113 protein-coding genes, 4 tRNA genes, 2 other RNA genes and 2 other annotated features (1 of these 121 running past the window's edge) are annotated in these 115343 nt (G+C 43.5%); of the genes, 31 read left to right on the forward strand and 88 right to left on the reverse strand.

Going from position 1 to position 115343, the window contains the following annotated elements:
- Positions 1-565: 565 nt before the first annotated feature.
- From FD04_RS01250 to yfmF, 12 genes are all read right to left on the reverse strand, one after another.
- Entirely contained in the window at positions 566-2623 is a 2058-nt protein-coding gene (locus FD04_RS01250; protein WP_056946405.1) for an LTA synthase family protein, read from the reverse strand.
- A gap of 188 nt (positions 2624-2811) precedes the next feature.
- Positions 2812-3048: a YkuJ family protein gene (locus tag FD04_RS01255; protein ID WP_056946407.1), complete on the reverse strand. Its 237-nt coding sequence runs from the start codon at positions 3046-3048 to the stop codon at positions 2812-2814.
- 128 nt (positions 3049-3176) lie between these two features.
- On the reverse strand, positions 3177-5159 hold the full coding sequence (mutL, locus tag FD04_RS01260; protein ID WP_056946408.1) for a DNA mismatch repair endonuclease MutL: 1983 nt from the start codon (positions 5157-5159) through the stop codon (positions 3177-3179).
- 12 nt (positions 5160-5171) lie between these two features.
- Complete coding sequence (mutS, locus tag FD04_RS01265; RefSeq protein ID WP_056946410.1) at positions 5172-7868, reverse strand: DNA mismatch repair protein MutS; 2697 nt, start codon at positions 7866-7868, stop codon at positions 5172-5174.
- A 27-nt stretch (positions 7869-7895) separates the two neighbouring features.
- Positions 7896-8699: a TIGR00282 family metallophosphoesterase gene (locus FD04_RS01270; protein ID WP_056946411.1), complete on the reverse strand. Its 804-nt coding sequence runs from the start codon at positions 8697-8699 to the stop codon at positions 7896-7898.
- A 152-nt stretch (positions 8700-8851) separates the two neighbouring features.
- A complete protein-coding gene (gene rny, locus FD04_RS01275; RefSeq protein WP_056946412.1) occupies positions 8852-10411 on the reverse strand; it encodes a ribonuclease Y in 1560 nt (519 codons plus the stop codon).
- Between the two features lie 274 nt (positions 10412-10685).
- A complete protein-coding gene (gene recA, locus FD04_RS01280; RefSeq protein WP_056946414.1) occupies positions 10686-11759 on the reverse strand; it encodes a recombinase RecA in 1074 nt (357 codons plus the stop codon).
- Between the two features lie 85 nt (positions 11760-11844).
- A complete protein-coding gene (locus FD04_RS01285) occupies positions 11845-13092 on the reverse strand; it encodes a competence/damage-inducible protein A (RefSeq protein WP_054701751.1) in 1248 nt (415 codons plus the stop codon).
- Positions 13093-13288: 196 nt separating this feature from the next.
- Positions 13289-13876 (reverse strand): CDP-diacylglycerol--glycerol-3-phosphate 3-phosphatidyltransferase, encoded by a 588-nt coding sequence (gene pgsA / locus FD04_RS01290; RefSeq protein ID WP_054701755.1) that lies wholly within the window; start codon positions 13874-13876, stop codon positions 13289-13291.
- Positions 13877-13940: 64 nt separating this feature from the next.
- Positions 13941-14888 (reverse strand): helix-turn-helix domain-containing protein, encoded by a 948-nt coding sequence (locus tag FD04_RS01295; RefSeq protein ID WP_056946416.1) that lies wholly within the window; start codon positions 14886-14888, stop codon positions 13941-13943.
- 105 nt (positions 14889-14993) lie between these two features.
- Complete coding sequence (gene yfmH, locus FD04_RS01300; RefSeq protein ID WP_056946418.1) at positions 14994-16286, reverse strand: EF-P 5-aminopentanol modification-associated protein YfmH; 1293 nt, start codon at positions 16284-16286, stop codon at positions 14994-14996.
- Positions 16283-17542: an EF-P 5-aminopentanol modification-associated protein YfmF gene (yfmF, locus tag FD04_RS01305; RefSeq protein ID WP_162255743.1), complete on the reverse strand. Its 1260-nt coding sequence runs from the start codon at positions 17540-17542 to the stop codon at positions 16283-16285. The genes yfmH and yfmF overlap by 4 nt, the downstream gene beginning before the upstream one ends.
- A gap of 166 nt (positions 17543-17708) precedes the next feature.
- Here yfmF and FD04_RS01310 point away from each other — a divergent pair, with 166 nt between their 5' ends.
- On the forward strand, positions 17709-19064 hold the full coding sequence (locus FD04_RS01310; protein WP_054701758.1) for an aspartate kinase: 1356 nt from the start codon (positions 17709-17711) through the stop codon (positions 19062-19064).
- A gap of 302 nt (positions 19065-19366) precedes the next feature.
- On the opposite strand, the gene FD04_RS01315 is transcribed toward FD04_RS01310, so the two are convergent.
- The 14 genes from FD04_RS01315 to ezrA form a co-directional block, all read right to left on the reverse strand.
- On the reverse strand, positions 19367-20212 hold the full coding sequence (locus FD04_RS01315) for an amino acid ABC transporter substrate-binding protein (protein ID WP_056946422.1): 846 nt from the start codon (positions 20210-20212) through the stop codon (positions 19367-19369).
- Between the two features lie 13 nt (positions 20213-20225).
- Positions 20226-20864, reverse strand: a complete 639-nt coding sequence (locus FD04_RS01320) for an amino acid ABC transporter ATP-binding protein (RefSeq protein WP_054701761.1) — start codon at positions 20862-20864, stop codon at positions 20226-20228.
- Positions 20865-20884: 20 nt separating this feature from the next.
- A complete protein-coding gene (locus tag FD04_RS01325) occupies positions 20885-21529 on the reverse strand; it encodes an amino acid ABC transporter permease (protein WP_054701764.1) in 645 nt (214 codons plus the stop codon).
- Positions 21530-21676: 147 nt separating this feature from the next.
- Positions 21677-21910 (reverse strand) — a binding site (T-box leader).
- 75 nt (positions 21911-21985) lie between these two features.
- The gene (gene minD / locus FD04_RS01330) at positions 21986-22789 is read right to left on the reverse strand and encodes a septum site-determining protein MinD (RefSeq protein WP_056946424.1); all 804 of its coding nucleotides are present in this window, start codon (positions 22787-22789) and stop codon (positions 21986-21988) included.
- A 6-nt stretch (positions 22790-22795) separates the two neighbouring features.
- Positions 22796-23458: a septum site-determining protein MinC gene (locus tag FD04_RS01335; RefSeq protein WP_054701767.1), complete on the reverse strand. Its 663-nt coding sequence runs from the start codon at positions 23456-23458 to the stop codon at positions 22796-22798.
- A 15-nt stretch (positions 23459-23473) separates the two neighbouring features.
- Complete coding sequence (gene mreD, locus FD04_RS01340) at positions 23474-23998, reverse strand: rod shape-determining protein MreD (protein WP_056946426.1); 525 nt, start codon at positions 23996-23998, stop codon at positions 23474-23476.
- A gap of 10 nt (positions 23999-24008) precedes the next feature.
- On the reverse strand, positions 24009-24872 hold the full coding sequence (gene mreC, locus FD04_RS01345) for a rod shape-determining protein MreC (protein ID WP_056946428.1): 864 nt from the start codon (positions 24870-24872) through the stop codon (positions 24009-24011).
- A 178-nt stretch (positions 24873-25050) separates the two neighbouring features.
- Complete coding sequence (locus tag FD04_RS01350; RefSeq protein WP_054701770.1) at positions 25051-26055, reverse strand: rod shape-determining protein; 1005 nt, start codon at positions 26053-26055, stop codon at positions 25051-25053.
- A gap of 209 nt (positions 26056-26264) precedes the next feature.
- Complete coding sequence (locus FD04_RS01355) at positions 26265-27575, reverse strand: bifunctional folylpolyglutamate synthase/dihydrofolate synthase (RefSeq protein ID WP_056946429.1); 1311 nt, start codon at positions 27573-27575, stop codon at positions 26265-26267.
- Between the two features lie 173 nt (positions 27576-27748).
- The gene (locus FD04_RS01360; RefSeq protein WP_056946432.1) at positions 27749-30415 is read right to left on the reverse strand and encodes a valine--tRNA ligase; all 2667 of its coding nucleotides are present in this window, start codon (positions 30413-30415) and stop codon (positions 27749-27751) included.
- Between the two features lie 56 nt (positions 30416-30471).
- Positions 30472-30685, reverse strand: a binding site (T-box leader).
- 23 nt (positions 30686-30708) lie between these two features.
- Positions 30709-31218: a thiol peroxidase gene (gene tpx, locus FD04_RS01365; RefSeq protein WP_054701773.1), complete on the reverse strand. Its 510-nt coding sequence runs from the start codon at positions 31216-31218 to the stop codon at positions 30709-30711.
- Between the two features lie 79 nt (positions 31219-31297).
- Positions 31298-32515, reverse strand: a complete 1218-nt coding sequence (gene thiI, locus FD04_RS01370) for a tRNA uracil 4-sulfurtransferase ThiI (RefSeq protein ID WP_056946434.1) — start codon at positions 32513-32515, stop codon at positions 31298-31300.
- Between the two features lie 24 nt (positions 32516-32539).
- Positions 32540-33688 carry a cysteine desulfurase family protein gene (locus tag FD04_RS01375; RefSeq protein WP_054701776.1) on the reverse strand — a complete coding sequence of 383 codons (1149 nt, stop codon included), beginning with the start codon at positions 33686-33688 and terminating at the stop codon, positions 32540-32542.
- Positions 33689-33968: 280 nt separating this feature from the next.
- Positions 33969-35711, reverse strand: a complete 1743-nt coding sequence (gene ezrA / locus FD04_RS01380) for a septation ring formation regulator EzrA (RefSeq protein ID WP_056946436.1) — start codon at positions 35709-35711, stop codon at positions 33969-33971.
- Positions 35712-36002: 291 nt separating this feature from the next.
- Between ezrA and FD04_RS01385 the strand changes: the two genes are divergently transcribed.
- Together FD04_RS01385 and rpsD are read left to right on the forward strand one after the other, a co-directional pair.
- Entirely contained in the window at positions 36003-36476 is a 474-nt protein-coding gene (locus tag FD04_RS01385) for a GAF domain-containing protein (RefSeq protein ID WP_054701779.1), read from the forward strand.
- Positions 36477-36671: 195 nt separating this feature from the next.
- On the forward strand, positions 36672-37277 hold the full coding sequence (gene rpsD, locus FD04_RS01390; protein ID WP_054701782.1) for a 30S ribosomal protein S4: 606 nt from the start codon (positions 36672-36674) through the stop codon (positions 37275-37277).
- 48 nt (positions 37278-37325) lie between these two features.
- Here the strand turns inward: rpsD and FD04_RS01395 are convergent, their stop codons facing one another.
- Complete coding sequence (locus FD04_RS01395; protein ID WP_054701785.1) at positions 37326-37928, reverse strand: DUF1054 family protein; 603 nt, start codon at positions 37926-37928, stop codon at positions 37326-37328.
- Positions 37929-38002: 74 nt separating this feature from the next.
- Here FD04_RS01395 and FD04_RS01400 point away from each other — a divergent pair, with 74 nt between their 5' ends.
- The 5 genes from FD04_RS01400 to FD04_RS01415 all read left to right on the forward strand — a co-directional run bounded on the left by FD04_RS01400 (position 38003) and on the right by FD04_RS01415 (position 40942).
- Positions 38003-38476 carry a YueI family protein gene (locus FD04_RS01400; protein WP_054701788.1) on the forward strand — a complete coding sequence of 158 codons (474 nt, stop codon included), beginning with the start codon at positions 38003-38005 and terminating at the stop codon, positions 38474-38476.
- A gap of 30 nt (positions 38477-38506) precedes the next feature.
- Positions 38507-39781 (forward strand): replication-associated recombination protein A, encoded by a 1275-nt coding sequence (locus tag FD04_RS01405; RefSeq protein ID WP_056946438.1) that lies wholly within the window; start codon positions 38507-38509, stop codon positions 39779-39781.
- Between the two features lie 46 nt (positions 39782-39827).
- Positions 39828-40016, forward strand: a non-coding RNA gene (gene ssrS, locus FD04_RS12280) — 6S RNA.
- Between the two features lie 77 nt (positions 40017-40093).
- A complete protein-coding gene (locus FD04_RS01410) occupies positions 40094-40384 on the forward strand; it encodes a hypothetical protein (protein WP_056946440.1) in 291 nt (96 codons plus the stop codon).
- A gap of 78 nt (positions 40385-40462) precedes the next feature.
- On the forward strand, positions 40463-40942 hold the full coding sequence (locus tag FD04_RS01415) for a universal stress protein (protein WP_056946442.1): 480 nt from the start codon (positions 40463-40465) through the stop codon (positions 40940-40942).
- 62 nt (positions 40943-41004) lie between these two features.
- Here FD04_RS01415 and FD04_RS01420 read toward each other — a convergent pair whose 3' ends face one another.
- The 18 genes from FD04_RS01420 to FD04_RS01505 all read right to left on the reverse strand — a co-directional run bounded on the left by FD04_RS01420 (position 41005) and on the right by FD04_RS01505 (position 57316).
- On the reverse strand, positions 41005-41577 hold the full coding sequence (locus FD04_RS01420; RefSeq protein WP_056946444.1) for a DNA-3-methyladenine glycosylase I: 573 nt from the start codon (positions 41575-41577) through the stop codon (positions 41005-41007).
- Between the two features lie 35 nt (positions 41578-41612).
- The gene (locus FD04_RS01425) at positions 41613-43268 is read right to left on the reverse strand and encodes a glycerophosphodiester phosphodiesterase family protein (protein ID WP_162255744.1); all 1656 of its coding nucleotides are present in this window, start codon (positions 43266-43268) and stop codon (positions 41613-41615) included.
- Positions 43269-43307: 39 nt separating this feature from the next.
- Positions 43308-44288 (reverse strand): DUF2785 domain-containing protein, encoded by a 981-nt coding sequence (locus FD04_RS01430; protein WP_056946448.1) that lies wholly within the window; start codon positions 44286-44288, stop codon positions 43308-43310.
- Between the two features lie 86 nt (positions 44289-44374).
- Positions 44375-45157, reverse strand: coding sequence for a hypothetical protein (locus FD04_RS01435; protein WP_056946450.1), 783 nt, complete (start codon positions 45155-45157; stop codon positions 44375-44377).
- On the reverse strand, positions 45147-46022 hold the full coding sequence (locus tag FD04_RS01440; protein WP_056946452.1) for an ABC transporter ATP-binding protein: 876 nt from the start codon (positions 46020-46022) through the stop codon (positions 45147-45149). Before FD04_RS01440 ends, FD04_RS01435 begins: the two co-directional genes overlap by 11 nt.
- Positions 46009-46389, reverse strand: a complete 381-nt coding sequence (locus FD04_RS01445) for a GntR family transcriptional regulator (protein ID WP_056946454.1) — start codon at positions 46387-46389, stop codon at positions 46009-46011. The genes FD04_RS01440 and FD04_RS01445 overlap by 14 nt, the downstream gene beginning before the upstream one ends.
- 37 nt (positions 46390-46426) lie before the next feature.
- Positions 46427-48244, reverse strand: a complete 1818-nt coding sequence (locus FD04_RS01450) for an FtsX-like permease family protein (protein ID WP_056946456.1) — start codon at positions 48242-48244, stop codon at positions 46427-46429.
- A 13-nt stretch (positions 48245-48257) separates the two neighbouring features.
- Positions 48258-49013, reverse strand: a complete 756-nt coding sequence (locus tag FD04_RS01455) for an ABC transporter ATP-binding protein (RefSeq protein ID WP_056946457.1) — start codon at positions 49011-49013, stop codon at positions 48258-48260.
- A gap of 368 nt (positions 49014-49381) precedes the next feature.
- Positions 49382-50212: a MetQ/NlpA family ABC transporter substrate-binding protein gene (locus FD04_RS01460; protein ID WP_082603080.1), complete on the reverse strand. Its 831-nt coding sequence runs from the start codon at positions 50210-50212 to the stop codon at positions 49382-49384.
- Between the two features lie 35 nt (positions 50213-50247).
- On the reverse strand, positions 50248-50931 hold the full coding sequence (locus FD04_RS01465; RefSeq protein ID WP_056946459.1) for a methionine ABC transporter permease: 684 nt from the start codon (positions 50929-50931) through the stop codon (positions 50248-50250).
- Positions 50924-51958 (reverse strand): methionine ABC transporter ATP-binding protein, encoded by a 1035-nt coding sequence (locus tag FD04_RS01470; RefSeq protein ID WP_054701817.1) that lies wholly within the window; start codon positions 51956-51958, stop codon positions 50924-50926. Before FD04_RS01470 ends, FD04_RS01465 begins: the two co-directional genes overlap by 8 nt.
- 394 nt (positions 51959-52352) lie before the next feature.
- Positions 52353-52655: a glycine cleavage system H family protein gene (locus tag FD04_RS01475; RefSeq protein WP_054701820.1), complete on the reverse strand. Its 303-nt coding sequence runs from the start codon at positions 52653-52655 to the stop codon at positions 52353-52355.
- A 30-nt stretch (positions 52656-52685) separates the two neighbouring features.
- The gene (locus FD04_RS01480) at positions 52686-53885 is read right to left on the reverse strand and encodes an FtsW/RodA/SpoVE family cell cycle protein (RefSeq protein ID WP_056946461.1); all 1200 of its coding nucleotides are present in this window, start codon (positions 53883-53885) and stop codon (positions 52686-52688) included.
- Between the two features lie 194 nt (positions 53886-54079).
- Complete coding sequence (locus FD04_RS01485; RefSeq protein WP_056946463.1) at positions 54080-54301, reverse strand: DUF2969 family protein; 222 nt, start codon at positions 54299-54301, stop codon at positions 54080-54082.
- A 12-nt stretch (positions 54302-54313) separates the two neighbouring features.
- Positions 54314-54598, reverse strand: coding sequence for a membrane protein insertion efficiency factor YidD (yidD, locus tag FD04_RS01490; RefSeq protein ID WP_056946465.1), 285 nt, complete (start codon positions 54596-54598; stop codon positions 54314-54316).
- A gap of 9 nt (positions 54599-54607) precedes the next feature.
- A complete protein-coding gene (gene mreB, locus FD04_RS01495) occupies positions 54608-55612 on the reverse strand; it encodes a rod shape-determining protein (RefSeq protein ID WP_056946467.1) in 1005 nt (334 codons plus the stop codon).
- 142 nt (positions 55613-55754) lie between these two features.
- Positions 55755-57062 (reverse strand): UDP-N-acetylglucosamine 1-carboxyvinyltransferase, encoded by a 1308-nt coding sequence (murA, locus tag FD04_RS01500; RefSeq protein WP_056946469.1) that lies wholly within the window; start codon positions 57060-57062, stop codon positions 55755-55757.
- Between the two features lie 23 nt (positions 57063-57085).
- On the reverse strand, positions 57086-57316 hold the full coding sequence (locus FD04_RS01505) for a DUF1146 family protein (RefSeq protein WP_054701827.1): 231 nt from the start codon (positions 57314-57316) through the stop codon (positions 57086-57088).
- Between the two features lie 451 nt (positions 57317-57767).
- Here FD04_RS01505 and FD04_RS01510 point away from each other — a divergent pair, with 451 nt between their 5' ends.
- Genes FD04_RS01510 through FD04_RS01520 form a run of 3 tightly spaced genes read left to right on the forward strand, consistent with a single transcriptional unit; the run spans position 57768 to position 59887 of the window.
- Positions 57768-58010: a biotin/lipoyl-containing protein gene (locus FD04_RS01510; RefSeq protein WP_235805624.1), complete on the forward strand. Its 243-nt coding sequence runs from the start codon at positions 57768-57770 to the stop codon at positions 58008-58010.
- A 12-nt stretch (positions 58011-58022) separates the two neighbouring features.
- The gene (lipA, locus tag FD04_RS01515) at positions 58023-58907 is read left to right on the forward strand and encodes a lipoyl synthase (RefSeq protein ID WP_056946471.1); all 885 of its coding nucleotides are present in this window, start codon (positions 58023-58025) and stop codon (positions 58905-58907) included.
- Positions 58904-59887, forward strand: a complete 984-nt coding sequence (locus tag FD04_RS01520) for a lipoate--protein ligase (protein ID WP_056946473.1) — start codon at positions 58904-58906, stop codon at positions 59885-59887. The genes lipA and FD04_RS01520 overlap by 4 nt, the downstream gene beginning before the upstream one ends.
- Positions 59888-60180: 293 nt before the next feature.
- On the opposite strand, the gene FD04_RS01525 is transcribed toward FD04_RS01520, so the two are convergent.
- From FD04_RS01525 to FD04_RS01590, 14 genes are all read right to left on the reverse strand, one after another.
- Complete coding sequence (locus FD04_RS01525) at positions 60181-60609, reverse strand: F0F1 ATP synthase subunit epsilon (RefSeq protein WP_054701830.1); 429 nt, start codon at positions 60607-60609, stop codon at positions 60181-60183.
- Between the two features lie 13 nt (positions 60610-60622).
- Complete coding sequence (gene atpD / locus FD04_RS01530) at positions 60623-62035, reverse strand: F0F1 ATP synthase subunit beta (protein ID WP_054701833.1); 1413 nt, start codon at positions 62033-62035, stop codon at positions 60623-60625.
- A gap of 22 nt (positions 62036-62057) precedes the next feature.
- The gene (locus tag FD04_RS01535) at positions 62058-62951 is read right to left on the reverse strand and encodes a F0F1 ATP synthase subunit gamma (protein WP_056946475.1); all 894 of its coding nucleotides are present in this window, start codon (positions 62949-62951) and stop codon (positions 62058-62060) included.
- Positions 62952-62976: 25 nt separating this feature from the next.
- The gene (gene atpA / locus FD04_RS01540) at positions 62977-64500 is read right to left on the reverse strand and encodes a F0F1 ATP synthase subunit alpha (RefSeq protein WP_056946477.1); all 1524 of its coding nucleotides are present in this window, start codon (positions 64498-64500) and stop codon (positions 62977-62979) included.
- Between the two features lie 29 nt (positions 64501-64529).
- Complete coding sequence (gene atpH / locus FD04_RS01545) at positions 64530-65072, reverse strand: ATP synthase F1 subunit delta (protein ID WP_056946479.1); 543 nt, start codon at positions 65070-65072, stop codon at positions 64530-64532.
- A gap of 1 nt (position 65073) precedes the next feature.
- Positions 65074-65577, reverse strand: coding sequence for a F0F1 ATP synthase subunit B (gene atpF / locus FD04_RS01550; RefSeq protein WP_054701836.1), 504 nt, complete (start codon positions 65575-65577; stop codon positions 65074-65076).
- Between the two features lie 50 nt (positions 65578-65627).
- A complete protein-coding gene (gene atpE, locus FD04_RS01555; protein ID WP_054701839.1) occupies positions 65628-65840 on the reverse strand; it encodes a F0F1 ATP synthase subunit C in 213 nt (70 codons plus the stop codon).
- A gap of 50 nt (positions 65841-65890) precedes the next feature.
- A complete protein-coding gene (atpB, locus tag FD04_RS01560; RefSeq protein WP_054701842.1) occupies positions 65891-66610 on the reverse strand; it encodes a F0F1 ATP synthase subunit A in 720 nt (239 codons plus the stop codon).
- 262 nt (positions 66611-66872) lie between these two features.
- On the reverse strand, positions 66873-67502 hold the full coding sequence (gene upp, locus FD04_RS01565; RefSeq protein ID WP_056946481.1) for a uracil phosphoribosyltransferase: 630 nt from the start codon (positions 67500-67502) through the stop codon (positions 66873-66875).
- 179 nt (positions 67503-67681) lie between these two features.
- Entirely contained in the window at positions 67682-68947 is a 1266-nt protein-coding gene (glyA, locus tag FD04_RS01570) for a serine hydroxymethyltransferase (RefSeq protein ID WP_056946483.1), read from the reverse strand.
- A 103-nt stretch (positions 68948-69050) separates the two neighbouring features.
- Positions 69051-70070, reverse strand: coding sequence for an L-threonylcarbamoyladenylate synthase (locus FD04_RS01575; protein WP_056946485.1), 1020 nt, complete (start codon positions 70068-70070; stop codon positions 69051-69053).
- Between the two features lie 26 nt (positions 70071-70096).
- Positions 70097-70939, reverse strand: coding sequence for a peptide chain release factor N(5)-glutamine methyltransferase (prmC, locus tag FD04_RS01580; RefSeq protein WP_054701845.1), 843 nt, complete (start codon positions 70937-70939; stop codon positions 70097-70099).
- Entirely contained in the window at positions 70932-72014 is a 1083-nt protein-coding gene (prfA, locus tag FD04_RS01585; protein WP_056946488.1) for a peptide chain release factor 1, read from the reverse strand. The genes prmC and prfA overlap by 8 nt, the downstream gene beginning before the upstream one ends.
- Before the next feature lie 15 nt (positions 72015-72029).
- Positions 72030-72617 (reverse strand): thymidine kinase, encoded by a 588-nt coding sequence (locus tag FD04_RS01590; RefSeq protein ID WP_056946491.1) that lies wholly within the window; start codon positions 72615-72617, stop codon positions 72030-72032.
- 360 nt (positions 72618-72977) lie between these two features.
- On the opposite strand from FD04_RS01590, the gene FD04_RS01595 reads away from it, so the two are divergent.
- Together FD04_RS01595 and FD04_RS01600 are read left to right on the forward strand one after the other, a co-directional pair.
- Complete coding sequence (locus FD04_RS01595; protein WP_056946493.1) at positions 72978-74327, forward strand: Mur ligase family protein; 1350 nt, start codon at positions 72978-72980, stop codon at positions 74325-74327.
- Positions 74324-75028, forward strand: coding sequence for a type 1 glutamine amidotransferase (locus tag FD04_RS01600; RefSeq protein ID WP_056946494.1), 705 nt, complete (start codon positions 74324-74326; stop codon positions 75026-75028). Before FD04_RS01595 ends, FD04_RS01600 begins: the two co-directional genes overlap by 4 nt.
- An 82-nt stretch (positions 75029-75110) precedes the next feature.
- Here FD04_RS01600 and FD04_RS01605 read toward each other — a convergent pair whose 3' ends face one another.
- A complete protein-coding gene (locus FD04_RS01605; RefSeq protein WP_056946496.1) occupies positions 75111-76136 on the reverse strand; it encodes a serine hydrolase domain-containing protein in 1026 nt (341 codons plus the stop codon).
- Positions 76137-76308: 172 nt separating this feature from the next.
- Entirely contained in the window at positions 76309-77346 is a 1038-nt protein-coding gene (locus FD04_RS01610) for a branched-chain amino acid aminotransferase (RefSeq protein WP_054701850.1), read from the reverse strand.
- A gap of 231 nt (positions 77347-77577) precedes the next feature.
- On the opposite strand from FD04_RS01610, the gene FD04_RS01615 reads away from it, so the two are divergent.
- Positions 77578-77907: a hypothetical protein gene (locus FD04_RS01615; RefSeq protein WP_054701853.1), complete on the forward strand. Its 330-nt coding sequence runs from the start codon at positions 77578-77580 to the stop codon at positions 77905-77907.
- Between the two features lie 186 nt (positions 77908-78093).
- Here FD04_RS01615 and FD04_RS01620 read toward each other — a convergent pair.
- Positions 78094-78166, reverse strand: a tRNA-Gln gene (locus tag FD04_RS01620).
- A gap of 193 nt (positions 78167-78359) precedes the next feature.
- On the opposite strand from FD04_RS01620, the gene FD04_RS01625 reads away from it, so the two are divergent.
- From FD04_RS01625 to FD04_RS01635, 3 genes are all read left to right on the forward strand, one after another.
- A tRNA-Glu gene (locus tag FD04_RS01625) sits at positions 78360-78432 on the forward strand.
- Positions 78433-78520: 88 nt separating this feature from the next.
- A complete protein-coding gene (locus FD04_RS01630) occupies positions 78521-79033 on the forward strand; it encodes a CvpA family protein (protein ID WP_056946498.1) in 513 nt (170 codons plus the stop codon).
- 83 nt (positions 79034-79116) lie between these two features.
- Complete coding sequence (locus FD04_RS01635) at positions 79117-79323, forward strand: hypothetical protein (RefSeq protein WP_056946500.1); 207 nt, start codon at positions 79117-79119, stop codon at positions 79321-79323.
- Between the two features lie 82 nt (positions 79324-79405).
- Here FD04_RS01635 and FD04_RS01640 read toward each other — a convergent pair whose 3' ends face one another.
- From FD04_RS01640 to FD04_RS01655, 4 genes are all read right to left on the reverse strand, one after another.
- Positions 79406-80752: a glucose-6-phosphate isomerase gene (locus FD04_RS01640; protein ID WP_056946502.1), complete on the reverse strand. Its 1347-nt coding sequence runs from the start codon at positions 80750-80752 to the stop codon at positions 79406-79408.
- Between the two features lie 76 nt (positions 80753-80828).
- Positions 80829-81683, reverse strand: coding sequence for a GRP family sugar transporter (locus FD04_RS01645; protein ID WP_056946504.1), 855 nt, complete (start codon positions 81681-81683; stop codon positions 80829-80831).
- Positions 81684-81836: 153 nt separating this feature from the next.
- Positions 81837-83297 (reverse strand): sensor histidine kinase, encoded by a 1461-nt coding sequence (locus FD04_RS01650; RefSeq protein WP_056946506.1) that lies wholly within the window; start codon positions 83295-83297, stop codon positions 81837-81839.
- A complete protein-coding gene (locus FD04_RS01655; RefSeq protein ID WP_056946508.1) occupies positions 83294-84037 on the reverse strand; it encodes a response regulator transcription factor in 744 nt (247 codons plus the stop codon). The genes FD04_RS01650 and FD04_RS01655 overlap by 4 nt, the downstream gene beginning before the upstream one ends.
- 268 nt (positions 84038-84305) lie before the next feature.
- On the opposite strand from FD04_RS01655, the gene FD04_RS01660 reads away from it, so the two are divergent.
- Positions 84306-85079, forward strand: a complete 774-nt coding sequence (locus FD04_RS01660; protein ID WP_056946510.1) for a Cof-type HAD-IIB family hydrolase — start codon at positions 84306-84308, stop codon at positions 85077-85079.
- Positions 85080-85139: 60 nt separating this feature from the next.
- Here the strand turns inward: FD04_RS01660 and ssrA are convergent.
- Both ssrA and FD04_RS01665 read right to left on the reverse strand, forming a co-directional pair.
- Positions 85140-85512, reverse strand: a transfer-messenger RNA (tmRNA) gene (gene ssrA / locus FD04_RS12285).
- A 67-nt stretch (positions 85513-85579) separates the two neighbouring features.
- A complete protein-coding gene (locus tag FD04_RS01665) occupies positions 85580-85945 on the reverse strand; it encodes a hypothetical protein (protein ID WP_235805625.1) in 366 nt (121 codons plus the stop codon).
- Positions 85946-86250: 305 nt separating this feature from the next.
- Between FD04_RS01665 and FD04_RS01670 the strand changes: the two genes are divergently transcribed.
- The 4 genes from FD04_RS01670 to FD04_RS12400 all read left to right on the forward strand — a co-directional run bounded on the left by FD04_RS01670 (position 86251) and on the right by FD04_RS12400 (position 88815).
- Positions 86251-87441 carry a serine hydrolase gene (locus FD04_RS01670; RefSeq protein ID WP_054701859.1) on the forward strand — a complete coding sequence of 397 codons (1191 nt, stop codon included), beginning with the start codon at positions 86251-86253 and terminating at the stop codon, positions 87439-87441.
- Positions 87442-87621: 180 nt separating this feature from the next.
- Positions 87622-87999 carry a fluoride efflux transporter FluC gene (locus FD04_RS01675; protein ID WP_056946512.1) on the forward strand — a complete coding sequence of 126 codons (378 nt, stop codon included), beginning with the start codon at positions 87622-87624 and terminating at the stop codon, positions 87997-87999.
- Positions 87996-88352: a fluoride efflux transporter FluC gene (locus FD04_RS01680; protein ID WP_054701865.1), complete on the forward strand. Its 357-nt coding sequence runs from the start codon at positions 87996-87998 to the stop codon at positions 88350-88352. The genes FD04_RS01675 and FD04_RS01680 overlap by 4 nt, the downstream gene beginning before the upstream one ends.
- A gap of 304 nt (positions 88353-88656) precedes the next feature.
- Positions 88657-88815, forward strand: a complete 159-nt coding sequence (locus tag FD04_RS12400) for a hypothetical protein (RefSeq protein WP_156660378.1) — start codon at positions 88657-88659, stop codon at positions 88813-88815.
- An 85-nt stretch (positions 88816-88900) separates the two neighbouring features.
- Here the strand turns inward: FD04_RS12400 and FD04_RS01685 are convergent, their stop codons facing one another.
- On the reverse strand, positions 88901-89191 hold the full coding sequence (locus FD04_RS01685; RefSeq protein WP_420806510.1) for a LysR family transcriptional regulator: 291 nt from the start codon (positions 89189-89191) through the stop codon (positions 88901-88903).
- A gap of 198 nt (positions 89192-89389) precedes the next feature.
- Entirely contained in the window at positions 89390-89566 is a 177-nt protein-coding gene (locus tag FD04_RS12405; protein ID WP_156660379.1) for a hypothetical protein, read from the reverse strand.
- Between the two features lie 294 nt (positions 89567-89860).
- Between FD04_RS12405 and FD04_RS01690 the strand changes: the two genes are divergently transcribed.
- On the forward strand, positions 89861-90289 hold the full coding sequence (locus FD04_RS01690) for an OsmC family protein (protein ID WP_056946514.1): 429 nt from the start codon (positions 89861-89863) through the stop codon (positions 90287-90289).
- Between the two features lie 69 nt (positions 90290-90358).
- On the opposite strand, the gene FD04_RS01695 is transcribed toward FD04_RS01690, so the two are convergent.
- The gene (locus tag FD04_RS01695) at positions 90359-90820 is read right to left on the reverse strand and encodes a MarR family winged helix-turn-helix transcriptional regulator (protein ID WP_056946516.1); all 462 of its coding nucleotides are present in this window, start codon (positions 90818-90820) and stop codon (positions 90359-90361) included.
- 153 nt (positions 90821-90973) lie between these two features.
- Here FD04_RS01695 and FD04_RS01700 point away from each other — a divergent pair, with 153 nt between their 5' ends.
- The 4 genes from FD04_RS01700 to FD04_RS01715 are packed head-to-tail and all read left to right on the forward strand — an operon-like array spanning position 90974 to position 96476.
- Positions 90974-91792: a LicD family protein gene (locus tag FD04_RS01700; protein ID WP_054701871.1), complete on the forward strand. Its 819-nt coding sequence runs from the start codon at positions 90974-90976 to the stop codon at positions 91790-91792.
- An 18-nt stretch (positions 91793-91810) separates the two neighbouring features.
- Entirely contained in the window at positions 91811-93343 is a 1533-nt protein-coding gene (locus FD04_RS01705) for a Ppx/GppA phosphatase family protein (RefSeq protein WP_056946518.1), read from the forward strand.
- Positions 93340-95511, forward strand: a complete 2172-nt coding sequence (locus tag FD04_RS01710; RefSeq protein WP_056946520.1) for an RNA degradosome polyphosphate kinase — start codon at positions 93340-93342, stop codon at positions 95509-95511. The genes FD04_RS01705 and FD04_RS01710 overlap by 4 nt, the downstream gene beginning before the upstream one ends.
- A complete protein-coding gene (locus FD04_RS01715) occupies positions 95511-96476 on the forward strand; it encodes a Ppx/GppA family phosphatase (RefSeq protein WP_054701874.1) in 966 nt (321 codons plus the stop codon). The genes FD04_RS01710 and FD04_RS01715 overlap by 1 nt, the downstream gene beginning before the upstream one ends.
- 137 nt (positions 96477-96613) lie before the next feature.
- On the opposite strand, the gene FD04_RS01720 is transcribed toward FD04_RS01715, so the two are convergent.
- The 8 genes from FD04_RS01720 to FD04_RS12670 all read right to left on the reverse strand — a co-directional run bounded on the left by FD04_RS01720 (position 96614) and on the right by FD04_RS12670 (position 102248).
- A tRNA-Asn gene (locus tag FD04_RS01720) sits at positions 96614-96685 on the reverse strand.
- A 44-nt stretch (positions 96686-96729) separates the two neighbouring features.
- Positions 96730-96801: transfer RNA gene (locus tag FD04_RS01725), tRNA-Asn, on the reverse strand.
- A gap of 88 nt (positions 96802-96889) precedes the next feature.
- Positions 96890-97198, reverse strand: coding sequence for a hypothetical protein (locus tag FD04_RS01730; RefSeq protein ID WP_056946522.1), 309 nt, complete (start codon positions 97196-97198; stop codon positions 96890-96892).
- A gap of 504 nt (positions 97199-97702) precedes the next feature.
- Positions 97703-98782 (reverse strand): ABC transporter ATP-binding protein, encoded by a 1080-nt coding sequence (locus FD04_RS01735; RefSeq protein WP_056946523.1) that lies wholly within the window; start codon positions 98780-98782, stop codon positions 97703-97705.
- A gap of 97 nt (positions 98783-98879) precedes the next feature.
- Positions 98880-99725 carry a glucosaminidase domain-containing protein gene (locus FD04_RS01740; RefSeq protein WP_054701877.1) on the reverse strand — a complete coding sequence of 282 codons (846 nt, stop codon included), beginning with the start codon at positions 99723-99725 and terminating at the stop codon, positions 98880-98882.
- A gap of 194 nt (positions 99726-99919) precedes the next feature.
- Complete coding sequence (locus FD04_RS01745; RefSeq protein WP_054701880.1) at positions 99920-101104, reverse strand: glycoside hydrolase family 73 protein; 1185 nt, start codon at positions 101102-101104, stop codon at positions 99920-99922.
- Positions 101105-101291: 187 nt separating this feature from the next.
- Entirely contained in the window at positions 101292-101999 is a 708-nt protein-coding gene (locus tag FD04_RS01750) for a glucosamine-6-phosphate deaminase (protein WP_054701920.1), read from the reverse strand.
- A 102-nt stretch (positions 102000-102101) separates the two neighbouring features.
- Positions 102102-102248, reverse strand: coding sequence for a hypothetical protein (locus FD04_RS12670; RefSeq protein ID WP_169790166.1), 147 nt, complete (start codon positions 102246-102248; stop codon positions 102102-102104).
- 135 nt (positions 102249-102383) lie between these two features.
- Between FD04_RS12670 and FD04_RS01755 the strand changes: the two genes are divergently transcribed.
- On the forward strand, positions 102384-103010 hold the full coding sequence (locus tag FD04_RS01755) for a flavin reductase family protein (RefSeq protein WP_054701882.1): 627 nt from the start codon (positions 102384-102386) through the stop codon (positions 103008-103010).
- A 127-nt stretch (positions 103011-103137) separates the two neighbouring features.
- Here FD04_RS01755 and glmS read toward each other — a convergent pair whose 3' ends face one another.
- From glmS to cdaA, 4 genes are all read right to left on the reverse strand, one after another.
- Entirely contained in the window at positions 103138-104955 is a 1818-nt protein-coding gene (glmS, locus tag FD04_RS01760) for a glutamine--fructose-6-phosphate transaminase (isomerizing) (RefSeq protein WP_056946526.1), read from the reverse strand.
- 229 nt (positions 104956-105184) lie between these two features.
- Positions 105185-106534 (reverse strand): phosphoglucosamine mutase, encoded by a 1350-nt coding sequence (gene glmM / locus FD04_RS01765; RefSeq protein WP_054701885.1) that lies wholly within the window; start codon positions 106532-106534, stop codon positions 105185-105187.
- A 26-nt stretch (positions 106535-106560) separates the two neighbouring features.
- Positions 106561-107532, reverse strand: coding sequence for a CdaR family protein (locus FD04_RS01770; protein ID WP_054701888.1), 972 nt, complete (start codon positions 107530-107532; stop codon positions 106561-106563).
- On the reverse strand, positions 107529-108380 hold the full coding sequence (cdaA, locus tag FD04_RS01775) for a diadenylate cyclase CdaA (protein WP_054701891.1): 852 nt from the start codon (positions 108378-108380) through the stop codon (positions 107529-107531). The genes FD04_RS01770 and cdaA overlap by 4 nt, the downstream gene beginning before the upstream one ends.
- 201 nt (positions 108381-108581) lie before the next feature.
- On the opposite strand from cdaA, the gene FD04_RS01780 reads away from it, so the two are divergent.
- Positions 108582-109241: a DUF1361 domain-containing protein gene (locus FD04_RS01780; RefSeq protein WP_056946528.1), complete on the forward strand. Its 660-nt coding sequence runs from the start codon at positions 108582-108584 to the stop codon at positions 109239-109241.
- A 125-nt stretch (positions 109242-109366) separates the two neighbouring features.
- On the opposite strand, the gene FD04_RS01785 is transcribed toward FD04_RS01780, so the two are convergent.
- Both FD04_RS01785 and murB read right to left on the reverse strand, forming a co-directional pair.
- Positions 109367-111475 carry a cation:proton antiporter gene (locus FD04_RS01785; RefSeq protein ID WP_054701894.1) on the reverse strand — a complete coding sequence of 703 codons (2109 nt, stop codon included), beginning with the start codon at positions 111473-111475 and terminating at the stop codon, positions 109367-109369.
- A gap of 17 nt (positions 111476-111492) precedes the next feature.
- Positions 111493-112401 carry a UDP-N-acetylmuramate dehydrogenase gene (gene murB, locus FD04_RS01790; RefSeq protein WP_056946530.1) on the reverse strand — a complete coding sequence of 303 codons (909 nt, stop codon included), beginning with the start codon at positions 112399-112401 and terminating at the stop codon, positions 111493-111495.
- Positions 112402-112530: 129 nt separating this feature from the next.
- Here murB and FD04_RS01795 point away from each other — a divergent pair, with 129 nt between their 5' ends.
- Together FD04_RS01795 and FD04_RS01800 are read left to right on the forward strand one after the other, a co-directional pair.
- Complete coding sequence (locus tag FD04_RS01795) at positions 112531-113295, forward strand: exodeoxyribonuclease III (RefSeq protein ID WP_056946532.1); 765 nt, start codon at positions 112531-112533, stop codon at positions 113293-113295.
- Positions 113296-113322: 27 nt separating this feature from the next.
- Positions 113323-113859 (forward strand): 3'-5' exonuclease, encoded by a 537-nt coding sequence (locus FD04_RS01800; RefSeq protein ID WP_054701897.1) that lies wholly within the window; start codon positions 113323-113325, stop codon positions 113857-113859.
- A gap of 125 nt (positions 113860-113984) precedes the next feature.
- On the opposite strand, the gene FD04_RS01805 is transcribed toward FD04_RS01800, so the two are convergent.
- The 3 genes from FD04_RS01805 to pta form a co-directional block, all read right to left on the reverse strand.
- A complete protein-coding gene (locus tag FD04_RS01805; RefSeq protein WP_054701900.1) occupies positions 113985-114488 on the reverse strand; it encodes a GNAT family N-acetyltransferase in 504 nt (167 codons plus the stop codon).
- A complete protein-coding gene (gene tsaE / locus FD04_RS01810; RefSeq protein WP_268873317.1) occupies positions 114478-114954 on the reverse strand; it encodes a tRNA (adenosine(37)-N6)-threonylcarbamoyltransferase complex ATPase subunit type 1 TsaE in 477 nt (158 codons plus the stop codon). Before tsaE ends, FD04_RS01805 begins: the two co-directional genes overlap by 11 nt.
- Positions 114955-115024: 70 nt before the next feature.
- Positions 115025-115343, reverse strand: partial view of a phosphate acetyltransferase gene (gene pta, locus FD04_RS01815; RefSeq protein WP_056946534.1) — the final stretch only. It continues 656 nt past the right edge of the window; the window shows 319 of its 975 coding nt (coding positions 657-975); its start codon lies beyond the right edge, outside the window — the gene reads right to left on this strand; its stop codon occupies positions 115025-115027.

Consider the following 115343-nt stretch of genomic DNA (forward strand, 5'->3'; position numbering starts at 1 on the left):
AGTGATATACCCTGCACATTTGTGAAACGAAACTTTGTTCAGTTTTCAAAGGTCTATTCATTCTGTTGGATTGAATAGATAATGAATATTTAACCAATCGACTTATAAATCATATCATCAAGCTTATTTAGTGTCAAGTGTTATTTATAATAACAAACTGATTTAAATGGCTTGGTTACAGCATTCCAAAGGCTGAAACGTTGTCCGACTTAACAGAACTTAATTAGTATATCAGGCGTTGTTATTCAAGTCAATCATTATTTGAATAATTATCAACTTTTTCTCAAGCAAAACATTTAGTATCAAAATAACATTATCCGCTGGGCGATAGATTCAAATCACCATCTGCATATTTATTCGTAACGAAACGTTTGTGCTTTTTAACAACGAATATAATATTACCAAGTTATCCTACTTGGGTCAAGCCAAAATTGAGGTTTTTTCAAAAAAAGAATGCTTTCAATGAATCTCCACAGAAAACAAATCGCTTTCGCACCAAATCAAACAAAAACATCCGCCAACCAATCATGAGGTCAGTGGATGTTTTTGTCAGTTTTTTAGGATCTTACTTCAATTCTGGTGCATCAGTTTTATAAGTGGCCGTATTCTTGCCACCATTCTTAGCTTTAACGCTCGTTGGTTCTGATTTTTGAGCCTTCTCTAGCTGTTCCATACCATTAGAGTACTTATAGTTATACTTCTTCTTATCAACCGACTTGAAGTCCTTTAATTGATAAAAACGTAAAAGATCCCCTTGAATGACTCGATCAGACAGTGAAAGTTCAGTTGTAACACGATTTTGTTCCTTAGCCAATGTGGCCTTTTGCTTAGTAGTTGGCTTAATAACATCACCAGACTTCGTATTATATACAGTACTACCAACTTTAGTGAATTGTGGCGTTATAAAGTCACCATTTCTGAAAGCAACGGTTTGATTGCGATTTTTGGCGAGTAGGTCATTACCAAACTGAATCGTGTTCGTATTCTTTACACCTAGCAGATCAAGTAACGTTGGCAAGACGTCAATTTCGCCACCATAAGTATGGTTAATGCCACCCTTAAGTCCCGTTGCATGAATCATGAACGGCACTTTCTGGAATTGGGCTAAATCGTAACTCGTCACCTTATCTTTACCTAGTAACTGTGCAATAGCAGCCCGGTGATTGTTCGAAATCCCGTAATGATCACCATACAACACAATCATACTGTTCTTATATAAGCCAGCTTCCTTTAAGTAAGTGATAAACTCACCAAATGCTTCATCAAGGTAGTGTGCCGTCTGAACGTACGGATCAACCGTCTTATCACCAGTCTTAGTAGCTGGAAAATCGGTGTTTTGTTTATCCAGCTCATACGGATAATGATTGGTAAGTGTAATCAGTTTTGCATAGAAGGGCTGTGGTAATTCCTGCAAATACTTAGCTGAATCTCTAAAGAAGATCTTATCCTTTAGACCATAACCAACTGTATAATCGGATTTTTCCTTATAGTACTGAGAACTGAAGAAGTAATCATAGCCCCAAGACTTATAAGTATTGTCACGATTCCAGAAACTTGGTACGTCGCCATGGAATGCTGCAGACGTATACCCATCTTGATCAAGAAGTGCCGGCGCAGCCTGGAAAGTGTTTTGCGTGCCATATTCGGTCATTGCAGACCCTTGTGGTAGCCCGAATAAAGAGTTTTCAAGCATCATCTCGGCGTCTGAAGTCTTCCCCTGTGCTACCTGATTGTAAAAATTGTCAAAACTCATGGTGTTTTGGTTTTTGTAGAACTTGTTCAAGTTAGGTGTAACTTCCTTACCATCCACCTTGTAGTTGATCAAATATTGTTGAAAACTTTCCAAGTGAATGATAATGACATTCTTGCCTTTTTGAGTGCCAAAGGTCGTTGCGTTAGCTGCCACACGATTATGTTTCAAATATTTCTCTACACTCTTCAGATCACTCGCATTAGCGTGGGCCCGGGTTGCACTCTGTTTTTGAGTTTGATACACACTAAACGCTGCGTATTCGTTTAAGCCCAAATACTTAACTAAGTAGTTGTTATCAAAGGTTCGCGTTAACAAGCCAGACCGATCAGCGTTGGCCATACCATATTCTGCTCCCATTAATGCAAAGGACAATATCGTCATTGTAAACGCAAAGCGGCGTTTGAACGGCCGACCATCAATGCGAATCACGTGTGTCAATAACAGGACAATCAGTAAAATAATATCAAGATAGACAAAAAAGTCCGATGGATGAATAATCTGCCCAATACTCTTACCCAAGTTATTTTGAACATTACCCGATCCTTTAATGATCCCAAATGAAAGGAAATCGGAAAACTCGCGGTAGTAAATAATGTTAGCAAACAACCAAGTTGTCTGAATGACATCAATAATTAACATTAGCCAGTAGACTAACCGACCTCTGAAGTACAATGCAATCCCAAATAAGAGCAACGCAGCGGGAATCGGATTGACGGCCAATAAAAACTCTTGAACGCCACCTTTCACGCCAAGGGTAAACTCCAGCTGGTATGCAATATAAGTCTTAATACAAAATAAAACGACTACTAAAAGAAAGAAACCGAAAACGGTGTTTAATTTAGCAGCCGTCCGTTTAACAAAATCCGACATAACATCGTGCCTCCAGGATAAACTTAACAAATGCCATTATATCGAATCTTCATCAAATAGCAATCATCACTGAATTTACTTTGAAAAAACTTCACACTTGAATGCCCAAGTAGCGTCATTTATCGACATCACAACGCTGAGCAATATTTTGGATAAAACAAAAACTATGGTCACCCATAGTTTTTGTTTTAGTTATCAGTCAACAATTCGAAAAGCTCAATTGCAACAAGATCGATATTATCAAATTCAAAATGTTCCTTAGCTTGATATTCATCCAAACTATACGTTTGTGTATCAGCATGGTAAACGACCTGTGCAAGCTCTACGCCGTCACGTTCGAAGCGCCGAGGTTGTGGTTCATCACCGGCATCTTCTTGCATGGCTTTGAGACGATTAATAATGCCAATTAACTGTGATTCTTCCATGAGAATCCCCTTTCCGGAAATCGATTTAACATTCTAATTTTACCAAAGACTGGGGATATAAGCACTATTTTTTACAAATAAGGTGCCAACTTCATAAAATTTTTAAAGCATTATCAATAAGCGGTTCGTTAAGCTTCGGATCGTTGTGATTGATGTGGTTCTTGAATGCGTTTGAACATCTTTTCCATATCAGTTTCAGTGAAGTGAATCAAGACTGGCCGACCATGGGGGCAATTAAAGGGATTCTCCGCCGTCTTAAGATGTGCAATCAATGCCTTGGCTTGCTGATCATCCAAGTGATGATTGGCCTTGATTGCCCGTTTACAACTCATCATGATTGCGGTTTTTTCACGAAATTGGGCAACTGTTAAATGCCCATCCCGAATGATCCAATCCACCATCTCTTTAATTGTATCGGCCTCTTGTCCAGCTTTAAACCAAGTCGGGTGCTGTCTGACAATAAAACTATTTGGTCCAAACTGCTCCAAGTGAAGCCCAACTGACGCTAAAGTCTCCAGCTTATCACTAATTTTAAGCATATCACTGGTGCCGTAATCGAGCACAATTGGCACTAATAATCGCTGTTGATCAGCACTCACTTCGCCAATTGCCTCGCGATAGTACTCGTAATTAACACGCTCTTGAGCGGCATGTTGATCCAAGATATAGAGCCCCTCGTCCGACTGAGCCAGCAGATAAGTGCCGTGAAATTGACCGATATAAATGAGATTTGGAAAACGTTCCGTTTGATCAAACAACTCTGTTTCAGTCGTTTTAATTGGCTGCGTCGGCATCGGAACCGGTGTGATTGGTGCGTCAAATGGCGTCACTTGTTGATCACGATACTTTTGTTCAAACTGGCTGACTACTGGACTCGTAAGATCAGCTGCCGTTTTTATTATCAGCGGGTGATTCACACCATCAGATGGCTGTTGATTGAACAGGCCTGCGTCCGTTGACTTAGACTGACTTTCAGCAGATTCCTTCGACGGTACTGGCATACCTTCCAGTGGCCGACTCGCCGGATTTTGCGGGATATATGGTTGCGATACCGCTGTCAAATTCGCAGCGACCTGCTGTGGATCTACCTGGCCGTGGTTCAAATTCGTCAACCCGTCCGGAATCAAATTTTGCCGTGCGAGCTGTTCACGAATTGCTGAAGTGATCAGTTCACCCAGCTGATCTTCCTTACTGATTCGAACTTCTTGTTTAGTTGGGTGAACGTTCACGTCAACTAACAGTGGATCCATGTCCAAGTTGATGACCGCTAGTGGATACCGCCCCACCATCAGTTTTGACCCATAGCCCTCAATAATGGCCTTCGTCAGTTGAAAGTTTTTGATATAGCGCCCGTTTAACAAAATTGAGACGTAACTCCGACTTGCACGTGTTAATTCTGGCAATGAAACAAAACCACTCACAGCAAAATCAGCGTCTTTTCCCTCGATTGGAATCATTTTAGCAGCCTTGTTCATGCCATATATGCTACCAATAACCTGCTGTAAATCGCCACGACCGGCCGTACGGACTAACTCACGACCATTGTGCGATAAAGAAATCTGAATGTCAGGATGACCAAAAGCTAACCGGTTCACGATATCAACAATTTTAGAAAGCTCAGTATTCATCGACTTTAAGTATTTCAATCTGGCTGGGACATTGTAGAACAAATCCTTCACTAAAATATCTGTGCCACGTCTAGCCTCAGCTGGTTTTTGATCAATCAGCTTGCCACCAGTGATGTGAATCGTCTGACCTTCACCACCAGTAGAACTGGTCAATTTGACATCAGCAATGGAAGCAATACTTGGCAAAGCCTCCCCGCGAAAACCCAAGGAATGAACCCGAAACAGGTCCTTACGATCGTCAATTTTGCTGGTTGCATGGCGCCTAAAGGCTAAAGCCAACTCATCGCCTTCAATGCCGCAACCATCATCAATGATTTGAATTGATTTTAAGCCCGCATCTTCAACTAGAATATCGATCTCATGACTACCGGCATCAATCGCATTTTCAACCAATTCTTTAACAACTGAAGCAGGACGCTCAATCACTTCCCCAGCTGCAATTTGATCAGCTAAAACTGCTGAAAGCTCATGAATTACTGCCATATTATCACCTCGTTAACGCTTTTTCTTACCTTGGTTTAACTGTTGCTGCCACTTATAGACTTGATTCATCACATCCATGGGTGTTAACCCCATTAGATTCATTGACCTCAATTGCTCAGCAACTTGATCAGCTTGAGTTGGCTCTTTTTCAGGCTCTGCAAACAACGATAACTGCGTGTCAGCTTCGTGCTTGGTTTCGGTTACCTGAATGGTCGATTCAGCCACTGGCGTAACGGGTACCTCAGTCTTAGAAACCGGCTCAGACTCAACAGCCGGCTGATTTGCGTGTTGCTGCTGTGCTGCGACAACCTGCACCGTGGCGTGCTGATCCGAAGAGGTTTCCAAATGACTCAAAATCGTATCCGCGCGTTGTAGCAATGAGTCTGGTAAACCAGCTAACTTAGCTACGTGGATCCCATAGGACTTATCAGCGGGTCCATCTTGCATCTGGTGCAAAAAGACGAGTTCCCCGTCCTTTTCGACCGCACCCACATGTACGTTCTTTAATCCCTTTAAACTATCTTCTAGAACAGTTAATTCATGATAGTGGGTTGAAAACAGGGTTTTCGCGTGCACATGATCATGGACAAATTCAATGATGGCCTGCGCTAACGCCATACCATCATACGTTGCGGTACCACGGCCAATCTCATCAAATAAAATGAGCGAGTTGGCGGTTGCATGAGAGAGCGCTTCATTAGCTTCTTTCATTTCCACCATAAAGGTACTCTCACCTGAAATTAGGTCATCCGCAGCACCAATTCGCGTAAATATTTGATCAAAAACCGGCATGGTTGCTGACGTCGCAGGTACAAAACACCCCATTTGGGCTAATACAACTGTCAAAGCCAACTGCCGCATATACGTACTCTTCCCAGACATGTTGGGTCCGGTAATGAGCAAAATATCAGTTGATTCAGGCATCGCCACGTCATTTGGCACGTAAGTTTGACGTCCCAAGACCTTTTCCACCACTGGATGTCTGCCAGCTTCAATCGAAAGCTCGTGACCACCAGTAGTCAAAGTCGGCGCGACAAAGCGATACTTTTCGCTGACATCCGCAAAGCTCTGTAAAACATCCAGCTCTGACACAGCGTGCGCCAAGCTTTGGATCCGTTGAATATTTTGCTTGACTAGTTCTCGAACTTTCACGAACAATTGATATTCTAAATCAGTCGACTTTTCTTCCGCCTCTAAAATAAGATGTTCTTTTTCCTTTAATTCGGGCGTTGTAAATCGTTCAGAATTAGTCAACGTTTGTTTTCGTTCATAGCGGTCCTCAGGTAACTTATCCAGATTTGCCTTAGTGACTTCAATATAATACCCAAATACCCGGTTATACCCGATTTTTAGGTTATTGATCCCAGTAATTTGCCGTTCGGATGCCTCTAATTCAGCCAACCACTGTTTACCGTTATGCATGGCTTGCCGATACTGATCTAGCGTTGCATCGTAGTTGTCTTTGATGACACCACCATCCGTTACGGACAACGGTGGCTCCTCAACGATTGCTGAATCAATCACTTCAGTCACATCATCAATGGGGTCCAAGCGTTCGAGAATGTCATCAAACGTTGTTTGTGGCAGCTCATTTAGCACATGCTGCAACTTAGGAATCTGCTTGAGTGAGGTTTTCAGTTGAATTAAATCCCGACCGTTAACACTCCCGAAAGCAACGCGACCGGCTAGTCTTTCCAAATCGTAAACCTGTGTCAGTTCCTCTTGCAAGCTATTGCGCTCGAAGTACTGATCAACTAAAACGGCTACCTTTTGCTGACGGGCCATAATGTCGGTCCGGTTAACTAACGGCCGATCAAGCCATTGCTTTAATAACCGACCGCCCATTGCCGTCTTGGTTTCATCTAACAGCCACAATAGCGTCCCACTCTTTTTGCCCGTGCGGATGTTTTGCGTTAACTCCAAGTTTCGCTGTGAATAATGGTCCATTTTGAGGAAAAAGGCTGGCTTGTAAACCACCGCTCGTTGCAGGTGAGCAAGACTCCGTTTTTGAGTCGTGACGATATAGGTCAATAAATGATTTAAAACCGTTTGTTGTTCGGTTAGTTGAACATCTTGCGTTAAATAACTAAGTTCCGCTTTTACTTCAGTGTCGGTCTGAGTTGAAATTAAAATACCGACCTTTTGTAACTGACTGGTAACGTCTGCTTCAACAGTTTGATCAACCACGATTTCTTTAGTCTGCAAGCTCATGACTTCGTTTAAGACGGCCTCAAAGTTGTTCAAACTGGTCACTTTTAATTCACCAGTCGAAAGGTCCGTGTACGCAAACCCAAATTGTTCATCAGTTTGAGTCAGTGCCGTTAAGTAGTTATTTTGCTTAGCATTGCCCACACCAGTATCCGTTTGTGTACCGGGCGTCACCAACTGGATAACTTCTCGTTTCACCATTCCCTTGGCAAGTTTTGGATCTTCCATCTGCTCACAAATGGCAACTTTATATCCCTTATCAACCAAGATATCGATATAGTTTTGAGCTGCGTGATGCGGAACACCACACATTGGAATCGGATTTTTAGAACTGTGATTACGCGTCGTCAACGTTAACTCTAACAACTGAGCGCCCTTGATGGCATCATCATTGAACATTTCATAGAAATCACCGAGTCGATAAAACAAAAAAGCGTCTGGATACTGATCTTTAATTGCTTGATATTGAACCATCATCGGCGTTTGATTTTCTTTCGCCAATCTCTCCACCTCTTACTTCATAAATCTTTAATTATCATAGGGATGTGCGGGGTCAATTAAAACCCGCTTGATTTTTGTTGCATGACCAGTTTCATCATTGATATCAATCACGCAACCGCCTAAGATTCCGGCATCATTAGTTTCAACTTCATAACGCGCTGGTCGCTGATTTAAAAAGCGGCCGATCACACTAGCAGATTGCATGCCCAAAATACCACTGGTTGGACCGGTCATGCCAGCATCCGTTAAGAAAGCCGTTTGGTGATCAATAATTTGTTCATCACTGGTTTGAACGTGCGTGTGCGTGCCGACCACCGCCGATACTCGGCCCTTTAAATACTCCGCAATTGCACGTTTTTCACTGGTCGCTTCCGCATGCATATCAACAAAGATCACCGGCGTTTCTTTTCGAATCTCATCGACCAGACGATCGGCTGTCGCAAAGGGATCATCCAGCGGGGGTAAGAACACTCGACCTTGCAAATTGATCACGGCCAAAGTGGCTTGGTTAACCCTTAACTTCGTCCAACCAAGACCGGGGACGTCCTTACCAGGAAAATTAGCCGGTCGTACTAATTTAGTCGCATCATCAATAAATTCAAACAGTTCTTTATTATCCCACGTATGGTTGCCCATCGTGACAACGTCCGCACCGCTGGCAAGGAGTTGCTTGTATATTTTTTGACTAATGCCACGGCCGACTGGCGTTGAATTCTCGCCATTCACAATGGTCGCTTGGGGCTTCAAATCCCGCTTGAGTTTCGGTAGATAAGTTTGAATCATCTCAACGCCGACATTCCCGACGACATCACCAATAAATAAAATCCGCATGTTGTTCCTCTAATCTAATTTAGTTTGAAGCAATATGTTTTAGTTTAACACATCAGACGTATAAACGACCGCCTACAGAACTTTAACACCCATTAAAAAAGATCATCAAAGTCATAAGGGCTTTGATGATCCATTGATTCAATTGCTAAGCCTTACTTAGCATATGCAACCGACCGAACTTCACGAATAACAGAAACTTTGATGTGACCTGGATAATCCATATCACTCTCAATTTTTTCTTTAATGTCGTGGGCCAGGGTAACTGCATCTAAATCTGAAATTTTGTTTGGTTTAACGATTACGCGAACTTCGCGCCCTGCTTGAATGGCGAATGACTTCTTGACGCCGTCAAATTCATCAGCGATATTTTCTAACCGTTCCAAACGGTGAATGAAGCTCTCAAGTGAATCGCTTCGTGCACCGGGTCTCGAAGCAGAAATCGTGTTTGCTGCCGCCACTATTTCAGAAATCACATAGTGTGGTGTAGCAGTCGATTCGTGGGCCGCAATTGCATCAATCACAACTGGGCTTTCTTTATACTTCTTGGCTAGGTCAATCCCAATCTGAACGTGAGACTCCTCAACGTCATTTTCAACCGCTTTACCAATATCGTGTAATAATCCTGCGCGTTTTGCTAGCGTAACATCCTCACCTAATTCGGCTGCGAAGATTCCTGATAATTTAGCAACTTCAATGGCATGTGTTAAGACATTTTGACCATATGAAATTCGATAATTCATCTGACCGACAAGTTTAATCAATGCTGGGTGCATTGAGTGAATGCCGAGATCAAAGACTGTTTGCTCACCGAGATCTTGGATTTGTTCGTCCAATTCCTTGCGTGCCTTTTCGACCATTTCTTCAATTCGAGCTGGATGAATTCGACCATCTTGAATCAGCTTCTCAAGGGCCAGCTTAGCAACTTCTCGACGAATCGGGTCAAACCCACTCAAGACGACAGCTTCTGGCGTGTCGTCAATGATCAGGTCAATTCCAGTCAAGGTCTCTAAGGTTCGAATATTACGCCCCTCACGACCGATGATTCGACCTTTCATATCGTCATTTGGTAGTGTCACAACGGAAACGGTTGTGTCAGACACCATGTCGGCACCACTACGTTGAATGGCCTGAACGATCAATGACTTAGCCTTCTCATCCGCCTCTTGGGCAGCTTGTTGATTACTTTCCTTAATCATCTTAGCGCGTTCAGCACTTAACGCCTGTTTTGCTTCGTTAATTATCAAAGACTGCGCTTCCTCTTGAGAAAGTGCAGCCGCTTCTTCTACGGCAGCCTGCCGTTTTTCAACCAATGAGTCCGCTTGCTGTTGTAATTTAGCTAACTTCTGTTGTTCAGAGTTCAACTTGTTTTCTTTGTGCTCTAAAACATCTTCGCGCTTTTGAAAAGCGTTATCTTTGCGATCAAGCGCTTCTTCTCGCTGTAAAACTCGATCCTCTTGCTTTTGAACTTCTCCACGTTGCCGTTTCAAATCACGTTCAATTTCTGATCGATAGCGATGACTTTCATCTTTGGCTTCAAGCAAGGCCTCTTTGGTGTCCGTCTCTGCTTGCTTTTTCGCATCAGCTAAAATATCTTGTGCGTTTTCGTGCGCTGCGTTCAACTTACGCTCAATCAGCGTTTTGTGAACAAAGTATCCGATTCCCACACCTACAACGATAGCGATGATAGCGAGGATTATTTCTGGAATACCCATGATTCCACCTCCGCATCATCAAAATTATTTGATTGCTAAATCAGTAAATTTTTAGATGTTAATTGATTATTGACACAATTAATATTTTAATGTTTCAACCATAGCCTGTCAATAAAACATCACGCCACCACGGTAGTTATTTAGTTTAGTGCTGCTTTTAAGTGTCGTTTTTTCATTGTATTCTCATAATTAGCCGATAAAGCATTTCAACTCGCGACCCATTTAATTGCTTCGAAAAATAATGACCGTGCCATGTACTAAGCATGAACGCAAGTCACGATTCATCGAATGGTCCTAAATCCAACGTCTCAACATCATCAATTTCTGACGAAGACTGATTGGCCGACTGCTCGAGTTCACCATCAATACCATACGCCAACCGAACCTGAGCCCGGATCTCAGCCATCAATTGTGGATGTTCGGCAAGGTAATGCTTGGCCTTTTCGCGTCCCTGACCAATGCGTTCATCGTGATAGGCGTACCAGGACCCCGCTTTTTTCAAGATGGCCTTATCAGTCGCCATATCGACTAACTCACCAGTTTGAGAAATGCCAGTACCATACATCATATCCACTTCTGCCCGTTTGAAAGGTGGTGCCACCTTATTTTTGACAACCTTGATTCGAACACGATTCCCGATAATTTCCGATCCATCCTTGATTTGTTCAGCTCGCCGAACTTCTAGTCGAATCGTCGCGTAAAACTTTAACGCACGGCCGCCAGGTGTCGTTTCTGGATTACCAAACATCACACCCACTTTTTCACGAATTTGGTTGATAAAGATGGCAATGGTTTGCGTTTTATTAACCGACCCTGATAATTTCCGCAACGCCTGAGACATCAGTCTGGCTTGCAGGCCAACGTGGGCGTCACCCATTTCACCCTCAATTTCTGCGCGTGGCACGAGTGCAGCAACTGAGTCCACCACCAGCAAATCAATAGCACCACTCGCAACCAGTTCATCCGCAATTTCAAGTCCCTGCTCACCCGTATCCGGTTGGGATAAAAGCAAGTCGTCAACGTTCACGCCTAGCTGTCTGGCGTAGGCTGCATCAAGCGCATTTTCTGCGTCAATGTAAGCCGCGATACCGCCATTTTTTTGCACTTCGGCGACAGCATGAAGGGCGACAGTTGTTTTGCCGGAACTTTCAGGCCCATAAATTTCGATAATGCGGCCTTTAGGATAGCCACCAACGCCCAATGCGTTATCTAGTGCTAATGAACCGCTTGACACCGTCGCGATGTGCGTATCTGCAGCCTCACCCATCCGCATAATGGCACCTTTGCCGAAGTTTTTTTCGATTTTTTTCAACGCTGCATTAAGAGCTGCTTGCCGTTCTTCTGCCATATTCGTCCTCCTCCGTACTAAGTACGACTGCGTGTTTGGCTTCGTAGCACAATGCCACAACACGATTGAAACGTCATGGAATCACTCATTTTTCATTTAAACGTTGCCGAACCAAATCCAAACCAGACATGACCGATCGAGCTCGAATCTGCTGACGGCCATTATTAAAGTGGTATAAGTAGGCTTGCGGGGCTTGATTTTTGAATGCGATCCCAATCCAAACGGTTCCAGCAGGTTGGTGTTCCAGTTCATCGGGACCAGCCACACCCGTGAATGAGACCGCAATATCCGTGTTGAGTTGCTGTTTAGCTTGTTTAGCCATCCAAATCGCAGTTTGTTCACTCACAACGCCATGAGTTGCAATCACTTCACTTGGAATCGCAAGTAATTGCTGTTTGGCTTCATTTGCATACGTCACAAACCCGCCAGGAAATACCGCAGAGACACCCGGAACGCGGCCAATCGTACTTTGAAATTCACCAGCAGTTAAGCTCTCAGCAGCAGTAATTGTCAGATGGTGTTTAATCAGCTGTGCCACAACGGCCGCTTCCAAAGAAAAATCATCACCATGGCCATAGAAATACTGACCGTCAATCGACAAAATCTTATCTTCGATCTCATCAATTAATTGATTCGCCGATATGTCATCAACTGCCGAGGCGGTTATGCGTAATGTGACCTCCGCTGCTTTTGCGTACGGCGCAATTGTCGGATTAGATTGAGTTGAAATTAGATCAGCTAAATCTGTCACCAATTGTGATTCCCCGATACCAACAAAGCGCATCACTCTTGAAACGTACACTTGCTTTTCAGCACGGTGTTGCTTAAGTGCTGGCATGAGTTCAGATTCAATCATTTTCAAACACTCTGCCGGTGGTCCCGGTAGTAAAACGTAACTGGCGCCGTGGTCATTGAGGTATAAATCACCTACCGCGTAGCCATTATGGTTAGCCAGACTGATGGCGTGCTCGATTTTTAAGGCCTGCTTTTGATTGTTTGCAGATTGCATTCGACCGGTTAATTGCGCCTGATGGTCAATTTTAGCTTGAGCCGCTTGATCAACCACTAACCGCTCGTGTAAGTGTTTAGCGACAATTTGCTTGGTCAAGTCATCCTCCGTGGGACCAAGCCCACCGATGGTCATCACCATATCACTGCGTTGCTCCGCAATAGTTAAAACTTGCTCTAGTCGTTGCGGATTATCTCCCACAACCGTTTGATAATAGACATTAATGCCAATTTCAGCTAACTTCGCCGCCAAGTACGCGCCGTTAGTGTTGGTAATTTGGCCGAGTAATAATTCTGTACCTACTGCTACAATTTCTGCATTCACACTGTCACATCCCTATACTCATTTTCTCAATCTTACCACGCGACTTGAAATTGCGTTACCTGAACCGCTGATTGTTCCTAGCTGTTGTCGATATCCGTTATCTTGATAATCAAAAAACCAGTACCTCCTGTATTAGGACGCACTGGTCAATGATTGTTTCATAATTTCGATTAAATCGTATTATCCTCGCACTTCACTATTCATGAAATGAATCCGCAAAAACACTACCGTTTTTGACAAAGTAATCGATTCCCGAGTAAACCGTAAAGAATAGGCAAACGTACAGCAAAATCGTACCAAGTGGGAGATGCCAGTTAGCAAACAACACGTTGTTAAGCAGTAATAAGATAATACTAAACATTTGTGATGTTGTCTTAATTTTACCCGGCCATGCTGCAGCTAATACCTGACCATCGTTTTCAACAATGATTAATCGTAATCCTGTGACGGCTAATTCACGGCAGACAATAATCGCAACTACCCATGCAGGTGCTAAGCCCATCTCGACGAGCAAAATAAAAGCCGTCATGACGATCATTTTATCCGCCAAGGGATCAGCGAACTTGCCAAAATTAGTGACGAGGTGTTGACGCCGAGCAATCTGGCCATCCAAAAAATCTGTAATTGAAGCGACGGCAAATACAATAGCAGCCACAATTTGGGTAATCGGAATTTTGGTACCCAACCAAATCACACTGCCCCAGCTCATTGGAACTGCCAAAATCAGCAGAAAGATTGGTATTAAAATGATTCGAACAACGGTTAACTTATTTGGTAAATTCAACCCGTTTACCTCCCCAAAAAATTGATTTCAGTATAAAAGGTAAGCCAAGCGGCTTACCTTTAAATTACTTGAACTGAACGGTGATATTTTGTACTTGCGACGAAGTTGTCGTTGTAGAAGAACTGGTCGTAGTCGTGGTGCTATCACTGGTTGTCGATGAAGCTGTCGTAGCGGAAGACGTCGAGGTTGTTGAAATTGGTAGTTTTTTGCCACCAATCGTAATTGACGTCGATGGTGCGTTCCCTAAGTTGAAGGTTGCAGAAGTTGCACTTGAACTAACCTTAACACTCTGGGTCTTGCCGGCGGTTAACGTGCCTTGCCATACGGTACTGCCGTTGGAGGTGACTGACACCCAAGCACTGGCACTACTCTTCAACTTCACTGTCTTCGTCTTTGGCGCATTCGTCATATCATAAGTCGTGGTTGTCCCAGAAGTCGATACTTTTGAGAAACTTGCCTTGCTGGCAGAACTTGACGCTTTCTTAGCCTTTTTGCTTGATGCCTTCGAAGAAGCGCTGCTAGCTTTTTGACTACTACCAGAAACTGATACCGAGCTACTGTCCACGTTTTGTGAACTGCTGCTCTGTTGTGAGTTCTTAGTGCTGGCATACCAGATCCCAATCAAGACTGCCACCACAACCACTACGGCTGCGACGATGGGCACTTGTCGCCGAATTTTGGCCGTTCGATCGTCTACTTTACGTTGAGCTGAACGCGTCTCTGGATTTTCTTCATTAACCCGATCCTTGTATTCCTGGGTCTTGGTACTTGGTAATTGATCACTGAACTGGTCAAGTAGTTCGTTACCATCCAAGCCCACGGTCTCAGCATACTGCTTGATAAACGCACGAACATAGAAATCACCTGGTAAATCTGAGAACTGGCCATCTTCAATCGCGATAAGGTATCGTTTTTGAATCTTGGTGGTCTGTTGCAGATCGTCCAGGGTATAACCCTTTGCAATCCTGGCGTCACGTAATGTTTCGCCAATTGACTTACTATTTTCACTCATAGAAATTCTCCACCTATAAAATCTTGTTTTTTTCAGTCCTAGTATAGCATAGGTCCGTCTATGATTTAATGACGAATTCTACCATCACCTTATTTTAACGGTTTCTTAATCTGATAAAGCTGGCAAAATCAGCTGGGTGCTTCGTGCACTAGCCTGAATAAACTGGGTCGTCGTTTCAATCACATCGGCCATCGTCAAATCCTTAATAACGCCGACTTCGTCAAACAAATTTGCGTCGCCGTATAAACGATCATCAAACTGATTGGCGATTGCCTCGAGTGAATTAAAGGCGCTTAGGGTGCTCCCAATGGCTTCACGTTGTACAGCAACAAACCGGTCACTTGCGGCTTGCAATTTTTCGATTGCATGTTGCAAAATCTCATTTACAGCCGTTTCAAACGCCTCAGGATCTTCGGCTTCACCGGCCAAGATTACGTGGTGAGCACCCCGCTGCAATTCAATGTTGTACCCAAAACTATCATCAATAACGCCGCGATCATAAAGTGCCAAAAATTCAGGAGAGGTCTCACCAAATAAGAGGGTAAACCCTAATGAGAGTGCGTCTTCATACTTAAGCCGTGCGAGCCCCGTTGGCAAGTCATCCATTCCACGCAACCCAATCGTAACCTTGGGTCGTTCGATGGGCGTCATCAATGTTTTTCGAGCCGTCACTTGGCCGGTCTTCGTCGGTGTGATTCGTTGAATGGCAGTCGCAGGTGCAAATTGTTTAGCGGACTGATTCGCCTCGATCCAGTCTAGGGTCTCTTCCACCGCTAGTTTACCAACAACAAACAGGCTCATATTACTTGGGTGATAAAAAGTCCGATGGGCAGTATACAAGTCGTCTGCCGTAATCGCATCAATCGAACTTAAGGTCCCCGCAATATCGTTCGCTAGTGGTTGATTGGGATATAAGTTAGCAATCGTGCCAAAATACGCACGAGAATTAGGGTCATCTTCGTACATTTGAATTTCTTGACCAATAATGCCTTTTTCTTTGTTAACGGTTTTGGCGGTAAAATATGGTGACTGAACAAAGTCTAATAACGTGATCAAATTCTCTTTCAGATGGTGCGTTGCTGAAAACAAGTAGCTGGTATGCGTGTAACTTGTAAAGGCATTTGAGCTGGCTCCATAATGTGCGAAGGTATCAAACGCATCGTGATCTGCTTTCTCAAACATCTTGTGTTCCAAGAAATGAGCAATGCCCGCTGGCTGGGTAATCGATTGGGATTGGCCTAATGGGACAAATTTTTGATCCACGGAACCATAATCGGTGGTCATCACCGCATAGGTTTTATGATAACCGGCTTTAGGCAACAAATAGACCCGTAACCCGTTAGTGAGTGTTTGTGAATAAAGCGTTTCGCCTAATTCGGGGTATGATTGCTTTTTCATTTTGAGGCCTCCCCCTTCAAAAAGAATACTGCTTGTTGTTCAACCCGCTGGGCAACTTGCGCAACGTCTTTTGGTGTGACGCGTTGAATAGCAGCTACCCATTCGGCAGCACTCACGTTTTTTCTTACCAATTGATTCAACATCGCCTGGTTCACCAAGGCGCGTTGGGAATCTTGCCGTGATTCTCGGCCATTGATTAAGCTGGCAACAACTTGGTTAAATAATTCATCACTAAACTCACCCTGACTGATTGCTTGTAGTTGGGCCGCAATAATTTCTTCCACAGCTGCTTGATTACGCTGATCGATTCCAGTTTGAACAAGCAACGTTCCGGTGAAACCATCAAAACGACTTGATGCGTAGTACGCCAAACTATTCTTTTCACGAACGTTTTTAAACAACATCGAAATTGGCGTGCCACCAAATAAACCATTGAACACAATGGCATCATAAAAACCTTGCTCTCGATAATAAATTGGTAACCGGTAGGCCAGATTTAATTTTGACTGTTGCAAAGGTTGTACTTCAGTCAGTCTACGGACCGGTTGCTGTTCACGTTTATAAATCAACGGCATTGCCGACTCGGTCCGGTCATCTAATGGCCATTGAGATAAAGCGTGCACTACCGCGGCTTCATCGACATCACCAGCAATCGTAATTTGAATCTGATCCCGGCTTAAAAGCTGCTGATAATCAGCTAGTAATGACTTAGCATCTAACCCAGCAATCGTGTCAGCATCACCGTACAAACTGGTAGCAAAAAACGGTTGTTCTTCAAAATATAACTCACTCAATTGTTGTTCAGCATAATACTGTTTATCATCGTTGAGTGACCGTAAATAAGCCACCAAGTTTTGTTGCTGACGCTTGAAGGTGACCGGCTCGAAACCTTGATTTTCAGTCAACGGTTCATAAATGACGGTCCTCAAGAAATCCACCATTTCCTTTAACAGTGATTGGCCGCCAATAAAGTGATCATTAATGATGGTACTCGAAAAGCGTAGACCAGATACTAAACCGTACCGAAAAACGTTCACGCCATAGTTAGCACCGTACATCATCGATAATTTAGAAGCTAGTGCCGTTTGTGTCGGAAATTGCGCACTACTAGTTTCAAGCAGCTGCGCTAATAAAATTCGTTTGGACAGTGCTGTTACTTGTCCCGGTTCTAAGAAATCAACCGTCATACTTATTGTTTTAAATTGTGATGTTTTGATAACATTTAACCAAACACCATTTGCTAATTGCTTTGGCAATTTTCGCCCTCCTCGTGACATTACCAAACCATATTAGATGATTTAACCGCAAAACGCTACCCTTTAAGCTTAAATCGGCCAGAATATTGCAAAATGAGTTTAAAAATAAATGGCATTTTGATATGCTTAACACAAAGTAATTTAATAATCGGAGGTTTTTGACTGCATGAAAGTCGTTAAATTCGGCGGGAGTTCCCTCGCCAACGCTGCTCAAGTTAGCAAAGTGGTTCATATTATTCAATCAGATGAACAACGCCGCTTTGTCGTTGTTTCTGCTCCCGGCAAACGGTTTGCTGGTGACATTAAAGTCACTGATTTATTGATCCAATATGCGCAAGCCACCATCAATCATCAGTCGACAGACACCATCACTGGCCAAATCATTGCGCGCTACGAAGAAATTGCCACCGCTTATCACATTGACCCCGTGGCCTTCAATCAAATCAAGGATACAATCTTGGCTTTGCCTAACGATGATTATCAAGACCGTGATTATTTGATGGCGACCTTTAAAGCACACGGTGAAAAACTGAACGCCGTGCTGATTGCCCAAGTGTTGCAATCAGTTGGCGTAAACGCCAAATATCTGGATCCAAAGGATGCCGGTATGGTTGTTACTGATTCGCCAAACGACGCTGAAATTGTCCCCGAAAGTTATGATCGTTTAAGTGAATGGGCTGATAGTTCACTTGTCCGGGTGATTCCAGGGTTCTTTGGTTACAACGCACAAGGTCAGATTTGTACCTTTTCTCGAGGCGGATCAGATATCACGGGCGCCATCGTGGCTCGTGGCGTTCACGCTGATCGCTACGAAAACTTTACGGATGTGGACGCCATCTACGCGGCAAATCCAAGTGTCGTCTCACACCCGATTGCAATTCACAACATGACCTTCCGTGAAATGCGGGAACTGGCCTATGCGGGTTTTTCAGTCTTTCACGATGAAGCGCTCATCCCCGCTATTCAAGGTGATATCCAAGTGGTTGTCAAAAACACCAATCACCCGAGTGAACGCGGCACATCGATCACTTCTCAAAAACGGGTTAACCCGGCCTATCCAGTCTCGGGGATTGCCAGTTCACCCAACTTCTGTGGGATTTACATCCGAAAATATATGCTGGATAAAAAGAGTTATTCCCAAAAAATTCTCAACATATTAGCCGAATACGGTTTAACTTACGAACACATGCCATCTGGGATCGATGATTTGACCGTGATCATGCACCAAGATCAACTGTCAGCCGATTTGGAAGATACACTAATTCGCGAATTAGTGATTGCATTACGACCAGATGAGATTCACATCACCCACGATTACGCCCTTTTAATGGTCGTCGGTGAAGGGATGGCTAACCGAACAGGTATCATGTCAAAAGCCACCGATGCCTTAGCGCGTCAAAACGTCAAGCTGGTCATGGTCAACCAAGGTGCCTCTGAAATTTCAATGATGTTTGGCATCCAGCAAGACCACGCTGATATTGCCGTTCAAGCATTATACGATACGTTTTTCCCGGATCTGTAGTCAGCTCTTCTGATAAATAAAGTCATGAGGTTGGGAAAAAGTCCATATTAGCAAAAATCGAACTAGTCCTTAGCTTCAAATTAATTAAAAATTTCAATGAACTTCAAGACTATTATCTAGTCTAATCGTGTGAAAAACTCAAGCCCTGGCCGTAGAAGCAAAAAAATCGTGGATTCCTACAAATCAGGAATCCACGATTTTTTCGCTTCTATTCTGGGACTTAAACGAGTTTTGTCCCACACTCGACTTTATTTATCAGGAATACTTTGAGCCAAAGCTCAAAAACCACTTTAAAATTAATTTTACTTATTTAACAGTGGTGAATCGGCACTCTCACCAAACCACTTATGATTAATTTTGGCTAACGTACCGTTTTTAGCAAGAATCTTGAGGCCGCGATTAATCTTGTGTCGCATCGTGACATCCGTTTTACGCATACCGACCCCGAACTGTTCCTTTGGGAATGAACCATTCATGATTTTATAAGCCTTTGGATTACTTTCGTGGTTAACATAGTAACCAGCATAGGTCGAATCAATAATCATACCTTGAATTCGGCCGGCATTCAAATCAATGAAGGCGTTGGTGAATGAATCATAGAGCACCGGTGTCTGCCCCTTAATGCGATTTTTAAGTAACTTGGGGTACTCACTGATGTCTTGGGCACCAGACGAACCCGACTGTGCGCCGAGGGTCTTACCAGTCATATCAGCGTACGAATCAATATGATTCTTGCGTAGGGTGACCAAGGTCTGATCGTTTTGCAGGTATGTATCGCTGAAAGCAACCTTTTTTTCACGTTCAGGTGTCTTGGAGTACCCGTTCCAGATGAGGTCAATGGTCCCATTATTCAGTTCAGTCGCATTCATTGACCAGTCGATAGATTGAAAGCTGACCTTAATACCATAGAGTTTGAACACCGCTCGCGCAAGGTCAACATCATAGCCCACAAGCTTACCACTCTTTTCGCGAAAGCCCATTGGGACAAACGTATCATCTAACCCGACTGTCACAAAGCCACGCTTCTGAATTCTTTGCCAGTTATCAACGTGGTTGGCACGTTGGCCAACACTCACACCGCTACAGCCAGAGATTAACGACACCGTGCAAAGTAACATTAACAAACTTAACCAAAATCGTTTTTTCATGCTGTGCCCCCCACTATGCCTTAATTGGTTCAACACGTAATATTTGATCAGCAATATTCTCAGCAAAGGTCATATCATGTGTGACAACGATTTGAGTCATTTGATTTTGTTTCAAGCCTAAAATAATCTGTTCAACCGTTTGCCGCAAATCAGGATCAAGCGCGCTGGTTGGTTCGTCGTAGCAAAGGATCTTGGGGTTCATTGCGAGTGCACGAACGATTGCGACCCGTTGTTTTTGGCCGCCAGACAATTGATAGGGATACAGGTCTTCTTTACCAGACAAGTTTAACTGGTCGATTAAAGCTTGACCACGCGCTTCAGCATCTGCCTTGGACTGCTTAAGCACTAACTGTGGTGCCAAAGTAATGTTGTCTTTTACCGTCAAATTGGGAAATAGTTGAAAATCTTGGAACACTACGCCAATCACTTTATCGTTGTCACGGTTATTGGCAGGATCATACGGTTGACCGTCTAAAATAAATTCACCAGAATCCACCGTCTCAAGACCACTAATACAACGCAACAAGGTCGTTTTACCAGCGCCAGAAGGTCCGACAATTGCTAAAATTTGACCATCTGGCACTTCCAAATTCAAATTATCTAAAATCGTCCGACCGTCAAATTGTTTTTTGATATTTTTTAATGTTAGCATTTAATCGCTCCTTTCTGCGCTTAACGCCATGACCGGTAGTGCTGTTCAACACGACGTAAGATAAAAGTGGCTACGGCCGTCATCAGTAAGTAAATGATCCCGACTAAGACCAATGGTAACAGCGTGACGTCACGGGCCGTCGCAACGTTACCCGCCCGAAGAAGGTCACCCAAGCCAATGACGTAAACCAGTGAAGAATCTTTAATCAAGTTGATCACTTCGTTACCGATTGAAGGAACCACGATTTTAACCACTTGCGGAATAACGATCCGTAACAAGGTTTGGCTCCGAGTCAGGCGTAATACTCGTGCACTTTCATATTGACCGTTTGGAATCGCCTGAAAGCCGCCACGGAAGATTTCAGCAAAGTACGCTGTATAATTCAAAATAAATGCAAAGAGTGCTGCATCATACCGTTGGAAGATGACGCCAATAATTGGTAAACCATAGAAAACAAAAATTAATTGTAACAGCAGTGGCGTGCCACGCATCAACCAAACGTAGAATTTTAGCAGCCAGCGAAGTGGCTTGAAATTCGCCGTTAAGCCTAAACTAACGAGAATACCAAGTGGAATTGCTGCAATCAGCGTCCAGAAAAAGATTCTCACTGTCATCCAAGCACCACTCAGTAGTGATGGTAATATTTCAGTTGCGTAATGTAACATAACGTCTCCCCCTTCTAATAAAAAAAGCCCCCTTGAACCAATCTGGTTCAAGAGGGCGACAATGTCGCGGTTCCACCTCATCTTGATAACTGTTCACACAGCTATCCTCATGAAGTTTATCAATTAAAAAATCCTCCTGGCATAAGCCAAGAGGACGATTGAATTCGTGGTACCACCTCTGATTCACTGATTATTCACATAATCAGTCTCAGTAAGTTTAATTAATAAACTTCAGCGATAACGAGCTTACCGGAACTTCCCTACTTATCGTTCAGGAATTCAACTCCCAGATGTGATTCGCACTAGCTAATGGCTTGGCTTCCAGCACCCCAAGCTCTCTGATTCATTAACTAACACTACTAGTCTGTTCAACGTTGTCATATATCAAATTAGTTCTCATTATAACTGAATCTGACCAACTGTCAATTTATTTAAGCGAAAAAAGCAAAAATCGAGCTATCCTCGTTTAAACCATTGACCAATTCGCGTCCAGAATCCGGCTTTAGGCTGCTCCAATTTCATCAATGGTACAGTCTCGCCTTCCAGACGACGGGCAATGTCACGATAGCCACGTCCGGCAGCGTTTTGCGTTTCAAGTACGATTGGTTCGCCGCGGTTAGACGTGGCAATCACTGCATCGTCATCAAGGACGATGCCCAACAATGGTACACCCAAGTGGTGCGTGATTTCGTCGATATCCATCGTATCGCCCTCAACCATCATGTGACTGCGAATACGGTTGATCAATAAGTGCGATTCTTCTTTCAACGGATTCTTTTCAAGTAAACCCACAACACGGTCCGCATCCCGCACCGCTGAAATTTCGGGTGTAGTGACAATGATTGCGGTGTCCGCACCAGCAATGGCATTCATGAACCCTTGTTCAATCCCTGCTGGACAATCAATTAACACATAGTCGAATTCGTTTTTTAGTTCGACCACGATTGACTTGGCCTGATCTTGAGTGAGAGCAGTTTTATCCGCGTTTTGAGCAGCTGGTAATAAGTAGAGTAAATCATCAAACCGCTTATCTTTAACGAGCGCCTGTGCTAGCTTAGCCCGGCCCTCAACCACGTCAACAATATCGTAAATAATCCGGTTATCCAGACCCAAAACAACGTCCAAATTACGCAGACCAATATCAAGGTCAACTAGACAGACCCGCTTACCCATCAAGGCGAGTGCGGTACCGATATTCGCGCTGGACGTCGTTTTACCGACGCCCCCCTTACCAGAGGTAATTACAATTGATTTTCCCATCTAAACTTAACCTCCCATTTTATGGTACAGTTTCGGACTGATCGTTTTTAATGCTGCAAGCGACCCATACTCCAATACGTGTAAATCATTAACATATGCAATTGTTTGTGAATCGGCTTGCGGTTGATCCGCTTCAACAATACTAATTTGTTCACCGATTCGAACCTGTTGTGCTTCATGTAAATCACCAATAACGACTTGATCTTCCGCACTTGGAAAACCAGCTTGAACGATGCCCAACACGGTACCCATGATGTAGATACTGCCAGTCGTTAGCAATCGACCACCCTCATTGATGGCACCCAAGAATAGTACGTCACCCTTTAATTCAAGGGTTTGACCATTACGAATCGTTTGAGACGCCAAATGAACATTGTCTTGTTCTTTCAACGTGATTGCGTCTTCAATCGTCATCACATCTGGAATCACTTTATGAATACGAAAATGGTCATATTCACCAATAATTTGTTCAAGTTGTTGATGTTGTTGCGCAGTGAGCAACCGCGAAATGGGTAACACATCAAAACTAATTTGATCGGTGACTTGGGCATCCGTCGCCAGATTATCAAGGAGCCCCCTAAGCTCAACCTTGATTTCCTCAAAGCTAGCCGCTTGATCCAACACAATTTGATAACCATCTTGATTACCGCGTAACACTACAGCTTGCATATGCCAAACCCCTCTTTAATTTTTCAACCGGTTAAATAACCATTGAACTGGAAAATACAATATAACGTAAGCCGCTAAATTATAAGCGAGTGTTGGCGCCAATGAATAAACAAGCATGTCGGCAAACGACGCACTCGTCAAGTGAACCACCAGGTTGCCAAAATAACTCAGTGCACACACGACCGTAATGTCGATAAAATACACTAATAAGCCACTCAAAAAATTGATTGGAAAGGCCTTATAACAAGCCCGAGTTAATGCGACTACGATTGGAAATACGAAGACAAAAATACCAAAAATTCCTGTGTAATACAGGTCGAACAAACCGCCAGCAACGGCAGCCCAAATGCCAAGTGGAATTGTAATTTGGTCTTCAAAATAAATCGAGTAAACTAACCACAACACAACTAAATAACTACTCATTGTGTATGGGTAGTTAAATAACTGCTTCGGGAAAGCCGCACCCAAAATACCATCTAAATAAAAGAAAAGTAACAACCCAATTGGAAAGCCGTAACGTAATTTAGTTACCCGTAACATGATTGCCTCCTTAATTGGTTGTTTGCGATTGTCGAACGGCAACCGTTACGTAACTTAAGTTAGAAATATCAGCAGCGGGTTTAATGGTCACCTTTGAGGCCAGACCATAATTATCAGTCCCAGTAGCAGTCACCGTCCCAACGAGTAACCCCGCTGGCATGATACCGCCAAGGCCACTAGTCATTACCTTGTCGCCCTTTTCAATCTTAGTCTTCGAAGTAATGTTACCCATCTCAATGCGGTTTTTATTACTATCAAAGCCGGTTACGATACCGTTGACAGTACTACCACTCTTGTTAGTGATCTGGACGGCAAAACGGTTTGCGGATTCGCTGCTATTTGATAACAGTTCAATTTTAGAATTAGTTCGGTTAACTTCTGAAACTCGACCAACTAAACCTGAACCAGACAACACGGGCATGTTTTTCTTAATACCAGCCGCACTCCCCTTATCAATAATAACTTGGTCTTGCCATGATGAAGGGGTCCGAGCGATAACCGTTGCGTTGACCGCAGTATAATCCGTTAACGTATGAGAAAGCTTCAACTCTTTTTTGAGCTTGGTGTTCTGCTGCGTCAAAGCTTGATCGTGCACCTTAGTCTGAGCTAATTCTTGAATCTGACTCTTCAGACGTTGATTTTCCTGATAAGTATTAAGCAAATCAGAAACAGCCGTCACTGAGCCCTTTACGCCATTAACCGGCCAAGCAACGACTCGGTTAACCAGCCCAACAACGTCGTTTCCAAATTGTTGAATCAGTGGTGGCGTTGAACGTTTGTTTCGAATCGCAACCGAAACGCTCATTAAGCCAAAACTGACAATCAGACAAACGATCACAATGACCAATCGCCGGTTTGAAAAGAATTTATTCATGATCGTCCTCCAGTGAGAGAGTGAGTTAATTCAACGGGCGTAAGTAAATAATTCCGTATGTTCGATAGTTGAACATACGGAATTATTTGCTTACACGGCCGAAGATATTCATTAAACAACGATGGTGTGCCAATATGCCACACTCGCTTGTTTAACTAGAATGTCTCACTCCCGAATGTTATTTCTTTTTCATGACGTCGATGCTCTTAAGGGATTCACCAGTACCAATTGCGACACAATCCAATGGATCGTTAGCAATAAATACGGGTACCTTAGTTGCATCAGCAATCACGTCTGGTAAGTTGCGTAGCAGTGCGCCACCACCAGTTAACACAATTCCGTGATCAATCACATCCGCTGCAATTTCAGGAGAAGTTTCTTCAAGGGTCTCCTTGATTGCAGTAATAATCTCTTCAACGCCTTCGTGAATGGCATCAGCGATGTCAGCTGCTGATACTTCAATGGTCTTAGGTAAACCGGTAATCAAATCACGGCCACGAATTGAAGCATCGTCGTCTTCTTTGACGGCTTCCTTAGATGCAGAACCAATGTCCCACTTCAACTGTTCAGCAGTCCGTTCGCCAATCAACAAGTTAAAGTGTTGACGGACGTACGCAACGATGGCTTCGTCCAGCTTATCACCAGCCATCCGGATAGAACGACTTGACACGATACCACCGAGTGAAATCGTTGCCACGTCAGTAGTCCCACCACCAATATCAACCACCATGCTACCAGTTGGGTCCATAACAGGTAAACCGGCACCAATGGCGGCTGCAAATGGTTCTTCTAGCACGTAAGCGTCACGTGCGCCGGCTACTCGAGTTGCATCGATAACGGCACGTTTTTCAACTTCTGTAACACCACTTGGTACACAAACCATGACGTAGGGTTTACCGTTTGAGCTCCCTAGGGTCTTTTCAATATAGTACTTCATCATCGCAACGGTCGTGTCATAATCAGCAATCACGCCGTCCTTCATTGGTCGAATGGCCACGATACTTGCTGGGGTCCGCCCGATCATTGCTCTTGCATCTTCACCAACGGAAACAATTTCGCCAGTTTTCGAATTCTTAGCCACAACGGATGGTTCACGCAACACGATACCCTTGCCGTCGACGTAAACAATTGTGTTGGCAGTTCCGAGATCGATGCCAATGTTTTTAGTTCCTAATCCGAACAATCTGTTTCATCCCTTCATTTAGCCACAATCACACGCTGAGATTGCTTGTTAATTTGCTAGGTGTTATTATACCATACCTCTGTAATTTAATAACTACTCGCCGGTAAAAGCATACCTAATTTTAGGTATATCTGGCAAGTATTAATTTCGTATTTAAAGGAAATTAAATATTACATAGATTTTATTGATATTATCCATTCAGTCAGCCGCTATGGTGCCATAAAAAATTGTCGAACATCTGAAATGAAGTAAAGTGAGCCAGTAATTAAAAACAAGTCTGAGTCACTCATTTGTTGCGTGATTTGACCAATGGCGACTTGCCAATTTGGCATCACAGTAACACGATCATCATTTTGATATTGGGCTGCCAACTGTTGTGGATCCGTTACTTGACGCTGTCCTGGTCCAGCAAAGGTGGTTAAAATGAGGTGGATGTTTGGCACTTGGCGTAAAGTGGCCAACATTTGGTCATGCTGCTTATCTGCCAAGACGGCAAACAGCAGGTATATCTCAGTGCCTTTAAACCGTTGTTTTAACAATTGTGTCAGTTCTTCAACTGCCGGTTCGTTGTGCGCACCATCAATCACAATCAAGGGATCCTTGCTAACTGGTTCAAATCGACCAGCCCACACGGTTTTAGCCAACGATTGTTTGACGCTCTTCTCATCAACATTTAGATGATGGGCGCGTTGGTAGCAAAGAAAGGCCGCCAACGCACAACTAGCGTTATCGACTTGGTAATCCCCTAACATGGACAACCGAAGTTTCCTTAATCGTTGCGCACCAAATTGAAAATCAAACTGTTCTTGCCAGCCACGGGTCGCCTGAACTTGCGTTTGAATTTCTTCACCGACCCGATAAAGTGGCGCGTGTAACTGAGTCGCCGTTTGTGTCACAACGGCCATCGCTTCAGCAGGTAAGCGACCAGCAACGACTGGAACACCGGCTTTGATAATACCAGCTTTTTGTGCCGCAATTGCTGCCAGAGTGTTACCCAAGAGCTTCATGTGATCAAACCCAATGGTGGTAATGACCGCCACTTCTGGGGTAAAGACGTTGGTGGAGTCTAAGAGCCCACCAATTCCAACCTCAATCACGGCAACATCAACCCGGTCTTTGAAGTATAAAAACATCATCGCGGTGATAATTTCAAACTCGGTTGGTCCACCTTCGGGATACGTTGCATCTAAATCGACCACGACTGGCTGAATTCGATTTACTAGCGCAACCAGGTCGTCATCGGCAATCGGTTGACCATCAATTGAGATGCGTTCGTTGAACCGAATTAAAAATGGTGACGTGAACGTACCGACTGTTAAGCCATCGCCCATCAACAGGTCCCTTAAATAAGCAACCGTTGAGCCCTTCCCGTTGGTGCCGGCAACGTGGATTGCAGATAAATGTTGTTGCGGATCATGTAATTGCGCTAAAAAAGTCTTCATTCGGTTAAGGTGATCACTTTTTTTAAATTGGGTACGACCGTGAATAAATGCCAGGGCCTCTTCATAGTTAGCTACCATTTTGTTACGTGTCACTCCTTTATTTACAATCAACGTTCTTCGCAAAAAACGTCCTGCCAAACAATCTGAGCGTAGATTGTTGACAAGACGTCCTTGATTCACTGACGGTGGCTTACAAATGTGATTATCCCAGAGAAACACTAAGATTCATCAATTTGCTTGCACCACCAAACCTACTTTTCTGCTTGTAATGCAGTTAATCGGTCTTTGGTTGCCTGAAGTTTTGCTTCATTTTCAGCTTGTTTTTGATGTTCGCTTTCAACGACCTCAGCAGGTGCGTTAGCCACGAACCGTTCATTGGCAAGCTTCTTTTTAGCCCGTTCAACTTCAGCTTCAAACTTCTTGATTTCCTTTTGTAAACGCGCGGCTTCTTCGTCTAAATCGACGAGTTCAGCTAATGGCACGTACACTTCTGCATCAGTAATGATACCGGTCATGGCAAGCTTTGGCGCAGCCACGTCAGCACCAATCGTCAATGCTTTAGGGTGGACAAACCGATCAATATAGTCACGGTTAGTTTCGAAAACGTGCGCTAATTCGGTATTTGACGTTTTAATCAGCACATCGATTTCTGAAGACATTGGTGCGTTGGCTTCAGCACGAATGTTACGAACTGCTTTAATTAATTCAATCAAGTTGGCCATCTGTGATTCAGCCTTCTCATTGTCAAATTGGGCGTTAGTCACAGGGTAACTTGCAACCACCAGTGAGTCACCCTCATGTGGCATCGTTAACCAAATCTTCTCAGTCACGAACGGCATGATTGGGTGAAGCAAACGCAAGGTTTGATCCAAGACGTAAGCTAGCACGTTGCGCGTGTTTTGCTTAGCTTGTTCATCGTCACCATTTAAGGTTTCCTTACTCATTTCAATGTACCAATCACAAAAATCATTCCAGATGAAATCGTAAAGGGCACGGCCGGCTTCACCAAAGTTAAACTTATCGAATTGTTCAGTAACTTGGTCAATAAGCTTGTTCAAACGACTGAGAATCCAACGGTCTGCCAAATCCCACTGGTCTTCGGCTGGTAAAGTTGGCTTAGTCATGTCGCCCAGGTTCATGATGACGTAACGACTGGCGTTCCAAATCTTGTTAATGAAATTCCAAGCAGCGTCCATCTTAGTATAGGTGAACCGGATATCTTGACCAGGTGTTGAGCCGTTTGATAAGAACCAACGTAAGGCATCGGCACCGTACTTATCAATGACGTCCATCGGATCGATCCCATTACCAAGTGACTTACTCATCTTGCGACCCTGTTCGTCACGAATCAAGCCGTGTAACAGCACGTTTTTGAATGGACGGCGACCGGTAAATTCAAGGCTTTGGAAAATCATCCGTGAAACCCAGAAGAAGATAATATCGTAACCCGTGACCAGCGTATCAGTTGGGAAGTAACGCTTGAAATCTGGCGCGTCCGTATCGGGCCAACCCATTGTTGAGAATGGCCAAAGTGCACTTGAGAACCAAGTATCCAAAACATCCTTATCCTGTTCCCAGTTTTCGATGTCCTTTGGTGGTTGTTCGTCAACGTAGATTTCACCAGTTTTTTTATTGTACCAAGCTGGAATTTGGTGACCCCACCAAAGTTGACGTGAAATGACCCAATCATGGATATTTTCCATCCATTGTGAGAAGGTTTTTTCAAATCGTTCTGGTACGAAGTCCACCTTGTCATCAGTTGTTTGGTTTTTCAACGCTTGTTCAGCAAGTGGCTTCATTTTAACAAACCACTGAGTTGACAGCCGGGCTTCAACTTGAACCCCGGTCCGTTCTGAGTGGCCAACTGAGTGCACGATTGGATCAATTGCAATCATCAAATCTTGATCCTGCAAATCTTGAACCATGGCTTTACGTGCTTCAAACCGATCCATACCTTCATACTTACCGGCTTTTTCGTTCATTGAAGCATCTTCATTCATCGTGTTGATGCGTTCCAAGTTATGACGATTACCAACCAAGAAGTCATTTGGGTCGTGAGCCGGTGTAATCTTCACGGCCCCAGTCCCAAAGGCTGGGTCGGCGTGTTGGTCAGCAATTATTGGAATTTCTCGGTTAGCTAATGGTAAAATCACTTTTTTGCCAACCACATCCTTATACCGTTCATCACTTGGGTTAACGGCAATCGCAGTATCACCCATCATAGTTTCTGGACGAGTGGTGGCAATTTCAATGTAATCTTTACCATCAAGTGTCGTTTCGCCATCAGCAAACTTGTATTTAACATGGTAAAAAGCACCTTTGTCGTCTTTATGAATGACTTCAATATCAGACAATGCGGTCCGAGCTTGTGGATCCCAATTAATAATGTATTCACCACGGTAGATCAAACCCTTTTTGTAGAGTTGAACAAAGACCTTCTTAACGGCTGCTGAGAGACCTTCATCAAGGGTGAAACGTTCGCGAGAATAATCTAGTGATAAGCCTAGCTTGCCCCACTGGGTCTTGATCGTGTTAGCATATTCATCTTTCCATTCCCATACTTTTTCGATGAACTTCTCACGGCCAAGGTCGTAACGACTGATACCCTGTTCCCGAAGTTTTGCCTCCACCTTAGCTTGCGTCGCAATCCCGGCATGGTCCATCCCTGGTAACCATAACGTATCAAACCCTTGCATCCGCTTTTGACGAATGATCATGTCTTGCAACGTAGTGTCCCAAGCATGACCCAAATGCAATTTACCCGTGACATTTGGCGGCGGAATCACGATTGAATAAGGATGGGCTTTCTTATCCCCACTTGGTTTGAATAGACCGTCTTGAAGCCATTCGTTATAACGACCGGCTTCAACAGCTTGTGGATCATACTTGGGTGGCATTTCTGTGGACTTATCTGTCATATAATCTCTTCCCTTCTTTTTTGATTGCTATGTAAGAAAACAGCACTCCATCCTATCACTAGGACGAAGTGCTGCTTCGCGGTACCACCTAAATTGGGCGTTCAAGCCCCTCTTAATAACAATCTTTAACGGATGTCACTCCGGTCAGACCTACTTGTTCAGTCTGACAGCTCACAAGTTACTTTCGATCAAGAAACTTAAAAACGTCTCAGCCATGCGTCTTCTCTCTGAATAGTCACCTTAATCTACTCTCTTGCTCATTGCTTATACACGTTATCATAGCCAATTTTAAGCTAGGCGTCAACTCTAGATGTCAATTTTTCTAAAGCTGACAAGGCGGCCAAATAATCTGGCTCGTTAGTAATTTCAGGGACGATTTCTTCATAAGTAATCGTGCCATCAGCGGCTACGATGAGAATCGTTCGGGCCAAAAATCCTAGGTTCGGTAAATATAGGTCAGTCGCGTAGCCAAACGATAACTCTTCATCCGACAACACCTGTAAATTAGTGACGCCTTCAGCGGCACACCAATTCTTCTGTTGTTGAATCGTATTGTTGGAAATCGTGACAAAAGTTGCATCTGGATAATGGTCAGCCTGTTGGTTAAACTTTTTAGTCTGTAAACTGCAGACAGGCGTATCAAGGTCGGGCACCACTGAAATTACAAGCGGTTTACCAATTAGCTGGGCCATCTTGACCTTTTCGTTGGCTTGATTAAAAACCTTAAACTTAGGCAATTGGTCGCCAACCTGTGGCGGATTACCTTCTAATTCAACTGTTTCGCCTTTAAACGTTACCTTCACTTCTACCACTCCTTTGGATGCAGCTTTTAAACTTAATTTACCGCGAGGGCCTACAAAAAGCAAGCAAAATAAGGATTGCTTACAGTAATTCTGCAAAGACCTCTTCTTGTTGGTTCATGTAGTTCTCGCCAGGTTTGATTTCAGTCACAGTGATGCCATCTAAAGCTTCTTGCATCAAGCCCTCAACGTCAATTAATTTTTCGAAATTACGGGTTTTCTCCAAATCAGGACGGGTTTTGGGTGCTGGCGGCGTGAAAATCGTACAGCAATCTTCAAATGGTAAAATCGACAAATCGTACGTGTCAATTTGTTCGGCAATCCGAATAATCTCAGTTTTGTCCATCGATACCAGCGGTCTGAGTACTGGCATAGTCGTCACGTCATTGATGGCCATCATACTTTCAAGCGTTTGTGAAGCCACTTGTCCGAGTGATTCGCCGGTAAAGACCCCTTTATCGCCCCGCGCCAGTGCAATTGCGGCAGTGATCCGTAACATCATTCGACGTTGAATGGTCATCAAATAACCTTCAGGTACCTTTTCTTTAATAGTTTCTTGAACTTTCGTAAACGGTACTTGTACAAATTGGATACTACCAGCATACCCAGCAATCTTCGAGGTCAAATCCTTAGTCTTAGCCAAAGCTTGTTCACTGGTATATGGCGGACTAAAAAAGTGGACCATGTCCAGCTTAACGCCACGTTTCATCCCAAGGTACGCTGCAACGGGTGAATCAATCCCACCAGAAATCATCATAGCTGCCTTACCACCAGTTCCAACGGGTAAGCCGCCAGCCCCAGGAATCGTTTCGCTACTCAAAAAGATACCGTTCAGGCGAACTTCCACCCGCAAAGTAATGTCAGGTTGCTTCATCTTCACATCAATACCCGGGATATTGCGCAGGATGTGCCCACCAAGTTTATCGTTAATTTGATTCGTGTCAAACTCAAAGTGATGGTCTTGGCGCTTAGTATTAATTTTAAACGTCATGCCGGGTTTGTACTGAGCTTGGATCATGGTTAAGGCGGTTGCCTTGACTGCTTCGAAATCCTTTTCAAGCTTAATCACCGGTGAGAAATTTTCAATACCGAAAACACCTTTAAGGCGTTCAATGACGGGGGCTGAATCAACCCCATTGAGTGCCACGTGTAATCGGTCATGTTGTGCCCGAATTTCTAGGCCTTCAAATTCATGGAGGCTACGTTTCACATTACGACCGAGTTGACGGATAAAGTCCTTACGGTTTTTACCCTTGGTCGATAGTTCGCCGTAGCGCACCATAATCTCAGAATATTGCATATCAGGTCTCCTATTCTTGTTTAATTACGCAGACAACACTTTAAATTTATCGTAGAGTTGGTCAAATACTTGGTTGAATTGATCAGCTTCAGCTAAGGTGTTGTGATCATCCAATGAGATCCGAATCGCACTCGTCGATACGTCTTCAGGTACCTGCATTGCCGTCAACGTACTTGACGCTAAGTGTTTCTTAGAACTGCAAGCACTGGTGGTAGAAATATAAATGCCCTGTTCTTCAAACGCGTGCACGATGGTTTCACCACGAACCCCCTGAATTGCAAAGCAAAGGATGTGTGGTGCGAAGCCGTCGTTAACCTCTGAGAATGTCGTGACTAACGGAAAATCCTTGACGTGATTGAAAATTCGCTCCTTAATTTGCGCTTGCAGAGCAACTTTTTGTTGTTCATCGGTCAATAACAACCGTAATGCCTTGGCCATGGCCGCAATTGCCGGCAAGTTCTCGGTACCACTGCGCAAATTACGTTCCTGACCGCCACCCGTTAACAGCGGCGCAATCTTGCGACCACGACGAGCATAGATGAAGCCGATTCCTCGTGGTGCGTGAAATTTGTGCCCGGAAAAAGTCACAAAATCCACCCGATCGTTCATGATCAAATCTTGAATGCCTTTGCCAATTCCTTGAACGGCATCAATGTGAAAGTGAATCTTAGGATGGTCTTTTAAGACTTCGGCGACTTCCTTTAAGGGTTGAATCGTACCAATCTCGTTATTAACCGCCATAACTGAGACCAAAATCGTCGTTGGTCGAATCGCTTGTTTAAGATCTTCAATCGAAATTCGACCATGTTCATCAACGGGTAAATAGGTTACTTCAAAACCCAGTTGTTTTAACTGTTCCATTGAATTATGAATCGCCGGATGCTCAACCGCGGTGGTGATCAAATGATTACCAAATTCGCGTTTTTCAATTGCAGTACCCTTTACGACCCAATTATCGCCTTCGGTGCCCCCGCTGGTAAATAAAATCTCACTCTGTGACGCACCAAGTAGATCCGCGATTTGTTTACGTGACTGCTCAAGCAAGTTAAAGGCTTGCTCCCCGAACTGGTGCAAGCTTGACGGATTGCCCCAGATACGCTGGCTGACAGTATCATAAGTCGAGACCACTTCGGGCGCCGCCTGAGTTGTTGCACTATTATCAAAATAAATCATTTATACTAAGCCTCTTTGCTTTTAGATTGGTTCGACTCCAATCAAAACTGTGTTGATTATAAATGATATACCGCAAGTAAGCAAGCCATGACACACGCGGATTTTGCTGTTTAACTGCCATCATCAGTCCAGGTCGTCGCTGCCTTTGTTAAGTTGCACTCACTAAATGTAAGGCCCACCCCTATCGTCTACACTGTCATCTTTCAGGCGAAAAAAAGATTGCCGATTTTAGTTCAAAAATCGGCAATCCTGGTGAGTTATATAGGTTTACCCGGCAAGATCAATTAGACGAAACGTCTTCTTCTCTGGTTGATTCAGTCACGGGCTGTTTACTTTGATAATATCGGTCTTCAAGACGTTTATAGGAACCAGGTTCAACTTGATCAAGCACCGTCGCGATGGTTTCGAGACTCTTAGCGTAGTCGTACTCTTCATCAAAAAGTCGTTGTGCCTCACCGCTGGCCTTGGCCACTTCATCGTGAGTTAGGCGGTAGCGATTGGCGTATTGGATCAACTGTTCAGCTAACTGGGCGCTATCCACTAAATCAGCTGTTTTTTCGGTTAAAATGTCCAAATCAGATTGAATCATGATCAACTGTTTCGTAATATCTTCCATATTAATCTGGACTTGGTTCATATCATCAGTTAACTTATCAATCTCGTCATTAACGACGTGATAATAATCCAAATACGTCTTGGCAACGCCCGGTAAATTCAAGTTTTCAACTTCACGGCGTAAACTGTGCAGTTTAAATTCAAACTGTTGTAGCGTTTGGTTGGCTTGCTTTTCTTCTTGAGCCAATCCGGCAACAGCATCATTAATTTCTTGTTGTTGCTGTTCAATTTGAGTCAACGTTTTGCTCTGTTGATCCTGTCGCGCTTCTACCTGTGTAAAAATGGCAGTTTGCCCGTGAATCGCCTCAACATCCGCTTGATAATCGCTCTCAATTGCCCGTAGTTGCTCTGTAAAACCACGCGTATTTTCCAGTTCTTGATGATCTAACGTATAGTTTTGGTTTAATCGTTCAAGTTCACGTAATAGCAAGCTATTTTGATTTTTAGCGTGCGCAATAAACTTCGCCAAGTAGTCTAAATTGGCAACTGCTTTAGGCTTAGCTGTCATCTCAGCTTGCATCAAGTCATAAAAATGATCAATTTTAGTTGATAAAGCAGTATCTGCTTGGGCAACTGCGTCAATGTCCAAGTCCGTTAGTTTCTGTTTACTTACGTCAACTTCCTTTGGTAAATCAGCCAGTTGTTGCTTTAAATCCTCAACTGAAAAACGGTAACCGTCTTCGCTTAACTGTTGCTCGCCTTGTTGGAGTTCTTGAATTTGAGCTGGAAATTCCGTTTCCAAATTTTTAACCAATGGCGGAATTTGGGCAATCATTTCTTCAAGTTGATCCGTATCCTGCTGTAATTGAGCAAGCAATTGTGCAGCTGACTCATGATCACCTTGGCTAGTCAGTTCACGAAACCGGTCATTATCGTCTTCTAAGTGACCAAGTTGTGTTTCAAGGCCATCGATGGCCCCGCCATACATAAAGTTCTTGGCTAACAGCGTCTTACGGAGAGACTGATACTTCACTTCAAGGGCTTTGACGGCCTCTTTATGCTGCGCATCCACATCCTTTAGCTCTTGAACGTGATCGTTGATCTGTTGCATCGCCTGTTGTGCGATCGACAATGATTCATTGGCCTTTTTGACCGCTTGAGACGCACCCAATACGTGGTACTGCTTGGCACTCTCAATTGCTTCGTCAACTTGCTTCTTAAGACGTGGTAGTCGGTGGTCAGTTAATTCGACAAACTCCGAATTGAGCTGCTCAACTTGTTCTAAAGTTTTACCCGTCAAGCTCATGGCCTTAACTTGGTCAACCGCTGTTTCGAGCTTGTCAATTTCTAGTCCCTGGCGTTTTTGGTTGATTCCCTTCAATTGTCGAATTAAATATTGCTGATAGATTAAAACACCCGCATAAATGACAATTGCTAGGATAATGATCCCGATTAAAATCCTAAACATCTAATCCCCGTCCTTCATTACCAATATACAACTATGTATCATAGATTATGTTTGCTTTTTTTCTAAACTATCATTAAAATCTATGCTAGCTTAAATTATAGCATAGTTAATGAAAAGGCTTTAGAAGAATTTTAAATGACTACTTTGTCTTATACATTGTCCCGATTGTATCACGCCAACTACCGATCAATCTATCAAGTATTGGCACTAATTTGGCGGTGGTCTTTGACGAAGTGAAAGTTTCTTGACCTCATTTAATTAACTAACTAATCAACCAGAGGAGTGTTAGACATGCCAGAAACTAAACCCACTGTCTCCATTATGAACCAACAATTAGATGCACTTTTATACAATGAACATAACCTTATTGCCAATCTGTCCAACGCTTGTGCCCTACTCAATCAATCACTAACCGATTTGAATTGGGCGGGTTTTTATCTTTACCAACCCGAAACGGACGACCTCATTCTCGGACCTTTCCAAGGTAATGTCGCTTGTGTTCATATTCAAAACGGGGCGGGTGTCTGTGGTACGGCACTCAAAACCCAATCAACTCAACTGGTTAAAAACGTTCACGAATTTCCTGGTCACATTGCGTGTGACTCAGCAAGTAATAGTGAAATCGTTGTGCCTTTGACCAAGGACGGCGTCAAAATTGGCGTCATGGATATCGATTCACCAACCCTTGCACGTTTCACGCCGGCTGATCAAGTCGAACTCGAAACCTTTGCCCAGATTCTACTAAAACATATTGACATTCACTAGTCATTCGCGATACACTGGTGTTTGTGTAAAATAATGCAGCGGTGAGCGGTAAGCTCGTCAACAGATCACTGCCAATTGGTGGTTCAGTTAGTAACCTGCGGCTGCACAAGGCGAACACTGCAAAGGGATCTGCACGAATATCAAACTCACGTTAGATTATTTTACTCCAACTAAAATTATTGGAGGAACCAATTTATGTCACGTTATACTGGCCCAAGCTGGCGCGTTTCACGTCGTCTTGGCGTTTCACTTTCAGGTACTGGTAAAGAATTAGCACGTCGCCCATTCGCCCCTGGCGAACATGGTCAAGGTCGTCGTTCAAAGTTGTCCGAATATGGGACTCAACTTCGCGAAAAGCAAAAGTTACGTTTCACTTACGGCATGACTGAACGTCAATTCCACAACTTATTCGTTCGCGCCGGCAAGATCCGCGAAGGTAAGCATGGTGTTAACTTCATGATCTTACTCGAACGTCGTTTAGACAACGTTGTTTACCGTTTAGGTTTGGCTACTACTCGTCGCCAAGCGCGTCAATTGGTAAACCACGGCCACATCACTGTTGATGGCAAGCGTCTTGATATCCCTTCATACGAAGTTAAACCTGGTCAAGTGATCAGCGTTCGTGAGAAGTCAAAGGATATGCAAATCATCAAAGATGCTGTGGAAGCCGTTGTTGGTCGTCCTCAATACGTTGAATTCGATGCTGATAAGCTCGAAGGTAAGCTTGTTCGTTTACCACAACGTGAAGAAATGGATGCTGAAATCGACGAATCACTTATCGTTGAATACTACAACCGTTAATCTTTAACGCGTCAAAAAGAACCGCACAATGTGCGGTTCTTTTTTTGTTTACTTCACTTGGTTCAACGTCCGATAGATAGGCTTCAATTCATTAACAGTCTCGATCAACACTGTCTGTACTTTGACCGGTGTTTTAAAAATCGAATCATTTCGGTACCACTGCCGGCCAACCAAGAAGTCAGCCTGCTTCACTTGTTGATAATGAGTCAACTGCTGAGTTAACGTTAGCTCAGACGCAATCGTACTTTTCTTTGCCATGTGGTTCGGACTCAACTCATAGTTGACCGGTAATTTAATGAGTTCTGGCAGCAACGTCGTCCAGCAAGTAGTTAACTGTGCACGTAATTTGGCCTCAGCCAGACTGCCGACCCAGCAAAATAAACGGTCATCCCAAAAGCCAATCATCAGATGCGGCATCATTTTGTATCCTCGAGGATTGGCACTAAACGCAATCCAAGTGTTCATTGGTGGATTTTTAAACCGGCGCAAATGTTTGGCCACGTGAGCATACACTGGCTGCTCACCTTGCAATTGTGCAATGATCAATGGCGCAAGCGCCTCAAATTTTGGATCGATTTGCGATCTAATGCCCGCCATTCGTCCTGCTAAAGTTGGGTCTTCAAAAACCTTAAAGTCTGTTTCATCAAACACGTTGTCTCCCCCATTCGTTCTTTTACCAACCATGTTACAATAGAGTTATTACAAAAGAAAGCTGGTGTGACGCAATGCCTGACAGTGATCCACTCTCAACACACTTAGATAACGCCATGTATGGGCCACCCAAGCTGCATCCCGATGAACAACGTAAATACCTTGGCACTTTTCGAGAACGCGTCTCTCTTTTAATCACCATCGAACAACTCCAACATGCTCAATATCAAGAGGCCTTTAAAACGGAGCTAACCGAACATCCTGATTTACAGGCCATCTTTAATGGTCATACTGGTATGTCTGCACTCAAACCCTATTTGACCATTGCTGGTCAGTTACAACGGGCGTTTACCATTGTTCAAGACGACTTTTATGGTGATACCCCGACCAGCTCTGGACTGGTGGTCATTGCCAAAACGGCCATCAACGTTTACCCAATTGCGGTTGAGAAAAAGTACCCGCCTAAATCTACCCAAAATACGTCGACTGCAACTGCCAATTCCAATACCGGCTTTTGGCAAAACATTAAGCACCACCTCGGTTTATAGATACAAAACAAGAAGGGACTGATCACTACTATGCCACAACCACTCGCATACCGTATGCGGCCACAACGGATCGAAGACGTGGTAGGTCAACAACACCTGGTTGGCCCGGGTAAGATCATCGCTCGCATGGTTAAGGCAAAGATGCTATCTTCCATGATTTTATATGGACCACCTGGTACCGGTAAAACGAGTATTGCCAGCGCCATTGCCGGCTCAACAAAGTACGCCTTTCGCAAACTTAACGCTGCGACTGATTCCAAAAAGGACCTTCAAATTGTCGCCGAAGAGGCCAAAATGAGTGGGACAGTTATTTTGTTACTAGACGAAATTCACCGGCTGGATAAAACTAAGCAGGATTTTTTGTTACCTCACTTAGAAAGTGGTCGGATCATTCTAATTGGTGCCACCACCGAAAATCCTTACATCAGCATTAATCCTGCCATTCGGAGCCGGACTCAAATTTTTGAAGTCAAACCACTCACGCCGGACGACATTAAAGTGGCCATTAACCGGGCACTAGTAGACGACCAAAATGGTCTGGGTGATCAAAACATCCGCCTTGCACCTGAAGCCGCCTCACTACTCGCCACCGCAACCAATGGCGATCTACGTAGCGCTTTAAATGGTCTGGAACTTGCGGCTAAGTCTACTGATCCAACTGATGGCGTCATTGAATTGACCCTGCCCATCATTGAAGAATGCGTTCAAAAAAAGGCCTTCAGTCACGATAAAGACGGTGACGCTCATTACGATGTCATTTCGGCCTTTCAAAAGTCAATTCGCGGCAGTGATACCGATGCCGCCCTCCACTACTTGGCCCGGCTCGTAACTGCTGGTGATTTGCCATCGATTGCGCGTCGCTTAACCGTCATTGCGTACGAAGACATTGGTTTAGCCAATCCACCGGCCGCCGCACGGGTCGTTGACGCCGTTACAGCGGCTCAGCGACTGGGTTTCCCAGAAGCAAGAATTCCCCTGGCTGATGCGGTAATTGAACTATGTTTGTCGCCAAAATCAAACTCAGGGATGATGGCAATTGACGCAGCTATGGCAGATATTGCCAGCGGTCACTATGGTGATATTCCAGCTCATTTAAAAGATGCCCACTACAAAGGCGCTGAGAAACTTGGTCATGGCGTTGATTACCAGTACCCACACAACTTTACCAATGACTGGGTCAAACAACAGTATTTACCAGACAAACTCAAAAATGCGCAATATTATCAGCCTAAAACCAATGGGAAGTTTGAAACTGCCCTCGCTCAGCAGTATGAGCGCTTAAAAACGGCGCAACGTGACTCGTAATGGGTTATCTAATGGTCACACACCCAAATTTATGCTAGAATATAGTTAAGTTCTAGGGTGTGCGCGTTGCCCACATACGTGTTTGCCGAACAATTATTGTTACATTGGGACTTGGGTTAACTCGGTTGGATTGCAGGCCTTATCACTTGGTAGCATGAACACCGATATACCTGTCCCACCTGCTTATCAGCGGGCCAAAACCTATCGGGCAATTAACGGCACTATTAGATCTTCAAAGTGGCAACACTTTGGGAGCTGGCTTGCACCTTGTAAGTCAGCTTTTTTCTTTTGAATGAGACGGAGGAATTTTTTGTGTTAATTAACATTTTAATGATTGTCTTTATCTTACTGACCTTCTTTATTGGTGGCTTTTTCCTGACGCATACAAATAAAGCGTTTTTAGTCTTTCACCCAGAATCCAATCGCAACTTGGCTGGCATTGTAAAATTTGGTGGTTGGTCATTGATTATAATCGGTGTGGTGGCTTGCGTTGCTACCGTCATGCAAAACAACGTGTTCATTTCCATGACTTTGTTGGTGGCCGTGCTTGATATTGTTGCCGTTCAGTTAATGTTGGTCCACTTTTTCCCAAAAAATCAATGAAAACGGTTTACATTTTACTTTATAATTTCTTAAAAATAACGTAGAATAGAGTTAACAAGTAGAGAGAGGTGAGTCATCATGTTACAACAATATAATCACATTCTAGTTCCCGTTGATGGTTCCTACGAAGCCGAATTAGCCTTCGAAAAGGCCGTTGCGGTCGCTAAACGTAACGATTCAGACCTACATTTGGTTCACGTGGTGGACACACGTGCTTTTCAAAACATCTCTAGCTTCGACACAACGATGGTGGAAGAAGTCACGGATACTGCAAAGAAAACGCTAGATAAGTATATTCAACAAGCCAAGGATGCGGGTGTCACCAGCGTTGATTATTCAATCGAATATGGTGCACCAAAGACCATTATTGCGCGCGATATGCCTAAAAAACTAGACGTTGATTTAATTATGATTGGGGCAACTGGCCTAAACGCCGTTGAACGTCTCTTAATTGGTTCTGTTACTGAATATGTCACTAGAACCGCAGTTTGCGACGTCCTCGTTGTTCGGACTGACTTAGAAAATAAACCGGCCAAGCAACCTGCTAAACGGAACTAAAACATCGTTTCACCAATATAAAAACGCCAAGTCAAATCGACTTGGCGTTTTTGTATGGATACTTACGAAACAACTTGACTCAATTCATCATGACGATAGCAATTCACCAAATGATCATTCACCATGCCCGACGCTTGCAACAAGGCATAACAGGTTTTAGGTCCGATTCGTTTAAACCCCAGCTGTTTTAATTGTTCAGTTAAGGTTGAGACGAACGGTTTCGTCACAATTACTTCACCGGGTGCCAAATGATGGTCAAGCGGCATCGCGTTAACGTGCTGCCAGAGCGTTTCTGATAGTGACCACCCCATCTGATGCAAGCCGGTTAACACTTTTGAATTTTCTATCACCGCATCAATCTTGCTATGATTGCGAATAATTCGGTTGTCGTGATACAGGCCCTGGACTTGCTTCGTATTCATCTGGGCAATCAACTGCGGATCAAACTGATAAAATGCTTGGCGAAGTGCTTGACGATACTTTAATATCAACTGCCACGTTAATCCCGCCTGAAAAATTTCGAGTGACAAATTCTCAAATAATCGTTGTTCATCGTGAACGGGAACACCCCACTCTAAATCATGATAAATCAATAATTGCGGACTTTTTTCAGCCCAATGGCACCGTGTCGTCATCTCCATCACTCCTTTAGAGATAACTACGTTGGCGCTTAACAAAATTGGTTAATCATATTCTCAACGATTGCCCAATTAAACTGTTTCACGGGTTGTCGATTAACTTGCTGTAACTGGGTCAATTGGTTGGTGATTTGACCGTCCACGCCCAGGATCCGCATCATCTGCATATCATGAACCCGGTCTGGCGTCCAAACAAAAACCGGTGAGCCAATCGAATGGGCTTGTCGAACCATTGTGGTGTTCAGTCCAATAGCTTGTAACGAGTAGAAATCGGCAGGTAGCTGTTTAATTGACATTAAATTCAACGGCACAACGTAACCAACAATTAAATTACTATTGTATTGTTTCAGCTTTAAAACGGTCTGATAGCTCATGGTATGAACGAAGTCATGATGATCCACTAATTGTTGGCCATACTGGGCGACGAACCGCTTCGTCATGTCATGACTATCCAGTGGCGTTACCTTTAGCTCAACCATCACACGTTGCCGTGTTTTTTGAGCGGCCGTTAAATAAGTTGATAGTTCAACTAAATGAGTGGTTTGCCCATGATAGTTAATTGGCCGCGCCAACGCTTGTTTTAGCGTCATCCGTTGAATCGCCTTGGTTTGATGCTTAGGACGTCCTTCCAAGTTAACTCGATCACCATGGGAGACCACAAAGTAACCATCTTTGGTCTCTTGAACGTCGATTTCAACAAAATTGGGGTTTTGGCGAACTGTTTTTTCTAAGGCCGCCACTGAATTGGGCACCCCATTCTCACCAATCACACCACGATGTGCCACCGTAACACTTGGTGACGCAACTGCCCCGAAGTGAAAGGCCTGGAAACCAAACAAAGCAATTAGCACAAACACTAATCCCGTTGGAAACCAAGCCATACTATGAAGTTGATCGTCAGTTTCATCAAATTCCGGGACAAATTTCGGTTGGGCAATTGATTCCCAAATCATTGCGATTAAAAAGGCACTTAACATCAATAGCGATAAGGTAACCAACAAAATCAAAATCACCAAACTAACACCGTTACTAACGCCATTAGTTAACTGATTACCCAGCCCGCGCAATCCCCAAACCACAGCGTGATTGACGATAAAGAGTGGTAACCAGAATGCAATTAACGGCCGAAAAAACCAAACTAACCGGTGCCAACCGTTAATCGGAACCAGTTCCGGTTTAACTGTCACTCGTAAATGACCCAAAATCTGTAAAAAACCATACAATAAGCCAAAATAAACGACAACTAAAACCGCTACGGCGATACGACGCTGTAAAACAAATAAATCTACCCATGACGCTGGAATCATGACCAGATTTAAGACTGGTGCTGTAAACCCCGCATCACCAAAAGGTAACCATAAGATAGCTAATAGCAGGACAAATCCCGTAAGTGAGACCCATCGTTTGCCAAGGCGGCGCCAGGCGGTCATCATGAGTAAATCAGTTTGATTTAAAATTGTTTTGTTGGTCGTAATCGCGGTTAAAATGAGATTGATTTCAAAAACGAGACCCACCATAAAGCAAATAATCAACACAACTTTAATTGCAACTAGGCCTGCATTTAACATTAAAATATGCAACGTTACCAAAATCGCCATCAACAGCAGCCAACCTAAATTGACGGCTCGTACCTTTAACAGTTGATAGCAAGTCTGGAATAGCCGTTGATAATACGTTATCTTTTTCATTCCTTTAACCATCACCATCTCACTTTATCCGTGAATATCCTATGCTAAAAAGTCAATTACGGAGTTCAAATACTGCATAATAGACTGACTAAAATCATGGCGAATAATCATCGCTTCAATGAGTCGACCACGATTGTAGATTTGATTCCAGCCCGCTTGACTCTCCTGCGTCTGGACGACCACTAATTGTTGGCGCCAGCGCTTTAACTGTTTTAACAAATATTCTGCGTATAATTTGTTTTTATTGGTAATTCTCGCGAGATAACCCGCTAAACGTTGTGGTTCTCCAAAAATCAAAGCACCATCTAAACGCTTATAACGTTCAATTAACAAAGCCATCAAAAACAGCTTGTCCGCACGGGTCAACTGGGCGCGTTCGGAAAGTTCGTCCAGCAAGTTACCAATGTGCGTATAGGCATGCGCCCACCCGTTCATATCAATGAAACCACGCGTGTCAGTTTCAAGCACTAGGTAAAGCGCTAATTGATCAACTACTTGATTGACCAAGGGTTGGGTCATGAAGTGGTAACCAGCCCGATCGGCATACATCAGGACTGATAAAATCAAGACCGCGAACGCTCGCTGGTATACCGCATCATTTTCCGGCTCAAGAATGTGGGCAAATAAGACCGTATCACTAGTCAGATAACGTACCATCATCACCATTTGTTGTTCAGACAAGAGGTGTTGTTGAATTAAATCATTGAACAAGAAATAAACACCCTTATCACGCACGTGTGGATCAGGCGATCCAATGTGTCTTAAGAGCTGTAAAACTTCTTGATCTGACACACTGGCTAATTGCTCTTGATGAAGCTGTTCATTGAACTGAATCAGCATCGCTTTAATGCCATCATCGTCGTCAGGCAGCGTTAATTCGGTTGGCTCCTCTGGCGTCACCTGCGCAATAATCTGTTCAAGTTGTGTACTCAGTGATTGATAGAGTTCCCCCGCATTAACTTGGGCGCGAATCTCCTTTAATTGCAATCGGTATGCTTCAATTTGGTTATTAGCTTCCACTGTCCTCGCTCCGTTCTTAACCTAATGCGTCTATTCTATCACGTTTCACAACCATTCGACTATCTCTTACGCCCACCCCAGAACTTTTAACGCGGTACGCGTAACTTCAGTGTTAGATAGTAGGCAATGCTTAACATGACAGCAATGTACACACTCCCCGAAATCATGGGTGCGTAAACAACCAAGTGCCCAGAATGGATATTGTCGTTCACAACCCCAATAATAAAGACTAAAAATTGCCAAAGCCAGGTCAACTTTAAACTACTTTGATCATTCAAGACAACCAGCACAATCAATAAAATAAACATTAGAATTGGAATACCAACAATCAAAAGCACCTGAACTCGTCGACTAAATAGTCCTAAAATGGTCCCAATCACCATGCCGGTAACCGCAACGCAAGCGATAAACAGGAGTGTAATCAACAATACGGCAAGTAAATTGGCTGCACTGTTTTTAAAATAATCTCCATACAAAACGCTCAAGCCAAACAACCGGGTCCCACTTTTACCAATCAAACGTTGATAAAGTGCGCCATATACCAGATTAATCGCTTCACCGAGAACAATAATCAGTGCCAGCGCGTAGACTTTACTCCTAAAGTAGGTTTTACGGCCAATCCCATTTTGGATAAATAACTTGAAACCATCATAGGTCATGCCACCCGTCACAAATACAAAAATTGTGAGCACAATCGCAGTTAACCCGTTCGGAATATAAGATGACAGTGAGTAGTCATCAGCTTGTCCCAAAATCAATGAAAAAATGAATGGCAAAACAACGATACCAACCACTGCCCAAAGGTATGACCAGCCAAGCAATTTAAGTAAATTTTGAAATTGATACTTGAACGCCGCTTTAGTTCTCAACGGTTGCCACCTCCTGACTGGTTAAATTAACGAATAGTTTTTGAAGATCAATGTGGCTCACGGACACCGTATCTGGAATCGCACGATCACCAACTAATTCACCATAGACATAGTTCACACGTAAGTTACCAAGCTGATCTTGACCAATCACATTGAGTCCAGCGGTATACGCCACCACATCTTCGGTGGGACCAGTGATTGCATACCCTTTTTGTAGCATCTCTTCAGTCGATTCGTTGATCGTGATGTGGCCATTTTGGAGAACCCAAACTTGCTCAATCAGATTAGCGATTTCTTCAATTAAGTGGGTTGAAATCACGAAGGTCCGAGGCCGCTTGGCGTAACTATCAAGTAACGCATCATAGAATAATTCTCGGTGGTTAGCATCTAACCCGAGCGTTGGTTCATCCAAGAAAACGTAATCAACATCCACAGAGAGGGCAATAATCAACTTCAAAATTGACCGATAACCAGTTGATAGCTTATTAAAGCGCGTTTTAACATCCAATCCAAACTGCTGCGTCAAATTTGAAACCAATTCAAGGTCCATCCCTTGATATAATCCCGCGGTAAGTTTGAAAATTTCGCCTACACGCATCCGTGATGGGTACAAATTGCCTTCACTCATTAAGTAAATTCGGTTGAGCACGCGATCATTATTGGCAATAGGTTCGCCTTCAATGGTCACCTCACCAGCAGACATCGGAATGCGATTGGTAATAATATTAAATAAGGTACTTTTCCCAGCCCCGTTGCGACCAAGAAGTCCGTAAATTGTATCGGGTTGAATATTGAGGCTGATATCGTCAAGCACCCTGTTTTTATTAAACTGCTTCACCAAATGTGCTACTTTAATCGGTTTCATGTGCTTCGAACCCCCTCTTCACCATTTCAATGATGGCTTGTTCTGACAGCGTTAGTTTTTGAGCTTCATTAACGAGGTTAATGACATAGTCTTGATAAAACTCGGTCTGTCGTTTATCACGAATCTTGCGATGCGCCCCGGTAGACACAAACATTCCTAGTCCCCGCTTTTTTTCTAAAAAACCAGCGGTAACTAGGATGTTCATGCCTTTAAGGACGGTGGCAGGATTAATATGAAATTGTTTTGAAATTTCCGTTGTCGACGGTACCTGAGCACCTTCTTCGAAACTGTTAAGAAAAATTGCTTCTTCAATTTGCTCAGCTACTTGTAAATACAACGGTTCAGTACTATCAAAATTAAACTGCATGATGCACCATCCGTTCCCTCATTCCAGCGTTTTGCGATTATTTATCAATCTTAAGTTTAGGTAAGACGATATGTTCATAAAGCAAAACAGTAATTACATAGTAAATCATATACAAGACGAAGAAGATTGTAAATGGCAACCAGAGTTGATTGTATGGATCAATCATCATGACTTTAAACATTTGCAGTCCGAACAGGACGTGAACAACACCCACCAAAGCGGGAAGTGCAAATAAAACCAGTATTTCATTCATAATCGATCGCCGTAAGATTTGTGGTCGTGTGCCGATTTTATTTAACATCTCATAACGCCGTTGGTCACTCGCCGCACCACTCAAAATTTTGAACATCAAGCAACTGGCTAACATCGCCAAAAAGGCAATTCCGAGGAAGAAGCCCATAAACTCAAGACCACCAAATAATGCGGTTCCCATGACGAACAAGCCATAACTCCCTGGTAAATTATCATACGACGTAATACCAGCACTCTTAACGATTTGCTTCATCAACTTACCACTGGCCTTGAGATCTTTTACTCGGAACAGCGTCAGTTGATGGGGTTGGCCTTTTACCGACTCAAATTGGCTGGCTGAAACCACCTTGACTGCTTTGATTCGTTGAGATCCGGATTGCAGAAAACTTAGCTTATCGGTATTTTGTTTTAATTGGTTGACCGTTAACTTGATGTACTTAGGTGTTCCCAATTTTGATTTTTTTGCAGAATCAAAAACGGTTGTCTCTCCTAAACCAGTAGCTTGGAACGGATGTTGACCAAATTCACCGGCATTATAATAAACGGTTGATTTAGTTTCTTTTTGCGAATACGTCGCCTTTGTCGCGAGATTCAACTTGTTAATCAGGTGGTTGGTTTTGGTAGACGGATCAACCAAAGCTGCCGAATATGCTGAATTGGCTGTCGCCATTGTCTTAATCTGACGGTTAAATCCAATCCCAACTGTGATTGCGCCAAGTGCTAGGGCAAATAAGATTGAGACGATGGATAAAATTTTAGTGTAGTTACGAATGCGAAAACTTAATTGGGAAAGTGTAAAGTTACCTAATCCACGAGTTGCCCAGTTCGTGCGTTTAAGCAACACAACTAACCAGACAAAGATAGCGTTGAATAAAAAGTAAGTTCCTAGAACAATTGTCACTAACGCAATTGGAATTGCTGCCAAATTTAATTGCTTAATGTGGCTCATCGCGTAGTAACCAACCACTAAGAAACTAAGGCCGAAGACGACTTGTAGAATCTGGCTAACTGGCTTTAAAGTTGGTCGGTTTGGTTGACTGTCACCCTTTAACAATTGCAAAACCGGTGTCTTTGTTAACGCAAGTCGATTAATGACCCCAGCCACTAAAAACAAACCAATGTATAACCCAATGGTTGCAACGACGGCCGGACCGTACACCGCACTAAAATGATGTAGCTTTTCACCAAGCATGTGTTGCATCAATAAGGCGCCGATTGAACCCGTCAAACCACAACCAACAATCGCACCAACGACTGAGGCAATCGTTCCAATTACCGTCGTTTCGACTAAAATCAACTGGCCGATTTTAGACTGCTTCGCACCTAGCATCATGAATAGGCCATAGTCATGCCGCCGCATACTCATCAAGAACGAGTTGGCGTAAAAAATGTACACCAACGTGATAATCGTAAGTAGAATTGCACCAAACTGGAAAATGAAACTTGCGCCAGTTACCTGTGCGTTGGCCTTAATAAAGGACTGATTAGTGGCGAGGGCCTCAAACATGTAAAAAATGGCACTGGAGATAACGAGCCCGAAAAACAGTACCACGTAATCTTTAAGCCGGCTTTTAACGCCGGTAAACGCTAATTTTGTTAACACTTGTCCGCCTCCATTAATCAAACGTGCCTAAAGCATCCAAGATAGCTTGGTAAAATTGCTGCCGCGTTTGCCCTGCCCGTTTTAGTTCCTGACCAATTTTACCGTCTTTGATGAACAAGATTCGTTGACAGTAACTGGCTGAAAATGGGTCATGGGTAACCAGTAGCACTGGCACCTGTTGTTCACTGTTAACACTGGTCAACATTTCGAGTAGGTCTCTCGCACTATTCGAATCTAACGCGCCCGTTGGTTCATCACCAAACAGAATTGCCGGGTGTGCAACCAAAGCTCTGGCAGCTGCGATTCGTTGCTTTTGACCACCTGAGATCTCGGTCGGATACTTTTCTAAGATTGCTTCAATATCCAGTTGTTTAGCGACTCGCATCACTTCGGGTTGAATTTTTTTGCGGGCAACGTTTTGCAATGACAATGGCAGCGCGATGTTTTCGTAGTTGGTCAAATTTTCAAGCAAGTTAAAGTCTTGGAAGATAAACCCAACTTGTTTAGCTCGAAAGTCAGCAATTTGATTCCCCTTCAATGAAGTTAAGGACTGCTGGTTGATTTCAACATCGCCACTAGTTGGTGAGTCAAGTGTCGCTAAAATATTGAGCAACGTGGTTTTCCCAGAACCAGATGCGCCCATAATTCCGACAAATTCGCCAGGTTGGACATCAAAATTAATCCCTTTCAATGCCTCGTATTGTTTTTGGCCAGCTTTGCCGTAGATTTTATGCAAATCTCGTACTGACACGATTGGTGCTGTTGTCATAATCGTCCTCCATCGCTTTTTGTTATTTGGTTAATTACTTATGTAACTAACTATAAAAGGTCCGTGATTATCTGTCAATTCTTTTTTGAAAACTCGTTTTATTTTAACAATTAGATACTTCGTGACCCTGATACTACCAGGCATACGGCGTAGTTCTTAAGAAATTACAAACTCGCCACCAATGTTGTTTTCCAATCTGTTCAGACAATCAAAAAGAGGCTGAAAAAAAGGCTATATTGACAAAACTCAAGTTCCGGCTATAGAAGCAAAAAAATCGTGGATTCCTACAAATCAGGAATCCACGATTTTCTCACTTCTATTCTGGGACTTAAACGAGTTTTGTCCCACACTCTTCAATCAAGTTCAATTTATTTGTATGATTTAGCTGGTAAAACAGCACCTTTGTAATGGTTATAGATCCACTTTTGGGTACTCTTTGATTGTAACGCCTTCATCAACTTCTTGATGGCTGGCTTGTTTTGGTCGCCTTTACGGACCGCAACGATGTTAACGTATGGTGACGTAGATTTTTCAGTGTCGATGGCATCCTTACGAGGATCAAGGCCTGATTGAACGGCATAGTTGGCGTTAATGAACACCACGTCGCCTTCACCATTCTTGTAGATGCTAGGCATCAACTTTGGTTCGTAAGAATACTTGAACTTCAAATGCTTCGGGTTAGATGCAATATCGGAGAAGTTGGCCGTAGTAATATCAATGCCCTTCTTGACTTTGATCAAACCGGCATCTTGCAACATCGTTAGGACACGGCCGTAATCAGAGGTGTTAGAGCTTACGAGCACCGTCCCGCCCTTTTTAATATCTTTAAGATTCTTAACTTTCTTTGAGTAAGCTGAGATGGGTTCCAAATGAACACCGCCGGCACTCACCAAGGTCCCATGGTTAGCCTTATTCCACTCCTTTAAGAATGGAATGTGTTGGAAGTAGTTGGCATCTAATTCCTTGCTGGCTAAGGCCTTGTTGGGCATCACATAATCTTGGAAGACTTTGACTTTCAAGTTGACGCCTTCCTTTTTTAATTGTGGGGCAACATGCTTCAAAATCTGAGCATGAGGTACCGCACTAGCACCCACGGTAATCGTGGTTTCATTGCTTGATTTACTATTCCCACAGGCTGCTAGTAAAACCGTTGTAGCGGCAACCCCAACAATTCCTAAAATTCGTTTTGAAATTTTCATGATACATTCCTCCCATAGAATCGTTAATAATAATTTTAAAGTGTCCGTTTATCAATTCGACGGACCAGAAAATCCCCAATAAATTGAAATGCAAAGACGATAATGACAATAATCACTGTGGCGACTAACACGATGGTGTTGTTGCTAGCCTGAAACCCGTCAATGTATGCCAGGTTACCAAGGCCACCAGCACCAATGGCACCGGCCATGGCCGTGTAACCAATCAATGAGATCGTCGTTACAGTGGCGCCAGAAACTAGCGCTGGCATGCTTTCAGGTAACAAAACCTTGTAAACAATTTGCCAACGACCAGCCCCCATCGCTTCGGCCGCTTCAATCACACCACGGTCGATTTCGTGAAATGCTAATTCAACCATTCTGGCGTAAAACGGCGCGGCCGACACAATCAATGACGGCAAGGCCGCTGTTGGGCCGATAATCGTACCAACCAGATTCTTAGTGATTGGCAACAATAGCATGATTAAAATAATAAAGGGAATCGAACGAAAGACGTTCACGAGAAACGATACGACCCAGTTCAGCGCTTTCACACCAATGTTAGTACTGCTCGTTGTCTCAAATAATAACAGGCCTAGCAAGATCCCTAACACAGCCACGACAATCATTGAAACAATCGTCATCCAGATGGTTTCCCAAGTGGCGGCACCCATGCTGCCCCAATCAACCGTTTTGAACGCAAAATATGACCCATCAGTCATGGTGAATCACCTCCGTTTCAACCCGCATGGTCTTCAGTAACGTAATGGCACCATCTAAACTCGATTTGTCACCAATCAGTTGAAGAAACAGGGTTCCAATCGCACCTTCTTGAGTTTGATGGATACTGCCTTCAATGATACTAACTTGTAAATCGGGATATTTATGAATAATTTCTGACACAATTGGTAATTTAGCTTGATCACCATGAAAAACTAACTGAATGATCATGCCATTTGGATAACTTGAGATTAAGTCATCCACCACGATATTCGTATCCGTTAAGGAAGGATCAACCTCTTCATTCACAAAGCGCTTCGTGATCTCTTGTTGCGGATTTCGAAAGACGTTAAACACCGTTCCTTGTTCAACCACGCGTCCTGAATCCATCACGGCAACGTGATCACAAATTTTTCGAATAGCGTGCATCTCGTGCGTAATCAAAACAATGCTTAGATTTAGTCGTTTGTTAATTTCAAGCAATAAATCCAGCACCTCATCCGTCGTTTGTGGGTCAAGGGCACTGGTTGCTTCGTCAGAAATTAAAATCTCTGGATCATTAGCCAATGCTCTGGCAACCCCAACCCGTTGCTTTTGACCACCAGAAAGTTCGGAGGGGTAGGCGTGTTCGCGGCCTTTTAAGCCAACTAATTCGACAAGATGCTGTGCCTTTTGTTTCCGCTCCTTACGTGAAACACCGGCTACTTCAAGCGGAAACATAATGTTTTGAATCACCGTTCTCGACCAAAGTAAGTTAAAATGTTGAAAAATCATACCAATCTTTTGACGCTTTTTCCTTAAATCACCACTCGAAAGCGTGGTCATCTGATCGCCGTTAATATCAATTTCACCACTGGTCGGCGTTTCCAAACCATTCAACATCCGAGTTAAGGTACTCTTCCCAGCACCAGAATAGCCAACGATGCCATAAATCTCACCATCTTCGATCGTCAAATTAACATCGGCAACCGCGGTGAGATCACCTTCTTTGGTGTTGAAAGTTTTGGTCACATCTTTAAATTCAATCACTGTGGTGTCCCCCTTTTTAAGAAAATAAAAAAACTTCGTCCAGTTAAATCCCATAGATTTAACAAGGGCGAAGTTTATCGCGTACCACCTTATCTTCATCGTTACCTCACAGCAACGATCTCGTTGAGTCATTCAAGACTCCAACGCGATATTGGGCGTTACCCAGCCAAAGCTCATGCCACATGCACTCACTCAAGCTACAATTCACAAGACCATCTTCATCAATCACAATGATTCCTTCTCACCTAACGGAACTCTCTTCGCATCGTATCATGACTACTCATCTTGACGTTATTTTCATCTTTAATTATTCAATGACAAGAGTATATGCGTCTCACATGAGAATGTCAAGTACACCTATCATCATAATTTTAGGTGTTTCACAGAATGTTGATTAAGCCTCTTTGACGTCAACTAACCACGCATCTGCTTCTTTTTCGCTGTTCAGGCTTTCGAAATCCTGATCCAATTGTGGGTTAACAGCGACAATTTCGCCACTAACTGGACTATCAATATCAGAAACCGCCTTCTCAGCTTCAACGCTCATCAACGTCTTGCCAGCAGTCACTTGATCGCCAACGCTTGGTAAATGAGCAAACTTGATGCTGCCTAATTCATCTTGGCCGGCCTTTGTTAAACCAACCCGTGTCTTATCAGCCATCACTTTTGTCCAGAAATAAGTTGCTTCTTCACTCATACCTTTCACCTCATACCAATTATTTTGATGCTACTCAAATTCCTCGTTACGACTAAACATGTAACTCTTATTATGATAACGCATTGACATAATTAAGCCAATGCCTATCATGTTCCCAATCAGAGCCGAGCCACCTTGACTAACAAATGGCAGTGGAATACCAGTTAGTGGTAACAAACCAATATTCATCCCAATGTTTTCAAAGGTATGGAACAGGATCATCATAATAACACCGGTTGAAATGTAAGCATAAAACACGGTCTTGGTATCAAACGTGACTTTGATCATTTGGTAAATGAGCAAGAAATACAGCAAAATCAGGATAAAGCTCCCGATAAAGCCGAAGTTTTCGCCAATGACTGAGAAAATCATATCTGATTCGCGCACCGGTACGTACACTTTTGAAACGTTAAAACCAGTTCCAAAAATACTGCCAGAACCAATCGCCTTCATACTTTGCCAGAGTTGATACCCCTGATCTGAGGTATTGCTAGACGGATTGAGCCAAGTATCAATTCGAGAGAATTGATACGACGCAAAGCCCAAGTGTTCCAATATGACTCGGCCACCCGAAGTTGCCACTAAGGCTAGCGCCGAGCCGCCAATTGCGACGATTGCAGTCACTGCCGGTACGATAATCTTCCAGGTGATTCCCGATACAAGGGCCACCCCACCAACGATGGCGAAGAACACTAACATCGTCCCAAAGTCGTTTTGTAACTTTAACAACACAGCAACTGGTAGTAACCACAAAATGAGTTTGCCCAATAGCATCCAATCTGATCGTAAACTATGTTCATAATACGTATGGTTGTGGTCACTGGCCACTCGAGCTAACATCAAAATGAAAGCCGGTTTCATGACCTCAGACGGTTGAAATGTAAGTGGTCCAATCGCAAACCATGACTTGGCACCAGTACTTGCAGCATACGACCGACTGTAAAAGACAAGCACTGCCGCCAGCAAGAAGATGCCTAACCAATAGGCTAACGGTGCCACCTTCCAAAGTTGCTCGGCATCAAACTGCATAATCACCACCACAGCAATGGTCCCAATCACGTACCAAACAACTTGTGAAACTAAAACTGAAGATACACTGGTTGCACTCGAATCATGAGTAGCAGCCACGTAAATTGAAGCTAGTCCGATTAAGGCCAGCATTAAGACACAAAATATGACCCCGTAATCAATTCGTGATTCCGAATCGTCATCTTCACGACGTTCCTTCATGCACCAAATCCTCCTCTCTTACGCACTAAATGATGAGTCGCTAAGACTTCGCCTGACACCAGCTAACGATTATCACGTTAACTTAACTGATGTCACTTACATGAAGTTGGCATCAATTGAGCCTTGCATCACGGCTGACAATTTAGCCAGTTTGATAGGCCCGTTTAATTTGATGACAAACTGTGCGTTAGAAATCAATGATGTAAATTGTAGGCCTGGATGAGGTATTCGACCCCTTCATCTTGAGACTTAACCTTGACGGGCCGTTCTGATTCAATTTGGGCTTCAAAAGCACCATTTTCTAATGGCATCACGGTGCCAATCACATCCGAATTAATTGATAGCTGTAACCCATCGACGCCCTTAATCGTGACGTCATCGATTGCAACACCCACGGGTTGTTTCTTTTTTGACATGGGGTAACTCCTTTATGGTTTGATTTTGAGATTCATTTCTTTTAAATAGGCTTCCTCAGCAGGCTTGTTGCGGTGCAAGCTAAAGTGATCCGGTACCGGGTCATAACCACCCCGCACGAAGGGATTACAGCGCAGAATACGGGCAATGCCCATCAACGTGCCCTTCACTGCACCATGCTTTTGAAGCGCGGTTAATGTATACGCCGAACAGGTCGGAGAATAACGACAGGATGGTGGAAATAACGGTGAAATAAACCGTTGATAACCACGGACAAGTATCATTAATAGTTGTTTCATATTATCTCTCTACGAACGACCGTGCTTCTTGGTCGTGGTGTCCATGTGTTCTAGCAAAATACCGGCACCTTTGGCAACGTTATCCAAAGGATTTTCAGAAATAACAACCGGTACCTTTAATTGTTCAATAAATAAACGATCGATACCGTGAAGTAAAGCACCACCACCCGTGAGCATAATACCGCGGTCAATGATATCAGCAGCCAATTCGGGTGGAATAATTTCCAAAACTTCCTTAGCAGCTGCGACGATTTGGTTCATCACAACGCTGATGGCTGGGTAGATTTCTGCCGAGGTGATCTCGATTGATCTTGGCATCCCAGTTACTGAATCCCGACCACGAACTTCCATAGTCTCATTGTAGTCGTCACCTAGGTAGGCCGAGCCAATCTTGATTTTAATTGCTTCGGCGGTTCGTTCACCAACTTGTAAATTATGCTGCGTCTTTAAGAAGTTAATAATGTTGACGTTTAGCTCATCGCCAGCAACTCGAATCGACTTGCTAGCCACAATATCACCTAGTGATAGAACGGCGATATCACTTGTACCACCACCAATATCGATCACCATATTGCCTTGTGGTTTAAAAATATCCATCCCAGCACCAACTGCGGCCACTTTAGGTTCTTCTTCCAAATAAACCTTAGCCCCACCGGATTTTTCAGCTGCTTGAATAATCGCACGCCGTTCTATTTCGGTGATGTTAGTTGGCGCACAAATCATGATGTTTGGCTTTGCTAAAAAGCCCTTTACGTTAAGCTTACTAATAAAGTAAGAAAGCATGCTTTCCGTAACGTCAAAATCGGAAATGACACCATCCTTCAACGGTCGAATTGCCCGAATATTGCTTGGGGTCCGACCCACCATCCGATAAGCTTCGGAGCCCACCGCTAATACCTGATTTGATTTCGTGTCAACCGCCACCACTGATGGTTCGTTGAGCACGATACCCTTACCAACCGCATATATCAGAACATTGGCAGTTCCAAGGTCAATACCAATATCTTTTGCCATCCTGTTAAATTCCTCCTGAACTTAATATCTCAACCGTTAATTATAGCATACCCTACCGTTTATAAGTTTGAAGATATGATAAAGGTCGGCTGTATCACACAAAAAAATCGGGGTAAACCGTTTACCCCGACCATTAGTTTAACTATTCTTTCGTTGCTTTAGACTTGAGCACGATTTCTTCTTGATCAGGCACTTTAACCCGTTCAATTTCGGCACCTAAGGCCCGTAGCTTCAAATGGAATTCGTAGTAACCGCGATCCAGATACTTGAGATTCGTGACTTGCGTATAACCGTTTGCCACCAAACCAGCTAAAACCAGTGCCGCAGCAGCCCGCAAATCAGTCGCAGCCACTTCAGCACCGTTAAAACTAGTTGGTCCATAGAGAGCAACCGTTCTACCTTCAACTTTAAAGTTAGCGTTCATACGGCGTAGCTCCTCAAGGTGCATGAAGCGATTTTCAAAGACGGTTTCGGTTAACGTACTCGTTCCTTGCGCACACAACTGTAAAACCGTCATCTGTGGTTGCATATCAGTTGGAAAACCGGGGTGTGGTAACGTTTTAACGTTCGTAGGTTTAAGTTGCTCAGGTCCAATCACCCGAATACCGTTCTCGAGTTCTTGTACCGTGACACCCATTTCCTCTAACTTAGAAATCAATGGTTTGTTGTGTTCGGCAATCGCATTCTCCACTAAAACGTCACCTTGGGTTAAAGCAGCCGCTACCATAAACGTCCCGGCTTCAATCCGGTCTTGCACAACGTAGTGACTCGTGCCGTGTAATTCAGCAACACCTTCGATCCGAATCGTTTCAGTGCCGGCCCCACGAACCTTGGCACCCATCTTATTCAAGACGTTTGCTAAGTCCACGATTTCAGGTTCTCGCGCGACGTTCTCAATGGTTGTGGTCCCCTCAGCTAAAGTCGCTGCCATCATGATGTTTTGAGTTGCACCAACACTCGGAAAATCAAGGTAAATATTGGTACCAACCAAACGATCCGCACTGGCCTCAATGTAGCCGTCATGTTGTGAAATGGTTGCACCAAGTGCTTCAAAGCCCTTGAGATGCAAGTCCACCGGCCGTGAACCGATGGCACAACCACCTGGCATGGCAACGCGGGCGTGCCCATAACGCGCCAAGAGTGGCCCCATCACCACGATTGATGCGCGCATTTTAGAAACATACTCGAATGGTGCTTGCGTCGACAGTTTTTTAGCCGCGTTAAGCCGAACGGTATTGGTATCCTCATCAAAATCAACGTCCAAATTTAAAAAACGAAGGACGTTATTCATCGTGTAGACGTCAGATAAGATTGGAACGTTGGTTAACACCATGTCATCTTCTTGTGCCAGAATTGACGCTGCCAAAATTGGTAAAACCGCGTTTTTAGCACCCTCAATATGTACAGAACCCGACAATCGACGACCACCATGTACAATAATCTTTTCCACAGAAATTCCCTCCAGAAGTTTCGTTATTTTACTAAGAAAATTAAGTTTCGTACGTTATCAATAAAGTTTAGGAAAAATTCGCTGCAGGTATACCCCACTGCGACTGACAAAAGCACAATCAGCACCCGCGCCTGATTTGGATATAAGCGCATCACGTTTTCAATGTGTACTTTTTGAATACTCCAAAAAGCCACAAAAATGAAAACGAAGTGACTGACGATTGTTAATAACGCCTGTGCGCCAATTGTTTGCATACTCACTTTCCTTTCTGCATTACCTCACAAATATAGCATATTTAAACTAGACTGTCCCTGTTTTGATTGCATTTGTAATATTACAATCTGTCCGTTATTCAAAATGGTGAAAGAATTCACATTTTACTACAATCAAGTTTATATCTGCACTTATGCTCATCATAAGCTAAATATTTAATATCCTACAACTTTTTAAACCTTGTGAATATGACACTGATATTTCTTACAGTTACTAGAAAATCAACTAAATACTGATATGCCAAATTTATATGTTTTAAAAATAGATAACTATATAATATAACTATTCCTTGTGAATCGTTCTGTTTTCAGTCTAAGCGCCTATGCAGTAGCGTTTATAAGCATTTATTCGTTGGAATATTTGCTCAATTTCACAAAATCGCCACTGGATGTTATGCTCTACCCGTAAATAAATCTCAAGGGAGCTGAATCAATGATGATCAAAGAAGTTCACATGCCAAAATTAAGTCCAAAGTCCGATGACTATTTCTTCGGCAAATGGGTTAAACAACCTGGTGACACCGTCAAAACTGGTGACGTCTTGTTCGAAGTTGAAACTGATAAAGTAATTAGTCAGGTTGAAAGCCAAGAAGATGGCGTCCTCACAGCTCAAAAAGTTGCCACTGGCGACACAACTAAAGTCGGTGACCTAGTAGCCACGATTGAAACAGCATAGGGAGGAATTAACATGTCAACTAAATCTGAAACTTCTGCACCCGTAAAACCTAACTGGCTTAAAGTAACCTATGACCAAAAGAAAGTCGATCAAATGAACGATTTACTGTCCGGGTTAAAGTTAAACACCGTTTGTGCCGAAGCAAACTGCCCTAACTTAGGCGAGTGCTTTGGTAGCGGTTCTGCATCATTCATCATTCTTGGTCCAAACTGTACGCGTGCTTGCCGCTTCTGTGATGTTCCCCACGGTCACCCACACGAAGTGGACTTACTAGAACCATTACGTGTTGCAGAAGCAACCAAGAAGCTCGGACTCAGTCACGTGGTGGTCACCAGTGTTGACCGGGATGACTTACCAGACCTTGGTGCTGATCAATTTGTCAAAACCATCAATGCGATTAAAGAACTCAATCCCAATACGACAATTGAAGTCCTCACGCCTGATTTTCAAGGCCACGAAGACTGCCTCGATAAAGTGATTGCAGCCGGTCCTGATGTGTTTAATCACAACATGGAAACCGTCCGTAGCATCACGCCTAAAGTTCGACACCGTGCCACCTATGACACCTCACTACACGTGTTAAAGTACGTCAAGGAACATGCACCAAAATCAATGTACGTTAAAACTGGAATCATGCTCGGTCTAGGTGAAACAGACCCCGAAGTTTATCAATTAATGGATGATTTACGTGCCATTGACGTTGATTTTCTAACGATTGGCCAATATGTTCAACCCGGTCCCAAAAACTTTACCCTAAAAGAATGGGTGCCAATGGAACGTTACCAGCGTTACTACAAGGAAGCCATGAAACGTGGTTTTAAGTTTGTCGCAAGCTCACCTTTAGTTCGAAGCTCTTACAAAGCCAAGGAAGAACTGGAGGCCGTCGAAAATCAATGATCTACTTCCCGCTCACTAGTCTCGATGTCAGCTATAATTTTGCAGCTGAATATTATTTAATGACCCAAAAACATCTGCAGGAGCCCGCCTTCATGGTCTGGGCCACAACACCGACGATTATGTTAGGAAAGTACCAGGAACTTGAAAATGAGGTCAATACTCAATTTACGAGTGAACACCACATTGCCTTGGTTCGCCGTTTATCGGGTGGTGGCACAATCTACACGGATACGGGTGGCTGTCAATTTACTTTGATCACCCCCGACAATTCTGGGCAGATCGACTTTGATGATGGCCTATCACTCCTGTCAGACGCACTAACGACGATTGGCATTCATACGAAAACGGATAGCCGTAATGACTTGATTGTGGATGGCCTAAAGGTTTCTGGAAGTGCTCAGTACATGACACCAGGTTATCGACTTCACCATGGTAGCTTATTGTTTGATGCTAATTTAGACTGGTTGGCAAAATCACTGCATGCTGATCCGATTAAGCTGCAAGCCAAGCGAATTCAATCAGTTCGGCAACGGACCGTGAATTTAAAAAGCCAACAACCGACTTGGTCGACTGAGACCTTTAAAACCAATTTGATCAACCAGTTAGTCAACAGTACTCATGCCAAGGTTCAAAATTTTAGCGTCCAAGAATCAAAAATAATTCAACAGCTTGCGGACAACTTGTTTGTCAATTCGGCTGAATCGCAACCTAAAACACAGCCTTACGATCATCAACAAAAAGTGTACGTTAAAGGTGCCGGCCTGATTCAAGTTGGCTATAACCTTGACAACCATGACCAGATAGCTGCTGTCCAGTTAAACGGTGACTTCTTCAGCAACCTTGAGCCCCAGCAATTTGAAAAAGCCTTAGTGGGAACGCCCCATCAAAAATCGGCCGTCACCACGGTGCTTCAGCAGCAATTACAGCAAGCACCAATTGTTGGCATGACAGCTGAATCATTAGCCGAACTATTATTTTAATATGATTGTGGAATATTTTCCAACCCAAATAGCATGTCAATTATCCACAAATCACCAAGAATAATGCCATGCGTCAATTCGCTAAAACGGTGAATTTAAACGACTTTGCTAGTTTGAACCATAAAATTTAATTTATGTAAATGATAAATATTACAATAAAAATCACGATCCTTATAATACTGGATCGTGATTTTTTTAAACGCTCTGATCACTTAAGAACAATTCACCGGTTTGGACGCTTCAATCAACAAAAAAACGCATCACCCAACTGGATGATGCGTTTTGCTAGTCGTTTATTTACCAGCAACGTTAATTCGATTAATCGCCCGACGAAGTGCAACTTCCGCACGGAGTCGTTCATCTTTATCATGGGCCTCTTCCGCCTTTTTGATTCGAGCTTCTGCCCGTTTCTTGGCGTTTTGTGCCCGATCAACGTCGATGTCACCTTGACATTCTGCTGAATCAGCAACAATTGTCGCTGTGTTTTCAGAGAATTCAACAAAACCACCGTTAACGGCAATTTTGTCCTCTTGGTTACCATCAACAAGTTGAACGCGTGCTTCGTCAACTGCTAATGAGGCAATCACAGGAACGTGGTTCGCCATGATACCAAGTTCACCAAGTTGGGTCTTAACGACCAACATCTTGACTTGCTCGTGATCATAAACGTTACCATCGGGGGTTACGATACTAACGGTTAAAACTGATTGTGCATCAGCCAATTAGAACCCCTCCTTATTTGCTCAGGTCAGCTTGCATCTTTTTGGCGTTTTCGACAACGTCTTCGATTGGGCCACAGTTACGGAACGCGTCTTCTGGAAGATCATCATACTTACCTTCAAGAATTTCCTTGAAACCTTTAACAGTTTCTTGAACTGGCACGTACTTTCCTGGTAACCCGGTAAATTGTTCAGCAACTGAGAAACTTTGTGACAAGAAGAATTGGATCCGACGAGCACGACCAACAATGGTCTTTTCTTCATCAGACAATTCATCCATCCCTAAAATAGAGATAATGTCTTGTAGTTCACGGTAACGTTGCAAAACGTGTTGAACTTCAGTGGCAACTTCGTAGTGTTCTTGACCAACGACTTGTGGATCAAGGGCAGTAGAAGTAGATGCCAATGGGTCAACGGCTGGGTAAATCCCTTGTTGCGTCAAGGCACGTTCCAAGTTAGTGGTAGCGTCCAAGTGCGCGAAGGTTGTGGCTGGAGCAGGGTCGGTGTAATCATCGGCAGGCACGTAAACGGCTTGAATAGAGGTAATTGACCCCTTCTTCGTAGACGTGATACGTTCTTGCAACTGACCCATTTCAGTAGCCAACGTTGGTTGGTAACCAACGGCTGATGGAATCCGGCCTAGCAAGGCAGAAACTTCCATCCCGGCTTGAGTAAACCGGAAGATGTTGTCGATAAACAACAGCACATCTTGGCCCTTAACATCACGGAAGTATTCCGCAATCGTTAAACCTGTCAGGGCAACACGCATACGTGCACCAGGTGGTTCGTTCATTTGACCGTAAACCATGGCGGTCTTTTCAAGAACACCTGACCCCTTCATTTCATAGTACATATCGTTACCTTCACGGGTACGTTCACCGACACCTGTGAAGACAGAGATACCATTGTGACCTTGCGCAATGTTGTGGATCAATTCTTGAATTAAAACGGTTTTACCAACACCGGCACCACCGAACAATCCAATTTTACCACCACGAACATATGGCGCTAACAAGTCAATAACTTTGATCCCAGTTTCCAAAATTTCTGAAGTTGGGTTCAATTCATCATACTTAGGTGCGTCACGATGGATTGGCATTCTTTCAGCATCTGGACCGAAATCTGCACCGCCATCAATTGGATCCCCGAGGACGTTAAATACTCGACCAAGTGTGTCATCACCAACGGGTACGGAAATTGAAGCTTCAGTGTTTTCAACTTCCATCCCACGACGAAGACCATCAGTACCATCCATGGCAATTGTTCTCATAACGCCGTCACCTAATTCAAGGGTAACTTCGGTTACAAGGAAACTACCATCATCTTGTTTGATGTGTAGCGCAGTATTGATATCTGGGAGTTTTTCATCCAACGGGAATTCAACGTCAACGACTGGTCCGATAACTTGTACAACTTTACCAGCACTCATTATGCGTTAATTCCTCCCGTCATTAGTTATTTAATGCCTCTTGCCCACCAGTAATTTCAGTAATTTCAGTCGTAATTGCTGCTTGGCGAGCACGATTATATCGCAATTCAAGATTTGCAATTAAGTCGGTTGCGTTATCCGAAGCTGACTTCATTGCGTTTGAACTTGATGCGTGTTCCGATGTCTTCGCATCCAAGATCGCCCCGTAAACGAGGGATTCAGAATACTGTGGCAAGACAACCTTCAACACTTCACCTTCAGAAGGTTCCATGTCGTAAGCTGCGGTTAACGTTGCAGCTTGTGTTTCTTCTGCAGCGTCGCCATTCAGAGTTTCACTGTCGACTGGTAACATTTTTTCGCCACGGAACCGTGAAACGATCCGGTTAACGAAGTGGTTGTAGCAGACGTAAAGTTCTGAAAAGACGCCCGTATCATACATCGAAGTAACGGTTTTGACAATTTCTCTAACTTCATTAAAAGTTGGTACATCGCTCACACCACGATATTCGTAGGCCACGTTAGCACCGCGCTTTTTGTAAAAGTCAGCACCAGTTCCGCCGACCGCTAAAATCAAGTAATCATCGTCACCACTGTTGGCTTCGATAAATTCGTTGGTTTCGCGGATAACGTTACTGTTGTAACTGCCTACCATACCCCGGTCAGAAGTAATGACCAGGTATGCCGCTTTTTTAGACTGCGTTGATTGCGACTCGCTCGAGGAATCATCCAATAGATGAGATTTTGCCAAATGCATGACAACGGCTTTGACCTTAGCGGCGTAGTCTTGATAACCAACCGCGGCCTTTTGAATCTGATTCAACTTTGAAGATTGAACCATCTGCATGGCCGTTGTAATTTGACGTGTGTTCTTTGTTGAAGCAATCCGATGTTGGACATCACTAATTGATTCAGCCATTAGCTCTCACCATCCTTCCTCAAGTTTATTCTTTCGCTGCAGCTTCAGCGGGTTGGAACGTTTGGGCAAATTCAGAAACGGCGGCATCCATCTTATCGGTATCTGGTAATTGACCGGTTGTGTCAATTTCCTTCAACAAATCAGCGTGGGAGGCATCGAATGAATCGAATAAGCCGCTTTCAAATTTGGCAATATCATCCAGTTCAATCTTATCTAAGAACCCATGTGTCAAAGCATATAGGATCAAGACTTGCTTAGAAACTGAAAGTGGCGAGTGAAGGCCTTGCTTCAAGACTTCAACAGTCCGAGCACCGCGGTTCAACTTAGCTTGGGTAGCCTCATCCAAATCAGAACCAAATTGTGCAAATGATTCCAATTCATGGTATGAAGCTAAGTCCAAACGAAGTGTCCCGGCAACCTTCTTCATCGCCTTAACTTGGGCATCCCCACCAACACGAGAGACAGAAGTCCCGGCATCAATGGCTGGTCGAACACCTGAATAGAATGAATCACTATCCAAGAAGATTTGACCATCGGTGATAGAAATCACGTTGGTTGGAATGTAAGCAGAAACGTCACCGGCTTTGGTTTCAATGATTGGTAACGCAGTCATTGAACCACCACCGAGATCATCACTCAGCTTAGCAGCCCGTTCAAGTAACCGTGAGTGGGTGTAGAAAATGTCACCAGGATAAGCTTCACGACCTGGAGGCCGACGAAGAATCAATGACAGTTCACGGTAAGCATCAGCTTGTTTTGATAAATCATCATAAACAATCAAAACGTGCTTGCCGTTGAACATGAATTCCTCACCCATCGCAGCACCTGCATATGGTGCGATGTATAGTAATGGTGCTGGTTCCGAAGGACCGGCAGTCACAACAATCGTGTAATCCATGGCGCCATACTTACGTAAGGTTTCCACAGAACTACGAACAGTTGATTCCTTTTGGCCAATCGCAACGTACACACAAATCATGTTTTGGTCTTTTTGGTTAATGATCGTATCGATGGCGACAGTTGTCTTACCAGTTTTACGGTCACCAATGATCAATTCACGTTGACCACGACCAATTGGAACAAGTGAGTCAATGGCTTTCATACCAGTTTGAAGTGGTTCAAAAACTGACTTACGTTCCATAACGCCTGGTGCTTTTCGTTCGATTGGACGGGTTTTATCTGTCTTGATTTCACCCTTACCATCAACGGGTTGGCCTAATGAGTTAACAACCCGGCCAATCAAAGCGTCCCCAACAGGAACTTCCATGATCCGACCGGTTCGTTTAACTGTATCGCCTTCGGTAATTTTCGTGAAATCACCTAGAATAACGATACCAACATCGTTGCTTTCGAGGTTTTGGACCATCCCATAAACCCCGTTATCGAACTCGAGCAACTCACCAGACAACGCGTTTTCAAGACCATGAGCTCTGGCAATACCATCACCAACGTAGGTAACGGTACCGGTTTCTTCAACAGAGATCTCGTCTTGGTAGTTTGCTAATTGTTGTTTGATTAGAGCACTGATTTCCTCAGCTTTAATGCTCATACAGATTTCACCCCTTTATAAAGATCTCGTTAGCCGAGTAAGGCTTGACGGACGCGGTTAATTTTAGTCTTGATTGAACCATCATAGATCGTTCCTTCAGATTTAATAATCACGCCACCGATAATATCGGCGTCAACCTTGCTTGACAATACGACTTGCTTAGCACCGACACGTTTGGCATAACCAGCCTTCAATTGATCTAACTGGCTATCGTCAAGTGCCACCGCTGAAGTGACGTCTGCGTAAACTGTTGCATTCTTGGTATCATACAGTGCTTGGAATTGATCGATAATCTCGACCATTGCATCCATCCGACCATAGTCGTATACCATATGAATCAAGTTATGAACAGTTCCAGTAGTTGCGTCTAACAGTGGTTTTACTAAGGCTTCCCGCTTAGCTGGCGCTAAACTATTGTCTGTTAATGCAGTGCCCAATTGTGGGTTGTCTTGGAAGACTTTGCGTAACTGTTTGAGTTCTTCGAAGCTCGCATCAAGTTGATCCTGGCTATCAAGAAGCTCGAACAGTGCTTTAGAGTAGCGCTTAGCTACCGTTACCTTATCAAGACTCATGTTACTTCCCCAACCCTTCGATATAAGAATCAATCAATGCCTTTTGATCATCAGCGCTCAATTCTTTTTGAATGATCTTGGAAGCAATCTCAATAGATAAGTCTGCCACATCGTTACGCACGCTTGACAAGGCATCTTGACGTTCTTGTTCAATGTCTTTCTTGGCGTTGTCCTTCAACGATTGTGCATCGGTTTGGGCTTGAGCTAAGATACCATCACGTTGTTGTTGACCTTGCTTTTTAGCTGAGTCAACGATTGATGAGGCTTCTTGACGAGAGTTAGCAAGTGCGTCTTGACGTTGTTGTGCTAGTTGGGCTGCTTCTTCACGAGATTTTTCAGCTGTATCGATATCGTTAGAAATCTTATCAGCACGATCTTGCATCATTTGGTTAATTGGCTTCCAAGCAACAATCTTGATCAACCACATTAATAGAATGAAACAAACCGCAAAGAAAATCATATCGCCAGTTGCGAGTCCCGTAGCTACGGCTAAATGTGAAAACATCTATTGACACCTCCTTCTAGTTAAAATTGTTTTTAACGAGTTGACGGACATTACTTGTTCATAACAAGCAAAGCGACAACGAAGGCAATGATAGGCATGGCTTCAATAAGACCAACACCAATGAACATGTTCGTACGCAGTTGACCTGATAATTCTGGTTGGCGTGCCATACCTTCTAGCATCTTAGAAATAGCAATACCATCACCAATACCACCACCAATGGCCGCACCGGCCATGGCAATACCTGCTGCAATAGCTCCCATAATCTGTTGTTCCTCCTTAATTAAATTAAATCTTAAATATTGTAAGTCGTTTACTCCTCAACTTCAAGCTTATTCGAGATGTAAACAGCTGAAAGTGTGACAAACACAAACGCTTGAATAGCACCAAGGAACGCTGAGAACCCTTGCCAGAACATTTCCAACGGAACGGCAACAATCATTGTTGCAATGCCGTGTGAAAACGCCAGATTCCCGATAATCTTCAGTAACATTTCACCAGAGTAAATCACACCGAAGATACGAAGACCTAACGTCAAGAAGTTCGTAAATTCTTCAAAGATACTGATTGGTAGCCAGAAAACAAATGGCTTCAAGTAACCTGAGAAGTGTTTCTTCCAACCCAACTTAGCAACACCAGCGTACTGTGCCAACATTAAAGTTGCCACACTAAACGTCATTGTGACGATTGGATCAGAAGTTGGACTTCTGACAAAGTCCTTCCCACCAACAGCGACTTGAATGAACAAGCCGAGTTCGTTAGAAACGAAAAGGAACAAGAACAAGGTAAATCCATAAAGGCCAAAACCGCCCACTTCGTTTCCGGGTATGGAACCTTTCAAAATACCATTTGTAAAGTCCACCAACCATTCCAGAACGTTTTGTCCTCGACCTGGTTTCATCGTAATGTGTCGCGATAAGGCGAATACAAACAAAAAAACGAGCACAAACGCAATTAACCCCGAAATGATGTTAGCGGCGTTAAACGTAAGCCCTCCAAATTGAAAGGTTGCAACTGAAGATGGATCTCCCACAGAGTATCACCTCTTTTCAAACCAAATTACGCAAGAATTTCAGAAAGTGCCAGTCGATTTTTTAATCAAACTAGAATCTACAAATTCACGATGCGGTGTTCGTAATGTTTATACTTCTTCATTACAAATACAACCAAAATAATACCACCGTTCGCATCAAAATACAAAGCAAAATTCGTTAGCAAAAAAACAATTAATTCGAGATGCCAGAAAGTTATCGGACAAATTCAAATTAATTGTTTTTTTATATGACAAAATGGAATTATTTAGTCCCGAATAAACGATCACCGGCATCGCCCAATCCTGGAACGATGTAGCCATCTTCATTCAGATGATCATCTAACGCTGCCGTGTAAATGTCAATATCTGGGTGTTTCTCGCGTAAAGCCTTCACACCTTCTGGCGCTGAGACCAAGCAGACAAACTTAATATTAGTAGCACCCCGCTTCTTCAAGGCATCAATTGCCATGATTGCTGAACCACCAGTTGCAAGCATCGGATCAACCACAAAAACTTGGCGCTGGTCAATATCAGCTGGTAACTTCACGAAATATTCGTGGGGTTCTAGGGTCTCTTCATCACGGTACATACCGATGTGACCAATTTTGGCCGCGGGAATCAACTTCATAATACCGTCGACCATCCCAATACCAGCCCGTAAGATTGGCACAATGGCCACCTTTTTACCGGCTAAAGTTTTAACCGTTGTTTTAGCGATTGGTGTTTCGATTTCAACGTCCTTTAATGGCATATCACGCGCAACGTCGTAGGCCATTAACATGGTTATTTCGTCAACGACCTCACGAAAAACCTTTGTCCCGCAGTTTTTGTTCCGAATAATTGTCAGCTTATGTTGAATCAATGGATGATCCATGACTTGAAACTTGCCCATGATGAGTGACACTCCTTTGATATTTCTTTCAATTGTACCATGCTCAGTGCCTCATATGCGGGTTATCGTTAAAAAAATCTGGTTATTATCGTGTCGTTAACATTGGTCTAGCGCAATTCCATTCAAAAAAGCCCCTAACCCGTGTGAGGGTCAAGGACTTTCGTGAGTTGTTTATGTGATTAAGCTTCCGGAAATGAAATAGGTGCCACGTAAGCATCAATTGGGTGGGCATCCGTTAACGCCCGAACATCTTGACGGACCTGATCAAGGACTGCTTCGTCTTCGTGATGTTTAATTGCGGTCACAATTAACTCGGCGACCTGAGTTGCATCCGCTTCCTTGAAACCACGCGTGGTAATTGCCGGTGTTCCTAAGCGAATGCCTGAAGTCTTAAACGGACTCAGTTTTTCGTTAGGAATAGCTTCTTTATTCGTGGTAATCATGACACTATCGAGTAATTCTTGGGTTTGTTTACCATTCAAATCAGTTTGACTAACATCTAAGGTCATCAAATGATTATCCGTGCCACCTGAAACGACCCGAACTTCATCAGAGGCGTTGAACACCGCTGCCATCGCCTGGGCATTTTTGATAATCTGCGCTGCGTACTGCTTGAATTCAGGTTGCAGGTCTTCTTGGAACGTAATTGCTTTGCCTGCAATAACGTGCTCTAACGGACCGCCTTGGGTACCAGGGAAAACGGCTGAATTAATCTGCTTAGCGTACTTTTCTTGTGACAAAATCAGACCGCCACGAGGGCCGCGTAAGGTTTTATGCGTGGTCGTTGTCACGACATCAGCAATGCCAATTGGACTGGGGTGCAAACCAGTGGCAACCAATCCAGCAATGTGGGCCATATCAACCATGAAGTAAGCGCCAACCTCATCAGCAATTGAACGGAAGGCTTGCCAGTCAATAATCTTACTGTAAGCAGATGCACCAGCTACGATCATCTGTGGCTTTACTTTGAGCGCTAGGTCACGGATCATATCATAGTCTAGTAACTCCGTCTCAGGGTTCAAGCCATAACTGTAAGCATTATACAGCTTGCCACTAAAGTTGACCTTCGCACCGTGCGTTAAATGACCGCCAGCATCGAGCCCCATGCCAAGAATGGTATCGCCAGGTTTCAAAAATGCAGCATAAGTTGCCTGATTAGCCTGAGAGCCTGAATGTGGTTGAACGTTCGCGTACTCAGCATGAAACAATTCCTTGGCACGTTCGATTGCAAGATTTTCAACAATGTCGATGTATTCATTCCCACCATAGTACCGTTTTAACGGGTATCCTTCAGAGTACTTGTTGGTTAACACGGACCCTTGAGCGGCACGAACAGCTGGTGACACAATGTTTTCAGAGGCAATTAATTCGATATTATGTTGTTGGCGATCTTGTTCTTGACTAATAGCTTGCCACAACTTCGGATCTTGTTCTTGATAATTCAACACAATCAGCTCCTTGGCATTTGATACCTAACAGTTTACCAAATTTCGGGTGAAAAGCCTAGCAATCTCCCCGTGAAACCCAAACAATTATATATCATTTCAACTATTTGTTCGTAAAATGCATGCCACCAGCGGACTTATCTAACCGGTTCATGTAAGCAGCGCCTAACCCATCGCTGGCGAATCCTTCCGTAAAGATATGTTTTACTTCTGATTCCACATCGAAATGACGCAGCCCAGCAAAGAGCAGATGGGTCGCACTTTCCAAACCGGTACCCAGTGAAAATGCCTCCACATTGTCTGGCAAGTCTAGTTGAGTCAGTATATCGTCAGTCGCCATCACACCAACAGCTTCAGCCTGTTGTGCAGCCCATTTCATGGCTGATTCAAAATCTGCTGGCTGATCAACAATTTCAACCTGTGCACTTGGTGCATAGTGTTTATATTTCATCCCTGGCGCTTTGGGCGTTTCGTTGGCGCCAACATGATGGTGATCCGCGCGAACGTCACCGATCACCGCTTCAAGCTGCGGTACGGTCACGGCGCCAGGTCGTAAAATGGTTGGCATATCAGTTGACATATCGATGATTGTTGACTCGACCCCAACTTGAGTAGGACCGTCATCCACGATGCCGGCAATTTTGCCGTTTAAGTCGTGAAAAACGTGACTCGCTAACGTTGGGCTGGGCTTACCAGAGGTATTGGCAGATGGTCCAACAATTGGAATCCCAGCTGCGGCAATTAACTTCAACGTCGTCTGGTTAGCGGGCATCCGAAACGCCGCCGTATCCAAGCCACCAGTCACTGTTTTTGACAAGGTACCCGACCGCAAAGGCAATACAATCGTTAATGAACCAGGCCAAAAATGTGCCATCAATTGTTTAACTGGTTGTGAGAGTGGTTGGGCGTATTGCTCGACCATTTCAACTGACGACACCGTAACGATCAGTGGGTTGTCACTGGGACGCCCCTTTGCTGCGTAAACGTCACTGGCAGCGTGCTCATTGGTTGCATCAGCACCTAACCCATAAACCGTTTCGGTCGGAAAAGCCACCAGTTGACCCTGCTTTAATAACTCGGCAGCAGCTTCAACTTGATCAGGCTGAAAAATTTTTGTTTCCATAAATAGTTTCTCCTTCTTAATTAATCTCACTCAAATTGAACGTGGAGCATCCGGTCGTGGCCCGCAATATCTTGACGAGATTCAACCTTAGCAGTTGGAAAGGTGGCCGTAAATAGGGCCGTTAGTGCGGCACGTTGCTTGAAACCAAACTCCAAAAAGAGGTGCTTAGGTGACAAGAAGCCAACTTTGAGCTGTGCGGCCAAACGTTCATAAATTGCCAAGCCGTCGTGATCGGCAAACAGCGCCATTTGCGGTTCACTTTTCAGCACCGCTTGGTCCATATCAACTCTTTCACTTTGCGCAATGTATGGCGGATTGCTGACAATCACGTCAATTGGTTGTCCTTTCAAGGGCGTCAGCAAATCACCTTCAGCGAATTGTACGGCCAATGCCAATTGTGAGGCATTGGTCCTAGCAACTTCAAGGGCTGCCAGCGATAGATCGCTCAGGGTCACTTGCCAATCAGGTCGTTGGGCCTTCAGCGTCAAGCCAATTGCCCCACTGCCAGTGCCAACGTCTAAAACGTTTAGTCCAGAATCGGTACAGGTTGTCAGCACCCAGTCAACCAGCTCTTCAGTTTCTTGTCTTGGAATCAACACGCTTGAGTTGACCACAAACTCGCGACCATAAAACGATGCCTTCCCAAGTAGATACTGGGGTGGAACACCTTCGCCATACTGGTAAATAGCGTTTTCGTATGCGTCTTGAAGCGCGGCCGGCATTGGTTGGCGATAATTTAACAACAAATGAGTCTGATCAAGGTTACTTAACCCTAACATCAGATACTGTGCTGCCGATTCATCTAATCCACGTGCTTGAATAAACAAAGAAGCCCATTTCAGGGCTTCAAAGTAGGTCCGCTTAGCCATTATTCAGTTGCTCCATCTTCTGTGTTTGATCGTACAGAATCAAGGCATCAATAATATCATCTAAGTCGCCATTCATAATTTTATCAAGCTTATTGAGCGTTAAGCCGATTCGGTGATCGGTTACTCGGTTTTGAGGGTAGTTATAGGTCCGAATTCGTTCGGAACGATCCCCAGTCCCGACGGCCGACTTCCGCTGCTCATCATACGCACTTTCTTCTTGTTCATGGTAGTAGTTGTAGACCCGCGCCCGCAAAATTTGCATCGCCTTAGCCCGGTTTTGTTGTTGTGACCGTTCATCTTGCATTGCGACCACGATACCAGTAGGCAAGTGGGTCATCCGAACCGCTGAACTGGTTTTATTGATGTGTTGACCACCAGCACCGGATGAACGGTAAACGTCCGTCCGAATATCCTTTGGATCAATGTCAATATCCACATCTTCGGCTTCCGGCATCACACCGACCGTTGCCGTTGAGGTATGCAATCGACCAGCCGATTCAGTAACCGGAACCCGTTGCACTCGGTGGGCACCACTTTCATACTTCAGTTTTGAATAAACCTTATCGCCACTGATCAGCATAACGATTTCTTTGAAACCACCCACTTCAGTTTCGTTACGGTCAACCACTTCAACTTGCCAGCCCTGCTTTTCAGCATAACGGGAATACATGTCAAATAAGTCGGCGGCAAACAAACTGGCTTCATCGCCACCAGCGGCACCGTGAATCTCCATCACGATGTTTTTATCATCGTTTGGATCTTTAGGTAACAAGAGCACTCGAATTCGGTCTTCCAAAGCTGTTTTTTGGGGTTCAAGTTCCTTGAGCTCATCTTTAACAACGCTTGCCATTTCATCATCAAGTTTTTCACGTAACATTTCGTTGTCTTCATTGATTTGATCCGTGATTTTTTGAAATTCACGGTAGGCTTCAACTGTATCACGCAAGTCAGCCTCTTCTTTAGATAGCGCCATAAAGCGGCGGGTATCCGCAATCACTTCTGGATCACTGATCAGTTCGTTGAGTTCGTCATAGCGATCAACGACTGCTTGTAATCTGTCGAACATTTCGTCCATTTAAATTCTCCTCGTCTAGTCCGTTCCCAGCATATTGATAGGTGGGTTGTAATAGTGTTTTCGACAAACTGGATAGTATGACTCATTGCCACCGATTTGGACCTGTTCGCCCTCATAAACCGGTTGATTATCATGAAAACGAAGATTCATCGTAGCCTTTTTGGCACAGAACCAGCAAATAGTCTTCATCTCTTCTAGCTTGTCGGCATACAGTAACAGGTATTTTGAGCCCTCGAATAGCTCATTACGAAAATCGTTTTTCAATCCAAAAGCCATCACGGGAATCTTCAATTCATCCACGATCTGAGCCAGTTGGAAAACGTGCTGTTTCGTTAAAAACTGAGCCTCATCGATCAACACACAGTTGGCCTTAGGATTAATCGCCTTGACCTGCTCAAAAACGTTATCCTCACTAAAAATCGGGATTGCTTCTCGTTTTAAGCCAATTCGACTTGAAACCAAACCAACACCGTCCCGATTATCCGTACCACTGGTCATAATGATCACTGGCTTGTTTTGTTCTTCATAGTTGTGGGCCACCTTCAAAATCTCAATGGTCTTACCACTATTCATTGCACCGTACTTAAAAAATAATTGTGCCAAAGGTCTCAGTCTCCACTCTTCACAAATTTCTCATCTATTATAGCGGATTTAGCGTCAAAATTCACCCTATGTCCGTCGATATTCATAATTGAAATCGCTTTTTTAGTGAATCTGCGGGGAAAACACCGCTTAAACTCAAGAAACATGGTAAAATATATGCTTAGTTAAATCGACTTAACCCGTTAATGGCGCAAAGTCAGTTGCTCACCAAGCTGAATTGCATGGTTCATGCATCAGCTGACTTGCCTTAACTTCGGCCTAAGTGACGATTGAATTTATCATCAACTTAATAAAGTAACCAATGTGTCAATAACAACTCAGATAAACCCGTTTATCTTGAGTTCACAAGGAGCGAAAAACATGACTTTACGAAGTAACTTTGCAGCCTTTGCCGGCAGATCTTCATACTGGTTTTTACACACCTTTATGAAGGGTGGTAGTTCACTACCTGGCAAGATCACAACTAAGATTGATCCCGACATTTTAAAACACCTCGGTCAAAACTACGACGTGATTGTGATCACCGGGACCAATGGTAAAACCTTGACCACTGCTTTAACCGTCAGAGTTTTAAACCAAAAATACGACCACATCCTAACCAACCCAACCGGTTCAAACATGGAGCAAGGCATTGTCACAACCTTCTTACGGGCGCCAAAGGTAAAGGGTGCCCGCCCGATTGCCGTTCTGGAAGTGGATGAAGCCAACGTGATCAAGGTAACGAAGTACATTAAACCGAAGGCCTTTGTGTTTACCAATATTTTTCGGGACCAAATGGATCGTTATGGTGAAATCTACACCACTTATCAAAAAATTCTGGATGGCGTGGCCTTAGCTCCCGAAGCGACGATTATCGCCAACGGTGATGCCCCGATTTTTCACTCAAAGCACTTACCCAACCCAATGATTTTTTATGGGTTTGCCCACGAGGCAGAACACGATATCAAAGCCAAGCCCAATACAGACGGTGTTTTGTGTCCTAACTGTCAGCATATCTTACACTATCGCTACATCACGTACAGTAACTTAGGCAAGTACTTCTGCCCTAACTGCGGCTTTGAACGACCAGAACTGGCCTACACAGTCACAAAATTAAACGAACTGACCCCTACCAGTTCCACCTTTGAAGTTGATCATAATCCAATGAAAATTGAAATTGGTGGCCTGTACAACATTTATAACGCTTTAGCCGCTTACGCGGTGGGTCGATTCTTAGACGTAACACCGGCTCAAATTGAAACGGCGTTTAGCGAGGATAAAAAGGTGTTTGGCCGTCAAGAAGTCATCAATTTAGATGGTAAACAAGTGACATTGATTCTGGTCAAAAATCCAGTTGGCTTAAATCAAGTGCTCGACATGATTTCAACGGATAAAGCGCCCTTCTCGTTTGTGGGGTTACTTAATGCTAATTACGCTGACGGAATCGATACCAGTTGGATCTGGGACGGCAACTTTGAACAGTTGCCTCACTTAAACGTCCCTGCTTTCATTACTGGCGGTGAACGATACAAGGATATCACCTTCCGTTTGAAAGTTGCTGGCGTCCCAGACGACAAGCACCAAGTTGTGCCTGAACTCAAAGATGTTATTGAAAAGATTAAGACTTTACCAACCGAGCATGTTTATGTTTTGGCAACTTACACAGCTGTGTTACAATTACGGAAATTATTAGCCGATCAGGGCTATATCAAGGAGGGAATGGGCGAATGACCTATGAACTTAACGTGGCTCACCTTTATGGCGACCTGATGAACACGTATGGTGATGTTGGTAATATCTTGGCATTAAACTACTATGCCAAACAAATGGACGTGAAATTAAACGTAGAAGTGGTGAGCTTAGGCCAACCATTTGATGCTAACAAGTATGATATGGGCTTCTTTGGCGGTGGCCAAGATTTTGAACAAGTCATTGTCTCGAAAGATATCCAAGCCAAAAAAGCTGCATTAACTGACTTCATTGAAGATGATGGCCCAGTACTTGCAATTTGTGGGGGCTATCAACTACTTGGCCACTACTATGTGGATGCTAAGGGTGACAAAATTCCTGGTATTGGTGCGTTAGACCACTATACTTTAGCTCAGGACCATAACCGATTTATTGGCGACATCGTTATCAAAAACGAAGAAACTGGTGAAACCTACCACGGGTTTGAAAACCACCAGGGACGTACCTTCCTCGGAAACGGCGAACGTGCCCTTGGTAATGTGCTGGAAGGCAAAGGTAACAACGGCGAAGATGGCACTGAAGGCGCTATTTACAAGAATACTTTTTGTTCCTACTTTCACGGCCCAATCTTGACGCGTAACGGCAACCTGGCCAAACGCTTATTGATCGCCGCACTCAAGCGACGGTACCCTGACGCTGATTTGACGACTCAGGAAGCTTTACCAATTGCAGCAACCTTTTAATTACAATTCAATATTGACACCACAAAAACGGTAATGGCCTTTATGATGGTCATCACCGTTTTTTATTTTAACAATCTTTCAGTCATTCAGTTTTCGAACTTACCGTTTTTTCGGCTAGGTAAGTATTAATAATCGCATTTCTTCTAGCCAAAAAGGCCTCGTTAGGCGCATGGGGGTGTACGCGATTTGACAGAAACACCATCCCCTGCTGCGTGGTTTGATCCAACACCAAAAAAGTACCAGTATAACCACTATGCCAGATACAATTGTGAGCCACTGGTAGTTGTGTGGGTAATAGTGCCCAAGCTAACGAGCGCCACTGTTTCCCTAAGGGGGTCTGATCACGAGTCAATTCAGTCAACCAATGCGTGGCAATTGGCTGACCGGTGTTGAATAACATTGCCTGTTCAAACCGAATTAAATCATCAAGCGTACTAAACAAACCGGCGGAGCCACAGTGATTCTTTAACACGAATGCTTTAGGATCGTGAACCACACCACGAATAAGGCCCCTGGTTGGTGAAACTTCGGTTGGTACACACCTGGTCGGGTCTTCAGGTTGAAAGGTACTATGCGTCATCCGCAACGGATCTAACACCCGTTTTTGAATCAACGTTTGGATTGGCTGACCCAGAATTGCTTCTGCAATCCACCCCAGAAAAATAAAGTTAACGTCAGAATACACCATTTTAACTTCAAAATTTTCACCGACATGCATCGTTAGTAATGCATCGTGCAATTGCGCTGCGGACAATTTATCACGGTGTGGAATATAGCCAGTAATGCCAGATGTATGGGTCAACAAATGCCGAATCGTGACGCGCTGATCTTGCCATTCAGGTAAAAAATCACTGACTTTATCAGTTAAAGCTAACCGCTTTTCAGTAATCAGCTGTAAAATCACGTTGGTCGTTCCGACCACCTTCGTCAGTGAGGCAACATCATAAAGTTGGTTAGGTTTTAATGGCTCGTAACCAGGAATCAATTGTTCCGCACCAAATAAGCCGCGAGTCACGTCTTTTTGATCAATGAAGGCGTAGTTCACGCCTGGTACCACGCCATCTCGGACCAGTTGCTTAATTGCTGCTACTGTTTCTTGATAAACCATTTCTTCTCTCCAATGCTTTTTTTCAAGCCTACCACTTGCTTCAAACAGCCGCAATCTTGAAGATTGAGATCATTTCAAATTAAAAACAGATTGATCCTCGCAACATATTGCGGGTATCAATCTGTTCAGTACGATTGGTGAGTCACAAAACGCTCACGATTAATCGATGAAATTAAAGTTCAACCTTTTGAATCCAGCCTTCAGGTGCCTCTACGTCACCAAATTGGATACCAGTTAAGGTATCATAGAGCTTTTGAGTCACAGGACCAACTTCGGTTTCGCTGTAGAACACGTGTAAGTTATCTTGATATTCAATGCCACCGATTGGTGCAATAACAGCAGCAGTTCCCATTGCGCCAGCCTCAGTGAATCGATCAAGGTTATCGATAAAGACGTCGCCTTGAACTGGCTTCATGCCCAAATTGTGTTCTGCAAGGTACAACAAAGAGTATTTGGTAATACTTGGCAGAATTGAATCGGACTTTGGTGTCACGAATTCATTATCCTTGGTGATACCAAAGAAGTTAGCTGAACCAGCCTCTTCAATCTTAGTATGGGTTGCTGGGTCAAGGTAAATAACGTCTGAGTAACCTGCTTTGTGGGCTTCATCACCTGGTAATAAACTACCACCATAGTTACCGCCGACTTTACTTTGACCAGTACCATGAGGAGCCGCACGGTCGTAATATGAGGTCGTAAAGTTAGTTGGTGTCACACCGCCCTTGTAGTATGCACCAACGGGCATTGCGAAGATGGTAAAGATGTATTCTTGGGCTGGATGAACACCGATATTACCACCAACACCAATCATTAATGGTCGTAGGTAAAGTGTCCCACCAGTGCCATATGGTGGCACGTAATCAGCATTCGCTTTAACAACGGCCTTAACGGCTTCCACAAATTTGTCTTCTGGAAATGCCGGCATTAATAATCGTTCACAACTTTTGTGCATCCGGGCTGCGTTACGATCTGGCCGGAAAAGTTGAATGTCACCATCTTTAGTACGATAAGCCTTTAAGCCTTCAAAGTCAGCCTGACCATAGTGCAATGCAGTTGACCCTTCACTAATATGTAAAGTACCATCTTCAGTTAAACCGCCTTCGTCCCACTTACCATCTTGATAATGGGCTAAGAATCGGTATGGCAAATCCATATAGTTGAATCCTAAGTTTTGCCAGTCAATTTCTGATGCTGCAGGTGCTTTTGCCAAAAAAACCACTCCTTTTAATATGTAATTCTCATTTTAAAATCAGTGAAAACAAATATTCCTCATTGATTTTTAATAAATTGTAAGCTCTATCGGATTGGTTGTCAAGCAACCTCTAAAACGAATATCAAACATTTTTCTAATTGTATCCGGTTTCATAAAGGGTTTAAGCTGACGACGGTGAGAATATTTGCTACAATGAGCTTTGCATTTGAAAGAAAAGAGGGTAATGTTGTGGCCAGTAATTCAGATTCAATATATAACGTACTCACCTATGTCAAACGCCACCCAGATCGTGTCGTCTTCAAACCGCGCGAATATGCGAATGTCGTGACAATTGGCATTCCAGATCAAGTCAAAGTTGCCAACCCCGAAATTTATTTTCCAAGCGACCGCCTGAGCGTCAATTTAATGACTGATTCGTTTGTTGGCGAATATGGTGACTTGCTCAATCACTTTTATGAATTAACCAAACAATCCAAGCCCGACTATCACAATGTTTGGATCACAACCAGTCACCTTAATCAGCAAGCACTGTACCTTTTAGACCTGTCCTTTGAATGATGTTCCAATAAACACTGCTTTATCATATCCTAACTCAATCAAGTGGCCTCCCGATTTTTTCAACAAATCGGGGGCCATTTTTTGAAATTTGTTTCCAGCTACGGGCACAAGATAATGTCCATGTCCATCTGAGCCAATCAGTGGGCATAGAAAAAACGCCTGCATATAAATGCAGACGTTTCATGATTGGGTATACTGGGCTCGAACCAGTAAATTACGGATTCAGAGTCCGCTGCCTTACCAATTTGGCGAATACCCAATAAGCTACCTGACAAGTTAACATTCTAGCGTTTTTTAAAATTGTTGTCAACGATAAATCGAGGAATGCCAGCAAAATTTGAATATTGACCTAACAAGAACGAATATTCTACCAGATAAGTTGACATTTCAGCCATTTTCGTGTAAATTTATATATTGTGTTAAGCAATTGAATAGCTTTCATTTTATAACCTTGCCCGCTGGTCAAATTGGTTAAGACGTCGCCCTCTCAAGGCGGAGTTACGGGTTCGATCCCCGTGCGGGTGATTCATTAGCTTTGTTCGATAAATAAGAAAACTCAAAATGCTGTGTTTTAGGCGTTTTGAGTTTTTTATTTTTTTGGAGGTTATTTCATATGATTTTTACTTGGGGCATTATCATCATTTTAGCGCTGGGACTAATTTCGGGCTACCGCAGCGGGTTTGTGACCGTTGTGATGTCCCTATTAGCCTACATCATTGCCTGGCTGCTTGCGACTGTTTTTAGTCAAAAATTGGCCGAAATCCTGTTTAGCACCTTCACTTCAGTCAACACATCAACTGTGGCCATGCCACGAATGCTAACCGGAACCGTTTTTTTCGTTCTCTTTAGTGTCTGTTACACACTGGTCCGTCACGTTGGCCGCGATTTAAACCTAATCACGCGACTGCCACTGATTCACTCAGTTAACGCCCTCTTAGGTGCAGCCACGAGCTTCATCGTCAGATACCTCTTAATTTTCTTAATTTTAAACATCTTACTGTTATTTCCTAGTCAATGGGTCCAACAACAATACCAGGTCTCTTCCATCGCTCAGAGTATCGTGAAGAAGACCCCGGTAATGTCTAAACAGTTAATGAAACAATGGCAGGCCCAACAGGTTAAATAAACTTTAAACCTGTTAACTGAATGAACTATCACAATCCAAAACGGGTACACTACATGTAATATAACATTACTGGAGGTCTGTCGATGCTGTCACTGATTGTTTTAGGACTAATTGCATTCTTTGGTTTTCGACTCTTTTTTGGCTTGTTTGGCTGGTTATTCCGAATTATCGGTATTTTGATTATTGGCGGACTGGTTTTTGCGTTTGCTTCTTCATTCATCGGTATTTTTTTAGTGGTTGCCGTCGTCCTATTCGGCAGTTGGTTTTTCACGGGATTTACCAATAGCTAACGATCCGTCAATTTGACTTAATGATATTTTAAAAAGGCACTGAAATCAGTTGATTTCAGTGCCTTTTATGTGTAACTTCAGTTTAAAGCCGTTCGTTTAATTCTTTACCAAGTTCTTCAAAACCAGGCTTACCTAACAAGGCAAACATGTTGGTTTTATAGGCTTCAACACCTGGTTGGTTGAATGGGTTGATCCCATTCAAGTAACCAGAAATTGAAACAGCGATTTCAAAGAAGTAAATCAAGTAACCGAGTGTGTAAGCTGACTGATCAGGAATGTGAACACTCATGTTAGGGACGTTTCCATCGGTATGCGCTAGAGTCACACCTTGGAAGGCCTTCGTGTTAGCGAAGTGCATGGTCTCACCTTCAAGATACTGAAGACCATCCAAGTTCTCAGCTTCCTTAGGAATGTCAACATCATGGTTAGGCTTATCAATGAAAATAACAGTTTCCATTAAGTTCCGTAACCCCTCTTGAATATATTGACCTAAGGAGTGTAAATCAGTTGAGAAATTAGCTGATGAAGGGTAAATCCCTTTTTCGTTTTTACCTTCAGATTCACCCATTAGTTGCTTCCACCATTCTGCAAAGTATTGCAGATTTGGTTCGTAGTTCTCTAATAACTCAGTTGTATAGCCCTTACGGTATAAAATATTACGATAAGCAGCATACTGGTACGCTTCGTTCTTGGTCAAATCAGGATCAGTATAGGCGTCCATCGCATCAGCCGCACCAGACATTAATTGATCAATGTCAGCACCTGAAGCAGCAATTGGTAATAAACCAACAGCGGTCAATACCGAGTAACGACCACCAACACCATCTGGAATGACAAAGGTTTCGTAACCCGCTGCATCAGCTTCTTGCTTCAATGCGCCACGCTTTTTATCAGTTGTGGCGTAGATACGAGCCTTGGCGCCCGCTTCACCGTACTTCTTAACCAATAATTGTTTGAAGATCCGAAAGGCAATCGATGGTTCAGTGGTGGTCCCGGACTTCGAAATCACGTTGACAGAAAAATCACGGTCGCCGATTAATTTAATTAAATCGGTGACGTATGATGGACTGATTGAGTTCCCAGCAAACAAAATCTGTGGGAATTCACGTTGGTCATCTGGTAAGTAGTTAAAGAATGTTTCATGTAAGAAATCAACGGCCATCTTGGCACCCAAGTATGAACCACCGATTCCAATCACAACGAGTACCTTAGAATCTGACTGAATTTGCTTTGCTGCTGCCTTAATTCGAGCAAATTCTTCCTTGTCATAGTCCTTTGGTAAGGCTAACCAATCCCGGAAATCGCTCCCGGCACCGGTTCCCTTTCTTAATTCTTCGTCTGCTGCATTTACTAACGCTTGCATCTCACCTAATTCATTGTCGTGGACAAACTTATCAAGTTTTGAAGCGTCGAAGGAAATGTGTGCCATTTAACTTACCTCACTTTTTTTAAGATCATCTACATTATACCCGATTTTCACCCAAAAATGAATGGACTATACCAAATTATTTTAATAATCCTAAAATGACACTACCGGCAATAACTAAAATAGAACCGATGGTGATGTACACCATCTCACGACGAGTTTTGTGTTCACCTAACAATAAGATACTACCGAAAGTTGAGATAATGATCCCGCTTTGAGCTAATGAGTAACTGATGGCCAAACCAACGGCTGGAATCGACATGAACATGAAGAAGTTACCAACACCCCAAACAAGACCAGTCCCAATGTTTTTCACCATTGGTGTCCCAAACGGATGGTTGCGCGCAGCAAAAAGCAAGGCACCAATTACCATCCCAATTGATTGAGGGAATAAAACGGCTTTAGAATCAACACCAGAAGCATTCACAATCACCGTGTAAAGTGTGTAGCCGATGGTTGAGAAGATCAACGCACGAACACCGGCACTCATGTTATAGCTTGTCCGGCCAACACTGCCACTCTTGTCACGTAATGACGTGAAAACAATCCCAGCAATCAAAATGATCATGGCTAAACTACCCAAAAAGAGCATCTTACTAGTGGTCCACTCGTGAAACAAAAAGACACCGGCCAACGTACTGCAGATAAGCTGCAAGCCCGTTGAAACTGGCACTGTGACTGAAATACCAACTGCCTTCATTGATTGAAATTGTTGGAATTGACCCACTGACCAAAAAAGACCTGACGCAATTCCGACCATCCAAACGAGGCTGGTCAATTGAGGATGGAAATAGACAACACTGAAGATACCAAATAACAAAGCACCAACAGTCATCCCGAGGGTTTGTTGATATGATGTTCCACCTAATTTACCACTAATTAATCCGATACTCCCCCAACAAATTGCGGGGATCAATGCCATAAGCACAACCATGAAATTCACTCCGTTCTCTCTTACACGCTTTAATATTTTTTGAAAGCGCTTTTATTATCTTTCATCTTTTATAGTTTACTAGAAAACGACCGAAAAAAAAAGGATTATTTAAAAAATCCTTTTTTTCTAAATATTTTTTTAAGGTGGTGCTCACTACTGAGCGGCTGGTTCATCTGGAAAAATAATGGTAAAGGTAGTTCCCTTACCGGTTTTGCTGGTCACCTCAATCTTACCATTGTGAAGTAATACGAGTTGATGCACAATCGCCAGGCCTAAGCCTGATTCACCATACTTGGTGTTGGTTCTGGAAGGATCCGCCTTGTAAAACCGCTCCCAGATGTTGGCAAGCTGTTCCTTGGTCATGCCAATCCCAGTATCAACGACCTTGAAGATTGTTTCGCGATACCCACGTTCAACCAGAATATTAATTTCACCCTCATCAGTAAATTGAATTGCATTTTGAGTGATATTAAACATGATCTGAACAAATCGATCGTAGTCCGCATAAACTTCGATGGTGGGTGCCCCCGAAACCTTTAGTACATCGTGTGAGGCTTCGGCTTTTTGATGGAGCTGTTCGGCAATGCGCTGCAAAGTTTCTAGTGCATTAAACCGCTGCTTCGTCAACGTAATCTGATTGTTGCGAATTTTTTCGTAGTCCAAATTTTCGTTAACTAAGCGTATCAATCGGTTGGTTTCGTTACGCATCAAGTCGATACTTTGTGCCTTACTCTCTTCTGGAATGGCGTCATAAGCCAGGCCTTCAAGCAAGCCGTTGATGGTCGTCAATGGCGTTCTCATTTCATGAGCCGCATCCGCCATGAACGCACGTCGCCGTTCCTCTTGTCGTTGAATCTCGGCTTTTGATTCCTGCAAAGACAATGCCATATTATTGAAGTCATTAATCAAATCATCAATTTCGTCACGATTTTTGCTGGTTAATTGCACATCATAATTACCACTGGCCACTTGGTTCGTCGCTTTTCGCAAGCGATTGATCCGCAACGTTAGGTAACGGGAGATAAAGTAGGCTAACAGCAATGCAACCACACTAGCAACCAATAAGGCCTTAGTAAGGTTAGCGTTGATCTTGGCAATATTAGAATTAATGTTAGAAATAAAGGCCCCCACTTTAACGACTGCCACTAAATGCTTTTGGTTATTCTTATCCGTGTAAAAATAAGGTTTTAACACGTCTGTCATGGCCGGTTCTGCTTGCCCGGAAGTGGTTTTAAGCTGTGAGTCCGATACCTTTTGCACGATTTTACCCGCGCGTAATTTTTGCCAATCACTTTTGCTAATTTTTGAAGTATAAACATTATCTGGAAAAATGGCCGTATTTTCGCGATTATAAATCGTAAAGTGGACGGATTGGTTGCGCAACAGTACTTCACTATTCAGCAGCGACTCCGAGTCAAACGTCACCTTATCAGGATTGGTTGAAGATACCCGGATGGATTGTTCTACCAAACTATTGGCGTACTTTTCCAGACTCGCCCACGTATTTTGGTAGACGTATTCCTTGGTCATGCTGCTAAATGACAATCCCAGTAGCAACAAAACGGAGGCAATTACCGCCAAAAAAGCTAATAATTGCTGGTAAACCAGTCTCATGATTTACCAACTCCCGTATCGTCGAATTTGTAGCCAACCCCCCAAACGGTCTGAATAATTTGTGGGCCAACCTTTTCAATTTTTTGCCGCAATTTTTTAATGTGGGCGTCAACAGTCCGTTCATCACCGTAGTATTCATAATCCCACACCAACTGTAATAATTGCTCACGTGAAAACACCTGACGAGGCTTTTGTGCTAAAGTTTTCAACAAATCGAATTCCTTGGGTGTTAGATCCATGATTTGTTTTTCGTTTAGATAAGCCTCCCGAGTTTTACTGTTTAACTTAAACTTACCAGTGTCAATGTCAAACCGATCTTCTTCCTTGACCACCGGAGCCACCATTGGTTCATGATCCGTGATTTTACCACCGATCTTAGCCCGCCGATCCAAAGCCTTAATTCTTGCAATCAGCGTGATAGGACTGAACGGCTTGGTTACATAATCATCCGCGCCCATTTCCAAGCCAAGAACCTGATCACTTTCTGAATCTCGCGCAGTCAGCATAATAATCGGCACAGTCGGCGACGATTTTCGAATCTCAGCACTCACCTGCATGCCATCCATACCAGGTAAGTTTAAATCCAAGGTGATCATATCCCAAGTGTCAGGACTTTCGTTAAACATTTTAACCGCCCCAATGCCATCGTAGGCAAAGTGGGCATCCCAAGCCTCTTTTTTAAAAAACATCTGCATCATTTCAGAAACGGATTTATTATCTTCAATCATCAAAAGTTTCATTATTTGCCCCCGTTAGCTGACCTGAACCAATCGCTCAGGTCCTCTTTTCCAGAATTATAATCTGACTTGTGTGCACTCTATACCAACACTGGTTATACAAGTCAGTCCATCTCATTATTACCATTAGTTTATCCGACTACCATTATACTCGAACCCCTATTGTGGTGTAAAACCTAGATTTATTTTTTGATCTCACGGCTTCCACATCGCAACGGCCTTAACTGTGCTACAATCAACTCAGATTAGAAATGAGAAAGGTGTTTTTCAAATGGTTAAAGCAATTGTATTCTTTGATTTAGATGGCACACTCTTAAACGCTCAAACCAAGTTGGATGAGGAAGTCATCGCAGCAGTTCAACAGCTCAAAGCCAATGATATCTTGCCAGTGATCGCCACTGGTCGCAATATTTTTGAAATACGCACCGTTATTCAACAGACTCAAATCGATACGTTAGTTTCTGCTAACGGATCATACGTCGTTGCGAATGGTAAACCCGTTCATACGGCCGCGCTCTCAAAAGACGTTATAGGGCGTTTAACGAAACTAATTGCGGACAATCACGACGCCTACGCAGTCTTAAACCAAAACGCCGACCGCATCAATCAGATGACTGATACGGTTAAAAAAACTTACCACTATATTAATAGCCCGATACCGATTATTGATCCAACGTTTTGGCATCTCTATCCGGTTCATATGATGCTTATTTTAACAACACCAGAACACGATGCCTTATACCAACGGGCATTCAAAGGTGAGTTGGCCTTTTATCGTCAAACACCTTATAGTATTGACGTTGTTGCGCCAGACAGTTCCAAGCAGGCTGGCATTCAACACTTATTGGCTCTCGCCGATTACCAAAATATACCAACTTATGCCTTTGGCGATGGGAACAATGACTTACCAATGTTTCAAACCGTGGATCACGCAATTGCCATGGCAAACGGCCTGGATACCGTTAAACAGGCGGCTGAATTCGTCACGACGGCCAATACTGACCATGGTATCGTTAATGGGTTAAAACACTACCATTTAATTTGATGCTATTACGAATACAAAAGCGGCTGTAATCAAAATGATTACAGCCGCTTTTGTATGATTTAATGGAGTCGGCGGGAGTCGAACCCGCGTCCAAGCATATTGCCATCCAAACCTCTACGCTTATAGCCAGACAATTTAAATTTCGCCGATCAATTCGCCGCCTGTCAGGGCCAAACATGATCAACTAACCTGATTAGTCTCTTCAGTAAACTTCAGATGGGAATTTACTGCGTAAGCCCACTTAATTTAAGACCCGTATCTGACCCATGGGCGAAGTCAGGCGGATCCTTACTTAGCGCTTATTAGGCAGCTAATGCAAGAGATTTTGAACTGTTATTTGCAGTTAAAAATTTAGGTGAGACTTTTTACGTAGATTCTCGCTACGAAACGCAGCCTGAATTCAACCTATACCTGTCGAATCCATAACGACCCCAAAAACTACAGCTTCTAGTTTAGCATATTCAAGATAACTTAGAAAGCCAAACGCTGTAGTAAAAACACTAATACTCAGTGATAGCCTCATCTTCTGATAATTCTAGCCAAAGTGTGATTGCCAATGGATTAAAGTTTGACCACGATGACATGTTTTGATACGCCCGTTCTAATAAGGTACTCTTTTTACGCTTTTTAAGTTCGTCAAACACGCTCAGAGCAAAACCATTTTCTTCTAAATCCGAAATGACCGTTGGTAAATGGTGCTGCCATTCATCAATTAAGTCTTGAAAAATTAACAACTTACGGGCATTTTTTATGGTGAAGTCAACCCCTTGTTCGTGTAACTCTTTGACATAATCTTGATACTCCTGCATAACTGCATCCCGAGCTTCTGCCCATTGCTGTGTGTTATACGTTGGTAATTTTGACATGATATCCCTTCTTACCAAAAAAATGTGAAACAAACCTTACTGTTACTTGAATAAGGTCCTGAAAGCTCGCTACGTCATTGTAAAATTGCACCTATGACTCAGAGTAATAATTTTTATCGACTTTGTCAACAAAACTTCGTCAATTGTCTAACTCACGATACTGCAAGTTATGCTTTCTGGTTAAATAACACGACGATTACAATCAAATGACTGGTCGTACACAGTTTAATTACAAATTACGAGAGTCGGTTGTTTAACGAGCCCACACATGCTATTTTGGGAGATATAAGTTATAGGAGGCAATTATGACCAATTCATCATCTTCACGTATCACACGTCTAACAATGATGCTTGCGACCCTTGCACTAGGGCTGCTATGTATCATGTCGTTTAACCAAACCACAGCATCAGCTGCTAGCTACAGCGTCGTCAGCAGCACAACCGTTTCAAAAACGGCCTATCACCGCGCATCTTCAAAAGGAGCCGTTTATAACCTTGCGCACACCAAAAAGTTAGCGAAACTTAGTAGCTACCCCAACACCACTTGGTATGTCACGAAACGTGTCGTTCTAAAGCACGGTTCAACGAAGGCCATCTACTACGCCGTCAAAAATGGTGCTGGTACCGTTTCTGGCTACATTTGGCATAGTTACTTAACCAAGGGTAAGACACCCTTTGGCTTAAAGTACGCCAAAGCAGCGGTGGCATTGGATGCTTCAACCGATAAAGTTCTTTGGTCCAAGTCAGCAAATACCCCGCGCGCCATTGCTAGTGTTTCAAAGCTCATGACACTCTACTTAGTTGAACAAAAAGTGGCTGGCAATTCTGCTACTTGGAATTCCAAAGTTAACACGTCTTATTCAGGACTAAAAACAATGGGCGCTTCCAGTGTTTATGGTGGTTTCAAATTTACCAAAAACAGTTACACTGTTAAGCAACTTTACCAAGCTGCCCTGATTGATTCTTCAAATAACGCTGCCACTGCGCTTGGTCAATGGGTTGCGGGTGGTTCAACGCCATCTTACAATACCAAGTTCATTAAATTAATGAATGCCCAAGCCAAGAAATGGCAGCTCGATAACGCTAGCTTCGTTTCAGCATCCGGAATTGAGCAGTCGGCCCTTCGTGGATATGGTTACGCCGTCAGTGGTGGCAACGCTAACTTAGTCTCAGCCAAGGATGTCGCCTTGATTGCAAAACATCTCATCACCGACTATCCTTCAGTACTGACCGATAGCAGTAAGCCAACGTTGACTGTCGCTGGTCAAAGTTGTTACAACTACAACAATTTGTTACCTGGTCGTAAATACTATCAATCTTCACTTAAGGTTGATGGCTTAAAAACCGGTTATACCGACCTTGCAGGATATTGCTTCGTTGGTACCGGTCAAAAGACTGGTCATCATCGCTTAATCACCGTTGTTCTGCATGACGAAGATGAATTTACAGAAACTCGCTCACTGATGAATCACGTTTATGCGCTAAATTTAATCTAGTTGAATTTATCACTAAAGAAAATAACCGATTAAAGTTGCCTGACTGGCTGACTTTAATCGGTTATTTTCTTTAGTGACAGCGAATAGAAAAAAAGTCTCACTAACCAAATTTGTGTTTTGTCCGCCTAACCGTAAAAATTCTGCTAAACTAAAAAGATACTGCTAAAAGGAGTGTTCACAGTGAAACGTTTTCTTGCCGTCTTTGGGTTCGGCTTCATCGGCAGTGCCATTCGCCTTGGTATGACCCAGATTTCGCCATCTCATCATTATTTTACGCTGATATTGATCAACATCACCGGATCATTTTTACTGGCAGTTATTACTAACGCGCTGCCAATTGTGATGCCAATTCCAAGTGAACTTCTAACGGGACTGACTGTTGGCCTTATTGGTAGTTTTACGACATTTTCAACTTTTTGCCTTGATGCCGTTCAACTCGGTCAGTCTAGTCCGTTTTGGGCGTTATGCTACTGTCTACTCAGTGTTAGTCTTGGTTTGTCTGCTGCCTATCTTGGCGTCAAGCTGAGTCACCGGTTAATCAGGAGGCACCAGCAATGACAATCACGACTGCCCTTTTGATTTGTTTGTTCGGTGCGGTTGGTGCTTGCCTCCGATTTGGTCTCACACAAGTAACCAACCGACTTCTTCCTGACGTTAAAATACCAGTCGCAACCTTATTCATTAACTGGATTGGTGCAAGTGCCCTTGGCTTGCTTGCTGGCCACTACTCTTCAACTAGTTTGTCCTGGTTGCTTAGTAGTGGTCTGCTCGGAGGCTTCACAACCTTTTCAACCTTTACGAACGAAACGATCATTTTATTTAAAACCCGAACTCATCTTGCAATTCGATATCTGTGTCTTTCTGTAATTGGTGGCATTGGCCTAGCCGCACTCTGTTACTGGCTAGCCTGAGAGGTGGTCTAAATGAAACAAGTCATCGTCGAAATTTTCGTGTTGTTATTAACAATTTTGCTATTCCTAATTGGAATGACTCAATTCAACCAGCCATCCAAATCAAAATCACACCAAAATTTAATTATTCATCAAAATGTATATACTGAAGATTTCCGAGAAAAGAATACAAGGTATATCAGTACCTAAACCGGTTACAGTGAATAGTCTGCGTATGAATATCAAAAAAATCGTATTTTTTAGTCGCTTTTTTGAGTATAACTGTGTATAATAATGACATTCTCAAATCAAGGAAGTGTTAAAAATGAAAGAACAATTATTAGCCACACCTCAAACTCACTTTGACTACGATCATACCCGACCACTTACAACTAAAGACATCCTAATCCTTGATCCCGCAGAACGCAGCTACGTTCAAGCCCATGCATACGGCGTCGACCTTAAATCAAATCAATTTGTCTAATTACATTAAAAATATCTGCCACAAAAAGCCCCTGATGATTGTCATCAGGGGCTTTTTAAATCACTGTATCTCAAATTATGCCGTCTTAGTCAGCTTCCGGATCATCCAAGTCGCGCTCAATATCAATGCCATATAACTGATTGACCGCAGCATCCTTAGGTGCTTGATGCACGACCAAAATTGTCGTTGCCCCTTTGCTGCTGACGTACCCAGCAAAGGTGGTCACTTCTTCAACCACGTATGCTAGGCCATCGGAGTGGATCATATATTGACCCGCAACCGGCATCGTTTCAAAATAAACCTTATTCATTCGAATATAGTCGTCGCCATCATGCAAAACCACCATTGCCTTGAACAAATCAATCTCTCCCTCCATCAACAACATGACGCTTTGTCTTTATTAAACCACGCATGTCTAACTTCTCGCAAGTCCTGGACTGAATTTGACAATGGAAACATGAGGCACAAAAAAACGCATGGTTACCATCCCGTAGCAAACCATGCGCTTAACTTTAACGACGACATATTAATGATTGTTGAATTAACGCAATGTGGTACGTTATGCCACACAACACTACGGACGTGATGAGTGATGATTATCGAGCTGTACCCCAAACAGCTCATCATAGGATTGTACCATCGACCGGAAATGCTTGATGGTTTCGGCATCAATTCGTTCACTAGACTGAATCAACTGGTTAACTAGCCCAGTCTGTACAACTGGATGCCCAGAAAAGTTAATCACGTTCATACTTCTTCCTCCAAAGTCCTTGAACACAACAAATCACTTGACAACGATTTCATTATAGCTCACTTTTCAATATTAGTCTAGCTATTTTATGTGCAGATGCACTAATTTTTAAAATTGTTCACAAATTCAAACAATCGGTAATACCACGTGTGATATAGTCCGAGATAAGCTTGATTTGGCAAACAACCTAAATTTGAATTTGTTATAATATTCCTTAATTGGTATAGTTTATCAATCAACGTTGCACTTTTGAGACGAATCAACTACACTAGTTTCAAAAAGGAGCACGATCAGATGACTAATGACAAACACTATCTCCATAAATATGAAACCGAAGCAATTAATCGGGATGGCCTGAAGGGCGTCGCTTTCGTTCCCAACGGTTTAACCGTTGCCGTCAGTGATCCACTCAACGATGAACCGGGCGCTAATCCTGAACAACTACTTGGACTTTCACTCAGCACGTGTATGGCAGCCACGTTAGAAGCAATTGAAAAAGAGAACGGTCTGCCTCACTTGGCGGAGGTTCGCGTACATGTCAGCATGGTTAAAGGTACGGAAGGCCTTGAATTTCTAGTAACTGCTAAAATTGCAATTCCACATATTACGCATAGTCAGGCTGTTGATTTTGTACGTCAAGCCGAGAAACGATGCCCGGTTTCAAAATTACTCAGCAACAGCGGTAATTATACGATTGAAGTGGTTGACCAATTTAATGACTAACTGCACCAAAAAGCATCATTTGAACCCGGATATCCCCGTCGCTCAAACGATGCTTTTATTTTCAATTCATTATTTTTTTTCGTTAATTCGACCGTTATTTTCAAGTTTAGCAGCATCACTGAACTCCCGAATAAATTCCAGTAAGGAGACTGCTTTATCTTCCCCAAAAATATCGATCCAACTACCAAATCGGTCGGTCGCAACTCTAGCCAAAATTTCTTCAATTTGACGGCCTCGTGGTGTCAAATGTAGATATTGACGTCGATGATCTTTTTCGTCACGTTGCTGATAGATATAATCTAACTTCAGCAACACCTTGATCTGACGTGAAATGGCACTTCGCGTCACACCACGAGTATCCGCAATTCGAGCAAGGGTTACATTGGTCTTTTGGGCAATGTCATGCAAGATAAGATACTGCTCAAACGACAAGTTGTACTTCATCGCTGGTTCAGAGACGAACGAATCCAGATACTTCAGCGATTTGATGTAGACATCGATGTATTCATCAAGCAATTGCGATCGTTTCATATATATTCCCCTAACTTATAACTTTTCTCTTAAGATTCTATCATCGAATCAATAGAATTACTACATCAATGATATAAGACATCCCGTTTAATCGCAACCCAAAAGAGAGTAAAATTAAGTTGGGAGCAACAGAGAATACAGGAGGCGAGGCATATCAATTTTATTCAACGACTTCACCGAATTGAATTAGGAAATTTAACAAAATTCATCTCGGTATGTGACCAATTATCTTTAAATTATTTTCTCATTGGTGGTTCACTGTTAGGCGCTGTTCGTCATAAGGGATTTATTCCTTGGGATGATGATATGGACATCGGGATGACCAGAAATGACTACGAACAATTTGCAAAATACGCGCCAGCACTATTACGTGGTGATCACTACTTTTTACAAACGGCTTATTCAGACTCAAACTACGGTTTTAGCTACATGAAATTATTGGATCGACATACTTACATCGAAGAAAAGGGAAACGTCAACGATGCGCGTAAAGGTGTATTTATTGATATCTTTCCGTTCGATCAGATACCAGACGACCCCGCTTTACGCCGTAGTCAAATGACAGACTTCAAGCTCCTGGATAGTTGGATCATCCTGAAAGCCGGCTACAGCCTTATTGAGACACCGTTGCGGCACTTCAAAGCCGATCCAACGCCCGCAAAGTTAGCGAATTTGAACGACCTCAAACAACAGCGTGAACAGGTCATGCGTCAGTACGAACAAGAACACTTTACGAACCTCAAAAACCTTGCATCACAGTATGCGTATGACCGGGAAATCTTGACTACCAAAGAATCTACAGACTTGATCCAGGTGCCTTTTGAAGCCAGTATTCAGGTCAAGATCCCGGCAAATTATGATGCCATTTTAACCCGAATGTATGGCGATTATATGACCCTACCGCCTGAACACCAACAGACTGAAAAACACATCAGCCGGCTTATCATGGATAACCAAGTATTTCAACAATGACGTTACGGAGGCGATAATATGGCAACTCATTACTTTGGGACCATGATCATCACAGTTCAAGGACTAGAACTACTCATCGTAGATTTGAAAACGCTCAAACCAATCGAACGCGTCCACAAAGAACTGCCAGTTGGTGATGATTTGTATCAACATCAACCCATTCACTTTGATTTAGTCAATCAGATGACATCAGCCCTTCGTGGCTTTTTGCAAATTCTAAATGATTACCAAATCTCGGACTACCAACTTTGGGGCAGTGAAGCACTTTCACGCGCACTTAACGCTGATTTTATTTCGGATCAGGTCTTTTTACGAACTGGCATTAAATTAAACTGGTTATCAATCAGTGAAGAGACCTACTACCGAAATCAAGCGGTTTTAGTTGATTTGCAAGAGGCTAAAAATAGCCCTGAATCTGACTTGATTTATTTAATTGGAATTAATTCTGGTAACACCACGATTACGCAATTTAATCAACTTTCATTTGTTTACTCATCTCATTATTCATTGGGACCAGTACGAATTGCCGAAGATTTACAAAGTTTAAGGCAAAGTGCCCCCAATTCCGTTGAAGTGCTCCGCGACTATATTGATAGTAAATTAGCCGATTACTCGCAGCTGCAACCCCAAGAAGCAGTTAGCGGACCAAGCGAGATTATCTTACTCGGCTCAATGCCTTTAAGCCATCTAACGTTAGAAAATGAACACCGAAATACCCTATCCGCCTCAGAATTCGACACCCTGTTTGACCGAGTGGTGGACGCTTCAGACCAATTTTTAATGGACCAATACAACGTTAAAGAGGCTGAAATTCCACTACTTTTGCCCGAACTATTACTCTTACGTAAGTTGATGCGTTTAACTTCAGCTAAAGCGCTTCACTTTTCACACAATACCGTGTTGGACGGACTCGCAACGAACGCATCCGTTAAGGCTGGCTATAGCAAGTATGATTTCTCAATCCAAACTGTTACAGCCGCTGAAACCATGGCTAACCATTACAAGGTCGAGCCAATCCATCAGCGACTCGTCACCAAATTCGCACTGCATCTTTTTGATCAATTGAAGCCAATTCATCAATTGTCTAATCGTGACCGTCTCTTACTTCAAGTGGCCGCAATTCTGCATGATGTCGGCGCCTACGTTGATACTCACGAACATTATCTGCATTCTGATTACATTATTCAACATACGAGTATCATCGGTTTATCCGTCCACGAACGTCAATTGATTGCTGCTATTACGCGATATCATAGTACGACCACCCCAAGTGAAGACCTGAGTCACTTCCGCAAGCTTGATACAGCTGAACGACTACTGGTTGCAAAATTGGCCGCTATTTTAAGGTTAGCTGACGCCTTAGATGATGATCGCCAACAAAAAATTCAGCGAATCTCAGTCTCGACTAAACCTCATGAACTCGTGATCACAGTTTTCAGTAATGATAATTTATCATTTGAAAACTGGGAATTTTCCTTCAAGAGTCAGTTCTTTAAGGAAACCTTTGGCCTTAACCCGAGACTTAAACAAAGGAGTGTGACTTCAAAATGAGTGATAAACGAAACTATAACGATCCCAATTACTTTACGAACCGGGAACTGAGCTGGATTGATTTTAACGACCGGGTTCTAGAAGAATCACGTGATAAAGCCAATCCCCTTTTGGAGCGTTTAAAGTTCTTGAGTATCACACAAAGTAACTTGGATGAATTCTTCATGGTGCGGGTGGCTTCGTTAGCAAAACTCGCAGCGGTTAATTATCCGAAGCCCGACGCCTCTGGTATGACAGCCGAACAGCAACTCCACGCAGTAAACGATCGCGCACATGACATGTTGATCAAACAGTATACCACGCTTAATCGGTCATTGATTCCCGCTATCGACCAGGTGAATATTCACCTGAAATCACGCGCTGATTTGACACCCGGTCAGTTTCAGTTTATTAAGGGATACTTTCACGACGAACTTTACCCCGTATTAACACCTATGGCAGATGATAGTTCACGGCCATTCCCATTTATTGCCAACGACACACTAAATCTCGCTATTCAACTTACACCGGTCGAGGGCAGTGGCCACCTGTACGCAACCTTGCAAATTCCGGATGTATTTCCACGAGTGGTGCGTCTTCCTGAAGAAGACAACGCCTTTATCTTGCTGGAAGAAATCATTAAGAGCTTTGTTGGTCAATTGTTTATTAACTATCAAGTCAAAGAGAGCGTCGTCTTCCGTGTTATTCGGGATATGGACTTAGATGTGGCAGAAGAAGATACTTCAAACTTACTCAAAGACGTTCAACAACAGCTCAAACTTCGTGAACATGGGAGTGTCATTCGGTTAGAAGTTGAAAACACCATCAGTAAGAAACTGCTCAAACGCCTCAACAAGGAACTAAATACACCCGACTTTGCCGTTTATGAAACTAACGGACCGGTAGACCTCACCTTTTTAAGTAAGTTAACCAGCCAAGTCATTAATCATGATGATTTAAAGTACCCTAAGTTTTCAGCCTATCAGCCAAGCGAACTTGACCATAATCACGATATTTTTGCGGCCATTCGTGACCACGATTGGTTGATGCAGCATCCCTACGATAAATTCGACCCAGTTGTTGAATTCATTCGTCAGGCGGCAACTGATCCGGATACATTAGCTATCAAGATGACCCTTTACCGTGTGTCTGGTGACTCACCCATCATTCGATACCTGGGTCGCGCAGCTCAAAACGGTAAACAAGTAACCGTTTTAGTTGAAGTCAAAGCCCGATTTGATGAACAAAATAACGTTCACTGGGCCAAACAACTGGAAAAAATGGGCTGCCACGTGATTTATGGGCTGATTGGACTTAAGACCCACAGCAAACTGTCACTGGTTGTCAGACGAGAACAAGGTGGTATCAGACGCTACATGCACATGGGTACCGGTAATTACAACGACGTCACGGCCCATTTCTATACCGACATGGGATTATTTACCGTAAATAACGATATGGGGATTGACGCGACGAATATCTTTAACATGCTGTCAGGTTACTCTAAGCCCCCCTATTTCCATCAATTACACATTAGTCCCAATGGTATCCGTGATTTCATTTACGACAAACTTGATCAAGCGATTGAATTAGCCAAAAAGGGCAAGCCTGTGCTGATTAAAATGAAAATGAACTCATTATCCGATCAAAAAATGATTGCACACCTCTACAAGGCGTCACACGCAGGTGTTAAAATTCGGCTGATCATTCGGGGAATTTGTTGCTTAAAGGTGGGTATTCCAGGCATCAGCGATAATATCACCGTTCACTCAATCGTTGGTCGATTTTTGGAGCACAGTCGAATTTATACGTTTGATTTTGATGGCCACCGCAGTATCTACCTATCCAGTGCAGATTTAATGACCCGAAACTTGAATCGTCGGGTTGAGCTCTTGTTCCCAATCCTTCAACCGGACTTAGTTGAACGCGTTGATCGCATTTATGATACGATGTGGGAAGACAATGTTAAGACCCGCGTACTACAGGCTGATAATACGTTTAAACATGTCGACCGTCGGGGCCTAACACCACTTGAGGCCCAGGCAGCCTTCGCTGAAGCAGCAACCTTGCATGGCCAACGGGATCAAGCCGAAGCTGAAGCCAAGACACCAACTGAATTTCAACCGATGTTAAGCCCTCAAAATCAGCCAAATCCACTAAACTATGATGATGGGAGTGAGACTGACTAATGGAAAATTTTGCCGTAATTGACCTAGGTTCTAACTCGGCCCGAATGACCATTACTCAAATTGACAATGATGGCACTTACTCGACCGTAACCCAAATGAAAGAATATGTTCGTTTATCTGAAAACATGGGACCGGAAAAAGTCCTGCAACCCGAAGCCATTGAACGCACGCTCAAAGCGTTGCAGTCCTTTAAAGACGTCTACTCCAAGCTTGAAAATGTCCATCTCAAAGCCGTAGCAACCGCCGCCACCAGGCAAGCAACTAACCAGAAAAAGTTCTTGAAGCAAGTTGAAAATCTGCTTGGTATCAAACTTGAAGTCTTACCTGGGACCATGGAAGCCTACTATGACTATTTGGGTGTCAGCGAAACGCTACCTGCAACGAATGCGGTTATTTTGGATACGGGTGGTGCCAGTTCAGAGATTATTTTGGTCCAGAATGGTGCAATGAGTCATCTCATCAGTATTCCAATTGGCAGTGTCAATTTGACCCAGTCATACTTACCAGACGATGTGATTCCAGCTGCCGACTTATTCAAAGCCATGACATTTGTTAATGACGTCTATAACAATATCTGGTGGTTGCGAAACGGCCTCAACCTCCCCGTTATTGGGTTAGGTGGCAGTAATCGGACAATGGCCAAAATCAATCGTCGGTTTAATAACCTGCTAGATTTTGAAAATGTGCACGGCTACCGGTTAAGTCGTCACTCCGTCGATGATACCTTTGCCCGCATCGTGGCAAACGATTTGGCTGCCCGTAAAGCAATTCCCGGGCTTAGCAAAGACCGCGCCGATATTATTGTTGGTGGGTTGATTCCACTGACCTTACTTATGCGTTACTTGGATTCAGACCACATCACATTCTCCAATAGTGGCCTGCGTGAAGGCATCTTGTTTGAACATTTAAAAGAACAACGTATTCAAAACGTCCATGCTAAATCGAATCTTTCATTTGATGACTAACCAATTTAAACAATTGGGACATCAGAACCAACTACAAATCAGCAGTTAGTCGTGTCAGCTAACCGACAACTCAAAAACACCAAGTAACCGGTAATGGTTGCTTGGTGTTTTTGATTAACTTATGTACATGCATCTGACTGCCCCGGCTGGGATCGAACCAGCGACCTCTTGATTAACAGTCAATTATTCTACCGCTGAACTACGGGGCAATGTGAATGACTCACATGAAAAAAGTAACAAAATAGTCATGTAACTGCCCCGGCTGGGATCGAACCAGCGACCTCTTGATTAACAGTCAATTATTCTACCGCTGAACTACGGGGCAATCAAAACATCATGTAATATTTATACCATAATATTCGTTGACTTGCAAATACTTTCTTAAGAATTGAAAACGAGTCGATTGGTTTTCATTAACCAATATGGTTTTCCTTCAAAATCATGTCCACTTCATGCTGAATTTTGGCTGGCTTTTCCCACTCATCGAAGTGATCCATCTGTTCAGTCGGCATCTCATAATTCGTATTAACGTAGTTTTCATAGGCCTCTACGTGAGGAGAATGTGGAATATTCAGTTGTAAGATTCGAACTTGTTTAATATAACCGCGTTCGGCTGCCAACTCAGCCCGACCGTTTTGGACCATGTTGCTGATCTCCATATATTTGGTCCCGTCCAACCGGGTAATCTCTTCAATTAGTGTTAACACTTCATGACTCTTCACGTTTTCACACTCCCATTTTCAATCAAAACCTCAACTCAGCTATTGTAGCACAGTCCATGATTTCCTGACAAAAATAAGTGTCAAGCAATGCAGTGTCTGATTTTGATTTACATCGGTCACACGACTTGCACTGTTCTCAGATCAGCAATCAGCCGCTCACTTAGTATCACCGCACAAAAAAGCCACTATCCAAGATAGTGGCGGCATAAGAGAGAAAGAGAATTGATTAGAAGGTAATTATTCATACCTTACAAGAAATACTATAACGTATAATGTAAGCGCTGTCAACATCTAATCAAATAATTTCATTCTTATTCATTTTTAACTAATAAAAGCGACCCCATTACGAAGTAATGAAGTCGCTATACATCTAATGCATCACCATTAAATGAGAGATGTCCCTATTCGTCGCATTGACTCATAGGTGGTAAATAAATGGTTAATTAAAGAATAACACTTAAAATTAGAAGTGTCCACATTTTATAATCAAAAACTCATTTTAGGTTATTTATTTAAACTACCGGTTTTATCAACGTGAGACGTCGGTTGTACTAAACTCGTTGGATCACTCAACACTTCAGTCAATGAGTGACCAGAGATATTTACCCAACAAACCATCACGAAGGCAAGCAGGACAACCCAGGTCAGAATCCGACTCCGTAAGGACATTTTTTCACTGATGACCGAACCATAAAAGTCCTTTTTTACTTTAGCAGCAACATTTTTCTCATCGGGCGATTGTTTCTGACGCTCTTCAACCACTGAAGCTTGATAAGCATCAATGTCAAACGCTTTTTGAGCTTCCTTCATTTTTCGTTGAAACTGCTTTTTTTGTTTTTTATCAAGGCCTTTGAACCACTTCACGAATGCCCGATAATCTTTGACGATTGGCGCCGTTTCGCCAACTTCTTTCAAAGTACCATAGTGAATCCACGCAACTCGATCACAGAGCATTTCGATTTGTTTAAGCGAATGGCTCACGAAGATAATCGTTTTACCTTCGGCCTTGAACTCAGAAATTTTATCCACACATTTTTGATAGAAGGTATCGTCACCAACCGAAAGGGCTTCATCGATGATCAAAATGTCAGGATTAACGTGAACCGCGATGGAGAAGCCCAATCGTGACTTCATCCCACTTGAGTAGCTCTTAACTGGCTGGTATAGGAAATCACCAATATCCGCAAAGCTGACAATATCATCCATTAGCTGATCGATTTCTTCATTCGTCAAGCCTTGCATCAGTGCCTTCAAACGGATATTTTCCAAACCACTTAAATTGCCTCGTAAACCGGCACCAATCGCAATAATTGAAGTGTCTCCTCGAACATCCACTACCCCAGTCGTTTGTGGGATAATGCCGGAAATGATATTTGATAACGTTGATTTACCAGAACCATTAACGCCAATCAAGCCAAGGGTTTCACCGGGCTTAATGTCTAGTGAAATGCCCATTAACGACCAGAAATGTGGTACTGGTTTTTGGTTGATTGCAAAGAAGGCCCTTAATTTTTCGGACTGTGTTTTGAATAAATCATATTCCTTCGTGACATTTTGAACCTTGATTTTATAATCAGTTGCCATTTTAAATTCTTCCTAACATCTTATTTCATATCTGAGTTAAAACCACGCAGGTCATTATATCAAAAAATTGTGAATGACACGACCCCATTGTGGTGAACTAGTTGATCTTCAACCCTAGAAGATCAGTGATTTGAACCCAACCGGTGGCCGAACCACTTCTGATTTGGTACCAAATCGTCTGCTTTTGTGTCAAGATACCACGTGATAACACTTTGACCTTTTGATTTGCTAACTGTGCGGTTTTCACATATTTGGCCTTTGCGTTGGCTGTTGGGATGCTCTTGTAGAACCGAATCGTTCCCGGTTTGATGGTTGCTGAGCCAGAGTAAGCCGTGTAACTCACACCCGGTGTTAATTTCGTACTGGTATCAGCATCCGTGCTACTTGCCGTCGACCGATCAAAGCGGTCGTGTAAATCATACTGGGCAATAATCTTATTCAGTTTATTGGCGTAATCGGTATCCGTCGCGTAATTTTGCGCGACAATCGCCGTTGCAGCCATGTATGAACCGGCATTTTCACGCCACGCCCCTTGATACAAGAATGGATTCCAAGTCGTCCCATCGCGCAGGACCTTGGCGTAATCATTCAGTGAAGCTTGAATAGAAGGATAAGCCTTAAACTGAGCCAATGTATTATACATAGAACCGCTTGTATTAGCCTCTGCAGTAGTCATCGAGACATACTGACCGTTGTAATTACCCTTCACACCGAAGTAATTATTCGCTTCGGTAGAGAGTTGACTGGTGCCCCAATCACTCTCTAACGCGGCCTGTGCCATCATGACAGAACCGTAGAGATGGTACTGTCGACTAACTTTCATTACCGGTGTACTCATCTGATTAATAAACGCAGTATGGGTGTCGGCGTGTGCAACTTGAGCTGTCATACCAATCGACAATATCCCAATGAACGTTAATGTAAGTTGTTTCCATAATCTCATCCGGTCTCTCTCCATTCTATTATACTAAGCCGAGACTATTATACCGGTTTTTAATAATTCTACAAGCGCACGGCCGTTAATCAATCAAAAACTTAATCTTTAGTCATCAGTTTCACAAACACCCCCGTTGCAGTGATTATAAAATCACCTGACGGGGGTGTCACAAAGGGTCAACTACCTATCGGCCCACTTCACTAACTTAATTTTGAAATTGCATTTGAATTGACCCAACCCGTAGTGGTGCCAATATGGATTCGATACCAGGTGGTTGTGACGCCGTTTTGAACGTGGGTCGCTTTATTGTCAACAGTCACCGCTTTTGACTTATCGAGAGCCTTGGTCGTTGTCAGTTGCTTGGCGAGATACGATGAATTAAACACGTGATTATAGACCGGATAACTGGTCGTGTTAAGCGTTGCGGTTTTCTTGACGCTCGCATAACTCGTCTTTGGAATACTCAAGGTTTTAGAATAAACCCAGTATTTTTTTGCAGTGGTCTGTTTGCTAAACCGAACCCGGTACCAGTTCGTTGCAGTAGCAGACTTGCGTGCGCGACCATCGATCCAAACCGGACGACCAGTCCAGCCCCCGACTTTGGCCCAACTATACTTAGTTGTCTTATAAGCGCTACCCTTCACGTGGTTATAAATCGCATAATGACGATATTTACTACCAAGCGTGGCAGTCTGACCATCGGCACCTGTGTAGTACGTGATTTTATTGGATTTAGTCGTTGACGTTGTCGGCTTAGTCGTTGTCGTTGGCTTGGTGGTCGTCGAAGTCGCCGACGATGAGGACGCAGCGGATGAAGTATTCGTTGCTGAATCCAGCGAATCAAAATGATATGTGCTGATTAAATTAATTAAAGACGCACCATACGTTGGCGCAGTGGCATAAGTACCAGTCAATGCATTGGCTGCATCCTGATACGTAGCCGCGTTTTCTCGCCAAGTGCCTGAATAGTAACTCGGGTTCCAAGCCGTCCCGTTTCGTAACAATTGTGCGTTGTCCGTCATGGAAGCTGCTATACTTGGATATTTTTTAAAATTCGCCTGTGTGTAGTACAGTTGCCCATTCGAATTATATTCAGCAGTCGTCATTGAAACTGACGCCCCATTATAACTGCCTTTGATGCCAAAATAATTATTAGCGGAAGTTGATAATTGACTAGTCCCCCAACCACTTTCCAACGCCGCTTGTGCCATCATCACGGATGGGTACAATTTATACTGATTGGCGACGCTTTGAACTGGTGACGACATTGTACTGATAAACTGCGTCGTCGTAGCACTCGCGTCAACCTTGGTCGCTTGCCCATTTGACAGGCCACACGCTACAAGGCCAACCGTTGCTAGCCCTAGTATCCAGTTTTTTCGCATGCGTGATAATCCCCCTCAAGTCCTATGAATTTACTTTCATTATAGAGAGAAACGGCCAGCGCTTCAACGACAAAAGCATTACATTTTCATTCGAGACAAACCCGCTGGCAGTATCAGGTGAATTGGTAAAAAAAGAAGAACGGCTCAACCGCTCTTCCTCTCATGCCTTAAATCATGTCATTTGGCGTTATTTGGTTAATTGACTTGCTGCAGCTTCATCAATAATCACTGTGACTTGCTCATGATTTTGAAGGAAGCTGGCTGGAACATCGGTCGTAACAGGCCCCTCAATCATTGCCTTGACCGCAGCCGCTTTTTCAGCGCCATATGCTTCAAGTAAGATGTGCTTGCTGGTCATGATTGATGCAATGCCCATTGAATAAGCGTAACGTGGCACTTCATCTTCATTGTCGAAGAAACGAGCGTTGGCCTTGATCGTCGATTCAGTTAACTTCACTTTATGCGTGCCTACTGCTGGATCAGTACCTGGTTCGTTAAACCCAATATGACCATTTTGGCCAAGTCCTAAAATTTGTAGGTCAATTGGATTATCCGCAATAATTTGATCATAGCGTGCCATTTCGGCTTCAGCATCGTCATTTAGCCCATCTGGCACAAACGATTGTGCGAATGGTTTTTGATCAAACAGGTGCTTTTGCATAAAGTAATGGTAACTTTGTGGATGATCTGGCGCTAAGCCAACGTATTCGTCTAAGTTAACAGACGTCATTTGGCTAAAATCAAGATCACTCTTCGTTAAGGCTTCATAAGTCGTCACTGGTGTGCTCCCAGTTGCCAAGCCAAAGACTTTGGCACCATTTTGGTAGGCAGTTTGAAATACCTGAAACCCTTTTTGACCGCCTTGTTCACGATCCTTCACGACAATCACATTCATTTTTGCTTTAGTAGACTCTGACATGCTTCGCCACTCCCTTTGTTGGTATAGTCCAATAATAATCTATCTAGACCAATATTGCAAGTGAACGACTCGATTTCTTTAATATTTTGACCGCCGTTGTGAATGTTGCCGATCACCGCGCTTGTTAGCAGCAAGGGTGTTTTGCTGTGTCTTAAATTTTTCCCAGGTCGCATCCCGCTTTTCAGCGGCCCGTTTATTTTCAGTTCGTTTCTTAGTAAATTTCATGTTTTAATTGCCTTCTTTCTCGAGCGATTCTATCACCAATTGACAAATGCGTCTAACGATTTGTTCAATCTCCGGCCTTATGCTGGCTGATGGGTTGCGCTATAATAGGACTAATTTTACGATTGGAGGTCCGTCATGTATCATTTTACCAGTCAATCTCTCACAGCGTCACAGCGTTATAAACTCATTTCGGGTAGTCTTGTTCCAAGACCGATTGCCTGGGTGACAACCCTTAACAAGGACGATGCAACCATCGTGAATGCGGCGCCCTTTAGTTACTTCTCGTCAATGCCAAGCGACACACCCTTACTCAGCTTAGCAATCGGTCGCCAGACTAATTTTGAACCAAAAGATACAGCTGCCAACATACTAGCCCGTGAAGAAGCTGTTGTTCACCTCGTAGATGCTGATTTAGCCCGAGAAATGAACCAAACTGCAGCCACTCTGCCAGCTGACCAAAGTGAAGTGACACAACAACATCTGGCCACTATTCCGAGTCAAACCATCAGTGTGCCTGCCTTAGCACTTCCTAAAATTCGCTTCGAAACGGAGCTGTATCAATACGTGCCGATAACTGATGATCATGGTCGCATCCAGGGTGATTTATTTATCTTAAAAATTACTGATTTTTACTTTAAAGAGGATGTTTTGGATCCGAAACAGTTCCACGTAGACGCTAGGATCTTTAACCCACTGGCACGGCTTGCCGGTCCAACGTATGGCCAAATTGATCATACGTTTAACTTGCAACGGCCAAAATAGTGTCATCATTAATCATTCAAAGCTTTCAAAATGAAATAGTGCCGTATATTCCAGCTCCAAATGGTGCAGGGATATACGGCACTATTATTTGTAAAGTCATTTAACTATCAACCAAAAATGGAAAACATTATTCAACGGTCACACTCTTTGCCAAGTTACGTGGCTTATCGACATCTAAGCCCTTGTGTAAACTGGTGTAATAAGCTAGAAGTTGGGTTGGTACAACGCTCAATAGCGGTGTCATTAATTCATCAACGTCTGGCAAAATAATATCATCACCGTCCTTTGCAAGACTCTCAGTTACAATGGTGATGATCTTTGCGCCACGCGCCATGGTCTCTTGCAAGTTAGAACGAGTCAATCCCGCTGTCTTAGCTTGTGTGATGATACCAATGACTGGGGTTCCATCTTCAATCAACGCAATCGTACCATGCTTTAATTCACCTGACGCAAAGCCTTCAGCTTGTACATAGGAAATTTCTTTGAGTTTCAAGGCTGCTTCAAGTGAAACACTCCAGTCAAGACTACGACCAATGTAAAAGGCATTCGGTGTATTTAAGAAAGCACTCTTTGCGAGAGTTTCGAGTTTCGCTTTTTCATCCACGATGGCTTGAATACCAGTAGCTACTAAGCCTAATTGATGGCGCACATCAAACCGTTGTGCCACGATTTGATTGTCCGATTCACCAAGGGCTTTTGCCAAAATGGCTTCAATTGCAATTTGAGCCGTATAAGCTTTGGTTGATGCAACCGCAATCTCAGGACCAGCGTGGAGTAACAACGTATATGTTGCCTCACGAGATAACGTTGAATTTTGAACATTGGTAATGGTCAAGCTTTCATAATTAGCGGCGTTAACATTGACCAACACCTCACGACTATCAGCCGTTTCACCACTTTGAGACAGAAAAATGAAGAATGGTTTCTTTGATAAAATCGGCTGTTCATAGGCAAACTCCGATGAAATATGAACTTCAGTTGGTGTTTGTGTCAGGCTTTCAAATAAGCGCTTGCCGACTAAACCCGCGTGATAACTTGTCCCGGCACCAACGATGTAGATTCGATCAGCCTGCTTCATGGCATTCAAAAGCTTATCGCTAATGACTGGTTCGCCAGTTTCTGACAAATACACCTGAGCTAGTTTACGCATCACATTTGGCTGTTCATCAATTTCTTTAAGCATGTAGAATGGGTAAGTTCCCTTATCAGTCTCATCGGCATCCATATCCACGTGGAATGTATCCCGTTCCACCGTGTTACCATCACGATCTTCAATTCGAACTTCGTTTGGTTTAATGGTCACAACTTCGCCATCCATCAATTCTAGAAAATCATGCGTCTCTCGTAACATGGCGAGTGCATCGGAGCAAACCACGTTGAAACCATCACCCACACCAACTAACAATGGGCTCTTGTTTTTGGCAACGTAAAGGGTATCGGGGTCTTCACGATCCATTAATAAGAATGCGTATGAAGAACCCTTGAGTAAACTGAGTGCCTTCACAAATGCATCATGGGCGTTCAAGCCTTCTTCAACGGCGAGTTTGTCAACCAACTGAACCACGACTTCTGTGTCAGTTTGACTGGTAAATGGTACGTCGCTTAAGTAATCACTTTTAATTTCTTGGAAGTTATCGATCACACCGTTGTGAACAAGGTAGAACCGGTTGTCTTGTGATACTTGGGGGTGCGCATTGGCGACACTCACAACCCCGTGAGTTGCCCAACGGGTATGCCCGATACCTGTAGACCCGTGAACGTCAGAACCAATCTCGCGACGTAAGTCAGTGATTCGACCCTTTTCTTTGACTAAGTAATCTTGCCCATCCTGGTCATTGACATAGATACCAGCAGAATCGTAGCCACGATATTCAAGTTTTTGTAACCCATCAAGTAAAATCTTTACCGCGTTATCGCTACCCGTAACACCAACAATTCCACACATATGCTTTCATCCTCTGATTTTCATTATTTTTAAAATTGGTATAGACATAATTAGTCTCTTAAATTATTTGAACATGTATACTTTACAGCCTTTACGTCATCATGTCAACATTATCGTTTTGAAGTGGTATAGATATAAAAATACTTAAAAATTCAATTCGGATAAAAAATGGTTTTCAAACTTGATTGTTTGAAAACCATCTCATTAATTTCATAGTCGATTCGACGTTCTAATCAACGCCAACCTCTTTTTTAACAACTTCTACGATTCTGTCAACGTACGCAACAACTGCTTCCTTCGTTGGTGCTTCTGCCATCACACGGAGAAGTGGTTCCGTTCCGCTAGGTCTAACTAGTACTCGACCATCACCGGACATTTCCTTTTCAACAGTATCAATAATGGCTTTGATAGCCGGGTTATCTAAGGCTGCCTTTTTATCGGCTACTTTCACATTGGTTAACTGTTGTGGATAATCCTTCACATCAGCCGCTAATTCAGATAATTTCATACCGGTTTCTTTCATGATGTGGAGTAACTGCAAGCTAGTGAGCATCCCATCACCCGTGGTGTTAAAGTCCAAAAAGACGATATGGCCGGATTGCTCACCGCCAAGGTTGTAGCCGTTCGCAAGCATTTCTTCCACGACGTACCGGTCACCAACCTTAGTCTTCACACTGGTCATGCCGTGAGCCGCCATGGCCTTATACATACCGAGGTTGCTCATCACCGTCGTTACGATCGTGTCCTTTTTAAGGCGACCATGTGCCGACATGTATTTCCCACAAATATACATGATTTTGTCACCGTTGATAACATTACCCAATTCGTCAACAGCGATACAACGGTCGCCGTCACCATCAAAAGCCAAACCGACTTGAGCGCCTTGTTCAACCGTAAATTTTTGTAATTTTTCAGGATGGGTAGAGCCAACCTGATCATTGATATTCAGGCCGTTAGGTGTCGTTGCAATGGTATCAAAATCAGCACCTAAATCAGCGTACAGCCGTGACACTAAATTGCTGGTTGCACCATTAGCAGAATCAACGGCAATGTGCATGCCAGATAAATCATCGGCAATCGTCTGCTCTAAAAATTGGATGTATTTTTGACTACCCTCTTGATAATCTTCCACTGTGCCCAGACCTTGAGCAGCCGGCCGTGGCAAATGATCCTCTTGATCCAATAATTTTTCAATTTCTTCTTCTAGACTGTCAGACAACTTATAGCCATCAGCCCCGAAAAATTTGATTCCGTTGTCCTCCACAGGGTTGTGAGAAGCGGTTAACATCACCCCAGCATCCGCACCTTGCGTCCGGACCAGATAAGCAACGGCTGGTGTAGTGATCACACCCAGCCGCAATACTTCGATACCGACTGACAGTAAACCGGCAACCAGTGCTTCTTCCAACATTTGACCAGAAATTCGCGTATCGTGAGCGACAAGCACTTGTGGTTGTTCACGTTCGGTAGCGTGTTCAGTTAGGACATAGCCACCAGCACGACCTAAGCGAAAGGCCAGTTCGGGCGTCAATTCTTGGTTCGCAATACCACGTACACCATCAGTTCCAAAATACTTCATGTTAAAAATTCCTCATTTCCAAATTATCATTTAGATTTAGTTGTAATTGTGACTTTAACGTTACTTGGATCTGTACCGGTCACATGATTAGCCTGGGCATCCAGACTAATTTGTTTGGTTTTTTTATCCTTCACGTCGCTAACATCAACATCCGCCTCAAAACTTGAGACTGCTTTCAAAGCCGACTCAGTACCAAAGACCCGAATCGAAGAAGTATTACTCTTAAACGTGTAGGTCTGTTTGCTGTTAGCATTCTTTGCCTTAAACTTAATTGGGACCTTCTTGGAGTGTCCCTTGATCGTTACTGGCAGGTTCACTTGAGTCGTGGCCGGTGTCAAAATCACGTTAACTGTCCGACCTTGGCTATCTAACGCCTCAATGACGGCTTGACTGTTGGTGGTCTTTTTGGTGTCAGCCGGTAAATTCAGCTGGGCAACCACCTTTGTAATTCGATCAATTTCGCTTTCAGCGCCAGTTGCTTTTACGTTTGTGACATCACTTGTGGCTGTTCCCGCTTGATAATTATCCGCAATCCGGGACTTATCGTATTGGACTGACACTGGGAAGCTCACGGTCTGCCGTGGTTGAATATTGACCTTAATTGAACCTGGATCAATTTGGTAACTAATGTCACGATTGAGCCCATCTTGTCGCAATTTAACAGTGTGTTTTCCGGCCTTCAAACCCGTTAAATTAGCGAAAACCCGAAAGTTTTGTGTATTAGCGGTTGCGGTAACCAAGGCAGCCGGGCCACTTAAGTGCACTTTCACTTTTTCAGGATAACCCGTAACAAAGTATTTATCTGAGTTGACGTTTAACCGTAATTGAACGGAAACGGTTTTTCGCTCCGTGGCCGTTAGCGTGGTTGAATCACTATTCGTACCACTGGTTTGTTGCATCGTGTCGCTCTTGGTACTATTCACGAATAAGAACAACATCACCGCCAAAAACAATGAGAGCAGTCTGAAAGTCCACCGACTATTAAAGATGTTTTTCATTGCCGGTTACCTCCCTTAAAGTGCTGGTCAATGTAATCAATCAACCAGTTCACAGGGTTGCGTTGTTCTGGCTCCTGATCTTTAATCAACTCATTGGTTAGGAACTTCAGGTAATCATTTTGATCCATATTACGCAACAATTCGTTATTCTTGGTGATGGAAACCTCACCCGTTTCTTCTGAAATCACAATCGTCAACGCATCCGTGACTTCAGAAATACCAACAGCTGCCCGGTGTCTAGTCCCCAACTCCTTGGGAATCAAATTACTCTCTGATAACGGCAAGTACGCAGCGGCAACTGCCACCTTGTTATCGCGAATGATAACAGCGCCATCATGTAACGGCGTATTGGGAATAAAAATATTGATTAGCAATTCGCCGGTAATATTAGCGTTCAGTTCAATTCCGGTTTCAATGTAATCTTCCAGACCAGTATCCATTTGAATTGTCATTAAAGCACCAATTCGACGCTTTGACATGTACTGGATGGCTTTATCTAAAGCCGCAATCATTTGTTTTTCAGCCTCATTGACCTGTCGATTACGAACGAAGACGCTCCCTCGACCTAAGTGTTCAAGGCCACGCCGAATCTCGGGCTGAAAAATAATGATCATGGCGATGACACCCCAATTGATGACTTGGTCCATTAACCATGAGACCGTGACGAAGCCGACGTAAACCGCAATAATCTTAATTAAGACAATTACGATGATACCCCGTAACAACTGAACGGCCTTAGTACCCCGTAGCAACATTATCAATTCATAGAACACAAACCAAACAACGAGAATATCGAGGAGGTTTACGATATTGTGCCACGTCAAAAAACTACTCCAATCAAGGTTCATCTGATAGTTTCCCTCCAAAAATCTTTTCAGGTAACATTATAGCACGTCCACCGGCTTTATTGTGCTTCATCAACAATTCGACACCCATTTTCAACTTTGAAAACATGATGATTAAAAATCAACAAAGGCCCTTAAAAATCATGCTACTTCAGAGTGAATCTGTTACTATTTAGTTAGAACTATTTTTAAGGCGGTGATTTCTTGGCAGGCCACGCACGCTGGCAAATTCGTCTCTTTATTGCACTCTGGCTGCTTTTTTTGTGGCGATTTGTCCAAGCACCATTCACTTTTTTGATTCTTAACACCTTTTTGGGATATCTACCCATTGAGATCAGTTTCCACATTAGCCAACAGCGGCCCAAAAACGGCTTGTTGTTTTGGATTTTTACGTTGGTCTGGTTGGTCTTTTATCCCAACGCGCCTTATTTATTGACGGATCTTTTCCACCTATCGTTGTTAAATGCTTATGGTGTCAACGGTTTGTTGCGACTTGACCTGCACGTTTGGCTATACTTCACCTTCGTCTTGATTAGCGCATTATCCTGCGTGATTCTTGGCTTTTGGAGTCTCAATTACGTGGCAACGGTGATCACCAAACGCTACTTACATGGTAGTCAGTGGCTTCAGGCAATCCTGGTGTTGGTTCTGACGTTCCTATCTTCCGTTGGCATCTACACTGGTCGCTTCCTCAGAATTCATACAGTTTATCTGTTCATTTCACCGGAGTTGATCAGCACTCGATTGCTTCACATGTGGACGCCAACGATGATGGTATTCGTTGGCTTGATGACGCTCATTCAGCTATTTGCATACTGGTTAACTTACCTGGCTTATCACCAACGATTAACCCAGAATCAATAGCTACCTCGGATTGATAGACCTCAATAAGTTAAACCTGTACATGACAAAACAACGCTGTCGCCCCCGATTAAGGAGGTGACGGCGTTGTTTTTATATAACACTTTATGAAAAATTAAATTCAGTGGTTATTCAGCCTCTTCACTTAAAGACATCATCAAAACATTTTCAGAATAATTGATGTATTGACGTAAACGAGATGACATTTGCCAAGTAATGTTACCGGCCTCTAATAAGCTTTGGACGCCAGTTCGTTCTGCCCCTAGTGCAACCACTCGGAGTTTATTTAATTGGGTCGCATAATCGGTCCGAGAAACCCGTTGATTTTCACGAGCCCGCTCAATTCGATTACGATAAAATACAACTAAGTGATACAGTGCCTGTTTGTCGAGCTTTTGCGGATCCACATCATCTCTGGCCAGGTACTTAGACAAGGCTTTGATGGCTGCTTTCGCACTTTCTCGATCAATCAACTGCCATTCAGTATCTTGGTTACCGGTTTTCTTACCGTGACTAAAGGTGGTTAACCGACGCCAGAGCCGGTGAAGGGCGACGTTCCAGTTGTGCAAACTGGCAGAAATCGCACTGGTGCTCTGTCGGGTCACCCGTTGCGTGGTCCGCTCAATTGATTTAATGGCCATTCGGTAGGCTCGCGTTGAAATTTGATGATGCACGTGCAGGCGTTCCAAAGCAGAACGTTCACCAGCCAAGCTAACTTGACGCAGTGTCACTTCATCTTGAACCAATTGACGCATCTCAGAATCATCGCGAATCTGAACTTCTAATCGCCGAATAATAAACTGATAGTCGAGGATCAAGTCGTAGGCGGCGCGCTGGTTATTAATTCGTCGTTGCTCTTCAATGGCATTGATGGCAAGCCGCATAATATAAATTCGAGCTTCGGCTTCACTCAGTCGATGAATCGATTCGAGCTCTTCAGACTCATCCGTCACGACAAAATCATCGTCAGTCGTATCGTTGATGCTTGCTCGCGTCTGTAACGGCTGAGGATTGTCTGGGGCAACCAGCGGTAACGTGACGACCGCGGCCACCAAACTAATAATGATGACACCCGCCGCAATAAATAGGGTCAAAGCGCGTTGTGGGAACGGTTCGCCATTTGCAAGGACCAGTGGAAGTGATAGCACCCCAGCCATCGTTACCGCACCACGGACACCGGACAAACCAGCTAATAGTGCCACTCGAAAACTTGGTCGCTTCGGTTTAGTAACCCCTTGATACAGGTAAATCCAAACGACTCGAATCACCAGTAAAATCAACCAGGCACCAAACGCATAAGCCACAGCCTGAAAAGTGCTGAACTGAGAATCTTTAATAATTTTTCCAGTAGCAACCGGCAGCTCATCACCCAAAATTAAGAACACGACACCGTTAAGTAGGTACACAATGATATTCCAGGTTTTCTCCGTGACTAACTTAAGTTCAGGCAAGTCTTCAATCAGCCGACTCTCTTGTGCGTGTGAAACTGCCCCCGCCGTGACAACCGCAATCACCCCAGAGGCGTGGAACACATCTTCGGCAATGACGTATACGACGAATGGTGTCATGATCTGCAAGACCGTATTGAACACCACATCGTTGATCCCCTGCCGCCTCAAAACGTCACGCATTAACTCAATCAGTGACATCAACACAAACCCGGCGATTAAGCCAACTAAACTAATGTATAGGAAATCACCCACAGCATGGCCGAATGAGAACACACCCGTTACCGTCGCCGCAACCGCATATTTAAATGCAATCAAACCAGACGCGTCGTTGATCAAGCTCTCGCCGCTGACTAAATGTAAAATTCGGTCAGGTAAATTCACTCGTTTAGAAATCGACTGAACCGCCACCGGATCGGTGGGTGATAAAATGGCCGCTAACGCAAAACTAACCGGCAATGATAATTTGGGCACAAGTAGGAAAATTAAATAACCGCCAACCACCGTGGTTAAAAAAACCAGCAAAATGGAGTTAGCAAAAATTGGTCCCCGTAATTGCCAAAGTTCACGTTTAGGGAACCGCCGCCCATCGTTAAACAGCAATGGGGCAATGAACAACAACAAGAACCAATCTGTATCTAACGGAATCTCAATTTCCCAAAATAGCGCCATGACTAAACCAAGCGCAATCTGAATCAAACTAACCGGAATAAAAGTTAGGTAGTGGCTGATAACGTTTGAGACCAGTACTAAAACAACTAACAATATAACTGCTTCAACAATCGGCAACTAGGTAACCCCTCTCATTAAGATCGAACCGGATCCTCCCCAATAATGCGTACTTCTGTTTCAAGGTGAACACCCTCTGACGCAAGTACCACCTCTTGAACGTGGTGAATGACTGCGAGATAATCGGAAGCCGTCGCGTGCGCCACGTTCACAATAAACCCAGCATGCTTCGTTGATACCTGAGCGCCACCAAATTGATAGCCCTGCAAACCGGCATCATGAATTAACTTTCCAGCAAAGTAGCCCGTTGGTCGTTTAAACACGCTACCGCAAGACGGTAATTCAAGTGGTTGTTTAGCCGCTCGACGGGCATTAAAATCGTCCATCTCGGCCTGAATCTGCTGACCATCGCCACCATGGAGACTAAACGTTGCGTTTAAGACAACATCGCGTTCATCTTGAACTTGACTATGGCGATAACTAAAATGTAAGTCACGCTTTGTCATGGTTTTAAGTTCACCAGCTGGTGTTAGCACTTGAACCGACTCTGCAACCATGCTGATCTCACCACCATAGGCGCCAGCGTTCATAAAAATGGCACCACCAACGCTGCCAGGAATACCCGCGGCAAACTCTAACCCGCTCAAACTGGCATGTTGCGCAACTTTAGTGACTTCAATCAACGAGGCCCCGGCATCCGCAACCACTTGGTTTGATTGCACCTTGACTTGCTTCATCTCGGTCAGGATCAAGACTAGGCCGCGAATACCACCATCCTTAACAATTAGATTGCTGGCATTGCCAATAATCGTAATCGGCAAATCAGTCTCATTGGCATAGCGAACTAACGCTTGAATCTCTGAAATTGAATTTGGAAATGCAAGAAAATCAGCCTTTCCACCCGTCTTAGTATTCGTGTAGGTTGAAAGTGATTCATTTTTTAACAGCGTTACCTTGGGAAACGCTGCAACAATGTCTGCCGTCATGGTAAAAGGTTCCTTTCGTATCTTGCTTTTAATGCATGCTATCATTTTAACATGGTTGCCGTGGTTAGTGTAATATTTCCCTCGATGGGGTAAACTAAGCCTAACGAACCAGTTGAAAGGATGACGCACATGAAATTTATCAGTTGGAATGTAAATGGTCTCCGTGCAATCGTTAAAAAGGATTTTTTAACCACTTTTAACACGCTAGACGCCGACTTTTTCTGTATTCAAGAAACTAAGATGCAACCTAATCAGTTAACGCTCGATCTGCCGGGCTACCAGCAGTTTTTTAATTCAGCTGATCGTAAGGGATATTCTGGCACCGCAATTTTTACCAAGCACACCCCCCAAAACGTCACGTACGATATTGGTACCGATGAATTCGATCATGAAGGCCGGGTAATCACACTCGAATACCCTGATTTTTACTTGGTCACCTGCTACACACCCAACTCCGGTACAGGTCTAAAACGACTTGATTTTCGAATGGGCTGGGAGCAGGTCTTCCAAGATTACCTTGATTCATTGAATGCCTCTAAACCCGTTATTTTGTGTGGTGATTTAAACGTCGCCCATGAAGAGATTGATATTCGTAATCCTAAGACCAACCATCACAATGCCGGTTTCACAAATGAAGAACGTGAACAATTCAGCCAGCTCTTGTCACGAGGCTATACGGATACTTTCCGTTACTTTAACCCTGACGCCACTGATCGTTATTCGTGGTGGAGCTACCGGTTTAACGCCCGGGATCGTAATGCCGGCTGGCGCATCGATTACTTTGTTACCAGTAACCGGCTTCAAGACCATCTCGTGGAAGCTGATATTAAGGATCAGATTTTTGGTTCCGACCACTGTCCAATTCTCTTGACAACAAAGGATCTACACGTATAATTTAAGCATTTGAGAGGAAGTGTCTAATTGAATTTTGTTGCAATGGATTTTGAAACCGCCAGCGGCAAACGCTACTCTGCTTGTTCGTTGGCACTGACAATCGTCCGTAACAGTAAAGTTGTTGATGAATTTTACACACTTATCAAACCGGACACTGAATTTTTCTGGCGAAACGTCCAGATTCACGGCATTCACGAAGCAGATGTCGCAGACGCCCCTGATTTTCCAACTGTGTGGCCGCATATCGCTTCACTATTTACCCCTAATCAATTGGTGATTGCCCATAACGCACAATTTGATAATGGTGTCCTTAAACAAACGCTGAATCACTTTGGACTAACTGCGCCAAGCTATCTCACGCTAGACACCGTTAAAACCAGTCGACAATTTTTGCCCTTACTCGCCAACCATAAACTCAATACAGTTTGTGACGCACTTGGTATCTCGCTCGAACACCACCATAATGCGTTAGATGATAGTTTGGCTTGTGCCAACATCTTGCTTTCTGAAACCAACACCTTTGGTCAAGCTGCGATTGAACCCTTTATTCGTCCTGTTCGGTAAACCCGACAAAATTCAGAATGTATTATAAAAGCTCGTCATAGGTTCCTAGGATTGGAATCTACGGCGAGCTTTTTAGTCATATTTTGACAACATTTAACACACCAACTCAAAAAGTAACGGTATCACTATTTCACCGCTAATTGCATCTCAACGGCTGCGACTTCTTGACCAGCTGAATTCTTGACCGTTAGTTCTCGAATAGTAGTGAAACCAATTCTATCATACAGCTGTTTTGCAAATTGATTGACGTTTTGAACAGTTAACGTAATGACAGTATATACACTACTTTCTGCCGCCCAATCAAGTGCACTGTACATTAATTCAGTACCGATACCCTGATGCCAGTGCGTTTTTAACACCGCCACACCAACTTCACCAATCGACGCATCATGCGTTGGCAAAATGGTTGCAAGGCCCACAATTTGATCATCAATTGTGGCAACCAGTAAGACCTGAATCTGTGATTGACTAATCTGATTGATCTGCTGCGCCTGCGTGGCTTCATCAACCGTTGGCCCTGTCACTTCAAACGTAGTCGATTCGGTTTTAAGCGTCGCCAACAGTGCCAGTAACACTGCTGCATCCGCGGCATTAGCTTTTCTCACGACCAATTCAGATTTATCGTTCATTCCAGCTCACTCCTAATTGTGAGACAACTTGATCAAAGCGTGCGCCATGCGGTTCAAAGGTCAACTGTCTGAGATTTTCCCCCTGATCGTCTAGGCGTTTGAACGCTACTCTCAAATATTGATCTGGCAATTCATCCGCGACGAAAGTTGACCACTCTACGACACTAACACCATCACCGTTGAAGTACTCATCAAGTCCTAACTCATCTCCAGAGCCATCCTCCAGTCGATAGACATCCATGTGATAAAGTGGCAATCGGCCATCTTGATACTCTCTGATAATGGTAAAAGTTGGACTCTTGACGTTACGTTTGATACCAAGGCCAACTGCAAGTCCTTTGGTAAAGGTTGTTTTGCCGGCTCCCAGATCACCATCGAGTAAAATAACATCTTGCGCAGCTAGCAATGGTGCCAACAATTGTCCAAGTAACATCGTTTCTTCTGGTGTTGAAACAGTTAGTTCCACAGTATCTAACTCCTTAATTCAAAAGGAGCTGCGGCAGCAATGCTACCGACAGCTCCCAGTTTTTAATCGCCTATTCTGCTTGAGCAGCAGTAATGATGGCAACTTTATAAACGTCTTCTTCGTTTGCACCACGTGATAAATCAGAAACAGGTGCGTTTAAGCCTTGCAACAGTGGTCCAATGGCTTCATAGCCACCTAACCGTTGTGCAATCTTGTAGCCAATGTTGCCGGCTTCTAGTTCAGGGAAAATGAACACGTTGGCATGGCCAGCAACGGGTGAACCTGGGGCCTTCAAAGCTGCAACTTCTGGCACGACTGCGGCATCAAATTGTAATTCGCCGTCGATAGCCACATCTGGTGCTTGTTCTTGTGCTAACTTAGTTGCTTCT

Source organism: Secundilactobacillus odoratitofui DSM 19909 = JCM 15043 (assembly GCF_001434895.1).
Lineage (GTDB): Bacteria > Bacillota > Bacilli > Lactobacillales > Lactobacillaceae > Secundilactobacillus > Secundilactobacillus odoratitofui.

What these genes read in the sequence shown, in the direction of transcription:
- FD04_RS01250 (WP_056946405.1), bottom strand. Translation starts at nt 2,623, where the DNA reads ATGTCGGATTTTGTTAAACGGACGGCTGCTAAATTAAACACCGTTTTC.
- FD04_RS01255 (WP_056946407.1), bottom strand. Translation starts at nt 3,048, where the DNA reads ATGGAAGAATCACAGTTAATTGGCATTATTAATCGTCTCAAAGCCATG.
- mutL (WP_056946408.1), bottom strand. Translation starts at nt 5,159, where the DNA reads ATGGCAGTAATTCATGAGCTTTCAGCAGTTTTAGCTGATCAAATTGCA.
- FD04_RS01270 (WP_056946411.1), bottom strand. Translation starts at nt 8,699, where the DNA reads ATGCGGATTTTATTTATTGGTGATGTCGTCGGGAATGTCGGCGTTGAG.
- rny (WP_056946412.1), bottom strand. Translation starts at nt 10,411, where the DNA reads ATGGGTATTCCAGAAATAATCCTCGCTATCATCGCTATCGTTGTAGGT.
- recA (WP_056946414.1), bottom strand. Translation starts at nt 11,759, where the DNA reads ATGGCAGAAGAACGGCAAGCAGCTCTTAATGCAGCGTTGAAAAAAATC.
- FD04_RS01295 (WP_056946416.1), bottom strand. Translation starts at nt 14,888, where the DNA reads ATGAGTGAAAATAGTAAGTCAATTGGCGAAACATTACGTGACGCCAGG.
- yfmH (WP_056946418.1), bottom strand. Translation starts at nt 16,286, where the DNA reads ATGAAAAAGCAATCATACCCCGAATTAGGCGAAACGCTTTATTCACAA.
- FD04_RS01310 (WP_054701758.1), top strand. Translation starts at nt 17,709, where the DNA reads ATGAAAGTCGTTAAATTCGGCGGGAGTTCCCTCGCCAACGCTGCTCAA.
- FD04_RS01315 (WP_056946422.1), bottom strand. Translation starts at nt 20,212, where the DNA reads ATGAAAAAACGATTTTGGTTAAGTTTGTTAATGTTACTTTGCACGGTG.
- FD04_RS01320 (WP_054701761.1), bottom strand. Translation starts at nt 20,864, where the DNA reads ATGCTAACATTAAAAAATATCAAAAAACAATTTGACGGTCGGACGATT.
- FD04_RS01325 (WP_054701764.1), bottom strand. Translation starts at nt 21,529, where the DNA reads ATGTTACATTACGCAACTGAAATATTACCATCACTACTGAGTGGTGCT.
- minD (WP_056946424.1), bottom strand. Translation starts at nt 22,789, where the DNA reads ATGGGAAAATCAATTGTAATTACCTCTGGTAAGGGGGGCGTCGGTAAA.
- FD04_RS01335 (WP_054701767.1), bottom strand. Translation starts at nt 23,458, where the DNA reads ATGCAAGCTGTAGTGTTACGCGGTAATCAAGATGGTTATCAAATTGTG.
- mreD (WP_056946426.1), bottom strand. Translation starts at nt 23,998, where the DNA reads ATGTTACGGGTAACTAAATTACGTTACGGCTTTCCAATTGGGTTGTTA.
- mreC (WP_056946428.1), bottom strand. Translation starts at nt 24,872, where the DNA reads ATGAATAAATTCTTTTCAAACCGGCGATTGGTCATTGTGATCGTTTGT.
- FD04_RS01355 (WP_056946429.1), bottom strand. Translation starts at nt 27,575, where the DNA reads ATGGTAGCTAACTATGAAGAGGCCCTGGCATTTATTCACGGTCGTACC.
- FD04_RS01360 (WP_056946432.1), bottom strand. Translation starts at nt 30,415, where the DNA reads ATGACAGATAAGTCCACAGAAATGCCACCCAAGTATGATCCACAAGCT.
- thiI (WP_056946434.1), bottom strand. Translation starts at nt 32,515, where the DNA reads ATGCAATATTCTGAGATTATGGTGCGCTACGGCGAACTATCGACCAAG.
- FD04_RS01375 (WP_054701776.1), bottom strand. Translation starts at nt 33,688, where the DNA reads ATGATTTATTTTGATAATAGTGCAACAACTCAGGCGGCGCCCGAAGTG.
- ezrA (WP_056946436.1), bottom strand. Translation starts at nt 35,711, where the DNA reads ATGTTTAGGATTTTAATCGGGATCATTATCCTAGCAATTGTCATTTAT.
- FD04_RS01385 (WP_054701779.1), top strand. Translation starts at nt 36,003, where the DNA reads ATGCCAGAAACTAAACCCACTGTCTCCATTATGAACCAACAATTAGAT.
- rpsD (WP_054701782.1), top strand. Translation starts at nt 36,672, where the DNA reads ATGTCACGTTATACTGGCCCAAGCTGGCGCGTTTCACGTCGTCTTGGC.
- FD04_RS01400 (WP_054701788.1), top strand. Translation starts at nt 38,003, where the DNA reads ATGCCTGACAGTGATCCACTCTCAACACACTTAGATAACGCCATGTAT.
- FD04_RS01405 (WP_056946438.1), top strand. Translation starts at nt 38,507, where the DNA reads ATGCCACAACCACTCGCATACCGTATGCGGCCACAACGGATCGAAGAC.
- FD04_RS01415 (WP_056946442.1), top strand. Translation starts at nt 40,463, where the DNA reads ATGTTACAACAATATAATCACATTCTAGTTCCCGTTGATGGTTCCTAC.
- FD04_RS01420 (WP_056946444.1), bottom strand. Translation starts at nt 41,577, where the DNA reads ATGACGACACGGTGCCATTGGGCTGAAAAAAGTCCGCAATTATTGATT.
- FD04_RS01425 (WP_162255744.1), bottom strand. Translation starts at nt 43,268, where the DNA reads ATGAAAAAGATAACGTATTATCAACGGCTATTCCAGACTTGCTATCAA.
- FD04_RS01440 (WP_056946452.1), bottom strand. Translation starts at nt 46,022, where the DNA reads ATGAAACCGATTAAAGTAGCACATTTGGTGAAGCAGTTTAATAAAAAC.
- FD04_RS01445 (WP_056946454.1), bottom strand. Translation starts at nt 46,389, where the DNA reads ATGCAGTTTAATTTTGATAGTACTGAACCGTTGTATTTACAAGTAGCT.
- FD04_RS01455 (WP_056946457.1), bottom strand. Translation starts at nt 49,013, where the DNA reads ATGACAACAGCACCAATCGTGTCAGTACGAGATTTGCATAAAATCTAC.
- FD04_RS01460 (WP_082603080.1), bottom strand. Translation starts at nt 50,212, where the DNA reads ATGAAAATTTCAAAACGAATTTTAGGAATTGTTGGGGTTGCCGCTACA.
- FD04_RS01465 (WP_056946459.1), bottom strand. Translation starts at nt 50,931, where the DNA reads ATGACTGATGGGTCATATTTTGCGTTCAAAACGGTTGATTGGGGCAGC.
- FD04_RS01475 (WP_054701820.1), bottom strand. Translation starts at nt 52,655, where the DNA reads ATGAGTGAAGAAGCAACTTATTTCTGGACAAAAGTGATGGCTGATAAG.
- FD04_RS01480 (WP_056946461.1), bottom strand. Translation starts at nt 53,885, where the DNA reads ATGAAGGAACGTCGTGAAGATGACGATTCGGAATCACGAATTGATTAC.
- FD04_RS01485 (WP_056946463.1), bottom strand. Translation starts at nt 54,301, where the DNA reads ATGTCAAAAAAGAAACAACCCGTGGGTGTTGCAATCGATGACGTCACG.
- yidD (WP_056946465.1), bottom strand. Translation starts at nt 54,598, where the DNA reads ATGAAACAACTATTAATGATACTTGTCCGTGGTTATCAACGGTTTATT.
- mreB (WP_056946467.1), bottom strand. Translation starts at nt 55,612, where the DNA reads ATGGCAAAAGATATTGGTATTGACCTTGGAACTGCCAATGTTCTGATA.
- FD04_RS01505 (WP_054701827.1), bottom strand. Translation starts at nt 57,316, where the DNA reads ATGCAAACAATTGGCGCACAGGCGTTATTAACAATCGTCAGTCACTTC.
- FD04_RS01510 (WP_235805624.1), top strand. Translation starts at nt 57,768, where the DNA reads ATGATGATCAAAGAAGTTCACATGCCAAAATTAAGTCCAAAGTCCGAT.
- lipA (WP_056946471.1), top strand. Translation starts at nt 58,023, where the DNA reads ATGTCAACTAAATCTGAAACTTCTGCACCCGTAAAACCTAACTGGCTT.
- FD04_RS01520 (WP_056946473.1), top strand. Translation starts at nt 58,904, where the DNA reads ATGATCTACTTCCCGCTCACTAGTCTCGATGTCAGCTATAATTTTGCA.
- atpD (WP_054701833.1), bottom strand. Translation starts at nt 62,035, where the DNA reads ATGAGTGCTGGTAAAGTTGTACAAGTTATCGGACCAGTCGTTGACGTT.
- FD04_RS01535 (WP_056946475.1), bottom strand. Translation starts at nt 62,951, where the DNA reads ATGGCTGAATCAATTAGTGATGTCCAACATCGGATTGCTTCAACAAAG.
- atpA (WP_056946477.1), bottom strand. Translation starts at nt 64,500, where the DNA reads ATGAGCATTAAAGCTGAGGAAATCAGTGCTCTAATCAAACAACAATTA.
- atpH (WP_056946479.1), bottom strand. Translation starts at nt 65,072, where the DNA reads ATGAGTCTTGATAAGGTAACGGTAGCTAAGCGCTACTCTAAAGCACTG.
- atpF (WP_054701836.1), bottom strand. Translation starts at nt 65,577, where the DNA reads ATGTTTTCACATTTAGCCGTAGCTACGGGACTCGCAACTGGCGATATG.
- atpE (WP_054701839.1), bottom strand. Translation starts at nt 65,840, where the DNA reads ATGGGAGCTATTGCAGCAGGTATTGCCATGGCCGGTGCGGCCATTGGT.
- upp (WP_056946481.1), bottom strand. Translation starts at nt 67,502, where the DNA reads ATGGGCAAGTTTCAAGTCATGGATCATCCATTGATTCAACATAAGCTG.
- FD04_RS01575 (WP_056946485.1), bottom strand. Translation starts at nt 70,070, where the DNA reads ATGGAAACAAAAATTTTTCAGCCTGATCAAGTTGAAGCTGCTGCCGAG.
- prmC (WP_054701845.1), bottom strand. Translation starts at nt 70,939, where the DNA reads ATGGCTAAGCGGACCTACTTTGAAGCCCTGAAATGGGCTTCTTTGTTT.
- prfA (WP_056946488.1), bottom strand. Translation starts at nt 72,014, where the DNA reads ATGGACGAAATGTTCGACAGATTACAAGCAGTCGTTGATCGCTATGAC.
- FD04_RS01595 (WP_056946493.1), top strand. Translation starts at nt 72,978, where the DNA reads ATGACTTTACGAAGTAACTTTGCAGCCTTTGCCGGCAGATCTTCATAC.
- FD04_RS01600 (WP_056946494.1), top strand. Translation starts at nt 74,324, where the DNA reads ATGACCTATGAACTTAACGTGGCTCACCTTTATGGCGACCTGATGAAC.
- FD04_RS01605 (WP_056946496.1), bottom strand. Translation starts at nt 76,136, where the DNA reads ATGGTTTATCAAGAAACAGTAGCAGCAATTAAGCAACTGGTCCGAGAT.
- FD04_RS01630 (WP_056946498.1), top strand. Translation starts at nt 78,521, where the DNA reads ATGATTTTTACTTGGGGCATTATCATCATTTTAGCGCTGGGACTAATT.
- FD04_RS01635 (WP_056946500.1), top strand. Translation starts at nt 79,117, where the DNA reads ATGCTGTCACTGATTGTTTTAGGACTAATTGCATTCTTTGGTTTTCGA.
- FD04_RS01640 (WP_056946502.1), bottom strand. Translation starts at nt 80,752, where the DNA reads ATGGCACACATTTCCTTCGACGCTTCAAAACTTGATAAGTTTGTCCAC.
- FD04_RS01645 (WP_056946504.1), bottom strand. Translation starts at nt 81,683, where the DNA reads ATGGTTGTGCTTATGGCATTGATCCCCGCAATTTGTTGGGGGAGTATC.
- FD04_RS01650 (WP_056946506.1), bottom strand. Translation starts at nt 83,297, where the DNA reads ATGAGACTGGTTTACCAGCAATTATTAGCTTTTTTGGCGGTAATTGCC.
- FD04_RS01655 (WP_056946508.1), bottom strand. Translation starts at nt 84,037, where the DNA reads ATGAAACTTTTGATGATTGAAGATAATAAATCCGTTTCTGAAATGATG.
- FD04_RS01660 (WP_056946510.1), top strand. Translation starts at nt 84,306, where the DNA reads ATGGTTAAAGCAATTGTATTCTTTGATTTAGATGGCACACTCTTAAAC.
- FD04_RS01665 (WP_235805625.1), bottom strand. Translation starts at nt 85,945, where the DNA reads ATGTCAAAATTACCAACGTATAACACACAGCAATGGGCAGAAGCTCGG.
- FD04_RS01670 (WP_054701859.1), top strand. Translation starts at nt 86,251, where the DNA reads ATGACCAATTCATCATCTTCACGTATCACACGTCTAACAATGATGCTT.
- FD04_RS01680 (WP_054701865.1), top strand. Translation starts at nt 87,996, where the DNA reads ATGACAATCACGACTGCCCTTTTGATTTGTTTGTTCGGTGCGGTTGGT.
- FD04_RS12400 (WP_156660378.1), top strand. Translation starts at nt 88,657, where the DNA reads ATGAAAGAACAATTATTAGCCACACCTCAAACTCACTTTGACTACGAT.
- FD04_RS01685 (WP_420806510.1), bottom strand. Translation starts at nt 89,191, where the DNA reads ATGGAGGGAGAGATTGATTTGTTCAAGGCAATGGTGGTTTTGCATGAT.
- FD04_RS12405 (WP_156660379.1), bottom strand. Translation starts at nt 89,566, where the DNA reads ATGAACGTGATTAACTTTTCTGGGCATCCAGTTGTACAGACTGGGCTA.
- FD04_RS01690 (WP_056946514.1), top strand. Translation starts at nt 89,861, where the DNA reads ATGACTAATGACAAACACTATCTCCATAAATATGAAACCGAAGCAATT.
- FD04_RS01695 (WP_056946516.1), bottom strand. Translation starts at nt 90,820, where the DNA reads ATGAAACGATCGCAATTGCTTGATGAATACATCGATGTCTACATCAAA.
- FD04_RS01705 (WP_056946518.1), top strand. Translation starts at nt 91,811, where the DNA reads ATGGCAACTCATTACTTTGGGACCATGATCATCACAGTTCAAGGACTA.
- FD04_RS01710 (WP_056946520.1), top strand. Translation starts at nt 93,340, where the DNA reads ATGAGTGATAAACGAAACTATAACGATCCCAATTACTTTACGAACCGG.
- FD04_RS01715 (WP_054701874.1), top strand. Translation starts at nt 95,511, where the DNA reads ATGGAAAATTTTGCCGTAATTGACCTAGGTTCTAACTCGGCCCGAATG.
- FD04_RS01735 (WP_056946523.1), bottom strand. Translation starts at nt 98,782, where the DNA reads ATGGCAACTGATTATAAAATCAAGGTTCAAAATGTCACGAAGGAATAT.
- FD04_RS01740 (WP_054701877.1), bottom strand. Translation starts at nt 99,725, where the DNA reads ATGAGATTATGGAAACAACTTACATTAACGTTCATTGGGATATTGTCG.
- FD04_RS01745 (WP_054701880.1), bottom strand. Translation starts at nt 101,104, where the DNA reads ATGCGAAAAAACTGGATACTAGGGCTAGCAACGGTTGGCCTTGTAGCG.
- FD04_RS01750 (WP_054701920.1), bottom strand. Translation starts at nt 101,999, where the DNA reads ATGAATGTGATTGTCGTGAAGGATCGTGAACAAGGCGGTCAAAAAGGG.
- FD04_RS12670 (WP_169790166.1), bottom strand. Translation starts at nt 102,248, where the DNA reads ATGAAATTTACTAAGAAACGAACTGAAAATAAACGGGCCGCTGAAAAG.
- FD04_RS01755 (WP_054701882.1), top strand. Translation starts at nt 102,384, where the DNA reads ATGTATCATTTTACCAGTCAATCTCTCACAGCGTCACAGCGTTATAAA.
- glmS (WP_056946526.1), bottom strand. Translation starts at nt 104,955, where the DNA reads ATGTGTGGAATTGTTGGTGTTACGGGTAGCGATAACGCGGTAAAGATT.
- glmM (WP_054701885.1), bottom strand. Translation starts at nt 106,534, where the DNA reads ATGAAGTATTTTGGAACTGATGGTGTACGTGGTATTGCGAACCAAGAA.
- FD04_RS01770 (WP_054701888.1), bottom strand. Translation starts at nt 107,532, where the DNA reads ATGAAAAACATCTTTAATAGTCGGTGGACTTTCAGACTGCTCTCATTG.
- cdaA (WP_054701891.1), bottom strand. Translation starts at nt 108,380, where the DNA reads ATGAACCTTGATTGGAGTAGTTTTTTGACGTGGCACAATATCGTAAAC.
- murB (WP_056946530.1), bottom strand. Translation starts at nt 112,401, where the DNA reads ATGACGGCAGACATTGTTGCAGCGTTTCCCAAGGTAACGCTGTTAAAA.
- FD04_RS01795 (WP_056946532.1), top strand. Translation starts at nt 112,531, where the DNA reads ATGAAATTTATCAGTTGGAATGTAAATGGTCTCCGTGCAATCGTTAAA.
- FD04_RS01805 (WP_054701900.1), bottom strand. Translation starts at nt 114,488, where the DNA reads ATGAACGATAAATCTGAATTGGTCGTGAGAAAAGCTAATGCCGCGGAT.